At 71.6% G+C, this 112,866-nt stretch carries 100 protein-coding genes, 6 pseudogenes and 1 riboswitch (2 of these 107 only partly in view); of the genes and pseudogenes, 49 read left to right on the top strand and 57 right to left on the bottom strand.

Going from position 1 to position 112,866, the window contains the following annotated elements; all coding sequences use genetic code 11:
• From ACZ9QC_RS36200 to rfbB, 4 genes are all read left to right on the top strand, one after another.
• On the top strand, positions 1-830 hold the 3' portion of the coding sequence (locus ACZ9QC_RS36200; protein WP_472916940.1) for a glycosyltransferase. 430 nt of this gene lie to the left of the window's left edge; 830 of the gene's 1,260 nt are visible here — the last part of the coding sequence; its start codon lies beyond the left edge, outside the window; the stop codon is at positions 828-830.
• Positions 831-904: 74 nt separating this feature from the next.
• On the top strand, positions 905-2,080 hold the full coding sequence (locus tag ACZ9QC_RS36205; RefSeq protein ID WP_472916941.1) for a cytochrome P450: 1,176 nt from the start codon (positions 905-907) through the stop codon (positions 2,078-2,080).
• Positions 2,081-2,567: 487 nt separating this feature from the next.
• Positions 2,568-3,632, top strand: a complete 1,065-nt coding sequence (locus tag ACZ9QC_RS36210) for a glucose-1-phosphate thymidylyltransferase (RefSeq protein ID WP_472916942.1) — start codon at positions 2,568-2,570, stop codon at positions 3,630-3,632.
• Positions 3,629-4,669 carry a dTDP-glucose 4,6-dehydratase gene (rfbB, locus tag ACZ9QC_RS36215; protein ID WP_472916943.1) on the top strand — a complete coding sequence of 347 codons (1,041 nt, stop codon included), beginning with the start codon at positions 3,629-3,631 and terminating at the stop codon, positions 4,667-4,669. Before ACZ9QC_RS36210 ends, rfbB begins: the two co-directional genes overlap by 4 nt.
• Here rfbB and ACZ9QC_RS36220 read toward each other — a convergent pair.
• Complete coding sequence (locus ACZ9QC_RS36220) at positions 4,580-7,312, bottom strand: helix-turn-helix transcriptional regulator (RefSeq protein WP_472916944.1); 2,733 nt, start codon at positions 7,310-7,312, stop codon at positions 4,580-4,582. The genes rfbB and ACZ9QC_RS36220 overlap by 90 nt on opposite strands.
• A gap of 1,485 nt (positions 7,313-8,797) precedes the next feature.
• On the opposite strand from ACZ9QC_RS36220, the pseudogene ACZ9QC_RS36225 reads away from it, so the two are divergent.
• Positions 8,798-9,018 (top strand): annotated as a pseudogene (locus ACZ9QC_RS36225) (IS21 family transposase); the annotation flags it as partial.
• A gap of 72 nt (positions 9,019-9,090) precedes the next feature.
• Here the strand turns inward: ACZ9QC_RS36225 and ACZ9QC_RS36230 are convergent.
• The 8 genes from ACZ9QC_RS36230 to ACZ9QC_RS36265 all read right to left on the bottom strand — a co-directional run bounded on the left by ACZ9QC_RS36230 (position 9,091) and on the right by ACZ9QC_RS36265 (position 18,024).
• Complete coding sequence (locus tag ACZ9QC_RS36230) at positions 9,091-9,441, bottom strand: DUF4326 domain-containing protein (RefSeq protein ID WP_472916945.1); 351 nt, start codon at positions 9,439-9,441, stop codon at positions 9,091-9,093.
• A 25-nt stretch (positions 9,442-9,466) separates the two neighbouring features.
• On the bottom strand, positions 9,467-10,279 hold the full coding sequence (locus ACZ9QC_RS36235) for an SGNH/GDSL hydrolase family protein (RefSeq protein WP_472916946.1): 813 nt from the start codon (positions 10,277-10,279) through the stop codon (positions 9,467-9,469).
• A gap of 185 nt (positions 10,280-10,464) precedes the next feature.
• The gene (locus ACZ9QC_RS36240) at positions 10,465-11,481 is read right to left on the bottom strand and encodes a hemolysin family protein (RefSeq protein WP_472916947.1); all 1,017 of its coding nucleotides are present in this window, start codon (positions 11,479-11,481) and stop codon (positions 10,465-10,467) included.
• On the bottom strand, positions 11,478-12,815 hold the full coding sequence (locus ACZ9QC_RS36245) for a hemolysin family protein (protein ID WP_472916948.1): 1,338 nt from the start codon (positions 12,813-12,815) through the stop codon (positions 11,478-11,480). Before ACZ9QC_RS36245 ends, ACZ9QC_RS36240 begins: the two co-directional genes overlap by 4 nt.
• Before the next feature lie 198 nt (positions 12,816-13,013).
• Positions 13,014-13,439, bottom strand: coding sequence for a GNAT family N-acetyltransferase (locus ACZ9QC_RS36250; protein WP_472916949.1), 426 nt, complete (start codon positions 13,437-13,439; stop codon positions 13,014-13,016).
• Positions 13,440-13,613: 174 nt separating this feature from the next.
• Positions 13,614-14,531, bottom strand: coding sequence for an LLM class F420-dependent oxidoreductase (locus tag ACZ9QC_RS36255; protein WP_472916950.1), 918 nt, complete (start codon positions 14,529-14,531; stop codon positions 13,614-13,616).
• Between the two features lie 48 nt (positions 14,532-14,579).
• Complete coding sequence (locus ACZ9QC_RS36260; protein WP_472916951.1) at positions 14,580-17,150, bottom strand: ABC transporter permease; 2,571 nt, start codon at positions 17,148-17,150, stop codon at positions 14,580-14,582.
• A gap of 4 nt (positions 17,151-17,154) precedes the next feature.
• Positions 17,155-18,024, bottom strand: a complete 870-nt coding sequence (locus ACZ9QC_RS36265) for an ABC transporter ATP-binding protein (RefSeq protein WP_472916952.1) — start codon at positions 18,022-18,024, stop codon at positions 17,155-17,157.
• A 217-nt stretch (positions 18,025-18,241) separates the two neighbouring features.
• Between ACZ9QC_RS36265 and ACZ9QC_RS36270 the strand changes: the two genes are divergently transcribed.
• Positions 18,242-18,481, top strand: coding sequence for a toxin-antitoxin system HicB family antitoxin (locus ACZ9QC_RS36270; protein ID WP_215451230.1), 240 nt, complete (start codon positions 18,242-18,244; stop codon positions 18,479-18,481).
• A 4-nt stretch (positions 18,482-18,485) separates the two neighbouring features.
• Positions 18,486-18,860 carry a fic family toxin-antitoxin system, toxin component gene (locus tag ACZ9QC_RS36275; protein ID WP_472916953.1) on the top strand — a complete coding sequence of 125 codons (375 nt, stop codon included), beginning with the start codon at positions 18,486-18,488 and terminating at the stop codon, positions 18,858-18,860.
• On the opposite strand, the gene ACZ9QC_RS36280 is transcribed toward ACZ9QC_RS36275, so the two are convergent.
• A complete protein-coding gene (locus ACZ9QC_RS36280; RefSeq protein ID WP_472916954.1) occupies positions 18,829-19,515 on the bottom strand; it encodes a class I SAM-dependent methyltransferase in 687 nt (228 codons plus the stop codon). The two genes, ACZ9QC_RS36275 and ACZ9QC_RS36280, sit on opposite strands and share 32 nt — an antisense overlap.
• A 119-nt stretch (positions 19,516-19,634) precedes the next feature.
• Positions 19,635-20,321, bottom strand: coding sequence for an esterase/lipase family protein (locus ACZ9QC_RS36285; protein ID WP_472916955.1), 687 nt, complete (start codon positions 20,319-20,321; stop codon positions 19,635-19,637).
• 169 nt (positions 20,322-20,490) lie between these two features.
• Here ACZ9QC_RS36285 and ACZ9QC_RS36290 point away from each other — a divergent pair, with 169 nt between their 5' ends.
• Positions 20,491-22,644: a LuxR C-terminal-related transcriptional regulator gene (locus tag ACZ9QC_RS36290; RefSeq protein WP_472916956.1), complete on the top strand. Its 2,154-nt coding sequence runs from the start codon at positions 20,491-20,493 to the stop codon at positions 22,642-22,644.
• 81 nt (positions 22,645-22,725) lie between these two features.
• On the opposite strand, the gene bioD is transcribed toward ACZ9QC_RS36290, so the two are convergent.
• From bioD to bioB, 3 genes are read right to left on the bottom strand one after another with little or no spacing between them, the layout of a single operon-like run.
• Positions 22,726-23,445 carry a dethiobiotin synthase gene (gene bioD / locus ACZ9QC_RS36295; protein WP_472916957.1) on the bottom strand — a complete coding sequence of 240 codons (720 nt, stop codon included), beginning with the start codon at positions 23,443-23,445 and terminating at the stop codon, positions 22,726-22,728.
• A 19-nt stretch (positions 23,446-23,464) separates the two neighbouring features.
• The gene (locus ACZ9QC_RS36300; protein ID WP_472916958.1) at positions 23,465-24,778 is read right to left on the bottom strand and encodes an adenosylmethionine--8-amino-7-oxononanoate transaminase; all 1,314 of its coding nucleotides are present in this window, start codon (positions 24,776-24,778) and stop codon (positions 23,465-23,467) included.
• Positions 24,771-26,021 (bottom strand): biotin synthase BioB, encoded by a 1,251-nt coding sequence (gene bioB / locus ACZ9QC_RS36305; RefSeq protein WP_472916959.1) that lies wholly within the window; start codon positions 26,019-26,021, stop codon positions 24,771-24,773. Before bioB ends, ACZ9QC_RS36300 begins: the two co-directional genes overlap by 8 nt.
• A gap of 195 nt (positions 26,022-26,216) precedes the next feature.
• On the opposite strand from bioB, the gene ACZ9QC_RS36310 reads away from it, so the two are divergent.
• Positions 26,217-27,347 carry an 8-amino-7-oxononanoate synthase gene (locus ACZ9QC_RS36310; protein WP_472916960.1) on the top strand — a complete coding sequence of 377 codons (1,131 nt, stop codon included), beginning with the start codon at positions 26,217-26,219 and terminating at the stop codon, positions 27,345-27,347.
• A 57-nt stretch (positions 27,348-27,404) separates the two neighbouring features.
• Here ACZ9QC_RS36310 and ACZ9QC_RS36315 read toward each other — a convergent pair whose 3' ends face one another.
• Both ACZ9QC_RS36315 and ACZ9QC_RS36320 read right to left on the bottom strand, forming a co-directional pair.
• Positions 27,405-27,629, bottom strand: a complete 225-nt coding sequence (locus ACZ9QC_RS36315; RefSeq protein WP_472916961.1) for a DUF397 domain-containing protein — start codon at positions 27,627-27,629, stop codon at positions 27,405-27,407.
• 9 nt (positions 27,630-27,638) lie between these two features.
• Positions 27,639-28,499 (bottom strand): helix-turn-helix domain-containing protein, encoded by an 861-nt coding sequence (locus ACZ9QC_RS36320; RefSeq protein WP_472916962.1) that lies wholly within the window; start codon positions 28,497-28,499, stop codon positions 27,639-27,641.
• Between the two features lie 247 nt (positions 28,500-28,746).
• On the opposite strand from ACZ9QC_RS36320, the gene ACZ9QC_RS36325 reads away from it, so the two are divergent.
• A complete protein-coding gene (locus tag ACZ9QC_RS36325) occupies positions 28,747-29,205 on the top strand; it encodes an ATP-binding protein (RefSeq protein ID WP_472916963.1) in 459 nt (152 codons plus the stop codon).
• On the opposite strand, the gene ACZ9QC_RS36330 is transcribed toward ACZ9QC_RS36325, so the two are convergent.
• Positions 29,177-29,797, bottom strand: a complete 621-nt coding sequence (locus ACZ9QC_RS36330; RefSeq protein WP_472916964.1) for a DUF6328 family protein — start codon at positions 29,795-29,797, stop codon at positions 29,177-29,179. The two genes, ACZ9QC_RS36325 and ACZ9QC_RS36330, sit on opposite strands and share 29 nt — an antisense overlap.
• Before the next feature lie 74 nt (positions 29,798-29,871).
• Positions 29,872-30,345 carry a C40 family peptidase gene (locus ACZ9QC_RS36335; protein WP_033529023.1) on the bottom strand — a complete coding sequence of 158 codons (474 nt, stop codon included), beginning with the start codon at positions 30,343-30,345 and terminating at the stop codon, positions 29,872-29,874.
• A 3-nt stretch (positions 30,346-30,348) separates the two neighbouring features.
• Positions 30,349-30,519: riboswitch (cyclic di-AMP (ydaO/yuaA leader) on the bottom strand.
• A gap of 466 nt (positions 30,520-30,985) precedes the next feature.
• Between ACZ9QC_RS36335 and ACZ9QC_RS36340 the strand changes: the two are divergent.
• A pseudogene (locus ACZ9QC_RS36340) lies at positions 30,986-31,726 on the top strand (helix-turn-helix domain-containing protein).
• 93 nt (positions 31,727-31,819) lie between these two features.
• Here the strand turns inward: ACZ9QC_RS36340 and ACZ9QC_RS36345 are convergent.
• From ACZ9QC_RS36345 to ACZ9QC_RS36355, 3 genes are all read right to left on the bottom strand, one after another.
• Complete coding sequence (locus ACZ9QC_RS36345) at positions 31,820-32,221, bottom strand: hypothetical protein (RefSeq protein ID WP_472916965.1); 402 nt, start codon at positions 32,219-32,221, stop codon at positions 31,820-31,822.
• Between the two features lie 221 nt (positions 32,222-32,442).
• A complete protein-coding gene (locus ACZ9QC_RS36350; protein WP_472916966.1) occupies positions 32,443-32,760 on the bottom strand; it encodes a hypothetical protein in 318 nt (105 codons plus the stop codon).
• A gap of 7 nt (positions 32,761-32,767) precedes the next feature.
• On the bottom strand, positions 32,768-33,424 hold the full coding sequence (locus tag ACZ9QC_RS36355; RefSeq protein ID WP_472916967.1) for an ATP-dependent Clp protease proteolytic subunit: 657 nt from the start codon (positions 33,422-33,424) through the stop codon (positions 32,768-32,770).
• A gap of 132 nt (positions 33,425-33,556) precedes the next feature.
• On the opposite strand from ACZ9QC_RS36355, the gene ACZ9QC_RS36360 reads away from it, so the two are divergent.
• Positions 33,557-33,835 (top strand): type II toxin-antitoxin system Phd/YefM family antitoxin, encoded by a 279-nt coding sequence (locus tag ACZ9QC_RS36360; protein ID WP_472916968.1) that lies wholly within the window; start codon positions 33,557-33,559, stop codon positions 33,833-33,835.
• A 150-nt stretch (positions 33,836-33,985) separates the two neighbouring features.
• Here ACZ9QC_RS36360 and ACZ9QC_RS36365 read toward each other — a convergent pair whose 3' ends face one another.
• Positions 33,986-35,098: an ABC transporter permease gene (locus ACZ9QC_RS36365; RefSeq protein ID WP_472916969.1), complete on the bottom strand. Its 1,113-nt coding sequence runs from the start codon at positions 35,096-35,098 to the stop codon at positions 33,986-33,988.
• Positions 35,099-35,200: 102 nt separating this feature from the next.
• On the opposite strand from ACZ9QC_RS36365, the gene ACZ9QC_RS36370 reads away from it, so the two are divergent.
• The 8 genes from ACZ9QC_RS36370 to ACZ9QC_RS36405 all read left to right on the top strand — a co-directional run bounded on the left by ACZ9QC_RS36370 (position 35,201) and on the right by ACZ9QC_RS36405 (position 42,508).
• Positions 35,201-35,830, top strand: coding sequence for a TetR/AcrR family transcriptional regulator (locus tag ACZ9QC_RS36370; RefSeq protein ID WP_472916970.1), 630 nt, complete (start codon positions 35,201-35,203; stop codon positions 35,828-35,830).
• A gap of 127 nt (positions 35,831-35,957) precedes the next feature.
• A complete protein-coding gene (locus ACZ9QC_RS36375) occupies positions 35,958-36,260 on the top strand; it encodes an urease subunit gamma (protein WP_037727756.1) in 303 nt (100 codons plus the stop codon).
• A 9-nt stretch (positions 36,261-36,269) separates the two neighbouring features.
• Complete coding sequence (locus tag ACZ9QC_RS36380; protein ID WP_184896850.1) at positions 36,270-36,581, top strand: urease subunit beta; 312 nt, start codon at positions 36,270-36,272, stop codon at positions 36,579-36,581.
• The gene (locus tag ACZ9QC_RS36385) at positions 36,574-38,295 is read left to right on the top strand and encodes an urease subunit alpha (protein ID WP_472916971.1); all 1,722 of its coding nucleotides are present in this window, start codon (positions 36,574-36,576) and stop codon (positions 38,293-38,295) included. The genes ACZ9QC_RS36380 and ACZ9QC_RS36385 overlap by 8 nt, the downstream gene beginning before the upstream one ends.
• Positions 38,296-38,310: 15 nt before the next feature.
• Positions 38,311-38,985: an urease accessory protein UreF gene (locus ACZ9QC_RS36390; RefSeq protein WP_472916972.1), complete on the top strand. Its 675-nt coding sequence runs from the start codon at positions 38,311-38,313 to the stop codon at positions 38,983-38,985.
• 285 nt (positions 38,986-39,270) lie between these two features.
• On the top strand, positions 39,271-39,954 hold the full coding sequence (gene ureG / locus ACZ9QC_RS36395; protein WP_472916973.1) for an urease accessory protein UreG: 684 nt from the start codon (positions 39,271-39,273) through the stop codon (positions 39,952-39,954).
• Positions 39,951-40,748: an urease accessory protein UreD gene (locus ACZ9QC_RS36400; RefSeq protein WP_472921910.1), complete on the top strand. Its 798-nt coding sequence runs from the start codon at positions 39,951-39,953 to the stop codon at positions 40,746-40,748. The genes ureG and ACZ9QC_RS36400 overlap by 4 nt, the downstream gene beginning before the upstream one ends.
• Positions 40,749-40,918: 170 nt before the next feature.
• Positions 40,919-42,508, top strand: coding sequence for an alpha/beta hydrolase (locus ACZ9QC_RS36405; protein WP_472916974.1), 1,590 nt, complete (start codon positions 40,919-40,921; stop codon positions 42,506-42,508).
• A gap of 146 nt (positions 42,509-42,654) precedes the next feature.
• On the opposite strand, the gene ACZ9QC_RS36410 is transcribed toward ACZ9QC_RS36405, so the two are convergent.
• On the bottom strand, positions 42,655-43,680 hold the full coding sequence (locus tag ACZ9QC_RS36410) for an NAD-dependent epimerase/dehydratase family protein (RefSeq protein ID WP_472921911.1): 1,026 nt from the start codon (positions 43,678-43,680) through the stop codon (positions 42,655-42,657).
• Positions 43,681-43,770: 90 nt separating this feature from the next.
• On the bottom strand, positions 43,771-44,490 hold the full coding sequence (locus tag ACZ9QC_RS36415; RefSeq protein ID WP_184896859.1) for a lysophospholipid acyltransferase family protein: 720 nt from the start codon (positions 44,488-44,490) through the stop codon (positions 43,771-43,773).
• 409 nt (positions 44,491-44,899) lie between these two features.
• Between ACZ9QC_RS36415 and ACZ9QC_RS36420 the strand changes: the two genes are divergently transcribed.
• Complete coding sequence (locus ACZ9QC_RS36420) at positions 44,900-47,011, top strand: SpoIIE family protein phosphatase (RefSeq protein WP_472916975.1); 2,112 nt, start codon at positions 44,900-44,902, stop codon at positions 47,009-47,011.
• 75 nt (positions 47,012-47,086) lie between these two features.
• On the opposite strand, the gene rocD is transcribed toward ACZ9QC_RS36420, so the two are convergent.
• From rocD to ACZ9QC_RS36435, 3 genes are all read right to left on the bottom strand, one after another.
• Positions 47,087-48,313 carry an ornithine--oxo-acid transaminase gene (gene rocD / locus ACZ9QC_RS36425; RefSeq protein ID WP_472916976.1) on the bottom strand — a complete coding sequence of 409 codons (1,227 nt, stop codon included), beginning with the start codon at positions 48,311-48,313 and terminating at the stop codon, positions 47,087-47,089.
• Positions 48,310-49,140 (bottom strand): dimethylargininase, encoded by an 831-nt coding sequence (gene ddaH, locus ACZ9QC_RS36430; protein ID WP_472916977.1) that lies wholly within the window; start codon positions 49,138-49,140, stop codon positions 48,310-48,312. The genes rocD and ddaH overlap by 4 nt, the downstream gene beginning before the upstream one ends.
• Before the next feature lie 123 nt (positions 49,141-49,263).
• Positions 49,264-49,755 carry an Lrp/AsnC family transcriptional regulator gene (locus tag ACZ9QC_RS36435; RefSeq protein ID WP_469077275.1) on the bottom strand — a complete coding sequence of 164 codons (492 nt, stop codon included), beginning with the start codon at positions 49,753-49,755 and terminating at the stop codon, positions 49,264-49,266.
• 102 nt (positions 49,756-49,857) lie between these two features.
• Here ACZ9QC_RS36435 and ACZ9QC_RS36440 point away from each other — a divergent pair, with 102 nt between their 5' ends.
• The 4 genes from ACZ9QC_RS36440 (at position 49,858) to ACZ9QC_RS36455 (ending at position 54,061) form a co-directional block, all read left to right on the top strand.
• Positions 49,858-50,631 (top strand): LytR/AlgR family response regulator transcription factor, encoded by a 774-nt coding sequence (locus ACZ9QC_RS36440; protein ID WP_472916978.1) that lies wholly within the window; start codon positions 49,858-49,860, stop codon positions 50,629-50,631.
• Between the two features lie 9 nt (positions 50,632-50,640).
• Entirely contained in the window at positions 50,641-51,000 is a 360-nt protein-coding gene (locus ACZ9QC_RS36445) for a hypothetical protein (protein WP_472916979.1), read from the top strand.
• Between the two features lie 21 nt (positions 51,001-51,021).
• The gene (locus tag ACZ9QC_RS36450; RefSeq protein WP_472916980.1) at positions 51,022-52,767 is read left to right on the top strand and encodes a sodium/solute symporter; all 1,746 of its coding nucleotides are present in this window, start codon (positions 51,022-51,024) and stop codon (positions 52,765-52,767) included.
• Positions 52,768-52,828: 61 nt separating this feature from the next.
• Positions 52,829-54,061 (top strand): sensor histidine kinase, encoded by a 1,233-nt coding sequence (locus ACZ9QC_RS36455; RefSeq protein WP_472916981.1) that lies wholly within the window; start codon positions 52,829-52,831, stop codon positions 54,059-54,061.
• Positions 54,062-54,104: 43 nt separating this feature from the next.
• On the opposite strand, the gene ACZ9QC_RS36460 is transcribed toward ACZ9QC_RS36455, so the two are convergent.
• The 7 genes from ACZ9QC_RS36460 to ACZ9QC_RS36490 form a co-directional block, all read right to left on the bottom strand.
• Positions 54,105-54,260, bottom strand: coding sequence for a hypothetical protein (locus ACZ9QC_RS36460; RefSeq protein WP_184896882.1), 156 nt, complete (start codon positions 54,258-54,260; stop codon positions 54,105-54,107).
• A 22-nt stretch (positions 54,261-54,282) separates the two neighbouring features.
• Positions 54,283-56,229, bottom strand: coding sequence for a serine/threonine-protein kinase (locus ACZ9QC_RS36465; protein WP_472916982.1), 1,947 nt, complete (start codon positions 56,227-56,229; stop codon positions 54,283-54,285).
• Positions 56,230-56,245: 16 nt separating this feature from the next.
• Positions 56,246-57,754 carry a DUF6777 domain-containing protein gene (locus ACZ9QC_RS36470; RefSeq protein WP_472916983.1) on the bottom strand — a complete coding sequence of 503 codons (1,509 nt, stop codon included), beginning with the start codon at positions 57,752-57,754 and terminating at the stop codon, positions 56,246-56,248.
• A gap of 207 nt (positions 57,755-57,961) precedes the next feature.
• Positions 57,962-58,906 (bottom strand): cytochrome c oxidase assembly protein, encoded by a 945-nt coding sequence (locus tag ACZ9QC_RS36475; RefSeq protein ID WP_472916984.1) that lies wholly within the window; start codon positions 58,904-58,906, stop codon positions 57,962-57,964.
• Positions 58,907-59,108: 202 nt separating this feature from the next.
• Positions 59,109-60,134, bottom strand: a complete 1,026-nt coding sequence (locus tag ACZ9QC_RS36480; protein ID WP_472916985.1) for a 6-phosphofructokinase — start codon at positions 60,132-60,134, stop codon at positions 59,109-59,111.
• A gap of 245 nt (positions 60,135-60,379) precedes the next feature.
• Positions 60,380-61,108: a type 1 glutamine amidotransferase gene (locus ACZ9QC_RS36485; RefSeq protein WP_472916986.1), complete on the bottom strand. Its 729-nt coding sequence runs from the start codon at positions 61,106-61,108 to the stop codon at positions 60,380-60,382.
• A gap of 37 nt (positions 61,109-61,145) precedes the next feature.
• Complete coding sequence (locus ACZ9QC_RS36490; protein ID WP_472916987.1) at positions 61,146-62,384, bottom strand: MurT ligase domain-containing protein; 1,239 nt, start codon at positions 62,382-62,384, stop codon at positions 61,146-61,148.
• Between the two features lie 152 nt (positions 62,385-62,536).
• Between ACZ9QC_RS36490 and def the strand changes: the two genes are divergently transcribed.
• Positions 62,537-63,076, top strand: a complete 540-nt coding sequence (gene def, locus ACZ9QC_RS36495; RefSeq protein WP_472916988.1) for a peptide deformylase — start codon at positions 62,537-62,539, stop codon at positions 63,074-63,076.
• A 102-nt stretch (positions 63,077-63,178) separates the two neighbouring features.
• On the opposite strand, the gene ACZ9QC_RS36500 is transcribed toward def, so the two are convergent.
• Complete coding sequence (locus ACZ9QC_RS36500) at positions 63,179-63,823, bottom strand: TetR/AcrR family transcriptional regulator (RefSeq protein ID WP_215451349.1); 645 nt, start codon at positions 63,821-63,823, stop codon at positions 63,179-63,181.
• Between the two features lie 173 nt (positions 63,824-63,996).
• Between ACZ9QC_RS36500 and ACZ9QC_RS36505 the strand changes: the two genes are divergently transcribed.
• Both ACZ9QC_RS36505 and ACZ9QC_RS36510 read left to right on the top strand, forming a co-directional pair.
• Positions 63,997-65,223, top strand: coding sequence for an acyl-CoA dehydrogenase family protein (locus ACZ9QC_RS36505; protein ID WP_472916989.1), 1,227 nt, complete (start codon positions 63,997-63,999; stop codon positions 65,221-65,223).
• Between the two features lie 149 nt (positions 65,224-65,372).
• On the top strand, positions 65,373-66,035 hold the full coding sequence (locus ACZ9QC_RS36510) for a thiaminase II/PqqC family protein (protein WP_472916990.1): 663 nt from the start codon (positions 65,373-65,375) through the stop codon (positions 66,033-66,035).
• A gap of 87 nt (positions 66,036-66,122) precedes the next feature.
• On the opposite strand, the gene ACZ9QC_RS36515 is transcribed toward ACZ9QC_RS36510, so the two are convergent.
• From ACZ9QC_RS36515 to ACZ9QC_RS36535, 5 genes are all read right to left on the bottom strand, one after another.
• The gene (locus ACZ9QC_RS36515; protein WP_037704958.1) at positions 66,123-66,359 is read right to left on the bottom strand and encodes a DUF6213 family protein; all 237 of its coding nucleotides are present in this window, start codon (positions 66,357-66,359) and stop codon (positions 66,123-66,125) included.
• A gap of 25 nt (positions 66,360-66,384) precedes the next feature.
• The gene (locus ACZ9QC_RS36520; RefSeq protein ID WP_472916991.1) at positions 66,385-67,770 is read right to left on the bottom strand and encodes an NADP-dependent succinic semialdehyde dehydrogenase; all 1,386 of its coding nucleotides are present in this window, start codon (positions 67,768-67,770) and stop codon (positions 66,385-66,387) included.
• Positions 67,771-67,833: 63 nt separating this feature from the next.
• On the bottom strand, positions 67,834-68,301 hold the full coding sequence (locus ACZ9QC_RS36525; protein ID WP_184896906.1) for an NUDIX domain-containing protein: 468 nt from the start codon (positions 68,299-68,301) through the stop codon (positions 67,834-67,836).
• Positions 68,298-69,836 (bottom strand): ATP-dependent DNA ligase, encoded by a 1,539-nt coding sequence (locus tag ACZ9QC_RS36530; protein ID WP_472916992.1) that lies wholly within the window; start codon positions 69,834-69,836, stop codon positions 68,298-68,300. Before ACZ9QC_RS36530 ends, ACZ9QC_RS36525 begins: the two co-directional genes overlap by 4 nt.
• A gap of 172 nt (positions 69,837-70,008) precedes the next feature.
• Positions 70,009-70,947, bottom strand: coding sequence for an NAD(P)/FAD-dependent oxidoreductase (locus ACZ9QC_RS36535; RefSeq protein ID WP_472921912.1), 939 nt, complete (start codon positions 70,945-70,947; stop codon positions 70,009-70,011).
• A 96-nt stretch (positions 70,948-71,043) separates the two neighbouring features.
• On the opposite strand from ACZ9QC_RS36535, the gene ACZ9QC_RS36540 reads away from it, so the two are divergent.
• The 6 genes from ACZ9QC_RS36540 to ACZ9QC_RS36565 all read left to right on the top strand — a co-directional run bounded on the left by ACZ9QC_RS36540 (position 71,044) and on the right by ACZ9QC_RS36565 (position 76,411).
• The gene (locus tag ACZ9QC_RS36540) at positions 71,044-71,652 is read left to right on the top strand and encodes a helix-turn-helix domain-containing protein (protein ID WP_472916993.1); all 609 of its coding nucleotides are present in this window, start codon (positions 71,044-71,046) and stop codon (positions 71,650-71,652) included.
• 115 nt (positions 71,653-71,767) lie between these two features.
• On the top strand, positions 71,768-72,745 hold the full coding sequence (locus tag ACZ9QC_RS36545; RefSeq protein WP_472916994.1) for an NADPH:quinone oxidoreductase family protein: 978 nt from the start codon (positions 71,768-71,770) through the stop codon (positions 72,743-72,745).
• The gene (locus ACZ9QC_RS36550; protein ID WP_472916995.1) at positions 72,742-73,926 is read left to right on the top strand and encodes an acyl-CoA dehydrogenase family protein; all 1,185 of its coding nucleotides are present in this window, start codon (positions 72,742-72,744) and stop codon (positions 73,924-73,926) included. Before ACZ9QC_RS36545 ends, ACZ9QC_RS36550 begins: the two co-directional genes overlap by 4 nt.
• Positions 73,923-75,017 (top strand): acyl-CoA dehydrogenase family protein, encoded by a 1,095-nt coding sequence (locus ACZ9QC_RS36555; protein ID WP_472916996.1) that lies wholly within the window; start codon positions 73,923-73,925, stop codon positions 75,015-75,017. Before ACZ9QC_RS36550 ends, ACZ9QC_RS36555 begins: the two co-directional genes overlap by 4 nt.
• A gap of 192 nt (positions 75,018-75,209) precedes the next feature.
• Positions 75,210-76,079 (top strand): phosphatidylinositol-specific phospholipase C/glycerophosphodiester phosphodiesterase family protein, encoded by an 870-nt coding sequence (locus ACZ9QC_RS36560; protein WP_472916997.1) that lies wholly within the window; start codon positions 75,210-75,212, stop codon positions 76,077-76,079.
• Positions 76,080-76,216: 137 nt separating this feature from the next.
• Entirely contained in the window at positions 76,217-76,411 is a 195-nt protein-coding gene (locus ACZ9QC_RS36565) for a hypothetical protein (protein WP_472916998.1), read from the top strand.
• Between the two features lie 3 nt (positions 76,412-76,414).
• On the opposite strand, the gene ACZ9QC_RS36570 is transcribed toward ACZ9QC_RS36565, so the two are convergent.
• Entirely contained in the window at positions 76,415-77,641 is a 1,227-nt protein-coding gene (locus ACZ9QC_RS36570) for a phosphodiester glycosidase family protein (protein ID WP_472916999.1), read from the bottom strand.
• A gap of 57 nt (positions 77,642-77,698) precedes the next feature.
• A complete protein-coding gene (locus ACZ9QC_RS36575; RefSeq protein WP_472917000.1) occupies positions 77,699-78,073 on the bottom strand; it encodes a DUF779 domain-containing protein in 375 nt (124 codons plus the stop codon).
• Between the two features lie 413 nt (positions 78,074-78,486).
• Between ACZ9QC_RS36575 and ACZ9QC_RS36580 the strand changes: the two genes are divergently transcribed.
• The 5 genes from ACZ9QC_RS36580 (at position 78,487) to ACZ9QC_RS36600 (ending at position 83,550) form a co-directional block, all read left to right on the top strand.
• Positions 78,487-79,494: a substrate-binding domain-containing protein gene (locus tag ACZ9QC_RS36580; RefSeq protein ID WP_472917001.1), complete on the top strand. Its 1,008-nt coding sequence runs from the start codon at positions 78,487-78,489 to the stop codon at positions 79,492-79,494.
• A 241-nt stretch (positions 79,495-79,735) separates the two neighbouring features.
• Positions 79,736-82,147 (top strand): sensor histidine kinase, encoded by a 2,412-nt coding sequence (locus ACZ9QC_RS36585; protein WP_472917002.1) that lies wholly within the window; start codon positions 79,736-79,738, stop codon positions 82,145-82,147.
• Positions 82,148-82,195: 48 nt separating this feature from the next.
• Positions 82,196-82,624: a roadblock/LC7 domain-containing protein gene (locus ACZ9QC_RS36590; RefSeq protein ID WP_020114533.1), complete on the top strand. Its 429-nt coding sequence runs from the start codon at positions 82,196-82,198 to the stop codon at positions 82,622-82,624.
• A gap of 1 nt (position 82,625) precedes the next feature.
• Positions 82,626-82,982 carry a DUF742 domain-containing protein gene (locus ACZ9QC_RS36595; protein ID WP_472917003.1) on the top strand — a complete coding sequence of 119 codons (357 nt, stop codon included), beginning with the start codon at positions 82,626-82,628 and terminating at the stop codon, positions 82,980-82,982.
• Positions 82,969-83,550, top strand: a complete 582-nt coding sequence (locus ACZ9QC_RS36600) for a GTP-binding protein (RefSeq protein WP_472917004.1) — start codon at positions 82,969-82,971, stop codon at positions 83,548-83,550. Before ACZ9QC_RS36595 ends, ACZ9QC_RS36600 begins: the two co-directional genes overlap by 14 nt.
• A 47-nt stretch (positions 83,551-83,597) precedes the next feature.
• Here the strand turns inward: ACZ9QC_RS36600 and ACZ9QC_RS36605 are convergent, their stop codons facing one another.
• From ACZ9QC_RS36605 to ACZ9QC_RS36615, 3 genes are all read right to left on the bottom strand, one after another.
• Positions 83,598-84,203 carry a TetR/AcrR family transcriptional regulator gene (locus ACZ9QC_RS36605; protein ID WP_472917005.1) on the bottom strand — a complete coding sequence of 202 codons (606 nt, stop codon included), beginning with the start codon at positions 84,201-84,203 and terminating at the stop codon, positions 83,598-83,600.
• A gap of 31 nt (positions 84,204-84,234) precedes the next feature.
• Positions 84,235-86,295: a galactose-binding domain-containing protein gene (locus ACZ9QC_RS36610; protein ID WP_472917006.1), complete on the bottom strand. Its 2,061-nt coding sequence runs from the start codon at positions 86,293-86,295 to the stop codon at positions 84,235-84,237.
• A gap of 703 nt (positions 86,296-86,998) precedes the next feature.
• On the bottom strand, positions 86,999-87,760 hold the full coding sequence (locus ACZ9QC_RS36615; RefSeq protein WP_472917007.1) for a metallophosphoesterase family protein: 762 nt from the start codon (positions 87,758-87,760) through the stop codon (positions 86,999-87,001).
• 148 nt (positions 87,761-87,908) lie between these two features.
• On the opposite strand from ACZ9QC_RS36615, the gene ACZ9QC_RS36620 reads away from it, so the two are divergent.
• Together ACZ9QC_RS36620 and ACZ9QC_RS36625 are read left to right on the top strand one after the other, a co-directional pair.
• Positions 87,909-88,163 (top strand): hypothetical protein, encoded by a 255-nt coding sequence (locus tag ACZ9QC_RS36620; protein WP_472917008.1) that lies wholly within the window; start codon positions 87,909-87,911, stop codon positions 88,161-88,163.
• Positions 88,164-88,178: 15 nt separating this feature from the next.
• Positions 88,179-88,436 carry a hypothetical protein gene (locus ACZ9QC_RS36625; protein ID WP_472917009.1) on the top strand — a complete coding sequence of 86 codons (258 nt, stop codon included), beginning with the start codon at positions 88,179-88,181 and terminating at the stop codon, positions 88,434-88,436.
• A gap of 110 nt (positions 88,437-88,546) precedes the next feature.
• Here ACZ9QC_RS36625 and ACZ9QC_RS36630 read toward each other — a convergent pair whose 3' ends face one another.
• Positions 88,547-89,005 (bottom strand): PNPOx family protein, encoded by a 459-nt coding sequence (locus ACZ9QC_RS36630; RefSeq protein WP_472917010.1) that lies wholly within the window; start codon positions 89,003-89,005, stop codon positions 88,547-88,549.
• Between the two features lie 41 nt (positions 89,006-89,046).
• Positions 89,047-89,718, bottom strand: a complete 672-nt coding sequence (locus ACZ9QC_RS36635) for an SDR family NAD(P)-dependent oxidoreductase (RefSeq protein WP_472917011.1) — start codon at positions 89,716-89,718, stop codon at positions 89,047-89,049.
• Between the two features lie 148 nt (positions 89,719-89,866).
• On the opposite strand from ACZ9QC_RS36635, the gene ACZ9QC_RS36640 reads away from it, so the two are divergent.
• Entirely contained in the window at positions 89,867-90,559 is a 693-nt protein-coding gene (locus ACZ9QC_RS36640; RefSeq protein WP_472917012.1) for a TetR/AcrR family transcriptional regulator, read from the top strand.
• A gap of 31 nt (positions 90,560-90,590) precedes the next feature.
• Here the strand turns inward: ACZ9QC_RS36640 and ACZ9QC_RS36645 are convergent.
• Positions 90,591-90,697, bottom strand: a pseudogene (locus ACZ9QC_RS36645) (transposase); the annotation flags it as partial.
• Between the two features lie 77 nt (positions 90,698-90,774).
• On the opposite strand from ACZ9QC_RS36645, the pseudogene ACZ9QC_RS36650 reads away from it, so the two are divergent.
• Positions 90,775-91,008: pseudogene (locus tag ACZ9QC_RS36650) on the top strand (IS6 family transposase); the annotation flags it as partial.
• A 131-nt stretch (positions 91,009-91,139) separates the two neighbouring features.
• Positions 91,140-91,316 (top strand): acyl-CoA-like ligand-binding transcription factor, encoded by a 177-nt coding sequence (locus ACZ9QC_RS36655; RefSeq protein ID WP_472917013.1) that lies wholly within the window; start codon positions 91,140-91,142, stop codon positions 91,314-91,316.
• A 479-nt stretch (positions 91,317-91,795) separates the two neighbouring features.
• Here ACZ9QC_RS36655 and ACZ9QC_RS36660 read toward each other — a convergent pair.
• Positions 91,796-91,891 (bottom strand): annotated as a pseudogene (locus ACZ9QC_RS36660) (hypothetical protein); the annotation flags it as partial.
• Between the two features lie 147 nt (positions 91,892-92,038).
• Between ACZ9QC_RS36660 and ACZ9QC_RS36665 the strand changes: the two are divergent.
• The gene (locus ACZ9QC_RS36665; protein ID WP_472917014.1) at positions 92,039-93,712 is read left to right on the top strand and encodes a cellulase family glycosylhydrolase; all 1,674 of its coding nucleotides are present in this window, start codon (positions 92,039-92,041) and stop codon (positions 93,710-93,712) included.
• 122 nt (positions 93,713-93,834) lie between these two features.
• Here ACZ9QC_RS36665 and ACZ9QC_RS36670 read toward each other — a convergent pair whose 3' ends face one another.
• The gene (locus tag ACZ9QC_RS36670; protein WP_472917015.1) at positions 93,835-97,017 is read right to left on the bottom strand and encodes a glycoside hydrolase; all 3,183 of its coding nucleotides are present in this window, start codon (positions 97,015-97,017) and stop codon (positions 93,835-93,837) included.
• Positions 97,018-97,301: 284 nt separating this feature from the next.
• Here ACZ9QC_RS36670 and ACZ9QC_RS36675 point away from each other — a divergent pair, with 284 nt between their 5' ends.
• The 3 genes from ACZ9QC_RS36675 to ACZ9QC_RS36685 all read left to right on the top strand — a co-directional run bounded on the left by ACZ9QC_RS36675 (position 97,302) and on the right by ACZ9QC_RS36685 (position 101,263).
• Positions 97,302-97,904, top strand: coding sequence for a hypothetical protein (locus tag ACZ9QC_RS36675; RefSeq protein WP_472917016.1), 603 nt, complete (start codon positions 97,302-97,304; stop codon positions 97,902-97,904).
• A gap of 136 nt (positions 97,905-98,040) precedes the next feature.
• Entirely contained in the window at positions 98,041-99,771 is a 1,731-nt protein-coding gene (locus ACZ9QC_RS36680) for a hypothetical protein (protein WP_472917017.1), read from the top strand.
• A 184-nt stretch (positions 99,772-99,955) separates the two neighbouring features.
• The gene (locus ACZ9QC_RS36685) at positions 99,956-101,263 is read left to right on the top strand and encodes a hypothetical protein (RefSeq protein ID WP_472917018.1); all 1,308 of its coding nucleotides are present in this window, start codon (positions 99,956-99,958) and stop codon (positions 101,261-101,263) included.
• Between the two features lie 91 nt (positions 101,264-101,354).
• Here ACZ9QC_RS36685 and ACZ9QC_RS36690 read toward each other — a convergent pair whose 3' ends face one another.
• From ACZ9QC_RS36690 to ACZ9QC_RS36700, 3 genes and pseudogenes are all read right to left on the bottom strand, one after another.
• Positions 101,355-101,996 (bottom strand): cutinase family protein, encoded by a 642-nt coding sequence (locus ACZ9QC_RS36690; protein ID WP_472917019.1) that lies wholly within the window; start codon positions 101,994-101,996, stop codon positions 101,355-101,357.
• A gap of 269 nt (positions 101,997-102,265) precedes the next feature.
• A complete protein-coding gene (locus ACZ9QC_RS36695) occupies positions 102,266-102,628 on the bottom strand; it encodes a hypothetical protein (RefSeq protein WP_472917020.1) in 363 nt (120 codons plus the stop codon).
• A 1-nt stretch (position 102,629) separates the two neighbouring features.
• Positions 102,630-102,767: pseudogene (locus ACZ9QC_RS36700) on the bottom strand (IS630 family transposase); the annotation flags it as partial.
• 269 nt (positions 102,768-103,036) lie between these two features.
• Here ACZ9QC_RS36700 and ACZ9QC_RS36705 point away from each other — a divergent pair.
• Positions 103,037-104,260 (top strand): RNA-guided endonuclease InsQ/TnpB family protein, encoded by a 1,224-nt coding sequence (locus tag ACZ9QC_RS36705; RefSeq protein ID WP_472917021.1) that lies wholly within the window; start codon positions 103,037-103,039, stop codon positions 104,258-104,260.
• Positions 104,261-104,317: 57 nt separating this feature from the next.
• Here the strand turns inward: ACZ9QC_RS36705 and ACZ9QC_RS36710 are convergent, their stop codons facing one another.
• The 4 genes from ACZ9QC_RS36710 to ACZ9QC_RS36725 all read right to left on the bottom strand — a co-directional run.
• Positions 104,318-105,550 (bottom strand): PucR family transcriptional regulator, encoded by a 1,233-nt coding sequence (locus ACZ9QC_RS36710; RefSeq protein WP_472917022.1) that lies wholly within the window; start codon positions 105,548-105,550, stop codon positions 104,318-104,320.
• Between the two features lie 122 nt (positions 105,551-105,672).
• Positions 105,673-106,716 (bottom strand): alpha/beta hydrolase, encoded by a 1,044-nt coding sequence (locus ACZ9QC_RS36715; protein ID WP_472917023.1) that lies wholly within the window; start codon positions 106,714-106,716, stop codon positions 105,673-105,675.
• A gap of 21 nt (positions 106,717-106,737) precedes the next feature.
• Positions 106,738-111,315 (bottom strand): beta-ketoacyl synthase N-terminal-like domain-containing protein, encoded by a 4,578-nt coding sequence (locus ACZ9QC_RS36720; RefSeq protein WP_472917024.1) that lies wholly within the window; start codon positions 111,313-111,315, stop codon positions 106,738-106,740.
• A protein-coding gene (locus ACZ9QC_RS36725) for a fatty acyl-AMP ligase (protein WP_472917025.1) crosses the window boundary here: on the bottom strand, positions 111,312-112,866 show its 3' portion. Its footprint extends 197 nt past the window's final position; 1,555 of the gene's 1,752 nt are visible here — the last part of the coding sequence; the start codon falls outside the window, past its right edge — the gene reads right to left on this strand; the stop codon is at positions 111,312-111,314. The genes ACZ9QC_RS36720 and ACZ9QC_RS36725 overlap by 4 nt, the downstream gene beginning before the upstream one ends.

A 112,866-nucleotide genomic window follows, 5' to 3' on the forward strand; every position in this document is an offset into this window, starting at 1 on the left:
TGGGCCGGGTGCGCAACGCGCTGCTCCGGTTCGTCTCCGACCAGGTGGTGATGCGGGACATGCGCCGGGAGGCCGACCGCGTCCGGGCCCTGGTCGGCCTGGATCGGCTGCGCTCCTCCGCCATGGAGAACATCGCCCGCCCGCCGGCCCTCTATCTGCTGGGTACCGTGCCGTCCTTCGAGTTTCCCCGCAGCGATCTGCTCCCCGGCACCCACTTCGTGGGCCCTCTCCTCGGACTTCCCCCGGAGCACTTCGACCCGCCCGCCTGGTGGGAGGACCTGGACGGCGACCGCCCGGTGGTGCTGATGACCCAGGGCACCACCGCCAACGACATCGACGGGCTGCTCCGCCCGGCCGTGCGGGCCCTGGCCGACCAGGAGGTCCTGGTCGTCGTCACCACCGGCAGCGACCTGGACGTCGAACGGCTACGGCCGCTGCCGGCGAACGTGCGGCTGGAGCGGTTCATCCCCTACCACCATCTGCTGCCGCGGGTGGACGCCATGGTGACCAACGGCGGCTACAACGGCGTCAACGCGGCCCTCGCCCAAGGGGTGCCCCTGGTCGTCGTACCGGGGTCGGAGGAGAAGCCCGATGTGGCGGCGCGGGTGGAGTGGGCCGGTGCCGGTGTCGTCCTCGAACGGCGGCCCGTGTCCGAGGCCGACCTGCGTGACGCGGTGACCACGGTGCTGCACGACGGGAGCCACCGACGGCGGGCCCGAGCGCTGGCCGAGGAGCACCGGAGCGTCGACGCACCCCGACGAGCCGCCGATCTCATCGAGTCCATGGCCGGTTCCCAAGGCCAGATCCCCACCGGAGGTATCACACGTTGAACGCCCATACGAAGACGACGGACTCGACGGAACAGGCTGAACCGACCGGCTTGTCGGAAGCTCCCCTGACCGACATGCCCGTGGATCCGGGTCCGTTCGACTGCATGCCGGAGCTGCTGGCCGCCGCGCGGGTGGCGCCGGTCGTGCGTATCCCCTACCTGGAGGAGCACGCCTGGGTGGTGTGCGACCCGGAGTTGGTGCGGACCGCGCTCACTCATCCCAAGATGGCCAAGGACATCACGCTGGTCCCTCGGTTCATGCGCAAGCCGGGCCTGATGGTGGGGTCGCAGCCGCCCCCGGAGTATGCCCGGGCCATGATCATGAGCGATGGCGAGGACCACGCCCGCATCCGCAGGGTGCACCAGCCGGTGCTGAGCCCGCGCAACACGGAACGGTGGGGCGAGCGGGTCGGTGTCAAGGTGGGCGGCTTCCTGGACGAGCTGGAGCAGTCGCGTTCCTCGGACTCCGCCGAGGTCGACGTGGTCACGGACTACACCCACCGAGTGCCGCTGGCCTTCATCTCCGAGATGCTCGGGCTGCCCCTGGAGGCCGAGCGGCGGCTGCGCAGCATCACCGACGTCATGCTCTACTCCTCCGACTACCCGGCCCGTCAGGAGGCGGTCGGCGCGCTGTTCGGGGCCGTGGAGAGCTGGGTGCAGAACCCCGCCCCGCTACGGGACGGCGTCATCACGGGCTTCCTCGCCGCCGCCGACGGGCCGGACAAGGTCACCGAGGGCGAGGTGATCGTCTGGACCGTCGGCATGATCATCACCGGTTACGAGACGACGGGCAGCCTGATCTCCGCATCGCTGTACGAGGCGTTGCGGCGACCGCCCGAGGAGCGGCCGGGGACCGACGAGGAGATCAAGAGCTGGATCGAGGAGGCCCTGCGGGTGCACCCCCCGTTCCCGCATCCCACCTGGCGCTTCCCCACCGAGGACATCGAACTCGGCGGATACCTGATCCCGAAGGGTGCCCCCGTGCAGGTCAGCATCGCGGCGGCGAACCGGAGGCCGGGCGAGGGCGCCGACAGCTTCGAGGCGGCCCGGGGCGGCCACGGCCATCTCAGCTTCGGCCTCGGTATGCACTACTGCATCGGTGCATCCCTGGTCCGGCTGGAGGCGCAGATCGCGGTACGGGAGTTCCTGCGCCGCTTCCCGAGGGCCCGGCTGAGCACCGGTTCCTCCGTCGAGTGGGAGTCGGAGTGGATGATCCGCCGACTGAGCGCCCTGCCCGCCGTACTGAACTGACGGCCACGGCCGTACACCGACGTGCCCTGCCCCTCACCGTCGAGGGTCAGGGCACGTTCGTGTGCGACGGGGCGGAACGGAGGGGCGCGGTCGGCACGGCGTGGGCAGTCGGAGGCGATCGCGGTCGCACCGGCGTACCAGGTGGTGACACGCCGTCTCCCGCGCGATGGTGCCGGCTCCGCGACCGCCTCCGGGTCCCCTGGGGGAAGCGCCAGGATGCCACTCGGGCGGGCGGGAGGGGGCGAGCCGGTCCTGAGTCCACGTGGTCGCGTGGGCTGCGAGTGCGGCGTTGTGCGGGAACGTCGGGCCCGGCACCGGCAAACCCACCCGTGGAGGCCGCCTCCAGGGGATGTGCGGCTTTCCGGCGTTCACCAGCATGGATCACGTATCCGGTCCTTCCACGGACAGTTGGGGAGATGATGGCTCCTACCTTTGAGGCCGAACCGCAGGGACATCCCTTTGCGGCGGACGTACCGCGGGGGCGTCGATGAAGGCGCTCGTGCTCGCCGGCGGCTCCGGCTCCCGGCTGCGGCCGATCACGCACACCTCGGCGAAACAACTTGTGCCCGTCGCCAACAAGCCGGTGCTGTTCTACGGACTGGAGTCGATCGCCGAGGCGGGCATCCGGGAGGTCGGCATCGTGGTCGGCGACACGGCCGCGGAGATCGAGGCCGCGGTCGGCGACGGTTCCCGGTTCGGCCTGGACGTCACCTACCTGCCTCAGGAGGCACCGCTGGGTCTCGCCCACGCCGTGACGATCGCGCGGGACTATCTCGGCGACGACGACTTCGTGATGTACCTCGGTGACAACTTCATCGTCGGCGGCATCGGCGCTCTCCTGGACCGTTTTCGGGTGAGCCGACCGGACGCCCAGATCCTGCTGACCCGGGTGTCGGACCCGCGCGCGTTCGGTGTGGTCGAACTGGATGCCGACGGCCGGGTGATCGGGCTGGAGGAGAAGCCGGAGCACCCCAGGAGCGATCTCGCGCTGGTCGGCGTCTACATGTTCAGCGCCCGCGTCCACGACGCCATCAGCGGCCTCAAACCTTCCTGGCGGGGCGAGCTGGAGATCACCGACGCCATCCAGGAACTGATCGACTCGGGCTGCAGGGTGGAGTCGACCCTCGTGTCCGGTTACTGGAAGGACACCGGCAACGTCGCCGACATGCTGGAGGTCAATCGCCTCGTCCTGGACGGTGTCGAGGCCGACTGCTCGGGAGTGGTCGACTCCAGCGAACTGGTCGGTCGGGTGGTGATCGAGGAGGGCGCGACCGTCACCGGTTCCCGCATCGTCGGCCCGGTGGTGGTGGCCGCCGGATCCCGTATCCAGGACTCCTACATCGGCCCGTTCACCTCGATCGACAGCGGCTGCTCGGTCATCGACAGCGAGGTCGAGTACTCGATCGTGCTGCGCGGGGCGTCCATCGTCGGCGTACGCCGCGTCGAACGCTCTCTCATCGGACGCGAGGTCGAGGTGACGTCGACGCCCCGCATCCTGCGCTCCCACCGTCTCGTCCTCGGCGACCACAGCAAGGTGCAGGTGGCCTCATGAAGATCCTTGTCACGGGAGGCGCCGGCTTCATCGGCTCCCATTTCGTACGCTCCTACGCCGACGAGGACGAACTGACCGTCCTCGACAAACTCACCTATGCCGGCAATCCGGCCAACCTGGAGCCTGTCGAGGGCCGCTTCACCTTCGTCCACGGCGACATCGGCGACGCCGGTCTCGTCGCCGAAGTGCTTCCCGGCCACGACCTCGTCGTCAACTTCGCGGCCGAGTCCCATGTCGACCGGTCGATAGCCGACGCCGACGAGTTCGTCCACAGCAACGTTCTCGGTGTGCAGACCCTGATGCGGGCCTGCCTCGACGCCGGCACCCCACGCGTCGTCCATGTCTCCACCGACGAGGTGTACGGCAGCATCGACACCGGCTCCTGGAACGAGACGGCCCCGTTGAATCCCAACTCCCCCTACGCGGCGGCCAAGGCGGGTGGCGATCTGATCGCCCTGGCCCACGCCCGCACGCACGGCCTCCCGGTGAGCATCACGCGCTGCGGCAACAACTACGGGCCGTACCAGTACCCCGAGAAGCTCATCCCTCTCTTCGTGACCAACCTCCTGGACGGCCTGACCGTCCCGCTCTACGGCGACGGCGGCAACGTACGCGACTGGATCCACGTCGACGACCACTGTCGAGCGATCCGCCTGGTGGCCGAACGGGGCGAACCGGGCGAGGTCTACCACATAGCCGGAACGGCCGAGCTGACGAACAGGGACCTCACGACCCGCCTCCTGAACGCCCTCGACGCCGACTGGCGAAGCGTCGAACAGGTGCGGGACCGCAAGGCCCACGACCGCCGCTACTCCCTGACCGACGCCAAGCTGCGGGCCCTGGGCCACAGGTCGCGGATCCCCTTCGAGGAGGGCCTCATCGAAACGATCGAGTGGTACACCGACAACCGCGCCTGGTGGGAACCCCTGAAGAAGCGCACCCCGCCCTCACGCCCTCAACCGGATCAGCGCGGTGCGCGATCTGATTCCCAACTTCCGGTAGATCTGGCGCAGATGGAACCCGACCGTGTGCGGTGAGATGAACAGATGCCGGGCGGCCTGCTGATTGGTGAGCCCTCCGGCCACCAGCTCGGCCACCTTCCGCTCGGTCTTGGTCAGGCTCTCCCACCCGGACACCGGCCGTTTCGCATGCGTCCAGTGCCGCCGTCGCACACCCAGTGCCCGCAGCCGCGCCCGCACCCGGGCGGCGTCCCGCTCCCCGCCGAGCGCACCGAAGGCACTCATCGCCCGGTCGAACTCACTGATGGCGGCCTCGTGCTCCCCGCGGTCGAGGAGCAGCCCGGCGTGGTCCTCGGCCGCGGTCGCCTGTGCCCAGGGATTACGGTGCAGCCGCCCGGCCCGGTCGAGTGCCTCGGCGTCCCCTTCGGCGAGCGCCCGGGCGTGCATGGCCATGGCCACCACCGAGGGCACGCACTGGTTGCGTCCACGGAGGTGCTCGGTCGCCTCGATCACCGTCGAGACGAGGTCGGGCCGCTCGGCCGCGAGAGCGCACCGTACCCACCAGGCCGCCGCGGCCGGATCCTCCAGGACGACCTCGCGAAGCGCACCGTTCTGTGCCCCGATCTCGGCCAGCACCTCCGTCGCGGCCTGCTGGTCGGCCTGCGCCTCGGCCAGTTGCGCGTTGAGCAGCAGCCGCGCGCCCCACCAGGGGCTGGAGGCGTGCTGGGGGAAGTCCTTCTCCAGGGTCGTGATGTGCTCCTCGGCCTGGGCGAGCTCCCCGCGGCGCAGGGCCACGGAGGCGAGAACCAGCCAGGCCTGCGGGGCGAGCATCGGCACAAAGGGACCGTCGGTGCCGACCCCGAGCTTGGCGTCGTCCTCTGCCTCGTCCAACCGGCCCTGTGCGAGGTTCAGTTGGGCGCGGAGCACGCAGGGGACCGCGGTGGTCAGCGTGCCGTGTTTCGAGGCGATGTCGGTGGAACCCTGGATGACGGCCGCCGCCTGCTCGTACTCGTCGGTCCTCGCGAGGGTGAAGGCCAGGAACCAGCGGGGGTCGAGGATCGGCGCCTCGTCGTCGGCGCGGTCGAGAGCGACCGCCTTGCGCAGGGTGGCCACGGCCTCGCCGACATCGCCGGCGCGCCACTGGCCGAAGGCTTGGAAGGTCATCGCGCCGACCTGTACGGCGCCGGCGTGGCGGTCGGGTGCGCCGAGGATCTGGTGTGCGCGCTGGACGGCGGTGACGTCGCCGGTGAGGTAGGAGGCGGCGAGGTGGGCGACGATCGCCTCGCGGTGCTGCGCCCCGCCGTGCTGCAGCGCGAGCGCGTCGCCTGCGGCTCGGCGGGCGAGTGGGGCGTTGCCGACGAGCAACAGTGCGGTCGACATCGAGGCCCGCAACGCGGCTACGTCCTCGACGAGCTCCGGCGGCAGGGGGGCGGCGAGGCGGGCTGTTTCGTCGACGGTGTCCTTGGCCAGGGCGATCGCGTGGTCCAGTCGGCCGGCTCTGGTGAGCGCTTCGACGGCGGTCCGTGCCAGTCGCACGCGTTCGGCGGTGCCGGGGTCCAGGAGCTCCATGGAGCGGGTGGCGAGCGAGGCGGCTGTGGACGGGTCGGCGAGCAGGAGTTTGCGGGAGCCCTCGGCGATGATGCGCAGTTCGTCCGTGTTGCCGGGTTGGGCGACGTGGACCAGTTGGAGGGCGGCGCGCTCGACGCCCTCGGGGCGCGACAGCAGGATCTTCGCGGCCTGCCGGCGCAGCAGGGCGAGCACCGGGGGCGGTACGGAGTCGAGCAGGACCCGCCAGATCGGCTCGGTGCGGAAGGCGAGGTCGCGTTCGCCGCAGACGAGCAGGCCCCGGTCGATGGCCTCGTCCACGGCCGCGAGCAGACCGACGGGTGCTTCGTCGAGCAGGGCCGACAGGTCTTCCGGTGCGAACGGTGATCCGAGGACGGCGGCCAGTCTGAGCGCCTTCAGGGTGGGGTCCGACAGTGTCCTGAGGTTTTGCTGGACGGTCGCGGAGAAGCGTTTCGGCACGGGAGCGGGCACCGGGAGGCCCCACCCGGCCGAGGGGCCGCGGGGTGGGGCGGGCTGTAATCGGGATGTGCCGTCGATCAGGCACAGGTCGTCGTCCGCCGCCAGGCCGCGAATCAGCTCGATCACCGAGCGCGGAGTGGCGTTGACGCTCTCCGCGAGGGCGAGGAGAGCCGGGTCGGGGGTGGCTCCCGTGTGGTCGGCGACCAGCCGTGCCAGCGCGTCGCCCTCGATCGGTCCCAGCTCCCGCACGTGTTCCACCGGGAGGCTGGCGCGGAGTCCGGCGAGAGAGGTCCGCAGGTGTTCCTGGGGTGGGGCGTCGCATTCCGTGGTGAAGGCGAGCAGCCAGAGGATCGGGCGTCCTCTGAGGACGACGATGAGGTCGTTCAGCGTCGTCAGTGCGGGGAGTCCCGCGAGATGCAGATCGTCGATGACGACGGTGGTGCGGGTGCTCCCGGCACCGGGGAGCCGTGCCCGAGCCGCCTCGATGACGGCCCCGGGGGTGGAGTCGGGCCCGGCCGGGGCGGCGCCCAGCACCATGAAGCCGTCGCTCTCGGCGAGCGAGGCCGCTTCCCCGAGGAGGCGGGTCTTGCCCGCGCCGGGAACCGCCCCCAACACCAGCACCGTGCTCCGCCCGGTGCTCGCGACGGCGCGCAGCTGCGCGATCGTCTGGGCCAGTTGGTCTTCCCTGCCGTGCACTGCTCCCCGGGAAATGGGCTGTGTGTGAACTACGCTGAGAACCGGATTCTCGCACTTCGCCATTGCCGACCGTGAACAGCTGTGCATTTTCTCCCTCATCGACCAGAACTTCGCCGTCCGATTTTGATATCCGATCACAGTGCTCGCCCGAAGGGCAAGACCGCCCAAAGACTCCCTCCTTACCGCACTGACGGCGTCCGGAATCGTCTGGATACCGCTGGGAAGAATGCTCGGCGGAAATGAGCAACGAGATGGCCGGAAGTGATTCATTGCCGGTGGGTGTCCATCCCGCGTCGGCTCCCGGACCCCGACGGCGCGGACCTGCGATTGTCCGGAATCCACCGGCAACCTGACGTGAACATGCAGGTAACGGGTCGAGGTGCGGCAGACGTACAACACGGTCATCCGCGGCACGCACGTTATGCGCGCGCGTGCCGACGTCCCGCTCCGGCTCGACCACCATCAGGTCCTGACCGGTTCCGCCTTTGTGACCGGAGGGGAAACCGCGACGTGGAAAACGATCCGCAGCTTTTCAGGCAGCGGGCCGACCGTCACCCGGCGCGACCCCGCACGCGCCGCAACGAACTCGGCCACCGGGCCACCCTCGACCCGATGGAGGCCACCGGATGAACCAACCGGAACGAAACCCGGCGGGAGCGGCCCCGCTGAGATCATCGTCGTGCCCGCAAGGCGACCGGGGACCTCTGCCCCGGCGGCCTCCTTGCTGTTGTTCCCGGGAAGGAGACGGGGCAGGGGTGGTTCCTGCAAGCCCGTAGGAACCCCCCTGTGTCGGGGGTTGGCGCAAATCGCGTACACCGTGATGCCGACGGTGGAGGAGCCGTTCTGACGGCCAGCCGCGATCCAGCCGCACCCGTCATTCGTGGGGAAACTCCCGATCAGCACGGCACCGTTGCCCCGGGCCTCGGCAGCCGCCGCCGACAACTTTCTTGCCCGCCGGGCAGTTGAGCGTCCGACGCTGGAAGTCGGGCACGTTGGCGTTGGGGAACTGAACGATTTGGTGCCCGTCCACGGCCGCGGCCCGCGTCGGCGTCCTGGCCGCGGAGCCTGGCCGGCTGCGGTCTCGCTGGTGGCGGCCTGGGCGGCCCAGCCGGCCGCGGATACCAGGGCCAGGGCCAGAATGCCCGCGCCGATTGTCTGCTTGCCTCGCATATCTATGTCCCCTCGTTTTGGGAGACTCCTTCCAAACAGGAGCATCCTCGACTGGCTGCTTAATCTTGCGAATCGATCGTGCTAAGTGTGCGTAGAATCCCGGCACATCACCTGAGGAAAGACTGAGCAAAGTCTGAGGGGCATTGTCGGGTTGAGCTGGAGCCGTTTCCGGTCAGGGCCCCGGCGTTTGCCTGAAGGCGGCCATGGCAAGCTCCCCGTAGGCGGCCACTTACCGCCCCACTGGTGGCCACGGGACTTCCCGCGCACGGCCAGATATCTCCCCGCTCGCATTGGATGCGTCCCGCTCGGCGAGGCTCGGTGGCCTGCCATGTGAAGTTGCGGGCCGCCGGCCAGTACCCCGACCAGCGCCGTCAACGGGCCCCCGCGATCGACGGCCATCTACCGAAGATCGAGGAACTGCTGGTCCGTTCGCACGGCAAGATCCGCGCGGACGTGGTGCACAAGAGGATCGTCGCGACGGTCTTCACCGGCGGGGAACGCACCCCCGCCGCACCGTTGCCGAGGCGAAGGCCCAGAGGCACGACGAGCAGTGAGCCGTCGGGGGAGGGGGAGCTTCGGAGGAACCCGTGAAGAGGAACCGCCGGTGCCTAGGCGGAGGACTTCGTGCCGTCGGCCAGCTCCGCCAGGATGTCGCCGTGGCAGGGTTCGGGCGCGCACCAGCAGGCCAGCGTCTTCCCGCGCAGCTCCGGGACGAGGGCCATCAGCTCGGGGTCGGCCGTCACATACTCCCGGTACTTCGCCAAGACCTCGGCCCGCGTCCCGTCGCGCTTCCTCTTCTCGGTGTCGTACTGGAAGGGGTTGAAGAGCGGGTGCCGCGGCAGGTCCCAGTGGCCCATCGTCCAACGGCGGCCGATGTAGACGAGGTCGCTGGGCGCGTACTCCAGCCGGGGGCCGAAGTCGCGGATACGGCCCTTGAGGTTGATCACGGTCGTGGTCACAGGCGCCTCCCGGTCGGACGGGTCCTTACGCTAGTGGGCCCTCGTACGGCAGCAACTCGGGCCGTTTGGCCGGCATACCGTCGCCCGAGGAGCGGCCCGTGAGACGGCGCCCTATCCACGGCAGCAGGTACTGCCGGGCGAAGCGCGCGTGGGCCACCTGGCGGGCCGTCCAGCCGGGTGGCGGGGTGACGGGCATGGGCGTCCGCCACTCCGGGTCCTCCGCCTCGTGGCCGAGGGCCTGCCAGACCGCCTCGGCGACCCGGCGGTGCCCCTCGGCGGTCAGGTGCAGCCGGTCCACGTCCCACATCCGGGGGTCGCCCAGCGAAGGTGCGCCGTAGAGGTCGACGACGAGGGCGCCGTGCCGGGCGGCCAGTTCGTCGACGCACGCGAACAGCTCCTCCATGCGCGGCCGGAAGCGCTCCAGGAAGGGGCCCTGGCGGCCGGGGCTGCGCATCAGGACGAGCTGCTTGCAGGACGGGGCGAGGCGTTCCACCGCCTCCTCCAGCAGGCCGCGCACCCGGCCCATGTCGCACTTGGGCCGGAGCGTGTCGTTCAGGCCGCCGACCAGGGTGATGACGTCCGCCTCCATCGCGGCCGCGACCTCCACCTGCTCGGCGACGATCTGGCCGATCAGCTTTCCGCGCACCGCGAGGTTGGCGTACCGGAAGCCGGGCGTCCGCGCGGCCATGCGGCCCGCGAGGAGGTCGGCCCAGCCCCGGTACGTACCGTCGGGGAGGAGGTCGGACATGCCCTCCGTGAAGGAGTCGCCGACCGTGACGAGGCTGGAGTGGGCGGGCCCGGAGTCGGTGGGGCCGGAGCGGCTGGGATTCGTCTGCATGGCGTCGGAAATGGTACCGCGTGCACATACCCAGCGGTCGGTCACCCTGGTTGGCGGTTGGCGGTTGGCGGTTGGCGGTTGGCGGTTGGCGGTCGGCGGTCCCGGGGCCACCGGTGCCTCCGTCTCCGGTCGCCGGAGGGGGAGGCACCGGCCGGTTCCGCACAGCCGCCGAGGGGACGGCCCGCTCAGACGGCGGGCTGCCCGAACAACTCCCTCAGGACGTCCTCCATGGTCACGATGCCCGCGAGCCGTCCGTCCTCGCCCAGCACGGCCGCCAGATGGGTCCGGCTGCGGCGCATCGCGGTGAGCACGTCGTCCAGCGGTGTGTTCTCCCGCACCCGGGCGATGGACCGCATGTCGCGGACGGAGAACGGCACGTCCCGAGGGGTCGCGTCGAGCGCGTCCTTCACATGGAGGTAGCCCACGATCCGGCGTCCCTCGTCGACCACGGGGAAGCGGGAGAACCCGGACTCGGCCGACAGCCGCTCCAGTTCCTCGGGAGTGACCCCCATGCCCGCGTAGACGACCCGCTCCAGCGGGAGCACCACGTCCCGCACGGGCCTGCGGCCCAGTTCCAGTGCGTCGCGCAACCGCTCCTGCGCACGGTCGTCGATGAGACCGGCCTCGCTGGAGTCCGCGACGAGACGGGCCAGCTCGGTGTCCGAGAAGGTCGCCGTGACCTCGTCCTTCGTCTCGATCCGCATCAGCTTCAGCAGCGTGTTCGCGAACGCGTTGACCGTGAAGATCACCGGGCGCAGCGCACGCGACAGCGTCACCAGCGGCGGACCGAGCAGCAGGGCGCTGCGCACCGGCTCCGCGAGGGCGATGTTCTTCGGCACCATCTCGCCGAGCAGCATGTGGAGATAGGTGGCGAGCGTCAGGGCGATCACGAACGAGATCGCGTGGCCCGCGCCCTCCGGCACGCCCACCGCGTGGAACAGCGGCTCCAGCAGGTGCTCGATCGCGGGTTCCGCGACCACACCGAGCACCAGGGTGCACAGCGTGATGCCGAGCTGCGCGGCCGCCATCAGCGCGGACACGTGCTCCAGCCCCCACAGCACACTGCGGGCCCGGCGGTCGCCCTGTTCGGCGTACGGTTCGATCTGGCTGCGGCGTACGGAGATCAGGGCGAACTCGGCGCCCACGAAGAAGGCGTTGACGACCAGCGTCGCGAAGCCGATCAGCAGCTGGACGGCGGTCATCGGGTCTCCTCCTCGTGCTCCTCGGCGGTCGCGACCGGCGCGTGCAGGAGCACTCGCGCGGCCCGGCGCCCTGCCGCGTCCACCACGTCGAGCCGCCAGCCGGCGACCTCCACGGTGTCCCCGGCGGCCGGTATACGGCCCAGTTCGGTGGCGACGAGGCCCGCGAGCGTCTCGTACGGCCCCTCGGGCGCCCGCAGGCCGACACGGGCGAGCTGGTCGGTGCGGGCCGAGCCGTCGGCCGAGTACAGCTCGCGGCCGTTCTCGTCGGTGCCGACGGGGGCCAGGTCGGGCGTCTCGTGCGGGTCGTGCTCGTCGCGGACCTCGCCGACGACCTCCTCGACGATGTCCTCCAGGGTCACGACGCCGGCGGTGCCGCCGTACTCGTCGATGACGACGGCCATGGTGCGCTTGCCGGAGAGCCGGTCGAGGACCCGGTCGACGGTCAGCGACTCGGGGACGAACAGCGGCTCGCGCAGCAGTTCGGCGACGGAGGTGCGCAGCCGGCGCTCGGCGGGCACGGCGAGAACGTCCTTGATGTGCGCGGTGCCGATGACCGAGTCGAGGCTGCCGCGGTAGACGGGGAAGCGGGACAGGCCGGTGGCCCGGGTCGCGTTCGCCACGTCCTCGCAGGTCGCCTGGGCGTCGAGGGCGATGACCTGGACGCGCGGGGTCATCACGTTCTCCGCGGTCAGGTCGGCCAGGTTGAGCGTGCGCACGAACAGCTCGGCGGTGTCCTCCTCCAGGGCGCCCTCCTTGGCCGAGTGCCGGGCGAGGGCCGCCAGCTCCTGGGGGCCGCGCGCGGAGGCCAGCTCCTCGGCGGGCTCGATGCCGAAGAGCCGAACGAGACGGTTGGCGGTGTTGTTGAGGTGGGTGATGAACGGCCGGAACGCGGCGCTGAACCAACGCTGCGGGTTCGCCACCTTCTTCGCCACCGGCAGCGGCGCGGAGATCGCCCAGTTCTTGGGCACCAGCTCGCCGACGACCATCAGCACGATGGTCGACAGGGCCGTACCGATGACGAGGGCAACGGAGCTCGACGCGGAGCTCGGCACGCCGACCGCCTCCAGCGGGCCCGCGATCAGCTTGGCGATGGACGGCTCGGCGAGCATGCCGACGACCAGGTTGGTGACGGTGATGCCGAGCTGGGCGCCGGAGAGCTGGAACGTCAGGTTCCGTACGGCCTTGAGGGCGCCCGCGGCGCCCCGTTCGCCGCGCTCCACGGCTCGTTCCAGCCGGCCCCGGTCGACCGTGGTCAGCGAGAACTCGGCGGCGACGAAGGCACCACAGATCAGCGAGAGCAGCACCGCCACCAGAAGGAGGAGCACTTCGGTCATCGGGTCACCTCCGTCCCATGGTCGGACAGAGGCGGGAGGAATGCGCGACGTCGGGCACCGGTGCCGGTGACACGTCGGGCGCCGGTGCTGGTACTGGGAGGCTCGCCCATGGGCGGACGCTCACAACCTTTCCGTAGAGGTTGACGGGTCCACCCATGGTAAAGGATCGGCAAAGGCGTGTCGGTCCCTGGACGGCCGTCAGTCCCCGAGCGGCTTCACCCATCGCCGCCACTTCTCCTCCGGCGCGTACCCGGCCGCTCGCCAGGCATGCTGGGCCGTCTCGTTGCGGACGAGCACCATCGCGTCCCCGCGCCGCCCGCCGAGCCGTACGAACCGCTCCTCGGCGGCGGTGAGCAGCGCCGAACCGATGCCCCTGCGGCGGCGCCCGGGGTCCACCGCGAGCCGGTACAGATGGCATCGCCAGCCGTCGAAGCCGGCGATGACCGTGCCCGCCAGCTCTCCGTCCAGTTCGGCGAGGATCAGCGACTCGGGGTCGCGGGCGACCAGTCGCTCGACGCCGTCTCGGTCGTCACTGATGCTCGTGCCCTCGGCGGCCGTCTTCCAGAAGGCGAGCACGGCGTCGAGGTCGTCGGGCGTCGCGGCCCGTATACGCAGGTCGGTCATGATCGGATCCCACCACGGGGGCCGCCCGACGACCTGGAATTCCACGATCCGGACGAAAGCCGACCCACCGGGGGAGCGCTGCCTCGTCGCCCGGCGACCGCCGCCGACCACCGCGAGGAGCCCTGAGCGTGGTCGCTCTGCAGCGTGGTCGTCCCGTCCGCGCTGCCGCCCGTCTCACCTGCCCCGCAGTGCCTCGATCACCTTCGCGAAGGCCTCCATGTTCGGCTCCAGGACGGTCAGGTACGAGAACCCGTACCGCTCCCGCTGCGCCAGTACCTGGTCGACGATCTCCTCCAGCGTCCCCAGCAGGACCAGCGGCAGCCGCAGGGCCTGCTCCTCGCTGAGGTTCGGCAGATGACCGAGCCACGGCCGCACGGCGGCGGCGCGGTCCTCGGTCAGCCCGACGATCTGGATCAGCAGGTTGAGCTCCGCGGGTTCCTTGCGTCCGGCGGCGAACTCCCGGTAGCGGCCGACCCGTTCGTCCAGCTCCTCGGCGGTCAGCGGTTCCAGCTTCCCGCCCGCGACCGTCCGCGCGCCGGTGAACGCCGCGATGTCCGCGTGCTCGGCGGTGGCGCGCAGCATCCGGTCACCGTTGGCGCCGATCAGCAGCGGCACCCGGGGCCGCTGCGCGGGGCGCGGCATGGGGGTCCCCCCGCTCGAGCGCAGCCGTGAGTGGGGGAGGTCCTCGGAACCGAGGAGCCGGTCCACCTCCTCGATCGTGCGCAGCAGATGGTCCACCCGCTCGCCGGGCGACCCCCACGGCAGACCCGCCTTCTCGTGCTCGGCGGGCACGTATCCGGTGCCCAGTCCCAGCTCCAGCCGTCCGCCGGTCAGCGCGTCCGTGGTGGCGACCTCGCGGGCGAGCAACGTCGGGTTCCAGAAGCCCGCGTTGAGCACGAAGGTGCCGAGCCGCGGCCGCTCGGTCGCCTCCGCCGCGGCCACCAGGGAGGGGAACGGGGCCGGCATGCCCAGATGGTCGGGGACCAGGATCACGTCGTAGCCGAGCTGTTCGGCGCGGCGACACTTCGCGCGCCACTCCCCGGCCGACGTGGGGCTGAGCAGGCTGACTCCGAAGCGGAACGGGCGCGGCATGAACTCTCCTCACTGGCAAGGGACTTGAGTCGGCACACCGCGAGTACATCACTCGTGCGCGATGGCCGCCAGCACGTTCATCCGGGACGCCCGCAGGGCCGGCAGCAGGGCCGCCACCACGCCCACGACCGCGGAGCCGATCACGACGGCGACGACCGTGCCCCACGGGATCGCCAGCGCTTTCATCCCCTGCAGTGCCAGCACCTGCTGCACGCACACGCCCCAGACCAGCCCCAGCGCGAGCCCGAGGACGGCACCGAACACGGCGATCACCACCGACTCCAGCCGGATCATCCGCCGCAGCTGCCGCCTGGCCAGCCCGATCGCGCGCAGCAGCCCGATCTCCCTGGTGCGCTCCACCACCGACAGGGCGAGGGTGTTGACCACGCCGAGCACGGCGATGACGATCGCGAGGCCCAGCAACGCGTAGACCAGGTAGAGCAGTACGGCGATCTGGCCCCGCACCAGCTCCTTGTAGTCGGCCTGGTCGCGGACCTGCACCTGCGGATACGGCTCGAGCGTCCGCTCCAGGTTCGCGCGCAGCTCGTCGGCGTCCGCACCGGAGCCCGCGTTCACGTACAGCGCCGAGTCCTGCCCGTCGGGCACCTGGGACTCGATGGTGCCCGTCCCGAAGAACAGCCCGCCCTGCATCCCGAAGCCGTCGGCGGTGTCCTGGTCGGTGAGCGCGGCCACCTTCAGCTCGGCGCTCTTCCCGGCGGGGAACCGCACCGGGATCGTGTCGCCGACCGTCACGTCGTGCTCCCGCGCGAACTCCACGTCCATGGCGATGGCACCGTCCGCGAGCGCGGCCGCGCTGTCGCCCTCGGCGTACGTGACGTTCGCGACCTCGTCGAGCCGCGTGTCGTAGGCCCCGGCGGTCGTCTCGATCCGCTCGCCGTCCGGCAGTCGGACCGCGACCGGGGTGAACCGCTGCCGTACGACGAGGCCGACGCCGTCGGTGGCGCGGACCTTGTCGGTGACCTCCTGCGGGAACGGCAGGAAGTTCTGGTTCTGGACGACGAAGTCGGCGCCCAGGGTTTTGTCGATCTCCTGGTCGAAGGACTTCGTCATCGACGCGCTCGCCACGGACATGCCGCCGACCAGCGCGATGCCCACCATCAACGCGGCGGCGGTGGCCCCGGTCCGGCGCGGGTTGCGCAGGGCGTTGCGCTGGCTCATCCGGCCCACGGAGCCGAACAGCGCGGGGAACGCCCCGCCCAGGACGCGGATCACCGGCCGCACGAGGAGTGGTCCCGCGATGACCGTCGCGACGAGGGTGAGGACCACACCGAGGCCGAGCAGGGAGGCCGCCGACCCCGTGTCGGACGACACCGCGCACCCCACCAGCGCGGCGGCCCCCGCCGCCCCGACGACCGTGCCGACCACCGCGCGGACCTTCAGGGGCCGCCCGATCCCGGCGGTCTCGGCGTCCGCGAGCGCCGCCATCGGCGACACGGCCGACGCCCGCCGCGCCGGCAGATAGGCCGCCACGAAGGTCACGCCGAGCCCCACGACGTAGGCCGCGACAGGCGTTCCCACGCCGATCACCATCTCGGTCGACTTCAGGTTCATCCCGAAGGCGCCCATGAGCGCGATCAGTCCGAAGGCCAGCCCGATGCCCACGGCGAGGCCGAGCGTCGACCCGACCAGCCCGAGCAGCGCCGCCTCGGTCAGCACCGACCGCCGCACCTGCCGCCGGTCGGCACCCAGCGCGCGCAACAGGCCGAGCTCGCGGGTGCGTTGGGCGATGAGCATCGAGAAGGTGTTGACGATGAGGAACATCCCGACGAGCGTGGCGATGCCGGCGAATCCGAGCATCACGTACTTGATGACGTCGAGGAACCCGCCGAGCGAGGCGGCGGCCGACTCGGCCTGCTCGTCGGCCGTCTCGTACTCGTACGCCGTCGGCCCCAGCGCGTCGGCGATCCGCCGCTTGAGCACGTCGTCGCTCACCCCCGGCCCGGCGGTCACCGAGATGCCGGTGGCGGCGTCGGGGTCGTCCAGCAGCTCGGTCTGCGCGACCCGGGTGTCGAGGAAGACCAGCGCGGAGCCGGGGTTGGTGGTGGTGAAGGTGGCGATGCCGACGACCTCCACCTCGAAGGAGCCCGGCCGGGCGAGGACCCTCAGGGTGTCGCCGATCCGCACGTCCTTGTTCTTGGCGGTGTCCGCGTCCAGCAGCGCCTGGCCGGGGCCCTCCGGCGCGTGCCCGCTCGTCAGCTTCACGGGGCTGCGGTCGGTGGGGTGCCAGTCCGTGGCGATGGTCGGGGCGCCCGTCGTCGGTCCGACCGACTCGTTGTCGCTGTCGACGACCGTGACGTTCTCCACGGACACGTCGATGTGGGCGTCCGCGACGCCGTCGATGCCCGCGATCCGCTCGGCGAGCGAGGCGGGCACCGTCTCCTCCGCCCCGGTGGGCAGCTGGCCCTCCAGCCCGTCGTCCCTGGGGCCCACGGTCACATCGGCCGAGGTGGAGGCGAAGAGCCGGTCGAAGGTGCGGGTGACCGTGTCCGAGAAGATCAGACTGCCCGTGACGAAAGCGACGGACAGGATCACCGCGAGTGCCGAGAGCAGCAGCCGCCCCTTGTGCGCCAGGAAACTCCGCAGGGTCGCCTTGAGCACGGTCTCAGTCCTTGTCGACGTCGATGGGCCCGGTGGCCCCGGTGTCCCCGGTGACCGGGGCGGCCCCGTCGGCCGGGGCGCTCTCCGGGGTGAAGGCCGCCCGGACGGTGTCGAAGCGCTTCATGCGCTCCAGGACAGCCTCGGCCGAGGGACGCTCCATGCGGTCCACGATCCGCCCGTCCGCGAGGAAGAGCACCAGGTCGGAGTGGGCGGCGGCGCCCGGGTCGTGGGTGACCATGACGACCGTCTGCCCCAGCTGGTCCACCGCCTCGCGCAGGAAGCCGAGCACTTCGAGCCCGGCGCGGGAGTCGAGGTTGCCGGTGGGCTCGTCCGCGAAGATCAGCTCGGGCCGGGAGGCGAGCGCGCGGGCGCAGGCGACGCGCTGCTGCTGACCGCCGGAGAGCTGGGCGGGCCGGTGCTTCAGCCGGTCGCGCAGGCCGAGGGTGTCGATGACCTGGGCCAGCCACTTCTCGTCGGGCTTCTTGCCCGCGATGTCCATGGGCAGGGTGATGTTCTCGGCCGCGTTCAGCGTGGGGATCAGGTTGAAGGACTGGAACATGAAGCCGATCCGGTCCCGGCGCAACCGGGTCAGGTCGCGCTCCCTGAGTCCGGTGATCTCGGTGTCCCCGAGCCACACCTGTCCGGCCGAGACGGTGTCGAGTCCGGCCAGGCAGTGCATCAAGGTGGATTTGCCGGAGCCCGAGGGGCCCATCACGGCGGTGAAGCGGCCGCGCGCGATGTCCACGTCGACCGCGTCGAGGGCGAGGACCGCCGTCTCGCCCGAGCCGTACGCCTTCGTCAGGCCCCGGGCACGGGCGGCGAAGCCGTCGGCTTCCGCGCGGCCGAGGGGGTGCTCAGCGGCAGCAGTGGACAAAACGGCCTCCAGGCTCGAACCAGTTCGAATTCCGGGCGTTCTCGGCCGAGCCTAGTGTGACCCAAGGCACAGCCGAAATCCCCCCGAGGTCCGAGGTGTCCTCCGCCGCAGGTCGGGTTTCCGATACCGATGTAAGGGGCACGCATGGGTGCCTCGGCCCGCTGCCGGGTCGCGTGGGCCCTTGCCTCCGCTAGCGATTCGGCGCTAGCGTCGAGTCATGGCCAAGACCCAGCTGAACGTGCGGGTGGACGAGGACACGGCCCGAGCCGCCCGAGAGCGAGCCCTGGAGCGCGGGATGAGTGTGAACCGGTACATCGAGGAGCTGGTCAGGCAGGACACCGGGGAGGCGGGTCACACCTTCGTCGAGTCCGCCGCCGACTTCATGAAGCAGTACGAGGCGGTCTTCGCCGAGGAGTTCGGCACCGGGCCCGAGAACGGGCGCGAGGGACGTCACTGATCCCTTGAGTCAGCTTCGCATCGACCTCGCCTGGCTCCTGATGGTCGCCGAACGCAAGACGCCCGGCGATCCCCAGGTCACCGACTGGGGCGCGCTCGTCGCGGCCGTCGCCCGGCACGAGGCCCAGATCTTCGACATCGCCGTCTACGACACCCCGCACGCCCGCGCCGCCGCCCTGCTCCAACTCCTCCTGCACGTCCCGGCGTTGGAACGCTCCAACGCGCTGTTCGCCTCCGCCGTCGCCTACGGCTACCTCGTGGCCAGCGGCGTCAAGGTCGTCACCTCCGCCGAGCAGGTGCGCGAACTGGCCCGACTCGTCAAGAGCGGCGAGGCCGGCCTGCACGACATCACCCGGGAGCTGCGCCAGTGGAGCCAGTGACCCCCGGCCGCCGCGCCCGGCCCAGCACGCAGTAGGAGCTGGGCAGCCGCGGCCCCTGCTCGGGCACCAGGACCTCCCGGACCGTCCCCACCTCGAACCCGGCGGCCCGCAGCGCGTCGACCGGGTCACGGGAGACGTGGCAGCCGCCGAACAGCAACGGCCACACCGAGCCGTCCAGCGCCCGCTGGGCCGTCCGCATGGCCCGGCCTCCGCCTCGGCCGTGCTCGAAGAACCGCAGCTCACCACCGGGACGCAACACGCGGCGGATCTCGCTCAGCGAGCGCCGTACGTCCCGCACACTGCACAGCACCAGGGACACGACGGCCGCGTCGAAGGCCTCGCTCTTGACCGGCAGCGCCTCCGCCGCGCCCGGCACCACGTCCACCGGCACCTCGGCGCGCAGGGCGGCCTCCAGGGCCAACCGCCGCAGCGAGTGCTCGGGTTCGATCGCCACCACCTCGGAGACGGTGCCGGGGTAGTGCGCGAAGTTCAGGCCGTTGCCGGCCCCGATCTCGATGACACGCCCCGACAGCCCGGCGAGCAACTCCTCGCGCAGCGGGCCGATCCTCGGCTCCGCCGACACACTCAGTCTGGCGTAGAAACGGGCGAAGAGGGGGTGGTGCACGGCGTCCTTCGCGGCACGGGCGCGGACCATGGAACCTCCCGAAGAGGGCGGCGGATACCGCGATTGTCCCCCGGGAAGCACCCGCTCACCCGTCGCACGGCCGTGGGGAACGACTGTGCGACGGGTGGCGTGGGGCGGCGGGTGGCGCGTCAGGCGATGAAGTCGCGGACCTGCTCGTACACCCCGTGGTCGTTGTTCATCTCGTTGTGCGACACACAGCCGACCTCGACGTTCGTCGCGCCGCTGAGGATCGCGGTGGTGTCCGGGGTGAGCGCGTCGTCGCAGTTCGACCAGTAGCTGGCGTAGGACACGCTGCCCGGCGTCTCGTCACCGGAGTTGAGCGCGGTCAGGAACGAGCTGCCGGTGTACATCTCGCCACAGGACGTGTAGAGCCAGCGGCACCAACCGGCCACGGTCGTCCCGTGGTTCACACCGGCCGTGGAGACGAAGTCGTCCACGTACGAGGTCCCGCCGAGGTTCTTGAGGTAGTAGCGGGAGCTGAGCGCGCCCATGGAGTGCACCACCACGTCGACCTTCGCGGCACCCGTCGCGGCGCGCACACTGTCGATCTTGGTCTTCAGCTGTGCCGCCGTGGTGGCGTTCGACTGGCCCCAGTCGTAGGACCAGGAGTGCAGCTCCGAGGACGTGTAGCCGTCCGCCTTGAAGTACGCGATCCAGTCGTCCCAGCTGCTGGACGAACTGCTCAGGCCGTGCACGAAGACGACCGGGTTGTGGGTGGCGGCCTGGGCGGAGGACGCCGAGAAGGAGAGCGACAGAAGGAGCGTGCTGGTCACGGTCGCGAGAGCAGTGGCGATACGGCGCATGCGGCGTTGCATGGTGCCTCCTGAAACGGGTGGGGTTCGTCAGGAGTGTCAGCGGGGTCTACGCGCGCCGCATCGGCGAAATCGCCGGTCTTTACTGGCCGGTTAACTCGCAAGTAACGTGATGAGCGTGGTGACTCCGGTGAACCCCCCACAACTTCCGCATCGCTCGCCACCGCCCCCCATGAACGCGTGGCCGAGCCCGAACGCAGCGTCGGCCGCCGTGCCCACGCTGTCCGAAGGCGTGCGCGTACGCCTGCTGCACGCCGCCCACGGCGACCCGCGGGCCGCCGCGGAACTCGCCGCGGCCCTCACCCCCCGCCAGCTCACGGGCCTCGACCCGCTCCCCGCCGAGCCCCTCGCACTGGCCCCCGCCCTCCTGCGAAGCCACCGGCGGGACGTACGGGCCCTGCCCGACGACACCCGCTTCCTGCTGCTCCTCGCCGCCGCCGACCAGTACCCGGTGGCGACGCACGCCTACGCGCGCGCCGTCACCGCCGCCCGCCTCGACACCCGCCCGCTCGACACGGCGGAGGCGGCCGGCCTCGCGCACGCCACCGCCCAGGGCATCGTCTTCCGGGACGCCTGGACCCGGATCGCCGTCTACGAGTCCGCGTCCACGGCCGACCGGCGCGAGGCACACCGTCTCCTCGCCGCCGTCCTCAGCGGCGAGGGCGAGCGACCCGGCCGGTCCTGGCACCGGGCCGCCGCCGCCCTCGGCCCGAGCCGCCGCCTCGCCGCCGAACTCCGTCTCGCGTCACGGGTGGCACGTGCCATCGGCGACCCCGCCCTCGCCTCCGCCCTCGCCGAACGCGCCGCCGGCCTCACCCCCGAACCGGCCGAACGCGCGCCCCTGCTCGCCCGGGCCGCCGCCGAGGCCTGGCAGTCCGGCGACGGCGACCGGGCCCGTCGCCTCGTCGCCGCCACCGACGACGACGCCCTCGCGGGACTGCTCGCCCTGCGCGCCGGCAACGCCGCCGAGGCGTTCGACGCCCTGCTCACCGCCGCCGTCCGGCACGTCGGCGACCACACCTCGGACCGGGCCTCCCATCTGCTGGCACGAGCCACCGAGGCCGCCATCTACACCGGCGACCTCCGCCGCTGCCGCGAGGCCGCCGCCGTCGCCGACGGGCTCGGCATCCTGCCGCCCAGCACCCTCGGTGCCCTCGCCGCCGCGTTCGAGGGTCGCTACGACGACGCCCGCGACGTCCTCGAAGCCGCCGCCGGGCGCTGCGGTCCCGGCGGCGACCCCACCCAGCTCCTCCACTCCGGGATCGCCGCCCTCCTCCTCGGCGACCACACCCGCGCCTTCAGCGCCACCGCCCGCGCCGCCGCCTCCGCGCGGGCCGGCGGCGAGACGGCGACCGTGCCGCAGGCCATGGAGTTCCGGGCCTACGCCGAGTTCTGGACCGGCCGCCCCAAGGCCGCCGAGGCCGCCGCCGTGGACGCGCTGCGCCAGGCGTACGCCACCGGGCAGGACAACGGCGCCTGCCACCTCCAGGCCGCCCTCGCGATGTTCGCCGCCATCACCGGCGACGAGGAGGTCTGCCGGGAACGCGCCGAGTCCGCCCGAGGCCACGCCCTGGAACGCGGCCTCGGACTGCCCGCCGCGCTCGCCATGTTCGCCCTCGCCTTCCTCGACCTGACCACCGGCCGGTACGCCGCCTCGGCCGCCCGGCTGCGCGCCCTCGCCGGGTTCGGCCCCGGGCACGGGCACCGGGCCATCCGGCACATCGCCACCCCGCACTACGTCGAGGCCGCCGTCCGTACCGGCGACACCCGGGTGGCCGTCGCCGCGCACGCCGACTACGACCGCTGGGCCCGCACCGTCCGCAGCGCCGACGACCTCGCGCTCAGCGCCCGCTGCCGGGCCCTCCTCGCGACCGGCGAGGAGGCCGTCGAGCACTACCGCGCCGCACTCGACCTGCACGCCTCCGGCACCCGCGACTTCGAACGCGCCCGTACGGAACTCCTGTTCGGCAGCGCCCTGCGGAGGCTCCGCAGACGCACCGAGGCCCGCGACCGGCTGCACAGCGCCCTGGAGGCATTCGACCACTTCGGCTCCCCACACTGCGCGTCCCAGGCCCGCTCCGAACTCCGGGCCCTCGGCGAGCGCGCCACCGCCGCGCCCGTCGCGGAGGACCTGGCCGCCCGGCTCACCGCCCAGCAGCTGATGATCGCCCGCATGGCGGCGGAGGGGGCGACCAACCGGGAGATCGCGGCGCGGCTGCTGCTGAGCCCGCGCACGATCGACCACCATCTGCGCGGAGTGTTCTCCCGGTTGGGCATCAGATCGAGGATCGAGCTGGTGAGGCTGCTGGGGGAGACGGAAAACTGAGAGCCGCGGCGCGCCTCTTCAGGGACGCGGGGAACCGCGCGACCAGCCACGACGTACCCGCGGTGGACCGCAGCGGAACCCCTACGGCGCGGCTTCGGCCGCACTGAACGAAGCGGCGTCCCACACTCCACCGAGCGCCGGCGCCAACCAACCAGCGGCCGCCGCCCGGAAGGCAGCCGGGGGCAACCCCCCGGCCCCCGCGGGCACCGCCCCCACCAGTGGCGCGTCCGCGACCACCGGCAGATCCGCCAGATTGCACCGCGACGCCAGGTCCGGGACCTCGGGCCAGCTGCCGATCACTACACCCGTCAACTCGACTTCCCGCACGGCGAGTTCGCGGGCCGTCAGCTCGGTCGTGTTCAACGTGCCCAGCCCCGCCGAGGCGACCAGCAGCACCGGCGCACCCAGCAGCCGGGCCGTGTCCGCCAGCGTGCCGCCCGCCTCGTCGAACCGGACGAGGAGGCCGCCCGCGCCCTCGACCAGGACCAGGTCGTGGTCGGTCGTCAGCTTGGCCGCGGCCTCGGCGACGTCCTCCGGGTGCACCGGCGGCAGGCCCGAGCGGCGCGCGGCGGTCGCGGGAGCCAACGGCTCCGGATAGCGGGCGAGTTCACGGACGGTGACGGCACCCGCGAGCCGGCCGACCTCGTCCGCGTCGCCGCGCTCGTCCGGCCGTACGCCCGTCTGCGCGGGCTTCAGCACCGCCACCGAGCGGCCGGCGGCCACGGCGACCGCCGCGACCGCCGCCGTGGTGACCGTCTTGCCGACCTCCGTGCCCGTCCCCGTGACCACCAGGACCGTCATGTCGTCCTCTTCCGTTCCGTCATCCCGCCGCGGCCGCCGCGCACACCGCGCGCGCGATCCGCGCCACGTCCTCGTCGCCCGTGACGTACGGCGGCATCGTGTAGACGAGATCCCGGAACGGCCGCAGCCACACGCCCTCGCGCACCGCTGCCGCCGTCGCCGCCCCCATGTCCACCGGGCGGTCGAGCTGCACCACCCCGATCGCGCCGAGGACACGTACGTCCTTCACGCCCGGCACCTCGCGCGCCGACGCGAGCCCCTCGCGCAACCCCGTCTCGATCCGCTTGACCTCCGCGAGCCAGTCCTGGCCCAGCAGCAGCTCGATCGAGGCACAGGCGACGGACGCCGCCAGCGGGTTGCCCATGAAGGTGGGCCCGTGGGCCAGCACCGGCACCTCGCCCCGCGAGATCCCGTCGGCCACCCGGGCCGTGCACAGCGCCGCCGCCAGAGTCAGATAGCCACCGGTCAGCGCCTTGCCGACACACATCACATCCGGCGTCACCGCCGCGTGGTCGGCCGCGAACAGCGCTCCCGTACGCCCGAACCCGGTGGCGATCTCGTCGAACACCAGCAGCACGTCGTGCGCGTCGCACGCCTCGCGCAGCACCCGCAGATACGCGGGGGAGTGGAAGCGCATCCCGCCCGCCCCCTGCACCACGGGCTCCACGATCACGGCCGCCAACTCGCCGGCGTGCCGCTCGATCGCCGAGCGCAGCGACTGCGCGTACGCCTCGTCGAACCCGACCGGCGGCGGGTCCACGAACACCTGCCGGGGCAGGACCCCCTGCCACAGCTCGTGCATCCCGCCCTCGGGGTCGCACACCGACATCGGCTGCCAGGTGTCGCCGTGGTAGCCGCCGCGCCAGGTCAGCAGCCGCCGCTTGCCGGGGCGGCCGAGCGAGCGCCAGTACTGCAGGCACATCTTGACCGCGACCTCGACGGACACCGACCCCGAGTCGGCGAGGAACACATGCTCCAGACCCTCGGGCGACATGTCGACGAGGTGCTTGGCCAGCCGCACGGCGGGCTCGTGGGTGAGCCCGCCGAACATGACGTGGCTCATCCGGCCGAGCTGCTCGCGCGCCGCCTCGTTCAGGACGGGGTGGTTGTAGCCGTGGATCGCCGACCACCACGACGACATGCCGTCGACCAGCTCGCCCGAACCGTCCGCGAGCTTCAGCCGGACCCCGCTCGCCGACTCCACGACGAGCGGTTCCTGCCGGCCCGGCATGGGCCCGTACGGGTGCCACACATGCCGCCGGTCGAGCTCCACCAGCTCCGGCACGCTCAGACCGGACGACTCGGGCAGGCTCAGGCCGGTCACCTCAGGCATTGGGCGCGAGGTCGGTTCCGGCGCCCCGGCGGCGTACGGCCACCAGATCCGTACGGGCCTCCCCGGCCGGGGTCGCGGCGGCCGGGGCCCGGTCGGCGGAACCGCACACACCGCCCCCCGCGTGCGAGCCGCAACCCGCGCCCGCGGTCTCGTCCTTGTGCGATCCGCAACCGCCCCCGGCGTGCGATCCGCACCCGGCGCCCTCCGCGGACCCGCAGCCCCCACCGGCGGCCGCTGTCGCCCGGTGCCGCGGCAGCGTCACCTGGTCGGTGCCCTCGACCTCGAACCCGGCGTCCGCGATCATCTCCAGGTCGGCCCTGCCCGCCTGGCCCTCGCTGGTGAGGTAGTCGCCGAGGAAGATCGAGTTGGCCAGGTGCAGGGCGAGCGGCTGCATCGTGCGCAGATGGACCTCGCGGCCGCCGGCGATCCGTACCTCGATGTCCGGGCAGACGAACCGCACCATCGCCAGGATCCGCAGACAGCGCTGCGGGGTCAGGTTCCACTCCTTGGCCAGCGGGGTGCCCTCGAACGGGATCAGGAAGTTCACCGGCACCGAGTCCGGGTCCAGTTCGCGCAGCGAGAAGACCACGTCGACCAGGTCCTCGTCGCTCTCGCCCATGCCCGCGATCAGCCCCGAGCAGGCCGACAGACCGGCCGCGTGCGCCTTCTGGACCGTGTCCACCCGGTCGGCGTACGTGTGCGTCGTCGTGATCTCGCCGTACGTCGCCTCGGACGTGTTCAGGTTGTGGTTGTAGGCGTCGGCGCCCGCCTCCCGCAGACGTTCCGCCTGGCCGTCGGAGAGCAGACCGAGACAGGCGCACACCTCGACGCCCTCGTTGCCGTCCTTGATCGCCTTGATGGTGTCCGAGACCCGGTCCACGTCCCGGTCGGTCGGGCCGCGCCCGGAGGCCACCAGACAGACCCGCTTGGCGCCCCCGGCGAGCCCGGCCGCGGCGGCCTCGGAGGCCTCGTGCGGCTTGAGCCAGGTGTACTTGAGGATGCCGGCCGTCGAGCCGAGCCGCTGCGAGCAGTAGGAACAGTCCTCGGGGCACAGGCCCGACTTGAGGTTCACCAGGTAGTTCAGTTTCACCCGGCGCCCGAACCAGTGCCGGCGTACCTTCCCGGCCGCGGCCACCACGTCCAACAGCTCGTCGTCGGAGGTGCCGAGAACGGCGAGCGCCTCGGCACGGCTCAGCGGCTCTCGCCGGAGCCCCTTGTCCACCAGCGTGTTCAGCAGGTCCATGAGAGCCGATCCTGTCCTACGGGACCGCTCCCGGCCAAGGAGGCTTCGGACAACAGAGTGGGATCGACGTGTGGGTATTGCCACATCGTGGGCGGCTGGTCCGGCCGTTAGTGTCTGTGCACTGCCTACAAAAGCCCCCGCCGAGCCGTCCACGACGGCCCGGCGCTGCGGGCCGCACATCAAACCGGAGGACCAATGGCGTTCGGCTGGATCGACGAGCAGGCCTCGGCGCGCCGCCGGGCCGGGCTGGTGCGGACCCTGCGCCCCCGCCCCGCCGACTCGCCGCTCCTCGATCTCGCGAGCAACGACTACCTGGGTCTGGCCCGGCACCCCGAGATCACCGAGGGCGCCGCGGAGGCCGCGCGCCGCTGGGGCGCCGGCGCCACCGGCTCCCGGCTCGTCACCGGCACCACCGAGCTGCACGGTGAGCTGGAGCGGGAACTCGCCGACTTCTGCGGTTTCGAGGCCGCCCTCGTCTTCTCCTCCGGTTACGCGGCCAACCTCGCCGCCGTCACCGCGCTCGCCCCGCACGGCTCGCTGATCGTCTCGGACGCGGGCAACCACGCCTCCCTCATCGACGGCTGCCGGTTGGCCCGGGGCACCACCCAGGTCGTGGCCCACGCCGACCCGGAGGCGGTCCGCAAGGCGCTCGCCACCGGCGGCGGGGCGCCTGCCGTCGCCGTCTCCGACACGGTGTTCTCCGTGGACGGCGACGCCGCCCCGCTGACCGGACTGGCCGCTGCCTGCCGTGAGTTCGGCGCCGGGCTCGTGGTGGACGACGCGCACGGCCTCGGTGTCCTCGGCGACGGCGGCCGGGGCGCGCCGTACGCGGCGGGGCTCGCGGGCGCCCCCGACGTGGTCGTGACGGTCACGCTGTCGAAGTCGCTGGGCAGCCAGGGCGGTGCGGTGCTCGGCCCCGCGAAGGTCATCGACCACCTGGTCAACGCGGCCCGGACGTTCATCTTCGACACGGGCCTCGCCCCCGCGGCGACCGGAGCGGCGCTCGCCGCGCTCCGGCTGCTGCGCCGTGAGCCCGAGCGCGCCGCGCGGGCCCGCGAGGTGGCCCGGGAGCTGCACACACGGCTGACGGCGTCGGGCCATGAAGCGGTGCGGCCCGACGCCGCCGTGGTCTCCGTACGCGCGCCGTCGCCGGATCAGGCGGTGCGGTGGGCGGCGGACTGCCGTGCGGCGGGTCTCGCCGTCGGCTGTTTCCGTCCACCGTCCGTACCGGACGGCGTTTCGCGGCTGCGGCTGACCGCCCGCGCGGATCTCACGCGGGAGCAGATCGACCGAGCCGTGGGGATCATCGGCGATACGCGGCCGTGAGTCGGCGTCAGGGCCGAGCGTCGCCGTAAGCGGAAGTGCGCACGCCGTCGGCGGTGGTCACCGAAGCGTGGTGATGAATCCCTCCCAGGCGTCGGGGTCGAACAGCAGGGCGGGCCCCGCCGTGTTCTTCGAATCGCGTACGGCCACCAGGCCGGCCCAGCGGCCGGACGTGGGACGGGCCGTCTCCACGCAGTTGTTCATCCCCGTGCTGCGACTGCTGCGCAGCCATCGCACTCCGTGCAGTTCGGTACTGGTGGGTACGTTCCGAGGCAGTGCGGACATGGTGCCTCCTTACGCGCCGGCGGCTAACCCGGCGATGTAATCCAACGAGTCCTCGGGCGAAAGGGCGTGGATCTGAAGGGCGTTGAAGGCCTCGACATACGCCTTGAGGTCTTCTTTCCGTTCGAGGTAGAGGCTACTCGTCAAGTGGTCGAGAACAACCACGTCCAGATCAGATGTGCTCCGAAATGAGAAAATTACGAAAGGGCCCGTGACGCCGATGTGCGCCCCGGCAGTGAACGGCAGCACCTGCAGTCGCACCTGAGGCAGCCGGGCCGCCTCGACCAGCCGGCCCAGTTGCCGGGCCATGATCTCGGGACCGCCCACCTCACGTCGGAGAACGCCCTCGTCGAGCACGGCGCTCAGCTTCAGCGGCGGGTTCGCGCGCAGCACTTCCTGCCGCGCGAGCCGCACCTCCACGAGCGCGTCGAGTTTGTCGTCTTCCAGCCCCTCCACCGCGGCCCGGGTCACCGCCCGCGCGTACTCGGGAATCTGCAGCAGTCCGGGCACCACGGAGGTCTCCAGCGTCCGCATCCCCCCGGCCTGCGACTCCAGGCTGATGAAGTCCCGGTACGTCGGCGGCAGTACGCCCCGGTACGCGTGCCACCAGTTGTGCCGCCCGCCGCCGTCCTCGGAGCCCGCCAGCGCCAGGAGCAGCTCCCGCAGTTCGGCGTCGCGGACCCCGTACGCGTCCAGGAGCTTGCGTACGTCCGCGGGCTTCACCCCGCTCGCGCCCGTCTCGATCCGGCTCACCTTGGACTGGTGCCAGCCCACGCGGTGGGCCGCCTCGATGCTGGTGAGCGCGGAACGGGTGCGCAGGACACGCAACTCGGCACCGAGCTTGCGGCGGCGCACCGCCGGACCGTACTGCATGGGATTCTCCTTCCGCCCGGCGTGCGAAGTCGGGGTGACGACAGAGGATGGACGAAACCCCCACCGAAATACGGTCGGCCGTCGGATAGTTCACCGCTTCGAGCGACAGATATATGCATATCTTGGTGGATCGTGCCCGTGACAGCCCAGGTAGTGGCAGTCTGGCGCGAAGCACCAGTCCGGGACCGTAGTCGAACCATCCGCTCCCTGTCGGACATCCGGTCCCGTGGGAAAGGGACGCCTCGCCATGGCAGATCACCTGGAAGCATCCGTCACTCTGCCGAGCGATCCCGCCTCGGTGTCCGCCGCCCGGAACTACGTCGCCGGCGTGCTCGCCGAATGGGGTCTGCCGGGCGACACCGACATCGCGGACACCGTGCGCCTGATCGTGTCCGAGCTCGCCACCAACGCCGTCCAGCACACCCTCGGTCAGTCGCCCACCTTCACCGTGGACATGGCCCTCGACCGGGACGAGCAGCTGCGCATCGGCGTCACCGACAGCCATCCACGCTTTCCGAAACGGCTCCCGGCCGCCGTCCAGCAGGACAACGGCCGGGGCATGGTCATCATCCGCTGGCTGACCGCCGAGTGCGGGGGCAGGCTCAGCGTCAGACCCACCCGGGAGGGCGGCAAGACGGTGGCGATCGAACTGCCCTGGACGGTCCCGGCCCAGCCGGTCAGCGCGGGCGGTCCGCAGGAGACGTGACGGCGTCCCAGTTCGTGTCTTCCGTGTCCGCGTTCGTGTCCGGGCCCTGAGGCGTCCTCGATGACGGTGCGGGCGCGGGGGGACGTGCGGGCGTGGTCGGAGTCGAGCCGTAGCGGTCGGAGACACGGCCCACCAGCTTCGGGAGGACGGCCCACAGGCTCAGGCACACGAGGAGGGTGCCGGCCCCGGCGGCGATCCCGGCAGTCCGGCCGAGCGTCACGTCCACGACGAGCAGGACGGATCCGGTGAAGGCCGGCATCAGCACGATCAGGCCCGCGGTGGCCAGCCTCGACGAGACCTGGACGATGACGGGCTTGGCGTTCTGCTGGAAGAGCGAGCGGTGCAGGGCGGCCGGGGCGGTGAAGAGCGTCGCCGCGAGGACCGAGAGCAGCAGGGTGATGACGTACGTGGCGCGCTGGACGGAGTCCAGGTCCGGAAAGCGCGGGGTGAAGGCCAGCGTCAGCAGGAAGGCGAAGAGGATCTGCACCCCGGTCTGGGTGACGCGCAGTTCCTGCAGCAGTTCGGAGAAATTGCGGTCGGCGCGTTCGAGTGGGGTCTCGTTGCGTGCGGGGCGGGTGCGTTCGTCGGCCATGGTCGAACGGGTATCCAAAACCGCCGGTCGCACGCCCGTGGGGGCGGCGGAGCTCCCCGCCGCCCCCACGTGGGTCAGCGGACCCGGCCGTACCAGACGTTCTTCGTCCAGAGCTTCTGCAGCCGGACGACGTCACCCGTCTTCGGCGAGTGCCAGATCTTTCCCTTCCCCGCGTAGATACCGACGTGATAGACGTTCGAGCCCGAGTGGAAGAAGACGAGGTCTCCGAGCTTGCGGCTGCTCGCGGAGATGTGCTTCGTCTTGTTGTACTGCTGCTGAGCAGTACGGGGCAGCTTCTTGCCCGCCTTCTTGAACGAGTAGAGCGTCAGCCCTGAGCAGTCGAACCTGCTCGGGCCCGTGGCGCCGTACTTGTAAGGGGAGCCCTTCTTGGAAGCCGCGACCTTGAGTGCCTTCGACGCCACCGTGGCGGCCTCGGCGTCGGCTGCGACGCCCGGGACCACGATGCTGCCGCTGACAGCGGCGATGGTCAGAGCCGAGGCCGTGCCGGCCCGGGTCAACAGCGACGGGACACGATTCAGCGCAGTCATGCGCAACCCTTCGTCAGCCGCCTGTGAAGGATGACCTGTCGGATTCGGGCTGGCGAAGTTGCCCGGCCGCTGACGCGGCTTCACCCCAAGGGCTGCTCGGCGCGGTCATGGCTTGACCGTTCCGGCGACCCGTCGTGCTTGGGTCCTCCACTCCTGCCGATGCACTTCTGTCGACCGGTCATCCGGGCGGCGGCAGGACTCGGCGTCCACCCGGATCGCCCCGCCGCTGCGGCGGGGGCTTGTCGTCAGGAAGGGATCTTGACGCACTGAAGTCCGAAAATCCCAACGGAACCGTGGATTTGTGGTCTTACTCACCACTCGCCCGTTCGGGTGGACAGACCCTTTTCGGCTGTTGTGTCCAGGCGGTCGAGGAGGTCCGCACCAGCACCGGAATGGTGCATTCCGGCCCGGTACCAGGCGTGTTGCGCAACTTGACAGGTCCTCACGACGTATGGGCCGATGGGTCGATCGCAGTAGGCCGTCCGGACGGCGCGAAACCTGGACCGGACGCTCCGTCAGTAGTACGGCGAGCGCCCCGGGATCGGTTCAGACGCTCTGGTGCTCTGTCCACATTGGTTCGCCGGGTTGGTGGGCGGGGCGGACGGATGTGCGGTATGTCCGATCCGAGTGCTGGGGTGCGGTGGCTGAGCCTGTCCGCGTGCGCAGGTTGACCGACCAGGAGGGGCAGAAGCTGCAGCAGATCGTGTGCCGGGGCAGCAGCAGTTCGGTGCGCTTCCGACACGCGATGATGCAACTGACGTCCGCCGGCGGGAACCGGTTCCCGGTGATCGCCCAGCTGGTGCAGGCCGACGAGGACACCGTGCGCGATGCGATCCATCGGTTCAACGAGATCGGCCTGGCCTGCCTGGACCCTCGGTGGGCGGGAGGCCGTCCCCTCCTGCTGCACCGCACCCACGGAGTCCGGTACTTCCACGGCTGCTATTCGGTCGGCGACGACACGCTCTGGGGCATCAACCGCCGGAAGAAGGGTGCCGCGAACACTGGCAGCGCTCAGGTCGATCCGGGCCGCCCGACCGGACGGCGCCCCATCCACGTCTTCTTGGACAACCTGTCCGCCCACAAGGGTGAGACGGTCCGCCGCTGGGCGAGGAAGAACCGCGTCCAGCTGTTCTTCACGCCGACCGCGTCCTGGGTCAAGCCGATCGAGGCGCACTTCGGGCCGCTGCGGCAGTTCACCCGAAGCGGAAAGTCTGGGAGGCCACGCTCCGCCGGATTCCACCCCGCCTTGGGAAGATGGGAAGACCAGCCCTCGCCATCCGGCGAGCATTCCGAAGGTGTCCTCGTCCGGAAGGGACTCCTCCTTGGCACTCCGCCGGCAACCCTGCCGAGTGATCGTCCCGATCAGGTGCGGTCACAGTAGTGAGGGCCACTGGCAACGGGGTTCACTCACGTGCGGGGCCGGACCTGTGGCGGACCCGGCCCCGCACTCGTGCCGTATGTGCACAGCGGCTGGTCAGGCCGCCCACACCCCCGAGTTCGCCGTGGTCGAGCCGAAGTCGAAGTAGAAGCGGGTGCCGTCCCGGACGTCCGTCGCGACCACGGTCCACTGGCCGGCCGGAGCGGTCTTGAAGGACGACTGGCAGGACGTGCCGCCCGAGCTCGGCAGGAAGCACACCGCGATGCTGGTCGTGGTGTTGGGCTTGATGTTGATGTCGTTGCAGTTGCTGGTGGCCGTGAGGTACGGACCGCCCTGCGGGTACCAGCGGTTGCCGGCGGGCTTGGAGTAGGACTTCGCGCTGCCGTAGCAAGACAGCGCGCTGGACTCGTTCGCCGACGCGGTCGGCGCGACGGCCAGCGCGCCGCCGACGAGCACGGCGGAGAACAGACATGCGGTCATGGTCTTGCGTATGGACACGTGTTTCCCCCTTGGTGGCGAGCCGGGTTCCCCCAGTGGTCCCCCTGGCAGCCGCAGCACGAGCGGCCTCACGAACCTGACCGTTCGCACCGACACCACGGGATGTTCCTGGGCCGCACGGGGCGGCGCACAGGACCAAACCGGCCATGTCGTGTTCGCGACATACTTCCCTCGACTCTCCGCAGACTCACCCGTCCCACTACCGCGGGCGGTCCGACGCCCTAGGCGGGCGAGTCCTCCGGCTCCGGCGGCAGCGCCACGCGCCCCGCCCGCCGCTCGCCGTCCAGCACCCTCAGGGCTCGCGCGAGCGTGGGGGCGTGCACCTCGTGCTCCCCACGCCTGTGCATCAGTTCGAGCGCGTCGCGCAGGGCGGTCGCCTTGGCGACCAGAGCCTGCGCCGCGCGCAACCCGCGGTAGGTGTCGCCCGGTCGGGCCGGATTGATCCGGCCGAGCAGATCGACCGCATCCAGGTAACGGTCGATCAGCTCGGCCTCGGCGCGCGTGAGCGCGGGCAACGGCGGCAGTTCCGGCGGGAGCATCGGCGGCTCACCTCGCGCCGGGGAGCGTACGCGAGGTCCTGTGGCTGGGGATCACCCGATCGGCCAGGCCGTACTCCACCGCGGCCTCCGCGTCGAGGAACGTGTCCCGCTCGATGTCGGCGCGGATCCGCTCCGGGCTCCGGCCCGTGTGCCGGACGAGCATCTCCTCCAGCCTCCGGCGGTTGCGCGTCAACTCCTCGGCCTGGATCGCCAGATCACTGGCCTGCCCCTCGATCCGGTCGGCCACCGCCGGCTGGTGGATCAGCACGCGCGCACCGGGCAGCACGAACCGTTTGCCCGGCGTGCCCGCCGCGAGCAGCACCGCGGCGGTCGAACCCGCCTGCCCCAGGCAGACGGTCTCCACGTCGCAGGTGACGAAGCGGATGGTGTCGTAGAGCGCCGTCATCGCGGTGAACGAGCCGCCGGGCGAGTTGATGTACAGCGAGATGTCGCGGTCCGGCGACTGGTGTTCGAGGTGCATGAACTGCGCCATCACGTCGTTCGCCGACGTGTCGTCGATCGGCGTCCCGAGGAACACGATCCGTTCTTCCAGCAACTTGGCGTACGGATCCATCGTTCGGTGACCCGCACTGGTGCGCTCCGTGAACTCGGGCAGCACATGACGGGCCGACGGTCGGTTCGCGGGCACGCGGTTCGCTGGCATGGGACACGCCTCCTCTGATCGACTCTGTAAAAAATGTACAGGACGTACGTACCGGGGAGGAGGTGTTTCGGTCGGCCGGAGCGGGCTCTCGCGCTCGGGGCGGCGCGAGGTGCCCGGTCTAAGCTGGACTCCATGGCCTACGAGATTCCGGTGACGCAAGCCAGGGCTGAGCTCGCCGATCTGATCAACCGCGTGGTCTACGGCGGCGAGCGCGTCGTCGTGACGCGGCACGGCAAGCCCCTCGTCGCCCTGGTCTCCGCGGCTGACCTGGAGCAGCTCGAAGCCCTCCAGGAGCCCGCCGACGAGCCGGTGATCAGCGCCGTCTCCCGAGTGCGCGAGGTCGCGCCGACGGCGCGGGAACAACAGCGCTTCGGCATCGCGGCGGAGCATCGGGGGTCGGGGGCTTCGTAGGACTCCTGGCGCGAGCGGTCGGCTTGGCCCGGGCGGCGGTCGCTTCCCGCTCATGCGCGGGGGACCGGCAACCTCGGCAACCGAAAGGCCGTGCGCCCCCGTCCGCTACTGCGGGGGCGCACGGCCGGTGTGGGAGAGCGGTCGCCGGGCTCAGTGGGCCGGGGTCGGCTCCGGGGTGGTCCGGTCGGTGGGCCGCTCGGCGGGGCGGGTGCGGCGCTCGCGCGGGCCGCCCAGGAGGATCGCCGTCAGGCCGAGGACGGCCCACGCGGTCAGCACCAGGGTCGGGGCCAGGGCGCCGGCGCCGTCGAAGAAGGACACCGACCTGAGGAGCGACGCCCCGGCGCCGGGCGGGAGGAGCTGACCGAGGACGCCCGCAGGCTCGGGGAGCATCTGGGGTGCGGAGGAGGCGCCCGCGAACGGGTTGCCGAGGAACACGATCAGCAGGGCGCCCAGACCGAGGCCCGCCCTGCCCAGCAGCGCGGCGAGTCCGGCCACGGTGGCCCCGACGGCCAGGGTCGCCAGGCTCAGCACGCCGGCCTCGGCCCACCAGTGGCCGCCGAGCACACCGAGCCAGCTGTCGGCGAGGGTGGCGGCCACGGCTCCGACCAGCGCGGCGGCCCCGATCAACGCGGCCGCCGCACGACCCCGGCGCAGCCCGAGCAGGGTGATCATGGCGCCGGACGCCGTACCGGCCAGGGCCAGGGGCAGCACGCTCGAACCGAAGGCCGCGCCTCGCGGGTCGTTCGCCGGGACGGCCACCACGTCGGTGGTCGTCACCCGGGCGCCTTCCTTCGCGGCCTGCTCCGTCACGGCCTGCTGCAGCAGCTGGGCGACCATCGGGCTCGCGGCCGAGGCGGTGAGCAGCTTGGGCCCGGCCGGGGAGACGACCACCGCGCCGTATACGTCCCGGTCCTCGATCGCGTCCCGGGCGGCCGCCTCGTCGGCGTAGCGGTGGATCTCGAACGCGCCGTCCCGCTGCTTGAGCTGCTGCTCGACCTGGGTGACGGCGGCCGCCGGTCCGGCCACGCCGAGCGGCAGGTCGCGCGGTGCGGTGCGGGCGTTGGGCCAGGCGAAGGCCCAGAGCGCGAGCGCCGCGACGAGCGGGACCAGGACGATGATCGCGACCATGCGGCGGCCGGGAGGCACCGAGTGGGCCGGGGTCGCCGCGCCGGTGGAAGGGGCGGCTGAGGCGGGGGTGGTGCCTGTGCCTGTGTCTGTGCCCGTGGCCTGGGCCGCGGTGGATGCAGCGGACGGGGCGGACATCTGGGTCTCCTCAAAAAAGAAGGATCGTTCGTTTTCTTTAACTCACCATGCTCCCGAGCGTCGCGCTTGTCAAGAAGGAACGTTCGTTTTACGTTGGGCGGCATGCCCCGCGTATCCCAGGAGCGCCTCGACGCCCGCCGCCGCCAGATCCTCGACGCCGCCGCCCGCTGCTTCGCCCGCAACGGCTTCCACGCCACGTCCATGCAGGACGTGCTGAAGGAGGCCGACCTGTCCGCCGGGGCGGTCTACCGCTACTTCAGCGGCAAGGAGGAACTGATCGCCGCGATCGCCGGCACGGTCCTCGCCGAGGTGCGCGCGGCGTTCGAGGAAGCCACCACGCAGGACCCTCCTCCGCCGCCGGACGTGCTGATCGGCACGGTCCTGCGCCGGGTACTGCACCGGCAGCCCATGCTGGGGGAGGCGGGGGAGTCCCTCTATCCGAGGCTCATGGTCCAGGTCTGGGCCGAGACGCTGCGCGATCCCGAGCTGCACGCCATCCTTCAGGAGGGGTTCGCAGAGGTCCGCAAGCCCTGGATCAAGATCGTCGAGGCGTACCAGGACGCCGGCATGATGCGGGCCGACATCCCCGCGATCAGCGTCGCGCGGACGATGGTGGCACTCGCCCAGGGGTTCCTCGCCCAGTACGCGCTTTTCGGGGAAGTACCGGTCCAGGTCGTCGAGCTGGGGCTGCAGGCGCTGACGAGTATGGGCGACCCGAAGGCCCGGGACTGAGCGGGCGGGGCGTTAACGTCGCCGAAACGCCACCCAATTAGCCTGCGGCCACGCCACCAGCGAATTTGCCCGGTGGCGAGGCAACCGGATCCCGCACGGTCCGGAGCGAGGATGTGAGGTGGACGCCGTGCAACTGACCCCGCACGAGCAGGAGAGGCTGCTGATCCATGTGGCGGCCGACGTGGCGGAGAAGCGCCGGGCCCGCGGCCTGAAGCTGAACCACCCCGAGGCCGTCGCGCTCATCACCGCGCACCTCCTGGAAGGCGCGCGGGACGGCCGCACGGTGGCCGAACTCATGGCGTCCGGGCGGAAGTTGCTCACCCGGGACGACGTCATGGAGGGCATCCCCGAGATGATCCACGACGTCCAGGTCGAGGCGACCTTCCCGGACGGCACCAAGCTCGTCACCGTCCACGACCCGATCGTCTGAGGGGGGCCCGTGATTCCCGGAGAGATTCTGTTCGCCTCGGACCCGATCGTCTACAACCAGGGCCGTGAGGTCACCCGGCTCACCGTCCTCAACGCCGCCGACCGGCCCGTCCAGGTCGGCTCCCACTACCACTTCGCCGAGGCCAACCCCGGCCTGGAGTTCGACCGCGCCGCCGCGCGCGGCAAGCGGCTGAACGTCGCCGCCGGCACCGCCGTGCGCTTCGAGCCCGGGATCCCCGTCGACGTCGAACTCGTACCGCTCACCGGCGCCCGTGTCGTGCCCGGTCTGCGCGGGGAGACCGGAGGTGCCCTCGATGCCTGAGATCTCGCGTGCCGCGTACGCGGACCTGTTCGGCCCCACCACCGGTGACCGCATCCGGCTCGCCGACACCGATCTGCTCGTCGAGATCGAGGAGGACCGCTCCGGCGGCCCCGGACTCGCCGGCGACGAGGCCGTGTTCGGTGGCGGCAAGGTCATCCGCGAATCCATGGGCCAGGCGCGTGCTACGCGCGCAGAAGGCACCCCGGACACCGTCATCACCGGCGCGGTGATCATCGACCACTGGGGCATCGTCAAGGCCGACATCGGCATACGGGACGGCCGGATCACCGGCATCGGCAAGGCGGGCAACCCCGACACCATGGACGGGATCCACCCCGACCTGGTCATCGGCCCCGAGACGGAGATCATCGCGGGCAACGGGCGGATCGTCACCGCCGGGGCCATCGACGCCCACGTCCACTTCATCTGCCCGCAGATCGCCGACGAGGCCCTGTCGTCCGGGGTCACGACCCTGGTCGGTGGCGGCACGGGACCGGCGGAGGGCTCGAAGGCCACGACCGTCACCCCCGGCCCGTGGCACCTCGCCCGGATGCTGGAGGCGATGGAGCAGTACCCGCTCAACATCGGGTTCCTCGGCAAGGGCAACACGGTCTCGCACGAGGCGATGCTGTCCCAGATCCGCGGGGGCGCCCTCGGCCTCAAGCTGCACGAGGACTGGGGTTCGACCCCGGCCGTCATCGACGCCTCGCTGACCGTCGCCGAACGGACCGGCATCCAGGTCGCCATCCACACGGACACCCTCAACGAGGCCGGTTTCGTGGGGGACACGCTCGCCGCGATCGCCGGGCGCGGCATCCACGCCTACCACACCGAGGGCGCGGGCGGCGGGCACGCGCCCGACATCATGACCGTCGTCTCCGAGCCGCACGTCCTGCCCAGCTCCACCAACCCGACCCGGCCCTACACCGTCAACACCGCCGAGGAACACCTCGACATGCTGATGGTCTGCCACCACCTGAACGCGGCCGTGCCGGAGGACCTCGCGTTCGCCGAGTCCCGGATCCGGCCGTCGACCATCGGGGCCGAGGACATCCTGCACGACCTGGGCGCGATCTCGATCATCTCCTCCGACGCGCAGGCCATGGGCCGGGTGGGCGAAGTCATCCTGCGGACCTGGCAGACCGCGCACGTGATGAAGCGACGGCGGGGCGCGCTCCCCGGTGACGGGCGTGCGGACAACCGCCGGGTACGTCGCTATGTCGCCAAGTACACGATCAACCCGGCGCTCGCGCAGGGACTTTCCAAGGAGATCGGGTCCGTGGAGAGCGGCAAGCTCGCCGACCTCGTGCTGTGGGAGCCCGCGTTCTTCGGCGTCAAGCCACAACTCGTGATCAAGGGCGGGCAGATCGCCTACGCGCAGATGGGCGACGCCAACGCCTCCATCCCCACGCCGCAGCCGATCCTCCCGCGGCCCATGTACGGGGCCATCGGGCGGGCGCCCGCCTCGAACTCGTTCAACTTCGTGGCGCCGCTGGCGATCGAGGACGGGCTGCCGGAGCGGCTGTCGCTGGGCAAGCGGTTCGTCGCCATCGAGTCGACCCGGGGGGTCACCAAGGCCGACATGCGGGAGAACGACGCGCGGCCCGAGGTGCGCGTCGACCCCGACAGCTTCGCCGTGCACATCGACGGGGAACTGGTGGAGGCGACACCCGCCGCCGAACTGCCCATGGCCCAGCGTTACTTCCTCTTCTGATGGCTGGGGTCCGTGATGTCTAGGGCGACTCTTCTCGTCCTGGCCGACGGCCGCTTCCCCGCCGGGGGGCACGCGCACTCCGGCGGGGCCGAGGCGGCCGTCAAGGCCGGGCTGATCACCGGGGCGGAGGGGCTGGAGGCGTTCTGCCGGGGGCGTCTGCACACCGCCGGGCTGGTGTCGGCGTCCCTCGCGGCCGCCGCCGCGCTGGGTGTCGACCCGGTCGAACTGGACGTGGCCGCCGACGCCCGTACGCCGTCGCTCGCGCTGCGGGTCGCCTCGCGGAAGCTGGGGCGGCAGTTGATGCGGGCGGCACGGGCGACGTGGCCCTCCGGGGAGCTGGACGCGGTGGCGCGGGCGTTCCCCAAGGGGGCGCATCAGCCGGTCGTGCTGGGGGTGGCCGCCCGTGTCGCCGGGCTGGGGGCGGACGATGCCGCGTACTGCGCCGCGTACGAGAGTGTGAGTGGGGCGGCGAGTGCGACGGTGCGGTTGCTGAGTCTCGATCCGTTCGAGGCGACGGGGGTGTTGGCGCGGTTGGCTCCCGAGATGGACGCGGTGGTGGGGGCGGCGGTCGAGGCGGCGCGGGGGGTGGGGGTCGGTGGGGTCGGAGGGCTGCCGGTGGCTTCCGGGCCGTTGTTGGAGATCGGTGCGGAGGTGCATGCGGCTTGGCCTGTGCGGTTGTTCGCGTCCTGAGCGGGTTCGCCCCCGCCGCCCTTGCCCTTCCCATCCCCAGGGGCTGCGCCCCTTCGACCCCCAGGCGTCCGTCCGGTGGGGGCTGGTCGCGCAGTTCCCCGCGCCCCTGAAAAGACGGGGCTGCGCCCCTGCCTTTTCGCCCCTGAAGGGCCGTAGGCCCTTCAGGGGCGCGGGGAACTGCGCGAGAAGCCCCCACCCGCACCCGCCCTACGACCGTTCTCCCCGAGCTCTTCCGCGCATACCCCACCCCCCCTCGAAACCCCCCTCGAACAAGGAGCCGCAGTCATGCATCTCGATCACGATCACTCCCACGACGGTCCCTCGGCCCTCGCCGCGGACGCGCGGCGGCCCGACGGGAGTCGGCGGGCACTGCGCATCGGGCTCGGCGGGCCCGTCGGGTCCGGTAAGACGGCGACCGTCGCCGCGCTGTGCCGGGCGTTGCGGGACGAGTTGTCCCTCGCGGTCGTGACCAACGACATCTACACCCGGGAGGACGCCGAGTTCCTGCTCCGGGAGGCCGTGCTGCCGCCCGAGCGGATCACGGCCGTGGAGACGGGGGCGTGCCCGCACACGGCCATCCGGGACGACATCTCCGCGAACCTGGAGGCCGTGGAGGACCTGGAGGACGAGGTCGGACCGCTCGACCTGATCCTCGTCGAGTCCGGCGGCGACAACCTCACCGCCACCTTCTCCAAGGGCCTCGTCGACGCGCAGATCTTCGTCATCGACGTGGCCGGCGGCGACGACATCCCCCGGAAGGGCGGGCCCGGTGTCACCACCGCCGACCTGCTCGTCGTGAACAAGACGGACCTCGCGCCGTACGTGGGGTCCGACCTCGCCCGGATGGCCGCGGACGCGAAGGCACAGCGTGCGCATCTGCCCGTGGTGTTCCAGTCGTTGCGCGGCGAGACCGGGGTCGCGGACGTCGCCGCCTGGGTCCGGGAGAAGCTCGCGGCGTGGACGGCATGACGGTGGTCCGAGGGGCCGCCGTGCAGCGGGACAGGGGGACCACCGGCGTCAGGGCCACCGCGCGCATCGCGGCCCGCGCCGACGGGCGGGGCGGTACGGCCCTGCCCGTGCTGGAGAGCGACGGGCCCCTGGCCCTGCGGCGCACCCGGGGGAGCGGTGACGCGGCGCGCGTCATGCTGGTCGGGGCGATGAGCGGGCCGCTCGGCGGGGACCGGTTCACCGTCGAGGCGGAGGTCGGCGAGGGGGCCCGGCTGGACGTCGGGTCGGCCGCCGCGACGATCGCGCTGCCCGGGCAGGCCAGGGGAGAGGCCCGCTACGACGTACGGATCGACGTGGCCGCCGGAGGCGAACTGCGGTGGCTGCCCGAGCAGTTGATCTCTGCCCAGGGGAGCGACCTGGCCGTGTCGACGCGCCTCGAACTCGCCGTCGGGGCGCGGTCGGTGTACCGGGAGGAGCAGGTGCTCGGCCGGGCCGGTGAGGAGCCGGGACGGTTGCGGAGCCGGCTCACCCTGCTGCTCGGCGGGCGGCCGTTGCTCGACCAGGAGGTGGGGTGCGGGCCGGGGGCGCCCGGCGGCTGGGACGGGCCCGCGGTGCTCGGCGGACACCGGGCGCTCGGACAGCTCCTCGTCGTACGGCCGGAGTTCGTCGACAAGCTGCCCGAGCCGAGGGTGCTGGGGGAGACCGCCGTGCTCACTCCGCTCGCCGGCCCCGCCGTCCTCGTCAGCGCGCTCGCCCCCGACGCGCTGCGGCTGCGGCGTGTGCTCGACCAGGCTCTCGCCGAGCTGGACGGTTGAGGGGAGCGAGCCCGCCATCCGCTGAACGGGACTTTCCGCACCGGTTATCGGATTAGTAAAGAACGCGTTGGCCCCCTGTTCTCAGGTGCCTCACAGGTACGAGGATCCCCGTGACCATTCGACACTTCGAAACTTCGAATCGATGTACGGGGAGTTCCCTCTTGAGAGGTATGAGGCCGACGAGAAGGGCGGGAGCGTTCGGCTCCGCCGGACTGCTCGTCACGGCGACCCTGATAGCCAGTGCCGTCACCGCGCCCGCGGCCGGTGCCGCGGACGGTGCGAGTGCGCGGGACCGTGAGGCCAAGGGAGTCGCCGTAGCCGCCGCGAAGGCGGCGAAGCAGGGCATCGCCTGGCAGGACTGCCCCGAGGGCTGGGGCCTGGAGAAGCCCATCCAGTGCGGCTGGGTCACCGTGCCGCTGGACTACGCCAAGCCGAACGGCAAGCAGATCAAGCTCGCCGTGGACCGGATCAACAGCACCGGTACGAAGGAGGAGCGCCAGGGCGCGCTCGTCTACAACCCCGGCGGTCCGGGCGGCTCCGGCCTGCGCTTCCCGCGCCGGGTCACCACCAAGAACCCGCTGTGGGTCAACACGGCCAAGGCCTACGACTTCGTGGGCTTCGACCCGCGTGGTGTCGGCAAGTCGGCGCCCATCTCCTGCGCCGACCCGCAGGAGTTCGTGAAGGCGCCCAAGATGGACCCGGTCCCGGACTCCGAGGCCGACAAGCGCAAGCAGCGCAGGCTCGCGGCGAAGTACGCGGCCGGCTGCAAGGAGCGCAGCGGCGCGATGCTGCCGCACATGACCACCCCGAACACCGCGCGTGACCTGGACGTCATCCGGGCCGCCCTCGGGGAGAAGAAGCTCAACTTCCTCGGTGTCTCGTACGGCACGTACATCGGCGCCGTCTACGGCACCCTCTTCCCGAACCACGTGCGCCGCATGGTCGTCGACAGCGTGGTGAACCCCTCCCGCGAGAAGATCTGGTACCAGGCCAACCTGGACCAGGACGTCGCCTTCGAGGGCCGCTGGAAGGACTGGACGAAGTGGGTCGCGGCGAACGACGCCACCTACCACCTCGGTGACACCCAGGCGAAGGTGCAGGCGAACTGGCTGAAGCTGCGCGCCACCGCGAAGAAGAACCCGCTCGGCGGGCTGGTCGGCCCGGCCGAGCTGATCTCCTTCTTCCAGAGCGCCCCGTACTACGACTCCGCGTGGGCGCCCACCGCCCAGGTGTGGAGCAAGTACGCCGCCGGTGACACCCAGGCGCTGGTCGACGCGGCGGCCCCGGACCTCACCGACACCGCGGGCAACGCCGCCTCCGAGAACGGCAACGCCGTCTACACGGCGGTCGAGTGCACCGACGCCAAGTGGCCCACGAGCTGGAAGAAGTGGGACCGCGACAACACCCGGCTGCACAAGAACCACCCGTTCATGACCTGGGCCAACGCCTGGATGAACCTGCCGTGCGCCACCTGGCAGTCCAAGCAGTACACCCCGGTGGACGTCAAGACCAAGAAGGGTCTGCCGCCCGTCCTGATCGTCCAGTCCGAGCGGGACGCGGCCACGCCGTACGAGGGCGCCGTCGAGCTGCACAAGCGGTTCAAGGGCTCCCGGCTGATCACGGAGACGAAGGCCGGCTCCCACGGAGTCACCGGCCTCGTCAACCCGTGCGTCAACGAGCGCGTGGACACCTACCTGCTCACCGGCAAGGTGGGCAAGGCCGACGTGAAGTGCGCCCCGCACGCCACGCCGACCCCGTAGGACCTGACCCCGTAGGACCTGCACCCGTAGGGCCTGGATCCGCAGGACCTGAAGGGGCCGTAGGGCCATGAGGGAACGGTGAGGGGGCGACCGGCAACGACGGTCGCCCCCTCACCCATGCGCCGCTCACGCACGCGCGCGGGTGTTCACGCCTGCCGCCCGGCCAGCCAGGCGTCCTCCGCCGCGTAGTCGAAGAGGTCGCCGTACACCTCGGCCATCCGGGGGTAGGCCTCCCGCCAGTCCCGTCCGCCCGCCAGCCGGTCCTCGATCCACGCGACCGTCCGCGGCAGCGACTCCGCGTACCGGACCACCGGGCGGTAGTCCAACTCCCGTTCCGCCGCCGACATGTCGCACACCACGGGCACCGGCACGGACCACGGGGTGTCGCCCACCGTGGGTGCCGGGGCGGGGCCGTCCACGAGCACGTTCTCCGTCCGTACGCCCATCACCGCGTCGATGGCGGCGGCGATCTCCAGGACCGTGGGGGCGTCGGGATCGACGGCGTTCAGCGCCCGCGAACCGGGCCGGGCGGCGGCCAGCCGGATCAGCTCGGCGATGTTGTGGACGCTCGCCGGATGGAAGCGGCTCGCACCGCCGTAGGCGAGGACCCGGCGCGGCCTGCCGTCCAGGTTGCGCTTGACGAAGTACAGCTCCCGCGGGGTGCGGCAGTGCGGTCCGTGGACGGCGCCCGCGCGCAGCAGGGTCGTGGGCAACAGGTCGCCCCCGGCGAGGAGTTCACGCTCCAGGCCCGCCTTGCGGGTGCTGTACGAGGTGTCGGCCGGCCGGACCGTGCGCTGGCTCTCGGGCAGGGGCAGCGGGTAGGCGGGGAAGCCGTCGGGCTCCGCCTGGGTGTCGAAGTTGCGGCCCTCGTCGTCCTCGTACACCGAGACGCTGGAGACGACGACCGCCGAGCCCACCCGGTCGGCCAGCGCCAGCAACTGCCGGGCGTGTTCGGGACCGTAGGCGACCACGTCCACCAGCGCGTCGCAGCCGTCACCGATCGCGGCCGCCAGCGCCGCGTCGTCGCTCCGGTCGGCGGAGACGGTCCGTACCTCATCCGGCCAGTCGTCGTCCCGGCCGCCGCCCCGCGAGACGGCCGTCACCTCCCACCCGTCGCGCGCGAGCGCGCCCACGGCCACCCGGCCGATCTGTCCCGTCGCTCCGACCACCACAGCACGTCGTGTCATGGCCTCGACCGTACGACGTCCGGGTGCCGAGCGCCTTGATGCTCCGCCACCGGCAGAACACCCGGGTCAATACGCTCAACTCAGCGGCATACGCGGGAACTTGCGCTCCTTCGCCGCGGCGGCCTCCTCCGCCTTCACGACGGCCGCGTACTGGTCGACGTACTCCTGCTCGGAGAGCGTGAGGATCGCGTACATGATCTCGTCGGTGATGGCGCGCAGCACGGCCTTCTCGTTCTCCATGCCCTCGTAGCGGGAGAAGTCGAGGGGCTTGCCGAAGCGGATGACGACGGGGTGGATGTGGGGGATGACCTTGCCCGGGGGCTGCGCCTCGAAGGTGCCGATCATGGCGCACGGGATGACGGGCACACCGGCCTTGAGCGCCATGACGGCGACGCCGACCTTGCCCTTGTAGAGGCGGCCGTCGTGCGAACGGGTGCCCTCGGGATAGATGCCGAGGAGTTCGTCCTTGCTCAGCACGCCGAGCCCCTCACGGATGGCGGCCTGGCCCGCCTCCTTGCCGGAGCGGTCGACCGGGATCTGCCCGACGCTGTGGAAGAAGAACGCCGTCAGCCGGCCCTTGAGACCCGGTCCGGTGAAGTACTCGGCCTTCGCCAGGAAGGTGATGCGGCGCTTGAGGATCGCGGGCATCAGGAAGTGGTCCGAGAAGGACAGGTGATTGCCCGCGACGATGGCCGCGCCCGACGACGGCACGTGTTCGAGGCCCTCGATGCGAGGCCGGAAGACCAGTCTCAGCAGGGGGCCCAGAAGCACGTACTTGAGCAGGTAATAGAACACGGCGTCTCCCTCGCGCTACCGGATCGGCTCTGTGGACGTGTTCGGACTCACGAGGACTCCTCGCCGACCTCGCTGACGCTGCGTCAGGCACATGAGCGCTGGTGGGCCTCGTCCCGCGTGTCGACGATTGATCGTAGCCCTACGTGCCACGTCACCGGGAGGAGGCGGGAGGAAACCGAACAGCGAGGACGCGGCCCGGGGGACCGGCGGCCCGTGGAACCGGGGCCGTGGGACCGGGGCGGCCACGCGGGGGCGCGTTGCGTCGGCACAGCACAGGAGAACACGGCACGGCACGCCACAGCCCGGCGTGCGCACCGCGCGCCCCCGCCGGCCCACCACCCCCTGATCGACATGCCGACTCCCGCGAGCGGGCTTAGCGTCGGCATATGCGCGTAGGGCGTGGCGCCGGATGACCGGGTCCGGGGAGGAGCCGGGCGTGAACGATCCGCTCGGTGAGGCCTTGGCGGCGGCGGTGCGCCGTGCGGGTGCGAGGTCCGGAGGCGTCTACGTCCTGGACCCGGACGAGGCCTTCCTCGGGCTGATCGCCCTGTGCGGCATCCCGGTCGACGCCTTCGCACCGTGGTGGCGGGCCCCCTACACGGTCCACGGCCCGACCCAGGACGCGGTACGCAACGAGCGGCTGGTCTGGGTCAGTTCCCTGGACGAACTCGCCCGCTGCTACCCGCGCGTCGCGGCGAGCATCCCCTACCAGGTCGCTTTCGCGGTCGTCCCGCTCCCCGAGGTCCGGCACTGCCGGGGCGCGCTGCTGCTGATGTGGACCCCGGGCCGGTCACCGGTCCTCAGCCGCCGCGAGCGGGGGCACATCACGGCCGCCGCCCGCCGTGTCGCCCGCGTCCTGGACGCCGCCGACCGGCCCCCGGCCATCCCTGACCGGCCACGTTTCGTCGCCCCCGACGCCGCGGAGCCGACACCGCAGTCCGGCGCCGAGGCGGCCCGGCTGGTGGAACGCCTGCCCCTGGGCACGCTCGCCCTCGACCTCAGCGGCCGGATCACCTATGTGAACGCCGCGGCCGTCGGTCTGCTGGCCAGACCGGCCGAGCAGCTGCTGGGCACGCGGCCCTGGCAGTCCCTGAGCTGGCTCGACAACATCGCGTACATGGACGCGTACCGGACCGCCATGAGCAGCCGCGAGCCGGTCGCCCTGACCGTCCTGCGGCCCCCGAACCAGTGGCTCGACCTGCGCCTCCAGACGGACGACAGCGGTACCAGCGTCCTGATCGCCCCCGACCCGTCCTCCAGGCCCCTCGGCGGGCGGCCCACCTTCACCGGAACCCCGTCGCACAGCCGCATCCACCTGCTGATGGCGCTGGCCGCGGCGCTGACGGACACCGTCGGCGTCGAGGACGTCGTCGATCTGGTCGCCGACCGGATCCTGCCCGCCTTCGGCGCCCACGGCATGATCATGTCCACCGCGCAGGCCGGCCGCATCCAGATCATCGGCTCCCGGGGCTACGACCCCGCCGTCATCGAGCAGTTCGACGGAATGCCCACGGACGCCGATCTGACCCCCGCGGGGCGCGCCCTGACCACCGGTGCCGCCTCGTTCTTCGCCGACCGCGGTGAACTCGCCCGCCTCTATCCGAGGGCCCCGCAGATCACCGACAAGCACGCGTGGGCCTTCCTGCCGCTGCTCAGCGCCGGACACCCCATCGGCTGCCTCCTGCTGGCCTACAACGACCCCCACCCCTTCTCCGCCGCCGAGCGCTCCGTCCTCACACCCCTCGCCGGGCTCATCGCCCAGGCCCTGGACCGCGCACGCCTCTACGACGCCAAGCACAACCTCGCCCACGCCCTCCAGCAGACCCTCCTGCCGCACGCCCTGCCCACCGTGACCGGCCTGGACGTCGCCGCCCGCTACCTCCCCGCGAGCCACGGCATGGACATCGGCGGCGACTTCTACGACCTCATCCGCCTCACCGACACCACCGCCGCCGCGGTCATCGGGGACGTCCAGGGCCACGACATGGCGGCCGCCGCCCTCATGGGGCAGGTCCGCATGGCCGTCCACGCCCACGCCACGGCCGGGGCCACGCCCGAGCAGGTCCTCACCCGCACCGACCGCGACCTCGCCGACCTGAACGCCGACCGCTTCGTCTCCTGCCTCTACGCCCACCTCGACCTCGCCCGTCACGAGGTCACCCTCGCCAGCGCCGGGCACCCGCCACCGCTGCTGCGCCACCCCGACCGCCGCACCCACCCCGTCGACATCCGCCCCGGCCCCCCGCTCGGCGTCGGCCTCGGGACCCCCGGCTACCCGCCCACCACGCTGCCCCTGGCCCCGGATACGCTCCTCGCCCTCTACACCGACGGTCTGGTGGAGGACCCCGGCAGCGACATCGGCCGGACCATCACCGACCTCGCCGACCACCTCGGCGACTCCGGCGACCTCCCGCTGCACCAACTCGTGGACGACCTCGTCCACCACACCCACCGCACCGGCCGGCACACCGACGACATCGCCCTGCTGCTGCTCCGGCCACTCCGCACCGCCGAGGTGTGACGGAGCCCGCACCGCCGACCCGTGACCGGACCCCGCACCGCCGGGCCCCGATCGGACCCGGCGGTGCGGCGGATCTCAGGAAGCCTCGCCCAGGACCTCCCCCAACGTCCCCAGCGCCGAGCGGAGTTCCGTCGCCGTGATCGTCAGGGGCGGGGCCAACCGGATGGTGGAGCCATGGGTGTCCTTGACCAGGATGCCCCGCTCCATGAGCCGCCGGCTGATCTCGCGGCCCGTACCGATCGCGGGGTCGACGTCGACGCCCGCCCACAGTCCGCGCGCCCGGAAACCGACCACGCCCCGGCCGACCAGTTCCGTGAGCCCCTCGCGCAGCACCCCACCGAGTTCGGCGGCCCTGAGCTGGAACTCCCCGGTGCGCAGCAGCTCGACCACCGCCGACCCGACCGCCGCGGCGAGGGGATTGCCGCCGAACGTCGAGCCGTGCTCGCCGGGCCGCAGGACCGACAGCACCTCACGGCGGGCCACCACCGCCGACACGGGCACGATGCCGCCGCCGAGCGCCTTGCCGAGCAGTACGGCGTCGGGGAGGACGTCCTCGTGCTCCACGGCGAGCGTCCGGCCGGTGCGGCCGAGGCCCGACTGGATCTCGTCCGCGATGAACAGACAGCCGGTGCGCCGGGTCAGCTCGCGGACCCCACGCAGATAGCCGTCGTCCGGGATGAGCACGCCCGCCTCGCCCTGGATGGGCTCGATGAGCACCGCCGCCGTCGTCTCGTCGACCGCCGCCTCCAGCGCCGCGAGATCGTTGTACGGGACCACCCGGAACCCGGGCGTGAACGGGCCGAAGCCGTCCCGGGCCACCGGGTCCGTGGAGAAGCTGACGATCGTCGTGGTCCGGCCGTGGAAGTTGCCGTCGGCCACCACGACGGTCGCCCGGTCGGCCGGGACGCCCTTCACCTCGTACGCCCACTTGCGGGCCACCTTGATCGCGCTCTCCACGGCCTCGGCGCCCGTGTTCATCGGCAGCACCATGTCCAGGCCGGTCAGCTCGGCCAGCGACTCGGCGAACTCGGCGAGCCGGTCGTTGTGGAAGGCCCGCGAGGTGAGGGTGAGGGTGTCGAGCTGGCGGTGCGCGGCCTCGATCAGCGCCGGGTGACGGTGGCCGAAGTTGAGGGCGGAGTAGCCGGCCAGCATGTCCAGATAGCGGCGGCCCTCGACGTCCTCGACCCAGGTGCCCTCGGCGCGGGCGACCACCACGGGCAGCGGGTGGTAGTTGTGCGCGAGGACGGGCTCCTCGGCGCGGATCAGGTCGGCCGACGAACGCGCGCGGACGGGAGCGGTCATGAGCGGATCTCCTGAGTGACGCACTTGATGCCGCCGCCGGCCTTCTGGAACTCCGACAGGTCGACGGGGACGGGGACGTAGCCCTGCCGGGCGAGCTGGTCGGCGAGCTCCTTGGCGCGGGGCGAGATGAACACGTGACGGCCGTCGGAGACCGAGTTCAGACCGAAGGCCATGGCGTCCTCGCGGGTGGCGATCACCGCGTCCGGGTAGAGGCGGGCGAGGACCGCGCGACTTCCGGGGGAGAACGCCTCCGGGTAGTACGCGATGTTGCCCGCGGAGCCGTCGCTCCCGTGGTCCAGGACGAACAGCGCCGTGTCCAGATGGTAGAACCGCGGGTCCACCAGCTGGAGGCTGACCACGGGGACGCCGAAGAACTCCTGCGCCTGGCGGTGCGCCTCACGGGTGGTGCGGAAGCCGGTGCCGGCGAGCAGATAGCGACCGGTCGGCACCAGGTCGCCCTCGCCCTCGCACACCGACTCGGACCGGCACACCTCGTACCCGGCGCTCTTGAACCAGGCGTCGTAGGCGGTGGACTCGGCGCGCCGCTCGGGCGCGTGGAACAGCGAGCCGAGGACTCGGCCGCCGAGGACGAGCGCGCAGTTGGCGGCGAACACCATGTCCGGCAGCGCCGCCACCGGCTCCACGGTGTCCACGGTGTGGCCATGGGCCCGGTAGGCGCGGATCAGTTCCTGCCACTGATCCTGGGCGAGGTCGACGTCCACGGGGACGTCCGGATGCATCCAGGGATTGATCGAGTACTGCACGGCGAAGTGTCTGGGTTCGCAGACGAGAAAGCGCCGAAGGCGCGGCACACGGCTGTCGGGCACAGAGGGTTTCTCCGCTTCCTGACGGGTGTCGACTGGGATGACACCACGGTAGGAATCGGGCCAGGCGCACGACAAGGAACGAACGTTGCGTGTTCGCGCAGTAATGCTGCGTGTTGAAGCCGCTCAGCGCACGTTCGCTGCGTCCTGGGTCGCGGCGGCCTCCGGAGCCTCCGGCAGCAGGTGCGACAGCACCATGTAGCTGATCGTCTTCCGGATGAACGGCTCGGTACGGATCCGCTCCAGCACCTCCTCGAAATGCTCCACGTCGACCGCCCGCACGTGCAGCAGCGCGTCCGCGCCCCCGGTCACCGTCATCGCCGCCGTGATCTCCGGATGGTTGCGGACCACCTCCGCGAGCCGCCGGGGCGGCGCCGCGCCCTCGCAGTACACCTCCACATACGCCTCCGTGCGCCAGCCGAGCGCCGCCGGCTGCACGGTGGCCGTGAACCCGGTGATCACCCCGCTCTCCCGCAACCGGTCCACCCGCCGTTTGACCGCGGTGGCCGAAAGCCCGATGTCCGAGCCGATCTCGGCGAAGCTGGTCCTCGCGTTCGCCATCAACGCCGTGATGATCTTGCGGTCGAGCTCGTCGAACGCCGCGGACTTGCTGTTCATGAGGGCACTGTAGCCAGCGGAGGGCGTCCGCGACCCCCGGCGCGAAGGCCTCCGCCGCGCGCCCGTGTGCATGAGTACGAATTGCTCCTACACTCCACGTTCATGCTGCGCGCGCTCGCCGTCGATGACGAGAAACCCTCCCTGGAGGAGCTGCTGTACCTGCTGAACGCGGATCCCCGGGTCGGCAGCGCCGAGGGCGCGAACGACGCCACCGAGGCACTGCGGCGGATCAACCGCGCCCTGGAGTCCGGCCCCGACGGGCCCGAGGCGATCGACGTCGTCTTCCTCGACATCCAGATGGCCGGCCTCGACGGCCTCGACCTCGCCCGCCTCCTCACCGGCTTCGCCCGGCCCCCGCTGGTCGTCTTCGTCACCGCGCACGAGGGCTTCGCCGTCCAGGCCTTCGATCTCAAGGCCGTCGACTACGTCCTCAAACCCGTCCGCCGGGAACGCCTCGCCGAGGCGATCCGCCGGGCCGCCCAGCTCCGCGAGGCGACCACGGCCACGGCCCCGGCCCCGTCGATCCCCGTCCACGAACCCGACCCCGACCAGATACCCGTCGAACTCGGCGGGGTGACCCGCTTCGTCACCGTCGACGACATCACCCACGTCGAGGCCCAGGGCGACTACGCCCGACTGCACACCCCGCACGGCAGCCACCTCGTCCGCATCCCCCTGTCGACCCTCGAGGAGCGCTGGCGCGCACGCGGGTTCGTCCGCATCCACCGCCGCCATCTCGTCGCCCTGCGGCACGTCGGCGAACTCCGGCTGGACGCGGGCACGGTCAGCGTCCTCGTCGGCTCCGTGGAACTCCAGGTCAGCCGTCGCCACGCCCGCGAACTGCGCGACCTGCTGATGCGCCGGACCACGGGCTGAGGAGCCGCCATGCCGAACGACCCCACCGAACGCCGCGTCGTCGTCACCGGGGTGCCCCGCCGCACCTCCCGCCCGTCCGGCCACCAGCGCCCCCGCACGGAGATCGACGAACAGACCACCCTCGGCCACACCTACGTCCGCTCCCTCATGCGCAGCCAACTCCGCGCCGCGCTCGCCGTGTTCGCGATCCTGGTCCTGCTGGTCGGCCCGCTGCCCCTGCTCTTCGCCGCGATGCCGGACGGCGACGGCCTGGAGTGGGCCCTCCTCGGCTTCGGCGTCTACCCACCCCTGGTCCTCCTCGCCCTCCGGCACGTACGCCGAGCCGAACGCAACGAACAGGACCTCGTCCGCCTCGTCGAGGACCGCTGAGGCGACGGAAGCAGTGAACCCGTGAACGAGAACTACGCCGTCCCCGCGGTCGCCCTCGTCGTCGTCGCGACCGTCCTCGTGGGCGCCTTCGGCCTGCGCATATCCCGCACCACCTCCGACTTCTACGTCGCCTCCCGCACCGTCGGCCCCCGCCTCAACGCGGCCGCGATCAGCGGCGAGTACCTCTCCGCCGCGTCCTTCCTCGGCATCGCCGGCCTCGTCCTCGTCCAGGGCCCCGACATGCTCTGGTACCCGGTCGGCTACACCGCCGGCTACCTCGTCCTCCTGCTGTTCGTCGCCGCCCCGCTGCGCCGCTCCGGCGCGTACACACTGCCCGACTTCGCCGAGGCCCGGCTCGCTTCGAAGACCGTACGACGGCTCGCGGGGGCCTTCGTCGTCGGCGTCGGCTGGCTCTACCTGCTGCCGCAGCTCCAGGGCGCCGGACTGACGTTGAACGTGCTCACCGACGCCCCCGAGTGGCTCGGCGGCGTCATCGTCGCGGTCGTCGTCTCCGCCACGGTCGCCGCAGGCGGCATGCGCAGCATCACCTTCGTCCAGGCCTTCCAGTACTGGCTCAAGCTCACCGCCCTCCTCGTCCCCGCCCTCTTCCTCGTCCTCGCCTGGCAGGGTGACGGCGCCCCGCGCCACGCCTTCGACGAGCCCGCGACCTTCCGCGAACAACGCGTCGTCCGCGTCGACGAAACCCTCGACCTGAAGCTCAGTGGCCCGCTGACCGTCACCGCCACCGGCACGATCGACGGCCGCCGCCACGACGACCGGCGCGTGGACCTGCCCGGCGGCACCCACCGCATCGAGAGGGGCACCCGTCTGACCTTCGCCGAGGGCGACCCCGTCCCCGTCGCCGACCGCGGCACCAACGGCGGCATGTCCACCTCGCTCGCGTCCGGCCGCGAGGAACGCCCCCTGTACGCCACCTACGGGCTGATCCTCGCCACCTTCCTCGGCACCATGGGCCTGCCCCACGTCGTCGTCCGCTTCTACACCAGCCCGGACGGTGTGGCCGCCCGCCGCACCACGGTCGTCGTCCTCGGCATGATCGGCGTCTTCTACCTCCTGCCCCCGATCTACGGGGCACTCGGCCGCCTCTACGCCCCCGACCTCACCCTCACCGGCGACGCCGACGCGGCCGTCCTCCTGCTCCCGGACCGCATGATCGGCGGCCTCGGCGGCGACCTGCTCGGCGCGCTGGTCGCGGGCGGCGCCTTCGCCGCGTTCCTGTCCACCGCGTCCGGCCTGACCATGGCGGTCGCCGGCGTCCTCACCCAGGACGTGCTGCCCGCCCGCGGCGTACGGCACTTCCGGCTCGCCACGGTCCTCGCCATGGCGGTGCCGCTCGCCGCGAGCGTCCTGGTCGGCGGGCTGCCCGTCGCCGACGCGGTCGGCCTCGCGTTCGCCGTCTCGGCGTCCTCGTTCTGCCCGCTGCTCGTCCTCGGCATCTGGTGGCGGCGCCTCACCCCGCCGGGCGCAGCCGCGGGCATGCTCGTCGGCGGCGGCGCGGCCCTCCTCGCGGTCGCCGCCACGATGGCCGGATACCCCGGCACCGGCACCCTGCACGCCCTGCTGGCCTGGCCCGCCCTCTGGTCCGTACCGCTCGGCTTCCTCACGATGGTCCTGGTGTCCCTGGCGACCCCCGGCAAGGTCCCGCCCGAGACCCCGGCGATCCTGGCCCGCTTCCACCTCCCGGAGGAACTCGTCGGCGGCCGGACCCGCGCCGCGACCAAGGAGATCGAACTGTGGCGGCGATGAGGGGCGACCGGGACGGGAACCCACGAGCGGTGAGCGGTGTACCAGATGCAGGAGGTGAGCGATGAGCGGTGAAGCGACAGGGTTCCTGGCCGGGTTCTGCGTGGCCGTGCTCCCGCTGCTCGCGGCCGGCTTCTGGCTCGGCCGGCGTACGGCCCGCCCCCGCGACAGCCTCGGCGGGCTCGGCACACCCGTCGAGCACGCCACCTTCCAGACCCTGCACACCGCCACCCTCGCCGCGCCCCCGCTGCGCGCCGGTCTCACGGAGGAGACGGCCCGCAGATCGGCCAAACGGCTGCGCACCCTGCTCGGCACGGACGCGCTGTGCCTCACCGACCACGAGTCCGTCCTCGCCTGGGAGGGCGTCGCCGAGCATCACCGCGCCGAGATCATGGGGCGCCTGGCGGGTCCTTTGGAGACCGGCCGGGGCGAGGCCTTCCGGCTGACCTGCGACATCATCGACTGCCCGGTGCGCTGGGCGGTGGTAGCCCCCCTCACGGTCGACGACCGGGTCCACGGGGCGCTCGTCGCCTGCGCGCCCCGCGAGTCCGCCGTTCTGGTCCGGGCGGCCGGCGAGGTCGCCCGCTGGGTCTCCGTCCAGCTCGAACTGGCCGATCTCGACCAGTCCCGCACCCGCCTGATCGAGGCCGAGATCAAGGCCCTGCGCGCCCAGATCTCGCCGCACTTCATCTTCAACTCGCTCGCGGTGATCGCCTCGTTCGTCCGCACCGACCCCGAGCGCGCCCGCGAACTGCTGCTGGAATTCGCCGACTTCACCCGCTACTCGTTCCGCAGACACGGTGACTTCACCACCCTCGCCGACGAACTCCACGCCATCGACCACTATCTGGCGCTGGTCCGGGCCCGCTTCGGCGACCGTCTCTCGGTCACGCTCCAGATAGCCCCCGAGGTCCTGCCGGTCACCCTGCCCTTCCTCTGCCTCCAGCCCCTCGTGGAGAACGCGGTGAAGCACGGACTCGAAGGCCGGTCCGTCACCGCCGCCGGCAAGAGCCACATCAGCATCACCGCGCAGGACGCCGGAGCCGAGGCGCTCGTCGTCATCGAGGACGACGGCGTCGGCATGGAACCCGACGTGCTCCGCCGTATCCTCGCCGGCGAGACCAGCCCGTCCGGCGGCATCGGCCTCAGCAATGTCGACGAGCGGCTCCGCCAGGTGTACGGCGACGACCACGGCCTGGTCATCGAGACCGCGGTGGGCGCGGGCATGAAGATCACCGCCCGGCTGCCGAAATACCAGCCGGGCGTACACCCGGACGGGGGAATGCCCCGCACCTGAGGATCACCCTGGGTGAGCTCATTGCTGAGCCCGTCGGTGGGACTCAGGTGCGCGCCGCCACCATCCCCAGCGTCAGCAGGCCCAGGACGACCCAGCCGAACCACAGCCAGCCGTTGCTGCCGAGGGCCACCGAGTAGGCCGTCACCATGACCAGCCCACCGACGGTGAGCACCCCCATGGCCTTCGTCGAACCGGGCATCGCGACACCCTTCCTCAGGTCCTCAGGCTTCTTCTCCCTCCATGGTGCCCCCAGTGGCGGAAATGACAGTGCAGACGACGAAATGTGCGCCCTTTTTCCAGCCGTCCTCGCTGACCCAGGCACCGGATCCGGTCCGATCGGGCTCATAGCCGTACTGCACCGGCGGCAGGTTCTTCCTGCAGGCGTCGCGAGCCTGCTCCTGAGCATCGCCGTAGCTGGTGCCGGGACTCATCTCGTGGAACCCGAGAACCTTCTCCTCGTGACGTTCCTGGCAGGAGACCAGTCTGATCTTGTTGCTGGAGATCGTGTCGAGACAGTCCTGCTTCTGCAGGGTGGCCACGTCGACGAGCACCGTCTCACCCACCGTCCGGTACTCACCGATCGGTCCCCACACCGGCCTGCGCTCGCCCAGCAGCAGACAGGCGACCCGACGCCCGGCCGCGTCGAAGCCGTCGTCGGTCGGCACCACGGCGAGGGAGCGGACGTCCACGAGCCTGTCCCGGGCCTCCGCCGTGAGCTGCTCGCACCGGGCCGCGCCGCCCGTGCGGGCGTCCTCGGCGGACGACACCTCGTAGGAGGCCATCACCTGGCCGTCCATCGCGGGCCCCGCGCACCCGGCCACGATCCGCAGCCCGGCCGGGTCGGTGAACGGGGTGTCGCGCCAGGTGACGTCGACGCAGTCACCGTCCTTCAGCGGCTCGGTCAGGCCCACGCTCCTGCCGTACGGCAGCGTCGCGTTCCCGCCGCCTCCACCGCCGAGCCCGTTCGTCAGCTCCTTCATGTTCCCCATGGCGTACCAGGTTCCGCCGACGACCAGAGCGAGACCGAGGGTGGTCGCCACGCCCGCGAGCAGGGCGCGGCTGCGGTGCCGACGGTGATGCCCGCCGGAGCCCGCCCCCCGGTGCTCCGGCGGGGACCAGCCGTCCGCACGTGCTGGTGCACCCCCTCCTCCCGGCTCGCCGGCTCCGCCCGACGGCGCGTACCACGGCGTCTCGTGCGCGCCCGGAGGGGCGAGGGGGTGTTCGTGATCCGCCGTGTGCGTGGGCCCGCTCGCCCACTGCGGTTGCGAGCCGAGGTCGGGCTCGGTGCGCGGGTGGGCCTGGGGCGTGACGATCGCGGAGAGCGCCCCCTCGGTCTCGGCCGCGGTGATCCGGTGCACGGGGTCCTTGGCGAGCATGGCGGCCAGCACCGGTTCCAGCGCGCCTGCCCGCAGCATGGGACGCGGTTGCTCCAGGACCACGGCGGTGAGCGCCGCGATCTCCGAGTCGCGGTCGAACGGACCGTACCCCTCGACGGCGTGGTAGAGCGTGCAGCCCAGCGAGAACAGGTCGGACGCGGCGGTCGGCGGCCCGCCCTGCGCCCGCTCGGGTGCCAGATACCCGGCGGTCCCGACCAGGACATGGGTCCGGGTGTACCGGGTCTCCTGGGTGTCCGGCTGGACGGAGATGCCGTAGTCGGTGAGGAGGACGCGTGCGTACGGTGATCCGGTGCGGTCCGGGGCGAGCAGGATGTTGGCCGGCTTGACGTCCCGGTGCATGATGCCGCGCTCGTGCCCGGCGGTCAGCGCGTCCAGGACGGCGAGTCCGATCCGGGCGCACTCGGCGGGCGCGAGGGAGCCTCGCTGGGTCACCAGCGCCTTCAGGTCCAGGGCGCCCGGCACGTACTCCATGACGATCCACGGCAGCTCGTCGTGTTCCAGGACGTCGTGCACGGTGACCACGTGGGGGTGGGCGCGCAGTCCGGCGGCGTGCCGGGCCTCCGCGCGGGCGCGGGCCACCCGGGCCGTGCGCTCCTGCTCGGCCTCGCCCGGATGGCGGAACACGATCTCCTTGAGTGCCACCTCGCAGTCCAGCTGACGGTCGTGCGCCAGCCAGACATGGCCCATGCCGCCGCTGCCCAGCTGGTTCAGCAGGAGATAGCGGTCGGCGATGACCCGGCCGACTCCCGAATGCGGTGCGCCTGACTGCATCGGTCACTCCCAGGGGTCAGATCCACATGAACCGGGCCGGTTCCCGGACGGGGGCGTCCGGTGCCCCCGCATCGCTCGGATTCCCCGGACTCCCGGGGACGTCGGAGGGTGGGTCACCGGTCGGATCGGGAGCGCTCGTGGGGATGTCGGTGGGCGGGCCGCTCTCCTCCGGCGGAGTCGGGTCGGGGTCGCGTGTGGTCGGCGGAGGTGTCGAGGGTTCGGTGGACGTGGGAGCGGAGGTGGGGGTGGGGTCCGGTGACGGCGTGCGGGGCGTCTCGTCCGTGGGCGGGGGAGGGGCGGACCCCGTGGGCGACGACATGTCGTCCGTGGGGGAGGAGCCTCCGCCCGAGGGGGTCGTGCCCGGGTCCGTCGGCGTCGACCTGTCGTCCGTCGGCGATCCGCCCGACGACGAGCCGTCGGAGGACGAGCCCCCCGTGTTCGAAGGCTCTGTCGGCCCCGGATCCGTGCCCGAGGACCCGCCGTCGGAGTCCGACCCGCCATCAGAGTCCGACCCGCCGTCGGAGTCCGACCCGCCGTCCGTCGTCGCGCCACCGCTCGGTCCCGAGCCGCCGTCCGTGCCCGGTTCGGACGCGGATCCGTCGGTGCCGTCTCCCGAAGCCCCGCCCGGCCACTCCACGTGCAGTGCCACCGGGGCACCGAACTCCAGCCGGGCGCCCGGTCCGGGGCTCGACCCGGTCACCGGCGCGTCGCTCGGCGGCATCGCGTCCCCGGCGACCGTGACCGCCAGGCCCCGCTCCGCCATGGCCGCGCTAGCCTCGCCGAAGGTCATACCCCCTACCTTCGGCACGGACTGCCGCGCACGTGCGTCGAACGTCGTGTCGGACTCGCCCGTGGTGCCGACCTTGCGGCTGATGCCCCGGTCCGGGTCCTCGACATCGACGAGCTTGATCTCCTTCAGATCCTCGGGCGCGGGTTTGACGACTACGACCGCGGCCTGGTCGTAGTTCTCCCACCGCTTGTTGTCGCCCGTGAACTCCACCTTGATGCGGTCCGGGTCCGCGGCGAACGACCTCAGCGGATTTCCGCAGCTGCACTTGACGGCCGGCAGCCCCTGATCGTCCACCAATACCGCGATGCCGGCTTCCAGCAGCGCGTCGAAGGGGACGGCCCTGCCCTTTTTGTAGTCGTGGTTCTTCACGAGGGTGTCGTGGCGCAGCAGAACCGGTGTGAGGTCGTCGAGATAATCCGGGATGCGGTCGACACCGACTCCGACGATCCGGGCCCATTGTTGAGCCTTTTTCTTGTTCTCGGGAGCGGTGAGGAAATCCTCCAGCTTGCCGACGTCACAGATCTTCGGTTTGCGTGTGCCCCCGTACAGCCCGGGGGTGCTGCCCTGCTGAAGGCCGCTGTGCGGCGCCAGTGACCGCAGGTCCGGCTCGTCCCGGCCGAGCCGTTCGCCCTCGTCGAAGAAAGGGGCGAGGGACGGCACCCCCGCGGCCACCGCCGTCACCGCGAGCAGTGACGGGCCGGACTCCCCGCAACCGCCGAGGACCAGTACGCCCACCAATAGCAAGCATGTTCGCAAGCGTGCGCGAATTGTCATGACCGCTCCCCCTTGCGGTTTCCCCCGTCACCCCGCAGAGCGTATGCGAGGCTCACGCATCATGCTACTGAAGGGCAAAGCCTTTCCGTCAAGAGAAATGGAAAGGGGCGCGGTTCTGTGACCAAAGAAAAGAATGGGGGCACATTCGGCAAGAAAAAGAAATGTGACTCAGCGACCACGTGCGTTGAGTGAGGCGAGGTAGGCGTTGTACGCCTCCAGCTCCTTGTCGCCGTCCCGGTCGGCCGCGCGGTCCGTGCGCCGGGCCTGCCGCTGCTCGGAGTTGTACCACTGGAAGAGCAGCGCCAGCAGCACGAGCACCGAGGGGATCTCGCTGAAGGCCCAGGCGATGCCGCCGGCCGCGTTCTGGTCGGCCAGGGCGTCGATGCCGAGGGAGGCGGGCGGGTTCTCGTACGTCTTCACCATCGGCGCGGACGCCATCATCAGCGCGATGCCGAAGAAGGCGTGGAACGGCATGCCCGCGAACAGCTCCAGCATCCGCATCAGGTACCCGGGCCGGTGCGGGCCCGGGTCCACGCCCATGATCGGCCAGAAGAAGAACAGTCCGACCAGCAGGAAGTGCGTCATCATCACGATGTGCCCCGGCGTCGACCCCATCAGGAAGTCGAACAGCGGCGTGAAGTACAGCCCGTAGAGGCTCGCGATGAACATCGGGATCGTGAACGCCGGATGCGTGACGATCTTCATGTACCAGCTGTGCAGGAACATCAGCAGCAGCTCGCGCGGCCCCTTCCGCCCCTTCCCCGCCACCGGCAGCGCCCGCAGCGCCAGGGTGACCGGCGCCCCCAGCAGCAGCACGATCGGCGCCAGCATGCTGATCACCATGTGCTGCACCATGTGCACACTGAACATGACCATGCCGTAGTCGTTCAGCCCGGTGCACGTCACCAGCATCACCAGCAGCACACCCACGACGAACGCGATCGTCCGCCCCACCGGCCACTTGTCCCCGCGCCGCACGAGCCGTACGACGCCCCAGGCGTAGAGGCCGAGGCCCACCAGGCACGCGATCAGGAAGAACGGATCCGCCGACCACGAGAGCCCTCGCCCGAGAGTGAAGGGCAAAAGCCCCGTCCCATGCCCGCTGTGATCCATCCGCCGGCTCCTGTTTCGTGGGGGTTGAGCGCTGTACGTCCGCCCCAAGACTAGAACCGCCCCCGGTCACGATCATGACCGGGGGCAAGCCTTGAAGGGGCGCGGGGCTGTTTCGCCATGCGGCTCCGCCGCGTGGGCGCGACCAGCCACGAACCACCCGCAGCCGACGAACCAGCTGCTGAACCGAGCTCCTAGTCGGAACTCACAGCACACACTCCGCCTCGGCGTACCGATCCTCCGGCACCGTCTTCAACGTCTCCACCGCATCCGCGAGCGGCACCATCACGATGTCGGTGCCCCGCAGCGCGGTCATGTGCCCGAACTCACCCCGGTGCACGGCCTCCACCGCGTGCCACCCGAACCGCGTCGCCAGCACCCGGTCGTACGCGGTCGGCGTACCGCCCCGCTGTACGTGCCCGAGGATCACCGGCCGCGCCTCCTTGCCGAGGCGCTGCTCCAGCTCGATCGACAGCTGCCGCGCGATCCCGGCGAACCGCTCGTGGCCGTAGATGTCCTTGCCACCCTCGTCGAAGTCCATCGACCCGGCCTTCGGCTTCGCCCCCTCCGCGGCGACGACGATCGCGAACCGCTTGCCCGCCGAGAACCGCTCGGCGACCTTCGTGGTCAACTCCTCGATGTCGAAGGGCCGTTCCGGTACGACGATGGCGTGCGCGCCGGCCGCCATGCCGGAGTGGAGCGCGATCCAGCCGGTGTGGCGGCCCATGACCTCCACGACCAGGACGCGCTGGTGGGACTCGGCGGTGGTCTTCAGCCGGTCCAGCGCCTCCGTCGCGACGCCCACGGCCGTGTCGAAGCCGAACGTGACGTCCGTGACCGCGATGTCGTTGTCGATGGTCTTCGGTACGCCCACGACCGGCAGGCCGCTGTCCGACATCAGCCGGGCCGCCTTCAGCGTGCCCTCACCGCCGATGGGGATGATCGCGTCGAGCCCGAGCTCCTCGACGTGGCCCTTCGCCCGAGCCACCCCGTCCCGCAGGTGCGAGGGCTGGACCCGGGAGGAACCGAGGATCGTGCCGCCGCGGGCCAGGATGCCCGACACGGCGTCCAGGTCGAGCTTGAGGTAGTCGCAGTCCAGCAGACCTTTCCAGCCGTCCCGGAATCCGATGACCTCGTCGCCGTGGTCGACGACGGCGCGGTGCACGACGGACCGGATGACGGCGTTCAGCCCAGGGCAGTCGCCGCCGGACGTGAGGACACCAATACGCATAGCCCGAATACCTTCTCGACGTGGGCCGGGGACCGGACCACGCTGTCCGGCTGGAATCCCCGCCACCCTACCGGCGGCAGGGGGCGGGGCCGTAGCGGGCGTCCGCCTGCTGGACGGCCCCGCACAGGTGAGCGGAGCCCTGGTCAGAAGGGCTTTCACAGGTGAGCGGGAGCCCCTACGGATGGGCCTTTCGCACGACCGGCGCTGAACCGTTTCTCAAGCTCCCCGCCGCCCGCCCGGACGCGCTACGCGGGCTGCTGGGCCGCTGAGATCCGCTCGTCGCGCAGCGCCTCGAACCAGCGGTCGTCGGTCGGCGGCAGCGCGTTCACGTCCAGCGCCAGCTTCAGCAGCAGGTCCGCGATCTGCGGGTTCCGCGCCAGCACCGGCCCGTGCATGTACGTACCGAAGACGGTGTCGTTGTACGCGCCCTCCGTGCCGTCGCCCGTGCCGTTGCCCTTGCCGAGGCGGACCCGTGCGAGGGGGCGGGCGGTGGGGCCGAGGTGGGTGACGCCCTGGTGGTTCTCGAACCCGGTCAGCTGCGGCAGCCCGAGGCGCGGGTCGATGTCCGCGAGGACGTCGCCGACGCACCGCTCGCCCTCGCCCCGGGTCGTGGTCACGTCGAGCAGGCCGAGGCCCGGCTCACGCTGGCCGAGGTCGTTGACGAACTCGTGGCCGAGGATCTGGTACCCGGCGCACACGGCGAAGACGATCGCGCCGTTGTTCACCGCCTGGTACAGATGCCGGTCACGGCGCAGGCGCTCGGCCGCCAGCCGCTGCGGCCGGTCCTCGCCGCCGCCGATCAGATAGATGTCGCCGGACGTCGGGATCGGCTGGTCGCTGCGCACGTCCAGCCGGGCCACGTCCAGGCCGCGCTGCCGCGCGCGGCGCTCGACGACGAGGACGTTGCCCTGGTCGCCGTAGGTGCTGAGCAGGTCCGGGTAGACCCAGACGACCCGCAGACTGTTGTCGCTCATGAAAGTCGTGCCCCTCGGAGTCGTTCGTGCTCGGTGCTCAGTTGCCCACGCGACGGCGCAGGTCCTGGAACGCGGTGTAGTTCGCGATGACCTCGATCCGGCCCGGCGGGCACATCTGCACCGCCTGGTCGAGGGTGTCGCAGACCTGGAAGTGCTGGCCCGCCACTTCCAGACGCACCGCGAGGTCCAGCTTGCGGTCGCCGAGCACGAAGATCGGGTGGCCGGTCAGCCGGGTGTAGTCGACGTCCCAGAGCCACGAGGTGTCGGTGCCGTCGGCGCCGCGTGCGTTCACCGAAAGGATCACCGGCGACGGCGGCTGGTCGATCAGCGAGAACGTCTCCAGCCAGCCCGCCGGGTTCTTGGCGAGCAGCAGCCGCAGATCCCGCTGCATGAACTGCACCACGTCGTACCGTCCGGCGACCGCCTGCACCTGGTACATGCGTTCCAGGGCGACCTGCGGCGGCACACCGAAGACGGCGGCGGTGGCGGCGGACGAGGCGGCGTTGGCCTTGTTGGCGCGACCCGGCAGCTGCAGATGGATCGGCCAGGCCGAACCGTGCGGGTCGAGGACGTGGTCGCCGGAGAGCGCCCAGCTCGGCGTGGGGCGGCGGAAACCGCACTCGCCGCAGAACCAGTCGTCGCCGGGGCGCTGCATCACACCACCGCAGGACGGGCAGGACCAGGCGTCGTCCTTCCACATCTGGCCGACCGCGACCCAGACCACGTTCGGCGAGGACGAGGCCGCCCACACGATCAGCGGGTCGTCGCAGTTGGCCACGACGACGGCCTTGGTGCCGGCCAGGCCCTCCCGCCAGGCCTCCGCCATCATGCGGGTCTCGGCGGCACGGTCGAGCTGGTCGCGGGAGAGGTTGAGCAGCGCGATGCACTTGGGGTCGGTGTCCCGCGCGACACCGGCCAGGTACTTCTCGTCGACCTCGATGACCGCGAACTTGGCGTCCGAGTTCCCGGCGAGCGCCGAGGTGATGCCCGCGGGCATGTTGGCGCCGAGCGCGTTGGAGACGACCGGGCCCGCGGCCCGCAGCGCCTCGGCGATCAGCCGGGTCGTGGTGGTCTTGCCGTTGGTGGCGGAGACCAGGATGACGTCCAGGCTCTGCGCGAGCCTGGCGAGGAGGTCGGGGTCGAGTTTCAGTGCCACCCGGCCGCCGATCACAGATCCGCTACCGCGTCCAGCGGCACGCGATGCCGCCGCGACCGCCTTGCCCGCCGTCACGGCCAGCTTGGCCCGCGGCGTGAGCGGGTCCGAGTTGCCTGCCATCAGTTCTCGATCCTCCTTGCGTACAGCGCCGCGCCCAGTCCCGGCAACGTGTGGACCAAAGACTATCGAGATCCACTCACGCGCCCGAATCTCGACCGGGCCATAACCCTGGTCGGACCGGCGATATCAGGTCTGAACGTACCCTTGCGGCCATGCGAAGCGGCTCGATTCCCGGCGCCCGAGGGCGCGTTCTCCCCATGACACTGCTCGGGGACCCCGTGTTGCAGGCGCCTTGTGAAGAGGTGACGGAGTTCGGGCCCGAACTGGTGCGGCTTGTGGAGGACATGTTCGCGACGATGTACGACGCGCGGGGGGTGGGGCTCGCCGCGAACCAGGTGGGCCGGGGGCTGCGGGTCTTCGTGTACGACTGCCCGGACGACGAGGACGTACGTCATCTCGGCCATGTGGTGAACCCCCGGCTCGTCTCGACCGGGGGGATCGTACTGCGGGGACCCGAGGGTTGTCTGTCGCTGCCCGGGCTGGAGGCGGGGGTGGAGCGGTACGACGAGGCCGTGGTGGAGGGGTTCACGGTGGACGGGGACCGGGTGCGGGTGTCGGGGAGCGGGTTCTTCGCGCGGTGCCTGCAGCACGAGTGCGATCACCTCGAGGGCCGGGTGTATGTGGACCGGCTGTCGGGGTGGCGGCGTTCTCGGGTGTTGCGGAAGGTCGCGAAGGCGTCGTGGGGGGTGTGAGTTCGTCGGCGGGTGCAGGCCGGTGGGGCTTCTCGCGCCCACGCGGCGGAAGCCGCATATCGATGACAGCCCCGCGCCCCTGACCGGGCGCGATGGAACCCTCTAGAAGCCCGGGCCGCCCACCTTGTCGCCCGCCGCCGCCAGGCGGCCCCAGAGGAGGTCCGCGAGGCTGCGGACCAACTCCGCCCTGGTGAGGGGGCGTTCGCCGAGCCACCAGTCGCCCGCGGCGTGCATCATGCCTACGATGCCGTGGCCCCATACACGTGCCAGCTGACGGCTGTCGGGGCCGAGGTCGAGACGGTCCTCGATGACCGTGCCGAGTTCCTCGCCCATGCGCCGCAGGAGGGGGGCCGAGTGCTTGCCGACGTCGAAGCCCTGGTCGCCGGGCTGGCCGCCCTCGGCGGGGTGCATGAGGAAGCGGTACACCTGGGGGCGGGCCTCGATGGCCGCCAGGTAGGTGTCGAGGGTCGCCTCGACACGTTCGCGGCGCTCCGCGGGGGCGTCCAGCGCGGCCCGCAGGGAATCGAGGAGCGCATCGGTGTGCCGCTGGGCGAGGGCGGCGTAGAGTCCGCCCTTGTCGCCGAAGTGGCGGTACAGAATCGGCTTGGTGATGCCGGCTTCGGCGGCGATGGCGTTCATCGACGCTCCGGGGCCGTCGCGGAGCACGACTCGGTCCGCGGCCTCCAGCAGCTCGCGCCGACGGCGGTCGGCGGACCGCTCCTGGTCGGTCCGCTGCGTGGTGTCCATGAGTCTCTCCCCCACATGCTGATGACGGTGACGCATTGCGCAAACTAACACTGATCGGCGTGACCGGATCGAACGGGCTACCGAGCACTGCTCGGGAGTTGACTTTTCCTACCGACCGGTAACAGACTCCAGTTACCGCAGGTAACATCTTAGTGCAGTGCTGGAGGCGCGTCATGGCCGAGTTCACCATGGAACTCAACGACGAACAGCGAGAGGTCCGCGACTGGCTCCACGGATTCGCCGCCGATGTGATCCGCCCCGCGGCCGCCGAGTGGGACGAGCGCGAGGAGACCCCCTGGCCGGTGATCCAGGAGGCCGCCAAGGTCGGCATCTACTCCCTCGACTTCTACGCCCAGCAGTACTTCGATCCGACCGGCCTGGGCATCCCCATGGCCATGGAGGAGCTGTTCTGGGGCGACGCGGGCATCGCCCTGTCCATCGTCGGCACCGGCCTCGCCGCCGTGGGCGTCCTCGCCAACGGCACCGAGGAGCAGATCGGCACCTGGATCCCTCAGATGTACGGTGACGCCAACGATGTCAAGGTCGCCGCGTTCTGCTCCTCCGAGCCGGACGCCGGTTCCGACGTCGCCTCCATGCGCACCCGCGCGGTGTACGACGAGGCCAAGGACGAGTGGGTCCTCAACGGCACCAAGACCTGGGCGACCAACGGCGGTATCGCCAACGTCCACGTCGTGGTCGCCGTCGTCGACCCCGAGCTCGGCTCCAAGGGCCACGCGTCGTTCATCGTCCCGCCGAACACGCCCGGGCTGTCCCAGGGGCAGAAGTTCAAGAAGCACGGCATCCGCGCCTCCCACACCGCCGAGGTCGTCCTGGAGGACGTCCGCGTCCCCGGCTCCTGCCTCCTCGGCGGCAAGGAGAAGCTCGACGAGCGGCTGGCGCGGGCCCGTGAGCGGGCCAAGGCCGGGGGCGAGCGGGTGAAGAACGCGGCGATGGCCACGTTCGAGGCCTCCCGCCCGGCCGTGGGCGCCATGGCCGTGGGCACCGCCCGTGCCGCGTACGAGGTCGCCCTCGACTACGCCAAGACCCGTGAGCAGTTCGGCCGGCCCATTATCGACAACCAGGGCGTCGCCTTCCAGCTCGCGGACATGCGGACCTCCGTCGACGCGGCGCGGCTGCTGGTGTGGCGGGCGTCCTGGATGGCGATCAACGGCAAGCAGTTCACGGCCGCCGAGGGGTCCCAGTCGAAGCTGTTCGCGAGCGAGACGGCGAAGAAGGTGACCGCGCAGGCGATCCAGATCCTCGGCGGCAACGGGTACACACGGGAGTACCCGGTCGAGCGGATGCACCGGGACGCGGCTATCTACACCATCTTCGAGGGTACGAGTGAGGTGCAGCGACTGGTGATCGCCCGGACCCTGTCGGGGATGCCGATCCGGTAGCGCCGGGCGACTCCGTCGGTCGGCTGCGGGTGGTTCGCGGTTGCTCGCGCCCACGCGGCGCAGCCGCATACCGACACGGCCCCGCGCCCCTGAGGGGCGCGGGCTGTTCATCAGCGGTGACGACACGTGACACCCGACAGGAGTGCTCGATGACGCGTACGGCCGGTGAAGTGCTGGAAGCAATGACCGCGCGGCTCGCCCCGGGACCCGATGCCAATCCGCTGCTGCCCCTGATCGCCTCCGGGGCCGCCGATCTCGACACGCTCGCCGTGCTCGCCATGGAGCAGCGGCTGGTGATCGCCGCGGATCTGCTCTCCTTCCGCCACCTGGCCGAGCGGTCGGCGGTCGAGGAGCCGGCTTGCGCTCCCTTCTTCGAGATGCTCGCGGAGGGGGAGGCGGTGGCGGCGGAGCGGCTCGGGGCGCTCGCTCAGGCGGGCGGGGTGGAAGAAGAGAGGGCGGCGGCGTACGAGCCGCTGCCGGGCTGTCAGGCCTACCCGTCGTACGTCGCCCGGCTCGCCCTCGGTGCCGCCCCGGCCGACGTAGTGCTCGCGCTCAGCGCCAACTTCTCGTCCTGGGGCGGCTATTGCGCGACGATCGCGAAGTCCCTCCGCGACCACTACGCCTTCACCGACGAGGCCTGCGGCTTCTTCGACTTCTTCGCCGAGCCGTCCCCGGAACTGGAGGACCGGGCGAGGGCGGCGGTACGGACGGGGACCGACACAGGGCGGATCGACGAAGAGGCGGCCTGCCGATACGGCCGCCTCCTGCAGAGCTACGAATCGATGTTCTGGACCACACTGGCGCGCCCCTGAAAGGGGCGCGGGGAACTGCGCGACAAGCCACGACGTACCCGCAGGCGCGTACGGTCGCGAGGGCTACGGCGCGTGGGCGAAGCGGCCCTAGCCGGAGGCGGCCCCGCTGCTGTGCGCGATGCACGCCACGTCGATCCGGTCCGCGAGCTTCGCCAGCTCGATCGTCAGAGCCGCCACCGTGTCCTCGTCGAGCTCCTCACCCGCCTCCACCAGGTGCAGCCAGCGCCCGCCCACCGTCCGCAGCAGCTTGCTCACATCGGCCGCAGACACCTGCAGGGTCCCGCGGTCGTCGACGATCAGAGGGAGAGTCACTTCGCGGTTCACAACGGGGATGGTAGCCGCGGAACGCTCACGCCCCGTGCCATACGGTGGTGATGTTGCAGAACTCCCGGATTCCGTGTCCGGACAGCTCACGCCCGTATCCCGACCGCTTGACCCCGCCGAACGGGAACGCCGGGTGGGAGGCGGTCATCCCGTTGACGTAGACCGCCCCGGCGTCCAGGTCCCGGACGAAGCGGTCCACCTCGGCGCTGTCCCGGGTCCACACGTTGGAGCTCAGCCCGAAGGGCGTGTCGTTGGCGATCGCGATCGCTTCGTCGAGGTCGGCCACCCGGTACAGCGTGGCGACGGGACCGAAGGTCTCCTCCTGGTGGACGCGCATCTCGGGGGTGATGTCGGCGAGGACGGTCGGCGGGTAGAACCAGCCCGGCCCGTCGGGTCGTTCGGCGCCGCACAGCACGGTGGCCCCGCTCTCCACGGCCTCGTCGACCAGTTCCTCCAGGTCCTCACGTCCCCGCTCGCTGGAGAGCGGGCCGACATCGGTGTCCTCGTCCAGCGGGTCGCCGACCTTCAACGCCTTCATGGCCTCGACGAACCGCTCGGCGAAGGCGTCGTAGACGTCGGCGTGCACGATGAACCGCTTGGCGGCGATGCACGACTGACCGGTGTTCTGCACCCGGGCCGTCACCGCGATCCGGGCCGCCTCCTCGACGTCGGCGGACGGCATCACCACGTACGGGTCGCTGCCGCCCAGTTCCAGGACCGTCTTCTTGACCTCGTCCCCGGCGACGGAGGCGACCGCCCGGCCGGCCGGCTCGCTGCCGGTGAGGGTCGCGGCCTTCACACGAGGGTCGCGCAGGATGTCCTCGACGGCGCCGGAGCCGATGAGCAGGGTCTGGAAGCAGCCCTCGGGGAAGCCCGCCCGGCGGAAGAGGTCCTCCAGGTAGAGCGCGGTCTGCGGGACGTTGGAGGCGTGCTTCAGCAGGCCCACGTTGCCGGCCATCAGGGCGGGCGCGGCGAACCGGATCACCTGCCAGAGCGGGAAGTTCCACGGCATCACGGCGAGCACCGGGCCGAGCGGGCGGTAGCGGACCAGGACCCGGGAGGCGCCCGAGTCCTTCACGTCAGCGGAGGACGGCTCCACGTCGGTGAGCAGCACCTCGGCGTGCTCGGCGTACCAGCGCATCGCCTTCGCGCACTTCGCGGCCTCGGCGCGGGCCTGCTTGACGGGCTTGCCCATCTCCGTGGTCATCGTCCGCGCGACGTCCTCGGCGTCCTCGTCCAGGAGGTCGGCGGCCCGGCGAAGCAGCCGGGCGCGCTCCGCGAAGGAGGTGGTCCGGTAGGTGCGGAAGGTGGCGTCGGCGGTGGCGAGGCGGTGCTCGATCTCCTCCTCGCCCAGGGCGTCGTACGTCTTGAGAGTCTCGCCGTTCGCCGGGTTGACCGTGGCGATGGGCATGCTGGCCTCCTGCGTGGACTGTCCTTCGACCTTCCCGCGCGACGGCGCACGCCGCAACGCGACTCAGTCCGAGTGCTCCAGAAGACGGTCGAGAAACTCCGCCTGTGCCGGGACGATCACGGCCCGGGCCCGTTCGACGGTGAGCCACTCCACGCGGTCCAGCTCCGGGAACTCCTGGAGCCGGCCGGACCTCGGCGGCCACTCCATGCGGAAGGTGCCCGGTACGACGGTGGCCGGGTCGAGGTCCGCCTCGATCGCCCAGGCCGTCACGATCTTGCCGTTCTTCTGCCGCACCTCGCCCAGTGGTACGGCCTCCCCGTCGGGCGGGGCCAGCCCCAGCTCCTCCTGGAACTCCCGGCGGGCCGCGTCCCAGGCGGGCTCGTCCGGTTCGTACTCGCCCTTGGGCACGCTCCACGCCCCCGCGTCCTTCTGCGCGAAGTACGGGCCGCCCATGTGGCCGAGCAGTACCTCGACTCCATGCTCGGTGCGGCGGTGGAGCAGCAGGCCGGCACTGCGCTTGGGGGTGGTCAACGCGTCACCTCGGGATGTGCGGCGAGCAGGGTCTCGACCGTATCGGCTTCGGCGGGGGTCTTGTCCTCGCGATAGCGGATCACGCGGGCGAAACGCAGGGTGACACCGGCCGGGTAGCGGGTGGAGCGCTGCAGGCCGTCGTAGGCGATCTCGACGACGAGTTCGGGGCGTACGGTCACGCCCCAGCCGTGCCGCTCCACGGCCAGCTCCGTCAGCCGTTCGGTCTGCCAGGCCAGCAACGCGTCGGTCATGCCCTTGAAGGTCTTGCCGAGCATGGCGAAGGAGCCGTCGGTGGTGCGGGCGCCGAGATGCAGGTTGGAGAGCCTGCCCGTGCGGCGGCCGTGCCCCCACTCGGCGGCCAGGACCACCAGATCGAGGGTGTGCACGGGCTTGACCTTCAACCAGGAGGCACCGCGCCGCCCCGCGCTGTAGGGGGCGTCGAACGCCTTCAGCACGACGCCCTCGTGACCGCGTTCCAGCGTGGCGGCGAGGAAGCCCTCCGCCTCGGCGAGGTCGTCGGGGCCGTTCACCAGGGTGCGCCGGACGCGCATCGGCTCGGGGACGAGGCGGGCCAGCTCGGCGTGGCGGTCGGTGAGGGGCAGGTCCAGCAGATCCTGGCCGTCGACGGAGAGTGCGTCGAAGAAGACCGGTGAGACGGGTACCTGCTCGGCCACCGTCGCCACGTCCAGCCGGGAGCCGACCCGTCCGGCGGTCTCCTGGAAGGAACGCGGCCGTCCGTCCTCGTCGAACGCGATCACCTCCCCGTCGAGGATGAACCGCTCGCCCCGCAACTCCCGTGCGGCAGCGGTCAGTTCGGGCAGCCGGTCGGTGATGTCGTCCAGCGTGCGGGTGTAGAGGCGTACCTGGTCGCCGTCGCGGTGGACCTGGACGCGGATGCCGTCGAGCTTCTCCTCGACCGCGCACTCGCCCAGCTTCGCCACGGCCTCCGCGACGGAGGACGCGCTGTGCGCCAGCATCGGCTGTACGGGCCGCCCCACGGTCAGCCGGAACCCCTCCAGGGCCGACGCGCCCTTGGCCAGCAGTGCCTGGGCCACGGTCTGGAGCGAGCCGGCCAGCATCACCGCCCGGCGTACGTCGGCGGCGGGCGCCCCGGTGGCGCCGGCCAGCCCCTCCACGGCCAGGGCGTCCAGGGCGCCCTGGCGGACCTCACCGGTGAGCAGACCGAACAGGTAGCGCTGCTCCTCCTCCGTGGCCGCCGCCAGCAACTCGCCGACCAGGCGCCTTCGTTCGGCCTGGGCACCGGTGCCGGCGACCGCGCCGATCACCGTCAGCCGGGCGTCCACCTCGCGGACCGTGAGGGTGGGGGTGGTGGCCGGCAGGATCTGCTGGTCCAGGACCTTCCAGCCGATACCGAGTCTGCCCTGGGGCAGTCGGCCCGCGAGGTAGGGGATGACGATCGGGACGTCCGCGGCGTCGGCGTCCCGGAAGAGTTCGGCGAGCAGGGCGGTCTTGCGGGACCGGGCCGAGGTGGCGGCGATCTCTTGCGACACGCGGGCGAGCCGGGCGAAGAGCATGGAGCCATGGTCCTACGGAGTTGTGCCGGGCGCCTATGGGGGTGGGGGCTGGGGGTGTGTCGGCGGGTGCGGGTGCGGGTGCGTTGTGGCTGGTCGCGTGGTTCCCCGCGCCCCTGGACGGCCCTGTGCCCCCTGGTCGGGCCTGAGGGCCGATCCCGCCGGGCGCGTTTCGCTACAGCTGCGTCGGCGCGTCCAGGTCCTGCATCAACAGGTCTCCGTTGATCGTCGCGCCCGCTCGGTAGCCCGAGGAGGCCGCGTTGATCACCTGTTCCGAGAAGCCCATGGCGTTGCCCACCGCCCAGACTCCCGGGACCGTGGTCTGTCCGGTCGGGTCCACCACGGGGTAGGCGCCGAAGGGGGTCTCCGTCAGGTCGGCGCCCAGTTTTTCCAGCAGGCTGGTCCGGGGGATCGGGCGGGGCGCCGTGAAGAGGACCGCGCGGGGGTGGGTCGTGCCGTCCGTGAGGCGGACGGCGGTCAGGCGGTCGGCCTCGACGACCAGGGTCTCGACCTGCCCCGGGACCACGGAGACCCCGGCTGCCGCGAGACGGCGCAGGTCGTCGTCGGAGAGGTCGGATTCGGGGACCGTGTGCAGGAACAGGGTCACGTCCTTGGACCACTGGGAGACCATCAGGGCCTGGTGGACGCTCAGCGGGGTCGTCGCGAGGACACCGAAGGGCTGGTCGCGGACCTCCCAGCCGTGGCAGTAGGGGCAGTGGAGCACGTCCCGGCCGAAGCGTTCGGCGACGTCGGGGACGGCCGGGAGTTCGTCCTTCAGCCCCGTGGCGACGACCAGGCGCCGGGCGCGCACGGTCCGGCCGTCCGCGAGGGCGACGGTGAAGGTCCGGCCGTCGTCGTCCCGCGTCACGTCGGCCGCCCGGCCCCGGACCAGTGCCACGCCGTAGCGGGCGATCTCCTCCCGGCCGACGGCCAGGAACTTTGCCGGGGACATCCCGTCCCGCGACAGGAAGCCCTGCATGTGCGCGGCGGGTGCGTTGCGGGGCTCGCCCGCGTCGACGACCAGGGTGCGGCGCCGGGCCCGGCCCAGGACCAGGGCGGCGGAGAGCCCCGCCGCACCGCCGCCGATGACGATCACTTCGTACTGCTCGGTCATGTCGTACTGCTCGGTCATGGTGACCACCTCCACGACCGACGGTCGCGCGAGCGCTGCCGCATTGACAAATGTCTTTGCCGAAACTGCAATGAAGGGATGAGCGGTACGAGTGACACGAACGAGGGTGCGAGCGGCACGGACGAGGTGCTCGCCGGAGTCGGGCCGCGGCTGCGGCGGATCCGGAAGGAGCGGGAGGCGACGCTCGCGGGACTGTCGGAGGCGACCGGCATCTCGGTGAGCACGCTGTCCCGGCTGGAGTCGGGGCTGCGCAAGCCCAGCCTGGAGTTGCTGCTGCCGATCGCGCGGGCCCACCAGGTGCCGCTGGACGAGCTGATCGGGGAGCCGCCGGTCGGGGATCCCCGGGTGCGGTCCAAGCCGATCCAGCGGCACGGGCGGACGTACTGGCCGCTCACCCGGCAGCCGGGCGGCCTCCAGGCCTTCAAGGTGCGTGTCGAGCCCCAGGGGCGACAGGAACCGGAACCGCGCACCCATGAGGGCTACGAGTGGCTGTATGTGATGTCCGGCAAGCTGCGGGTCGTGCTCGGTGAGCACGATGTGGTGATGGTCGCCGGGGAGGCCGCCGAGTTCGACACCCGGGTCCCGCATTGGTTCGGCGCGGCGGGGGATGAGCCGGTGGAGTTCCTCAGTCTGTTCGGGCCGCAGGGGGAGCGCATGCACGTCCGGGCCAGGCCCGCACGGTCGTGACGCACGCTACTGCGCCCGGACTGTTCCCCGGAGGGCAAGCGACCGCTTAGTATGCATGCGGCAGTCGGCCCCGGGGGCCGACGAAGCAGTCCGGAGAAGTCCGTGGAGGCACCGCATGCAGGCATGGCAAGTGCACGAGAACGGCGAGCCGAGCGAGGTGATGCGGCTCCACGACGTGGAGCGGCCCACGCCCGGTGACGGCCAGATCCTGCTGAAGGTGCGCGCCGCGAACATCAACTTCCCCGACGTACTGATGTGCCGGGGGCACTACCAGGTCCGGCCGCCGCTGCCGTTCACGCCGGGCGTGGAGATCTGCGGGGAGACGGAGGACGGACGCCGGGTCCTCGCCAATCCGGCGCTGCCGTACGGCGGCCTCGCCGAGTACGCGGTCGCCGACGCCGCCGCCCTGCTGCCCGCACCCGACTCGCTCGACGACGCCGAGGCCTCGGCCCTGCACATCGGCTACCAGACGGGCTGGTTCGGCCTCCACCGCCGGGCCCGCCTCGAAGCGGGGGAGACCCTCCTCGTCCACGCTGCCGCCGGAGGGGTCGGCAGCGCGGCGGTGCAACTCGGCAAGGCGGCGGGCGCGACGGTCATCGGTGTCGTGGGCGGCGCCGACAAGGCCGTGGTGGCCCGCGAGCTGGGCTGCGACGTGGTGATCGACCGGCGCAGCGAGGACGTCGTCTCCGCCGTGAAGGAAGCCACCGGAGGCCGGGGCGCGGACGTCATCTACGACCCCGTGGGCGGCGAGGCCTACACCCAGTCGACCAAGGTCGTCGCCTTCGAGGGACGCATCGTGGTCGTCGGCTTCGCGAGCGGGACGATCCCGAGTCCCGGTCTCAACCACGCCCTCGTCAAGAACTACTCGATCCTCGGGCTGCACTGGGGCCTGTACAACACCAAGAACCCGAAGCTGGTCCAGCACTGCCACGAGCAGCTCACCGAGCTGGCGGCCCGGGGCGTCGTCAAGCCGCTGGTGAGCGAGCGCGCACCGCTCGACGGGGCCGCGGCCGCCGTGCAGCGCGTCGCCGACGGCGTGACCACCGGCCGGGTCGTCGTGGTGCCCTCGCTGGAGAACGGAGCCGCCGCATGACCGACGCGAGTGACCTCAGGCGCCGCACCGCCGAGTTGCTGGCCGCGTACCCGCCCGCCACCACCGACCGCCTGGACTTCCTGCGTGCCCGCTTCGACGCCGGACTCGCCTGGGTGCACTACCCCGAGGGCCTCGGCGGCCTCGGCGCACCCCGCTCCCTCCAGGCCGTGGTGGACGCCGACCTGGAGGCGGAGGGCGCCCCCGACAACGATCCGCGCCGTATCGGCATCGGCCTCGGCATGGCCGCGCCGACGATCCTCGCCTACGGCACGCAGGAGCAGAAGCGGCGGTACCTGCGGCCGCTGTGGACGGGGGAGGAGGTCTGGTGCCAGCTCTTCAGCGAGCCCGGCGCCGGGTCCGACCTCGCCGCGCTCGGCACCCGGGCCGTCCGCGAGGGCGACGGCGACTGGGCGGTCAACGGGCAGAAGGTGTGGACGTCCAGCGCCCACGTCGCCCGCTGGGCCATCCTCATCGCCCGCACCGACCCGGACGTGCCCAAGCACCGGGGCATCACCTACTTCATCTGCGACATGACCGACCCCGGCATCGAGGTCAGGCCCCTGCGGCAGGTCACCGGCGAGGCCGAGTTCAACGAGGTGTTCATCACCGACGTCCGCATCCCGGACGCGCGCCGCCTCGGCGAGATCGGCGACGGCTGGAAGGTCGCGCAGACCACCCTCAACAACGAGCGCGTCGCCATCGGCGGCATGCGGCTGCCCCGCGAGGGCGGCATGATCGGCCCGGTCGCCAGGACCTGGCGCGAACGCCCGGAACTGCGCACCCACGACCTCCACCAGCGGCTGCTCAAGCTCTGGGTCGAGTCCGAGGCCGCCCGCCTCACCGCCGAACGGCTGCGCCAGCAGCTCGTCGCGGGCCAGCCCGGCCCCGAGGGCGCCGGCATGAAGCTCGCCTTCGCCCGCCTCAACCAGGAGATCAGCGGCCTCGAGGTCGAACTCCGGGGCGAGGAGGGCCTGTTGTACGACGACTGGACCATGCGCCGCCCCGAGCTGGTCGACTTCGTCGGCCGGGACGCCGGCTACCGCTACCTCCGTTCCAAGGGCAACAGCATCGAGGGCGGGACCACCGAGGTCCTGCTGAACATCGTCGCCGAGCGCGTCCTGGGCCTGCCCGGCGAACCGCGCACCGACAAGGACGTCGCGTGGAAGGACCTGTCCCGATGACGACACCGAGCGCACAGCCCGACCTCCTGTACTCGGAGGACGAAGAAGCACTCCGGGCGGCCGTCCGTGACCTGCTGAGCGACCACTGCGACGCGGCCGGCGTCATCGCCCGCGTCGAGTCGGACGCCCCGCACGACCGTGAACTGTGGAAACTGCTCGCCGACGGCATGGGCCTCGCCGGGCTGCTCGTCCCCGAGGACCTCGGCGGACAGGGCGCCACGCACCGCGAAGCCGCCGTCGTCCTGGAGGAGTTGGGGCGGTCCGTCGCCCCCGTGCCGTACCTCACCAGCGCCGTCGTCGCCACCGAGGCGCTGCTGGCCGCCGACGCCCGCGACCTGCTCGGCGAACTGGCGTCGGGGCGGCGGATCGGCGTCCTGGCGGTCGCCCTGAACGTCTCCGCCGACAGCGCCTACCAGGTCGTACGGTACGAAGGCGGCGCCCTGCACGGGCGGCTGACCGGCATCGCGGACGCGGCCGTCGCCGACGTGCTGCTGGTGCCCGCCGACGACGGGGGCCTCTACGCGGTCGACGCCACCGCCGCGACCGTCACCCCGCAGGTGTCGCTGGACCTGACCCGGCCGGTGGCCGAGGTGACCCTCGACGGTGCGCCGGGCCGCCTCCTCGGGGACGCCCAGCCCGCCGTACGCCGCGCCCTGCGGGCCGGGGCCGGTCTCCTCGCCTCCGAGCAACTCGGCCTCGCCGAATGGACGTTGACCGAGACGGTCCGCTACCTCAAGGACCGCAAGCAGTTCAACCGGCCCGTCGGCGGCTTCCAGGCGCTCAAGCACCGCCTCGCGCAGCTGTGGCTGGAGGTCGTCAACCTGCGGGCCACCGCCCGGAACGCGGCCGACCAGCTCGCCACCGCGGGCGACGACGCCGACCTCGCCGTGGCCGTCGCCCAGGCCTTTGCGGCACCCGTGGCCGTCCACGCGGCCGAGGAGGCGCTGCAACTGCACGGCGGGATCGGCATGACCTGGGAACACCCGGTCCACCTGTACCTGAAGCGGGCGAAGGCCGACTCGATCGCGTACGGCACCGCGGGCGCCCACCGGGCGGCCCTGGCCGAACTGGTCGACCTCCAAGCCCCCTGACGTACAACGCAAGAAGAGCGCGGAAAGCCCGTCCCACCTGGGGCGGGCTTCTCCGTGCATGCTCCGCGGCCCGGTGAACACGGGTGAACGCATGACGGCGGTCCGGCCAACTCCCCGCACAGACCTGCTCATCGGCCCCTTCCGGCTCGCATACTCGCTGGGTCCGCAACCGGCCCACCCGGGAGGCAGAGCATGGACCTCACCACCCGCCGCAGAGCCCTCACCACCCTCGGCGCCGCCCTCACCGGCGCCGTCGCCCTGCCCGCCGCGAGCGCGTCGGCCGGCGAACAGAAGCACCGGCCGCGCCCGTTGTGGCGGGCCCACGCGCACAACGACTACGAGCACCCGCGGCCCCTCCTCGACGCCCTCGACCATCGCTTCGGCAGCGTCGAGGCCGACATCTTCCTCGTCGGCGACCAGCTCCTCGTCGCCCACGATCCCGCCGACCTCGACCCCGCCCGCACCCTCGAAGCCCTCTACCTGGAGCCGCTCGCCGCACGGGTGCGTGCCAACCGGGGCTCGGTCTACCGGGGGTACCGCAGGCCGCTGCACCTGCTCATCGACATCAAGACCGAGGGCTCGTCCACGTACCTCGAACTCGACCGCCGTCTGCGGCGCCACCGGCACCTGTTCACCACGTACGCCCACGGTCGGGTCCGTCAGGGCGCGGTCACGGCCGTGATCTCCGGGGACCGGGCCGCCCGGGTGCCCATGGAGACGCAGACGGTGCGGCGCGCCTTCTACGACGGGCGGCTCGCCGACCTCGTGTCCACGACGCCCGCGCCCGCCTCCTTCATCCCGCTGATCTCCGACAACTGGCTGCTCAACTTCACCTGGCAGGGCGTGGGTCCGTTCCCGGGAGCCGAGCGCGAAGGGCTCCGGCAGATCGTCTCGACGGCGCACGGGCGCGGGCAGCGGGTGAGGTTCTGGGCGACGCCCGACGTGGCGGGGCCGGCGAGGGACGCGCTGTGGGGCGAACTGCTCGCGGCCGGCGTCGACCTCATCAACACGGACGATCTCGCGGGCCTCGAAGCGTTCCTGGACGCCCGCCAGGCGGCGTAGGCGCGACGAGCCGCGACAAACGCCGACGCGGTCGACACCACTCGTTCGGCGGACGGCTCCGCCGCACGGGCGAACCCTCCGCTGCGCCACACTTGCGGCCGAATGCCGCGAAATGGGCGTGGCGGAGGAGGTTGACGATGGCCGTTTCCATCTCGGTGGTGGTGTTGCTCGCGATCCTGACGGTGGTCTTCATGCGCAACGGCGCGCTGAAGTTCTCGCACGCCGCGGTCTGCGTGCTGCTGGGGTTCTCCATGGCGAGCACGAGTCTGGCGCCGACGATCCACGACGGCCTCACGGCCACGGCGGACATCGTGAGCGGCGTGAAGCCGTGAGGCTCACGCCTTGGTGAACACGCCGATGCCGTTCGGGACGGCCCGCTCGGCGCCGTCGCTGGGGTGGTTGCGGACGGTGACCGTCGTCGTTCCCGGGGCGCGGGCCACGAGCGTGGAGGAACCGCCGCCGTCCAGGCTGAACGCGTCGACCGCGCCCAACCCCCGCATCGTGTCGGCGACTTCCGCGATGGTCAGCCCGGTGCGGTAGGCCGGCGCACCGTCCAGGGAGAGCAGCAGCAGGCGGCGGCCCCCGTCGGCGACGCCCGCGGCCGTGCGGACCGCCGAGGTCGTGGCGTCGAGGCCGGGCAGCGGCAGGCCGCCCCGCAGGACCGGGTAACCGCCGAGCGCGAAGGCGTACGGCGTGCCCGTCGAGGAGACGAGGAGGTGCCGTACGTCCACCGCGTCACCGGGCGCGAGCTTGCGCAGCTGCTGCGCGCCCGCCTCGCGTCCGACCAGGACGGTCGCGCCGACGGCGATCGCCCCGCTGCCGGGGGTGCCCGCCGTACCGACCACGCGGCCGTCCTCCACCAGCACCTCGTGCGTGTCGGTGCTGCACGGCGCGGCCCGGTCGGTGTCGGTGCCGCAGACCGCGCGCATCCGGGAGACGCTGCCCCAGTCCGAAGTGAACGCGCCCACGGAGCCGACCGGCAGGGCGTACTGGTTGAGGCCGCGCAGCGGGAGATCGCCCTCGGCGGTGGTGACGGAACCGTCGAGGGCGATGCTGTCGAGGCGGGCCGTACCGTCGGCGGTGACGCCCAGCACGTCCGTGGTGCCGGTGCCCGGCGGCAGGGCCGGACCGAAGCGCTGCCCCTTCGGCACGGCGGCCTTGAGCGCGTGCCCGGCGGCGATCGCGGGGCCGACCGGCGCCCCGGTGGCCGCCACACCGGGGTGCTGGGTCTCGGTGATGTTGAAGAAGTCGCCGTTGACCCCGGCCACGGCGCCCGCCGCGGTGGCGAGTCGGGACACCGTCGCGCGCGAGGCCACCTTCCCCGGGTACAGCAGCCCGACGCCCACCCGGGGATTGCTCAGGTCGACCGTCAGCACATGGGCGTGCGTCAGGCCCTTGGCCGCCCGGATGTCGAACTGGCTGTACTCCACGCCCGGTGCCACGGCGACGGCCCTGGGCGCGCCACTGGCCGGTGCCGCCCCCACGAGGGCCGCCCCGGCCAGTACGCTCCACGCCGAGAGAACCGTCAGTACCGTTCTGAACCGTCGAGCACGACGTGTCACGGTGCCCCCTGATGTCTCGTCAAATGTCCCAGGACTCAGGGGAAGTGCACCAGACGACTACCGGCCGGGCGGGGGCTCTGCCTCGACGACGCGGGAACGGATGAGAAAACGCACCCCTTCGGGTGCCTCCAGGGAGAACCCGCTGCCCCGCCCCGGCACGACGTCCACGATGAGCCGGGTGTGACTCCACACCTCGTACTGGCCGCGGGACATCCAGAACCCCACCGCCTCGTCGACCCCGTCGACGGTCAGCTCCGCGAGGAGGACGTCCGAGTTCCCCGTACGGAACTCGCCGTCGGGGTAGCACATGGGGGCGCTGCCGTCGCAGCAGCCGCCCGACTGGTGGAACATCAACGGGCCGTGGGCCACCCGCAGTCGCCGGACGAGCTCGGCGGCCGCGGGGGTCAGTTCTACGCGCGGGACGACATCCATGCGCGCAGTGAACGCCTCGCCAGGTTGCGAGGACGTTGCGTGTCCCTCAGCTCATTGAGGCCCGTGAGGCCCGTGAGCCGCCGGCTGCCGTCGATCGGTGTGAATTCCGGTCGGAGGAACGGAACTTCCGACCGGAGGCGACAATGGCCGAGAATCGACCCTCGGGCCGGGAATGGAACGGTGCAATCCACTCGGGTCGCGGTCGCGGCGGCCGTTGACACGTGTGTGCAGGTCAGGGTGGGGCTGTCACAGCAATACATCGATTTCGATGTTCACTTGACTACCGGGCGTCACACGCGATTGGCTCCGCCCAGCGAAAGTCGGCCAGTCATCGCACGTCATCGCGGTGATGGCGGCGACTCAGCTCTCCCCAGACGTCCCACCCCGGTCGCACAGCGAGGTGCCGCGCCCCCATGAACCCACCCTCCGCGCCCCACAGAATCCGCACGGCGTTCCGTGCCACGGCGCTCACCGCGGCCGTCTGTCTGACCGTCGCCGGCTGCTCGGTGTTCGGCGGCTCACAGGCGGATTCGGACACGGGCGCGTCGGGACCCTCGGGCGGGATGAAGATCGCGCTGATCACGCACAGCGCCGAGGGGGACGCCTTCTGGGACCTGGTCCGCAAGGGCGCGGAGGTCGCGGCGGCGAAGGACGGTGTCGAGCTGACCTTCGTCAGCGACCCCGACCCCGCCGGCCAGGCGAAGCTGGTGCGGGACGCGATCGCCGACAAGGTCGACGGCATCGCGGTGACCCTCGCCAAGCCGGCGGCGATGCGCGGCGCGGTCGCCGAGGCCCGCGCCGCCGGGATACCCGTGGTGGGCCTCAACTCCGGTATCGACGCCTGGCAGGCCCATGGGCTGCTGGCCTTCTACGGCCAGGACGAGAGTGTCGCCGGCCGGGCCCTCGGCGACGAACTCGACGCCCGCGCCGCCAAGCACGCGCTGTGCGTCATCCACGAGCGTGGCAACGTCGCCATGGAAGCCCGCTGCGCCGGTGTGCGCAAGACCTTCGCCGGGCAGAGCGAGAACCTCTATGTCGACGGCACCGACATGGACTCGGTGACCGACTCCATCGCCGCGAGGCTTCGCCAGGACCGCACCATCGACGAGGTCGTGACCCTCGGCGCCCAGTTCGCGCTCGCCGCCGTGGACTCCGTGGACGACGCCGGCAGCAAGGCCCAGGTCGCCACCTTCGACCTCAACAAGGACCTGGTCGAGGCGGTCAAGGACGGTGACGTCCAGTTCGCGGTGGACCAGCAGCCCTACCTCCAGGGCTATCTCGCCGTCGACGGCCTCTGGCTCCACCGGACCAACGGCAACGTCAGTGGCGGCGGAGTCGAGCCCGTCCTCACCGGACCGGCGTTCGTCACCAAGAAGAACATCGCCGGCATCGCCGAGTTCGCGGCGAACGGCACCCGTTGACACCGGCAAACGGAACCTTCCGTTCGGACATGACCGACGCCCCGAAACCAAGCATCCGGAACGGTCGTGTAACGGCGACCCCAAACTTACGGCCACCCCTGCGACGTGCGTTCACTTGTGCGGATAACATCCTCCGCATCCCCAGTGCGCCGTACTGACAGGTGTCGACCCACCACCCGCGGACCCCTGTCGCCCTCGCTTCCGATCCCTTCCGCTCCCCGCCAACCGCCCAAGGACGACGATGCCCCCACGGACCGGCGCCCGGCGCCGTCTCGGCTCCATACGTCTCTCGCTGATCCTCCTGGCTCTGATCCCCAGCGTCACGCTGGCCGTGAGCTGGGGTGTGACGACGACCCAGATGTTCTCGGAGGGCCTGCGGCTGCGGACGCAGACCGGACTGAGCAAGTCGACCGGCGCGATGGGCACCGACGCGACCCTCGCCCTGCAACGCGAGCGCGTCCTGTCGGCCGCCTACATGGGGGCCCCGGGCAGCTCCAGGGACGCCTTGGAACAGCAACGCCGGGAGACCGACCGGGCGGTCGCCAGACTCGACCGTCGCGCCGGCGAGATCGAGGACGCCCCCGCCCGCATCGGCGATCAGCTGTACGCGGTCATGGGCGCGTCGAACAGCCTGGAGTACTACCGCGACCAGGTGGACAACCCCACCGACATCACGCCCGAGCAGATCCTGGACCACTACAGCTCGATCATCGACGGCCAGATCCACGCCTTCCAGGCGCTCTCCCAGGTCGACGACGGAGACCTCACCTCGCAGGCCGGTCCGCTCGTCACCCTGGCGCAGGCCGCGGAACTGGTCTCCCAGGAGGACGCGATCCTCACCCTCAACTGGTCCTCGGGCCGGTTCGACGAGCCGACCCGGGAGCGCTTCGCCCAGGTGGTCAGCGCCCGCCGCTGGCTCGTCGACAACCAGCTCGTCCCCTCGCTGGACGGTGAGGTGAAGAGCTATGTCGAGCGGATCGTCCAGGGCCCGGACTGGCAGCGGCTCCAAGCCGTGGAGGACCAGGTCCTCGCGGCCCGCACCACGGGCACCGGTGGCGCGCGGAAGACCGTACTGCCGGACGCCAAGGCCGGCTGGAACGCCTCGATGGCGAAACTCTCCGTCCAGTACGAGGAGTTGATCCGCAGCCAGACACAGGCACTGCTGGACCGCAGTGGCGAGGAGGCGCGCGGGCTGCTGATCACGGCCGGTTCACTGAGCGCCGGCGGGCTGGGCGCGCTGCTGCTGTGCGTCGTGATGTCCTGGCGCATCACCCGTTCCCTGTCCCGGCGGCTGACCGGCCTGCGCACGGCCACCCTCAGCCTCGCCGAGCACCGGCTGCCCGACGTCGTCGCCCGCCTCGACCGCGGCGAGAAGGTCGACGTGGACGAGGCCGCCGCGCCCCTCGACTACGGCACCGACGAACTCGGCCAGGTCGCCAAGGCGTTCAACGCCGCCCAGCGCACCGCCGTGCACACCGCCGTGGAACTCGCCGACACCCGGCGCGGTTTCCAGCGCGTCATCCTCGGCATCGCCCGGCAGAGCCAGAACCTGGTCAACCTCCAGCTCTCCAAGCTCGACAAGCTGGAGCGCCAGCACCAGGACCCGGAGATCCTCAAGGGCCTGTACGAACTGGACTCCACCGCGAGCCAGTTGCGCCGCTACGAGGAGAACCTGGTCATCATCAGCGGCGAGCGCCCCGGCCGCAGCTGGACCGAACCGGTCGCGCTGATCGACATCCTGCGCAGCGCCGTCGGCGAGGTCGCCCAGTACCAGCGGGTGGAGGTGCACACCGACGACGAGGTGTGGATCGCCCCGCCCGCCGTGGCCGACGTCATCCACCTCCTCGCCGAACTCATCGACAACGCCACCTCCTACTCGCCCGCGCCCAGCCCGGTCGGCGTCCGCGCCGCGGTCGTCGCCAAGGGCCTCGCGCTCGAAGTGGAGGACCGGGGGCTCGGCATGTCCGAGGAGGACTACGCCGCGTTCAACGCCCAGCTGGCGGTGCCCCCGCAGTTCGACGTGGTCGCCCTCGCCGACGACCTCCGGCTCGGCATGTTCGTCATCGCCCGGCTCGCCAACCGGCACGGCATCACCGTCACCCTGCGCGCCTCGCCGTACGGCGGCACCACCGCGATCGTGCTGATCCCGGACGAGATCGTGGTGCGCGAGGCCCCGGCCCCCGACGAGGACGGCACCGACCCGGTCGAACCGCCGTCCCGTACCTCGCTGGCGGCGGCCCGGGTCGCCGCCGCCACGGCGGAGCCCCGTCCCGAAGCGGTACGGCAGGACACGGACCGTACGCCGGAGGATCGATCCGCCACGCACGCGCGGGCCGGCGACACCCCCGAGGAGGCGAACGGGACACGGCCGGCCCCCACGGGCAAGCCCCGGGCCGGAAAGAAGAGCGGCCTGATGCCGTTGCCCCGCCGGATACCGCAGACCAGTCTGGCGGCGGAGCTGAAGGAGGAGGCGGGGCCCTGCCCGGACGACGACGCCGACGACTTCACCGCCGAGCGGGCCGCCTCCTCGCTCGCCGGGTTCCAGCGCGGAACGCTCCAGGCACGTGACGACGAGACGGAACCGGATCTCCCAGCAGGGGAGGACATCCCATCCGAAGACCCAGGAGACCGAGTCCCCGCCACCGGCACCTGACGTCCCCACGACTTCCTCCCCGCAGACCGCTCATTGAAGGACACACAGATGACACGCCCCATCCCCGCCACCCACAGCCAGCTCGACCAGCTGCTCACCGGACTGGTGGACCGGGTCGCCGAGGTCGACCACGCCGTCGTGCTCTCCGAGGACGGACTGGTCGTCAGCAAGTCCACCGCGTTCCTGCGCGACGACGCCGAACGGCTGGCGGCGACCGCGTCCGGCCTGATGAGCCTCAGCAAGGGCGTCAGCATGGACTTCCGCGGCGGCCCCGTCCGCCAGTTGCTCATCGAGATGGGCAACGCCTTCCTGATCCTCACCAACGCCGGACCCGGCGCCAACCTCGCCGTGCTGACCCGGCAGGGCGCCGACGTCGGCGTGGTCGCGTACCAGATGAACATGCTGGTGAAGAAGATCGGCGAGCACCTCAGCGCGGCTCCGCGCGCCGGTGTCGTCGCGGCCGACAGCGGCGAGTGAGGTGAACGGAGGCGACGCGGCGGGCCGGCTGGTTCGCCCGTTCACCCTGACGGGCGGCCGGACCCGGCCCGCCCGCGGCGACTTCACCCTCATCACCATGGTGACGGCCGTGGACCCGCAGCCGGCCGGGGGCACCCGGCCGCAGCCGGAGCACACGCGGATCGTCAAGCTGTGCGCGAAGCCGATCGTGGTGGCGGAGCTGGCCAGCAAGCTCGACCTCCCGGTCAGTGTGGTCGCCATCATGCTCTGCGACCTGCTGGAGGCGGGCCGGATCAGTGTCCGCCAGCCACGGCTGATCGCCCGCGCCCCCGACCTGGACCTGCTGAAGAAAGTGAGGGACGGCCTTGGCCGGCTCTGACCCCACCGCACAGGGCACCGCGGCACCCGACACGGTGAAGATCCTCATCGCCGGAGGCTTCGGCGTCGGAAAGACGACCATGGTCGGGTCGGTCAGCGAGATCGTCCCGCTGCGCACCGAGGAACCCCTCACCACCGCCGGGCTCGGGGTCGACGACCTCGACGGCATCCCCGAGAAGAACGCCACCACGGTGGCCCTCGACTTCGGCCGGATCAGCATCGGCCAGGACCTGGTGCTCTATCTCTTCGGCACGCCCGGACAGCAGCGGTTCTGGTTCATGTGGAACGACCTCGCGATCGGTGCCCTCGGTGCGGTCGTCCTCATCGACGTACGCCGCCCCGAGTCCAGTTTCGCCGCGATCGACTTCTTCGAACGCCGCAAGATCCCCTTCGTCGTCGGCGTCAACGGCTTCTACGGCGAGCACCCCTACGAGCCCGACGACATCCGCGAGTCCCTGGCCCTGCCCGAGAACACCCCGGTCCTCCTCTTCGACGCCCGCGAACGCGCCTCGTCCCGCGACGTCCTGATAGCCCTCCTGGACCGACTGATCGCGGCGTCGGCCCGCTGACGCCCCGGACGGGCCACGGAGGAGCGCGGGAGCGCCCCTGGGGCGCCCTAGGGACGGACCTCCTCGCGCACCATCCCGGCCACGTGCTCGGTGATGGTGTCGAGGATGTCCGTCCACGCCGCGTCGTCGCCCAGGACCAGGAAGTTCAGGGTGAGGCCGTCGGTCATGGCGGCGAGGTAGCGGGCCAGAACCGGGACGGGAACCGACAGTTCGAATCGCATGGACAGCCGCAGCTGCTCGATGAGGTCGGCGTAGGTGTCCTGGTACATCTCGTACTGCCGCCGGGCCAGGTGTTCGAAACCCGGCTCGCGCAGGGCGTACTGGGTGAGCTCGTAGGTCAGCATGTGCTCGCCCGGGTGGGCGGAGACATGGTCCCAGTAGGCCTGGAAACCGGCCCGCACGGTCTCCTTGAGGGTGTCCCGGGGCCGGATCGCCTCCCGGACGAGGGTGACGTAGTGCCCGGTGATGGTGGTGATCACGGACTCGATCAGTTCCTGCTTCGACTCGAAGCAGTAGTGGAAGACGCTCAGTGACACGCCCGCCTCGGCCGCGATGGACCGGGTCGTCGTCCTGGGGACGCCGTCCCGGGTCATCGCGCGGATCGCGGCCTCGGTGAGCTGTCTGCGCCGCTCGGCCGACGGCAGGCGTGCCATGCGCGTTCCTCATTTCCCCCGTGGTGCGCGATCAGCCGCTGTAGACGCCTACCTCGTAGAGGGAGTAGCCCCAGTCGGTGCCGCGGTCGGTCCCCAGCATTCGAACATATCTGGCCGGCACGGCGGTGAACCCGGCCGTGTCCAGACCACCGTCGCCGGAGGTCGTGGACCATACGGTCTTCCAGGTCGAGCCGTCGGTGGAGACGTCGATCCGGTACGCCTTGCCGTAGGCCCGCTCCCAGTCCAGCGTGACCTTCTTGATCACGCGCGAGGAGCCGAGGTCGAGCTGCAGCCACTGGCTGTCGCTCCAGTCGCTCGCCCAGCGGGTGGAGCCGTCGCCGTCCACCGCCCGGCCGGGCTGGTAGCTGGTGAAGGGGTTCGACTCGGACGAACTGGCCGTCGCCGACGCACCCTTGGCGAGGTTCACGCCCGCCTGGTGGGCCTCGGAGGCACCCCAGGTGCCGAGGTAGGACTCGGCGCCCTTGAAGAGATCGTCCACCACGCCCTGGCTGCCGACCAGCCGGATGTCCTCGATCCAGTCGGGGACCATGCCCACATGGGCGGCACCGTCGGTGTTGTAGTTCCAGGTGCGCTGACCCGTGGTCTGCCTGTCGATCGTCGAACCGCCGTCGACGCTCTTGAAGGGGTACGTCACCGGGTTGGAGGTGTTCGCGCCGCGCGGGGCGGGGTGGTCACCGATGCCGTTGAAGTCCGTACCGAAGCCGTAGCCCACGTCGTACTTGGCCCGCAGCGCGTCGGTGCGCTTCGCCTCCTCGCTGAACTCCGCCGACCCGTGCATGTACTGGGCGACGAAACCGCCGAGGGAGTAGACCCGCTCCGTCCAGTTGAGGTCCATCCAGCTGTGCGAGGACAGCACGCCCGGGTAGGACGCGGCCTCGAACATGTCCAGCACCTGGCCGGTGGCCTTGACGCTCATGTGGTCGATCTCGAGCATCATCTTGCGCTTCATCATGCCCTGCACGGCGTACTCACCGAGATCGGTCAGCCCCCGTACGTTGCACTGCGCGTTCTCGTCGTACTCCGGCACCTCGGTGCCCGCCGGCAGGTCCTCCTCGGCCTCCGTCGAAGCCCCGCCGATCGGGTTGTCCTTCTGCGGGCCCTTGCACTTCTCCGTCTGCCAGAACGTGCCGGTCGACAGGAACTGCCCGACGTTGATGGCCGTACCGAGCCCGTGCTCGTCGAAGCGGACGCCGCACAGCGCGTTGTCGAACTTGTGGCACAGGAACATGCTGCGCACACCCAGGTCGTACAGCTCGTCGAGGCCCTCGTCGATGTCCTCCTTGCTGCACTGGGGGATGTCGAGGATCTGCTTGCAGCCGAACGGCTCGGAGGTCTCCACGCCCAGGACGACGGCGAGTTTGCCCTGCTTGATCACCTCACGGGCCTGCGCGCTGTCGGTGACGATCCGGAACCAGCCCTTGCCGGTGCCGCCGTACTGCGCGTCGATGTACGCCTGGAGGTCGTACGTCAGCTTCGCCTGGAGCCGGATCGAGGTCATCTCGTCGCAGCTGCGGTCCTTGAACGGGTAGACCGAGCAGATCATCCCGTTGGTGACCAGGTCGTTGACCAGCACCCGCTGACCGCCGCGCCAGGCGCGCTCGATCCAGGCGTAGTAGTTGGCCTGGTGGGTCATCGAGTCGTACGCCGGCCAGTCCTTGAACGTCGGGTAGCCGACCGGGTCGTGCCTGCCGTCGCCGCCGTGGGTGATGTAGTCGAAGATCGCGAGGGAGCCGTCCGGGTAGTGCTCGGGACAGTCCTTCAGCGCGTCCGCGATGCCGGACGTCGAGAACACCTTGCCGCAGATGAGCCGGCCGCCGAACGCCTCGTTGGAGAACAGGTGGTTGTGCGCGTCGACGAACCCGCGCACGTCACCCGCCGCGTCGGTGCCCTTGAACGGCTCGCCCGTGACGTTGATCTGGGAGTCGGGCGACGGCCGCGAGGTGGGCAGCCACCATTCGCCGGTGGCGGCCGAACTCGACGACGGGCTGAGCAGCATGCCCATCGTGGTCAGGAACAGCGCCAGCACCATGAGGGGTCTGCGGCTGCGATGGGCGCGTGGAGTCCTGGTCATACTCACGTCCTCGGTCGGGGGTGCGCGGTCGATCGGCCAGACCGTTTCCGGGACATGGTGAACACCCACGACGCCTCAGGCCTGCCCGGGCGCGTTTGTCATGGCTGGCACAAGCGATGTGACGAGAATCGCCACTGTGGTGATCCGAGTCAATAGTCCGGGACGGTTGACCTGGAGGCGCCCTCGATCCCACGACGGGGTGACGCTTCGTCGAATTCCGGTACGGGGGTGGGGGGTTCGCGTGGCCCAGTCACGCCATACGTGCCGATCCCGCAGAGGGCGACACGCCCTCCCGGGACCTTCGGGCAGCGTTTCGGTCTTGACGCCCCCACGGTTCTCGACAGCCGCCGACAGCGGCTCTCTGTAGGGAGGTTGAAGGGTAATCAGGTGCTGCCTGGCGTCTCGGAGGGCCTTGCCGGCTTCTTTCGTCTCCGCCACCCGGTTCAGGTCCGCCGCTCGGCGACACCAGCCGCGCTGTTCGTCGACCGACGCGGCCACGGCACCCTCGTCGAGGGCGAGTTCGGCCGTGCGGCCAGCCTCGGATCGAGTCGGGCCTGGTGGAACTGGCCCGCCTCGTGCGGGCGGTCCACGCGCCGGCCGACGCGTGGGTGAGCGAGGGCCGGTTCCGGCCTTGGGATTGATAGGCGTCGTTGATCGTGTAGTCGGAGTTCGGCTGCCCGCTGTCGTGGACGGGGAGCGAGCGTCATGGGCTGTGGTCGCGTCCGTCCCGTGGGGCGAAGGCTGTGAGGGCGTCGGCGTCGGTCGCGCGAGCGTGCAGGAAGTAGTCAGCCCATTCGGTGATGTCGGGGTAGGACGAGTCCTGGCCGAGCTGGGTGGCTGCGGCCTGGAGGTCGAAGTGCGTGGTGCGCAGTTCGACGCCCGGGCCCAGCAGGGCCCAGTGTGCTCCCGTTCGTCCGTAGGGCATGCCGATGCTGCCGGGGTTGATCACGAGCCGGCCGTGGGCGAGGCGGACGAACGGCATGTGGGTGTGGCCGCAGACCACAGTACGAATGTCGGCATCGAGTCCGTTGAAGACTTCCTGCCAACGGTCGAGACGGGAGTCGACCAGGACGACCTCCTCGTCGTCGCGAGGGGTGGCATGGCAGAACAGCACCTTCCCCAGGCCGTTCACGGACAGGGAGAGCGATCGTGGAAGCGAGCCGAGAAGGTCGAGATGGTCCTCGCGGAGCTGTTCGGCTGCCCAGGGAGCGATCGGATCGGGGATCGTGTCGCGCTGCCCCCGGCGGTATTCGAGGAGTTCGCGGTCGGCGTTGCCACTGATCCAGATGACGCGGTCGCCGAGGCTGGTCAGCAGGTCGAGGACCTGGGCCGGTTGCGGGCCGGCGGTGATGTCGCCGGTGAGCACGATGTGATCGGCAGCGCTGACGTCTGGTTCGGCGAGTACTGCCTCCAGGGCCGGCAGAACTCCGTGAATGTCGGACAGGACGGCTACTCGGTTCAGCATGGTCACCACTGTGAGGCGAAGGCAGCCGAGTGGTGTGATCTTTCGCCGGGCGCGTGGTTCGAGGGGGCCGGTCAGCGTGTGTGGTCGCCGGGTGCGTAGTTCTTCCAGGGGCTCCGGCCTCGGTGGCGATGCGGGTGGTGCTCTTGTCGTGGTGGCCCAGCGCCTGGGCGATGACGGGCGCCGGGGCCTGGAGAACGAGCTGGCGGATGGCCGAGGTGCGGCCTGTCTCGGCCGAGACGCCGAGTTGCGCTGGGCCGAACGGTTCGCCGGGCCCGTCGCGCAATTGGCCGACCTGCTCGCCAGCTTCCCCTCCTCGACGATCGCCACGACCCGCACCGAGATCACCGCCGAGCAGCGCGCCCTGGTCGAGCGGTTCCTGACCCTAGGACTCGACCTGACGTGATCCTCCCGGACACCGATGGCCACCGACCGCGACGCCGAACGCGACGGCATCACCGCAGCGATCCAGCGGCTGCCCGCATTCCAGCATCTGCACGCCCGCGCAGCAGACGCCGAAGCCGTCGCCCGCGCACTGCGGGAGGCCAACGGCCGGCTCCGCGAGCGCGTCGCCGTCTGTGCCCAGGTCATCCACGAACTCCGCACCGAGCTGGACCGGCGCACCGACAACAGCACCCAGCCCAGCCCCGTCCGGAGCCTCCCCACCACCATCACCTGACGCGCGAGGCGGTCGCGGCGCTGACCCTTTCCAAGCCTGGTACGTGTCACAAGAACTGCGATGCGTGTCCGGGATGGGGAACTCTGTTGACCGCATCGGCCGGTCGAGTGCTACCGGCCCGGCCGCTCGGGCTCCATCCGGAAGCAGACGAAGCGGGTCTTGGCGGCGGCTGTGCGCAGCTCGTCGTCGGTGGGTTGACGGTCGCCTGGGAGGCCGAGCATCAGTCCCTTGGCGGCCTTGGGTCCTTTGCGCCGGCCGAACTCACCCAGCAGGGCGGCGACTTTCTCAGGGTCCTCGACGACCGTCGGGACGGCGCCGTGGTCCTGGCCCCGGATGCGCAGCCGGACGGCGGACCCTTCGCGCATGCTGGGTATCCAGCCGAGCTGGGAGGACATGGCGAGCACCGTGCCGGGATCCCAGTCGAAGTAGCCGATGGGGACCGTGAATTCGCGGCCCGTTCTGTGCCCCTTGTACGTGAGCAGCATCAGGCGCCCGCTCAGTGGCTTGTGGAAGCGGGAGGCGAGCAGCGGCCGTACGACCTTGTTGGCGGCTCGGAAGATCTTCACCATGGGTGGCCTGGCCGTGTTCGCCGCGGGTGTGCCGGAGGTGCTCACCGGATGCCGCCGGGGGCGGTGTGGACGATCTCGGCCTGGTCGCGCTTGGTGTAGGCGTCCCAGTAGTGCTCGGCGATGGTCTCGGGCTCGGTGCCGGGGCCGCTGCCGATGAACACGCCGATCGCCACGTGTGCGGTGTGCACTCCGTGCTCGGCGAGGTCGATGCCCAGGGCCATGGCGTAGTTGCGCAGGGCGGCCGCCGCGACGCCGATGCTGCCGAACGCGCCGCCGCTCGGCCGGACCGACGAGGCGCCGGTGGAGAACAGCAGGGTGCCGCTGCCGCGTTCGAGCATGGCGGGCAGCACCTGACGGACCGCGGCGACCGCTCCGTACAGGTAGTAGTCGAGCTGCTTGTGGAGGTCCTGCGCCGTGGCGTCGACGGCGGCGGCGCCGGCGAACGTGGGGTCGGCGGGTGAGTACTCCAGTACGTCGACGGCCCCGAACCGGTCGGCGACCGCGGCGAGCGCCGACTGCAGCGAGTCGGGACGTGTCACGTCCGCGGCGAAGCCTGCGGCCTCGATGCCCTCCTCGGCGAGCTGTGCGGCGAGCGCGTCGAGCTTGTCCTGGGTCCGGGAGACCAGGGCGACCTGGAAACCCTCCTTTCCGAAGCGGCGGGCGATGGACAGGCCCAGGCCGGGGCCTGCTCCGATGACGGCGATGACGGGCATGGGTGGTGCTCCTGTGGTCGGACGGGCTGGACGGATGAGGGGCACCTCCCGCCCCGACAGCGGTCGGGACTGAAAGTCGAGGGCATCCTCATTTTTTGGATCGTAGCAGAGAATATGAGGCATCCCTCCGGTTGCTAGACTGAGTGGCATGGCCATCGACCGTCCGTCCGCCTCCGCCGGGAACCCGGCCCCTGTCCGCCCCCTGCGGCGCGACGCGCAGCGCAATCGCGAGGCCCTGCTCACCGCGGCCCGCTCCTGCTTCGCCGAGCAGGGCCTGGAGGCACCCCTGGAGCAGGTGGCCAAGCGGGCCGGGCTGGCCATCGGCACGCTCTACCGGCACTTCCCCACCCGGCTGGACCTGGTGCAGGCGGCCTTCGCCGAGAAGCTGGCCCTCTGGCGGGAGGCCGCCGAGAAGGCCGTCACCATGGACGACGCCTGGGCGGGGCTGTGCCATTTTCTGGAGACCATGTGCGAACTCCAGTCACAGGACCGGGGGTTCAACGACCTGGCCTCCATGCGGTTGCCGGAGAGCGCCTGCCTGGCGGGCGCCCAGACCCGCATCCGTGAACTCGGTGTACACATCGTCGAGCGTGCGCAGGAGCAGGGCAGCCTGCGCCCCGACCTCACCCCCGAGGACCTTGCCTTCGTCATCTGGTCGCACAGCCGCGTCACCGAGGCCACCCACGCCATCGCCCCGGACGCCTGGCGCCGCCACCTTTACCTTCTGCTCGACGGCTTCCGAACCGACCGCGCCCACCCGCTGCCGGCGCCGCCGCTCACCGAGGAGCAGCTGTACCGCGCCATGATCAGCCTCGGCGGGAACGGGGCCTGCGGCGCCTGACCGTCGGGACGCGTCGTTTGTCTGGCTCTAAGGGGTCCATTGCCACGACCGCCTCGGGCAGCTCTTCGTGGTGGCGGTCGTGAACCCGGTGACCCCGTCCATCGCGACCACGTCCACGCGGTCGCGCCAGGTTTCTTCTGAAGCTTCCCCTTGATCATGGACACCTGGAGACTGGGACCTGAGGTTCCGGAGGAAGTAGCACCAGGTGGGAAACAAAGGGCCTGAACAACCGGGCCGAGAACAGCCACCAGCCCACCAGGCAACGCGAACGCGCGATGAAAGGCTTCTGCAGTACCGGCGCTGCCCAGCGGTTCCTGTCCGCGTTCAGCGGCATCTCACCCCACTTCCGGCCCCGCCGCCACCTGATGACCGCTCCCGGCTACCGAGCCGAGATGGCCATCCGCTTCGCGATCCGGGACCAGGTGGCCGGCCGGCCCGCAGCGGCCTGAGCAACAGGCCCGGAGGCCGGCTGAACCATGCCTCGACACACCGTCAGGCCCTACCCGCCCAACAACGTGACAACGCCGGCAGTCGCAGTGGCAGGCCGAGATGGCCGGGCATCCTCGCCCGACGCGCCGGAGTGGAGCCCGACGCCGACCTGAGCCCCGCACTTGCCGCCGGTGTCGCCCTCACCGCGTACCAGACCGCGCTGCGCCGCTGGGTGGACAGCGACGGCACCAAGGCCATGGACGAGCTGGTCGACCAGGCTTTCGCGATGATCACCCCGGCGCTCGACCTGAGCACGGACCCGAGCTGAACCTGCCTGCGGCCGGGCAGGCGTCGGTCCCCTGTCGAGGCCGAGCGCCTCCAGTCGCTGCACTGCGCCACTCCTGCATGCCAGCGCTCCGCCGGGACATCGGCCCCGTCGGCCCGTGAGGGCCGCACCCGGCCGGGCCGTGCCCGCAGCGGGACGTACACCCCGCCCTGTGCCGCGTCCGCGCCCGCACGAGGATCCGCTCGCCCCTTGGGAAGCGGCCTCACAGGGCATGGGCATGGGCATGCGGTGGCCGGCCCCGGTCTGGGGGCCGGGCACCGCATGGGTGGCTGGGTCAGACGGCCGACCAGCCGTTGTCGACGGGGAGCACGGCGCCGCTGCAGTTCGCGGACTCCGTAGACGGCGGTGGCCTCCTTGAAGGCGATCTCCTCTGTCGGTACGGCGATCTTCAGGTCGGGAAGCCGGCGGAAGACCTCGGGCAGGACGATCTGGAGTTCGGCGCGGGCCAGCGGCTGGCCGAGGCACTGGTGGATGCCGTAGCCGAAGGCCAGGTGCCGACGGACGTTGGCACGCTCCAGGTCGAGTTCGCCGGGGTTCGTGAAGAACTCCGAGTCCACGCAAGAAGTCTTGACGTGTACGCGACTGAATGGCTTTATGGGAGCGCTCCCATATGTTGGTCACACCCATGTCCACCCCCACCGCCACCCCCCACCCAAACACCCGCCGTCCGACCCTCTCGGCGCTCACCCCCACCTGGAGCCGCAGTGAGACCGACACGCAGCACCCAGCGCAGGAACCCCCTCGGCAGCCTCCTGGCCGGACTCTCGAGCCTGGTCGCGATCACCCTCCTCGGCGTCCTCGCCCCGGCCGTCGCCCTGGCGCAGTCGGCCCCCGACGTCCGGGCCACCGGCCTGCACATCAGCGACGGCCGGCTGCTGGAGGCAGGCGGCAACGACTTCGTGATGCGCGGCGTCAACCACGCCCACACCTGGTACCCGAACGAGACGCAGTCGCTGGCCGACATCAAGGCGCTGGGCGCCAACACCGTCCGCGTCGTCCTCTCCGACGGTCACCGCTGGACGAAGAACAGCCCGGCCGACGTGGCGAACGTCGTCGCCCAGTGCAAGGCCAACCGCCTCATCTGCGTCCTGGAGGTGCACGACACCACCGGATACGGCGAGGAGGCCGCCGCCGGCACGCTCGACCACGCCGCCGACTACTGGATCGGCCTCAAGGGCGTCCTCGTCGGCGAGGAGGACTACGTCGTCGTCAACATCGGCAACGAGCCCTGGGGCAACACCGATCCCGAGGGCTGGACCGCCCCCACCAAAGCCGCCGTGCGGAAGCTGCGGGCCGCCGGCTTCCAGCACACGATCATGGTGGACGCGCCGAACTGGGGCCAGGACTGGCAGGGCGTCATGCGCGCCAACGCCCAGTCCGTGTACGACGCCGACACCACCGGCAACCTGATCTTCTCGATCCACATGTACAGCGTCTTCGACACGGCCGCCGAGATCACCGACTACCTGGGCGCCTTCGTGAACGCCGGACTGCCCCTGCTCATCGGCGAGTTCGGCGGACCCGCCGACCAGTGGGGCGACCCCGACGAGGACGCCATGATGGCCGCCGCCGAGCAGTTCGACCTCGGCTATCTGGCCTGGTCCTGGAGCGGCAACACCGATCCGATCCTCGACCTGTCGATCGACTTCGACCCGACGAGGCTCAGCGCCTGGGGCCGGCGCATCTTCAACGGCGCCAACGGCATCGCGCAGACGGCCGAGGAGGCCACCGTCTTCGGCGGCGGTACCCCGGGCGACACCCAGGCGCCGAGCACCCCCGGCACCCCGGCCGCCTCGGCGGTGACGGCGACCTCGGCCACGCTCTCCTGGACGGCCGCCACCGACAACGTCGGCGTCGCCGGCTACGACATCGTCCGGGTGAGCGGCTCCACCGAGACCGCGCTCGCGGCCTCCACCACCAACTCCGTCACCCTCACCGGCCTCACCGCCGCCACGGCGTACACCTTCGCCGTCTACGCCCGCGACGCCGCCGGGAACCGGTCGGCGCGCTCGGCGACCCTGAACGTCACCACGGACGAGGGCGGCAACACCCCCGCCGGGAACTGCTCCGTGACGTACCGGGCCACCAACGAGTGGCCGGGCGGCTTCCAGGGAGAGATCGTCATCCGCAACACGGGCGCCACCGCCGTCAGCGGCTGGACTCTGGCCTTCGCCTTCTCCGACGGCCAGAAGGTCACCACCATGTGGGGCGGGACCGCCGCACAGAGCGGGGGCGCGGTGAGCGTGAAGCCCGCCTCCTACACCTCCACCATCCCGGCCGCGGGATCCGTGACGGTCGGGTTCATCGGGAGCAAGGGCACGACCAACACCGCGCCGACGGCCTTCACACTCAACGGGGCGAGCTGCGCGAGCAGTTGACCTCGCCCGGGTCGGGTGACCGTGCTTGCGAGGCGCCGGTTCCTGCCAGGTGGCCGTCCCTCGCGAGGTGACCGGCGGGGGCCTGCTCGCGGCCCCCGCCGGTCACGTCAGCGCCGGTCGCGTCAGCGTCGTACGAGCGTGATCCGGTAGGTCCGGGTCCGTGAGCCGTCCTCGCTCGTCACCGTGACGACGGCGGTCGTCCGGCCGACGCGGTCCACCGTGACGGTCGCGTACGGATCGCGCGGCGTCGCGGTGACCTTCGCCCGGGCCGGGTCGTCGGTGGCCACCCGGTAGGCGGTGGTGTCGGGGTCGAAGGCCCCGATCGGCCGGCCGGCCACCTCGACGGCTGTGGCGGCGGCGTCCGAGGAGACGCCGGGGCTCTTGGCGAACACCTCGATCTCGCCCATGGTGATGTAGCCGCCCTGACGCGCGGTCATGACCACACGCACACCGGTCACCGGGCCCGCGTCGAGCGGGACGTCGATCACCGGGGTGCCCTCGGTGCCGACCGCGACGGGGTCGCCCGCGTCGGTCCACGGCCCGTTCTCGGCGGCCCGGACCTGCACCGTCAGCCTCTCCGGGAAGGAGACGTTGGTCCCGTCCCGGTGGAAGTGCGCGACGACCCGGGTGAGGTCGCGGGCCTTCGGGAGGCCGAAGGTGATGGTGTCGGACGGGTTCTTGGTGCCCGACCGCCAGTTGGACCAGGCCTTCTCCGCGGTGATGCCGTTGCGCAGCCGCTCGGCGGAATAGCCGCTCTCGGTGTAGGTGGCGCCCACGGAGACCTTCGGGTCGGTCGCGATGTTGCTCTGCGTCGCCTCGGTGACCTGGACGCGTACGGTGGCCTCGGCGGTGGTGCCGCCGACGACCTCGGCGCTGCCCGTCAGGGTCACCACCCCCGCCTCGTCGAACGCCCCCTCGGGTGCCGTGTCCCAGCGCACCGGGAGGGTGGTCCGCCCGCCGTGCCGGCCGACGCCGACGACCGTCGCCGGCAGCTCCGGTGCGCCGCCCACGTACGTCTTGGCGCGGGCGGGCAGGGTCGAGGCGATCGTGTCGACGGTGACGAGGACCTTCGCGGGGTGCTTCCGGCCGAGGGCGTCGGTCGCCTCACCCGTCACCCGCACCGTCCCGGGCTTGCGCCACTTCCGGTCCGACGGCAGCTCCCACGCGACGGGCAGACTGCCGCGGGCGCCGTCCCGGAACACCGGGGTCACCGTCTCCGGCAGCTTCGGCCGCAGCCCGGGGACGGTGAACGCCTCGGCCCGCTCGGTGCGCAGCACGGTCTCGTCGGTCACCGTCCAGCGCTGGTTGGCGGCCGAGGTCGGGGTGTACGTCGCCACCTTGGCGCCGTCGGCCGAGGACTGCCCGGTGACGTCGACGAGGCGGCCGGTGGCGACGTTCACGAAGGTCCAACTGCCGTCGCCCGTGGTCGACATGATCCACTGAGCGGCCGCGGGGACCTCGCCGTCGGCCGGGTCCTCCAGGACGGCCTGGTCGTCGTGGACGGCGAGGCGCCCGCCGGTGACGGCGTTGGTGAGGGCGTACCGCTCGCGGTTGTCGCGGCCCGGGGTCAGCTTCCGGGCCGACCACAGCTGACGGGCGCTCGCGGCGTCGGTGGTGCGGATGACGACGCCGGCGCCGTCCTCCGACGGGGTGAGCGACTTGCCGCTCTGGGCGCCCTGGAGCCGGTACACATGGCCGGGCTGGACGAGGGCGGCGTCCTTCGCCACACCGCTGACCCCGTCGACCAGGAAGGTGGTGACGGACTTGGCCGGCACGTCGAGGGTGGCGGCACGGTCCTTCACCCGGACCGACGTGCCCTCGACGAGGGCCCCGTCGGCGCTCGTCACGACGGGGGTGACGGTGGCGCGGGAGGAGACCTTGCCGAAGCGCGAGAGGTCCAGGGTCACCGAACGCCCGGTCGTGCCGCTGTTGACGTGGACCACGGAGGCCGCGCGGCCGGACTTCCTGACGGCGGCGACGCTGGAGGGGTCGTCGACCTTCACGAAGCGGTCGCCGGGACGGATGTGGTGGGTGAAGTTGCGGATGGTGTGGAACTTGGAGTTGGCCCGGACCGGGCAGGTCTCCAGGGTGTCCGTGGCCGTGCAGTTGAACGGTACGTGGACGCTGCCCCAGTTCTTGCCGGCGGCGGCCTGTGGGATCGAGTCCTCGATCGGCTGCCAGAACACCCAGGCGGAGGGCTCCAGTTCGCGCATGTCGTCGACCATGCGGGTCGCGATCCCGAGCCCCGGTTCCATGCTCGTGAAGTCGGTGCCGGTGCCCCAGGTGCCCTCGACCTCGCTCATCCAGAGCTTCTTGCCGGCGCCCTTGGCGATGTCACGGGCGCTGGTGCGCATACCGGTGCCGTAGGTGTGCACGTTCAGCTGGGGGACCGCCGCCCGCGCGGAGGCGTCGTACGCGTTCCAGTTCTGGGTGAAGATCGTGGGGTTGGTCTCGTCCATCGCGGAGATCTCGGCGTCGGTCGCCGCCCCCTCCAGCGCCTTGTCGAGGGCGAGGACGACCTTCTGCTGGAGCGCGGGGCCGGCGTGCGCGCCCTCCTGGCGGCCTCCCGTGGGCTGGCCGTTCGCGCCGATCTGGGTGCCCCAGTAGTTGGTGTTGGGCTCGTTCAGCGGGGCGATGGTGTCGAAGTCGATGCCGTGCCGCTTCTCCAACTCCTCGGTGACGCGCACCAGATACGTGGCGAACTCGTCGACGCGGTCGGCCCGGATCTGGTCCGTGTTCGCGTCGAAGCCGCCCGAGACATAGCCGCTGACGGTCTGGAACCAGGGCGGCGAGTTGCTGAACGCCTCCCAGGTGTCGACCTTGTCCTTGATCTGGTCGACCCACCAGCGCTGGCCCGAGTCGGCGTCCCAGTCCCAGTGGTCGGCGTTGTTCGGGTCCCACCACTCCATGTCCTGCCGGGTGGTGCCCTCGGGGGCCTTCCAGAAGCCGTCCATGGTCGCGCCGGCCTTCATGTAGTCCTTGCGGACGTCCGGGGCGTTGCCGCCGCCGATGTTGTAGCGGGCGATGGTGAGACCGAGGCCGTCCTCGCCGAACAGCATGTCGACGAGCCGTCTTCGGACGGGCTCCGGGTAGTTCCCCGTGGCGTTGGCGAACCAGACGAGGCTGGTGCCCCAGCCCTCGAACTCCTGCTGCCGGTACGACGGGTCGATCCGCACGGTGACCGCGCTCGACGCCGCCACGGCCGCCGTGTCCGCGCTCGCCGGGGGCGCGGCCATGAGACCCGCACCGAGGACCAGGGGGGTCGTGGCTGCCAGAGCCCGGGCGATGCGATGTCGTGGGGTCACGACACTCCTTCCACAACACAGAGGCGTACGCGATTTCGTTGACATGCCCAAAACACGTGCTTAGCATTCAGGAAACTGAAAGCGCTTTCTAGCCCTTGTGTGCACGGATTCACGCGAATTCGTACGACCCGGAAGGGGCGGGCGCCGTCGTCGAACCCCGCACGTACTGCACCCACACGCTGGACCCCACCGCAGGCGTCCCGGCCCTCGTACGGGCCGGGGCAGGCACCGGAAGGATCAGTGCCTGAACTCCCCACACCCCCCCACGAAAACAGGAGAGTCCCATGCACTCACCGCGCAGGAAGGTGGTCGTGGCCGCGCTGGCTGCCGTGCTGCTCGCCGGACCCGGTGTCGCGCAGGCGGCCCCGCAGGCCGGGCCCGTGCCCGGCGAGCGGGCGGCGGCCGCCACCATCACCTGGACCCTCGTCCGGGCGAGCAACCCGACCCAGGACCAGCAGTCGGCGTACACCGCCATCACGACCGCCATGAACGCGGCCGTCGCCCGGTACAACAACCTCAGCGACCTCGGCAAGACCATCACCGTCCGCTACGAGCCGGGCGTCCCCACCGCCGACGGCAACATCAACGGGACCATCCGCTTCGGCTCCAACCGCAGTTACATGAACGAGCGGACCGCGCTGCACGAGATCGCGCACACCATCGGCGTCGGCACCAGCGCGGGCTGGTCGCGGCTGGGCGGCAGCGGCACCTGGACCGGCACGCGGGCCACCGCCCTGATCCGGCAGTACGACGGGGCGAACGCGAAGATCTCCACCGGGGGCGGCCACTTCTGGCCGTACGGGCTCAACTACGACAACGAGTTCTCCGGCACGGCGGCCGACCGGCACGTCCGGATCGTCTCCGCGATGGTCGGCGACGGGCTCTGACACCGCTGACGGCGACGGGCTCTGACTCCCCTGACAACGGCGGCGGTTGGTGCCCGGTGACAAAGGCGCGGACGGTGGCTGCGTTGTTGTGAGCACGGGGCGGTCGGGCCGCGTTCGCGGTCCTACCGTCCCCAGCATGAACACGAGTCACAGCGGAGGAAAGACCTCACGACCACTGCGCAGCGCCGCGCTGGCGGTGCTGCTGACCGTCGGGGCGGTCACCGGCGCCGCCCCGGACGCCCGGGGCGAGAGCGGGCGCACCGAGACGGCCGTCGCGTCGGCGAGCCCCGTCGACGACGTGACCGAGACCCTGGTCCGGGTGCGGGCGCCCCTGCCGGCGTCCTTCGGAGCGCGGCCGGCGGCGTGCGACTGGCTGTCGTACCTGCGCTACCGATCCGCCGACGGGCCCGCGGCCTCGGCGGACGCGGACCGGATACTCGTCGCCCAGCCGGGCATCCTGGAAGGCGCCGGAGCCTTCGACAGCGTCGCCCGCAACACCGTCGCCCGCGCCGCCGCACAGGGCCGGCACATCGAGTTCTGGGCCCTGGACCGGCGCTCCAACTGCCTGGAGGACCGCACCGGCGTCGCCTCCGGCGACCAGCACACGGCCGTCGACTACTACTACCGGGACAAGCGGGTCGACGGCCGCACATTCGACGGCTACGTCGGCAACGCCGACCTGGGCTGGATGGCGAAGCTCGGGATCGAGCGGACCGTCCGCGACCAGTACGACCTGCTCACCGCCGAACTGCCCGACCAGCGGGTGCGCGAGGAGAAGGTGCTGTGCGGCGGCCACTCGCTCGGCGGAGTCGTCACCGGGTACTTCGCGACCGCCGACTTCGACGGCGACCGGACCACCACGGCCGACGCCGGGCACCGCCAGTGCGCCGGCTACTTCGCCCTCGACACCACCGTCTCCACCTCGCTCGCCGACCTCAGCGGCAGCATCCCCGACGACACCGGCCTGCCCGACGTCGGCCTCGGCTACGGCGCCGTGCAGGCCGGGCTCGACAGCGGGGTCCTCTCCCGCACGCTGTCCGCGCCGGTGCTGCTCAACCCCGAGATGATGACCCTGCTGGCCATCGCCGGCCTCGGCGCGCTGCAGGACCCGGACGGCGAGGCCACCCTGCCCCGGTACCTGCCCCTGAACGCCAACATCGAGGTCACCAACCGCTTCCTGTTCTCCGAGGACACCGCCACCTTCCTCTCCGGCTCACCGGCGGTGCGGGACTTCCGGCTCACCAACGAGGCGATCCTCGGCGCGCTGATGGACGACCACTCGGTGCCGTTGGCGTTCCTCCAGAGCAGCGTGGGGTTCTTCGACGGCGGGCCGATCGCCGACAAGAACTTCCCCGTCGCCAACGGGAGTTCCGGGCAACCGGCGCTGTTCGGCAGCGAGTACAAGGCCATCCCCGACCGGCCGGGCGGCCCCCTCTACACCTGGCGCGACTACGACCGGGTCGGCGACCCCGACGACCCCGGGTACCGGTCGGCCGACGGCACCCCGTTCACCGACGCGGGCAAGGAGGTCACCGACATCCAGGAACTGGCCCGCAGCATGGCCCAGCAACCGCTGGACTTCACCGAGCAGTACTTCCCCACCAAGCTCGTCACCGACCTCCAACTCGCCACCTCGCCCCAGGTGAAGCGCCTCGTCGTCCACCCGGACGGTCTCACCGCCGACCCGACGCTCACCGTCCTCGCGGGCGACGGCCTGCTCGCGGGCCGCGTCCCGGCCGACCTCGACCCCGTCGTCGCCGACGGCTACCAGCACCTCGACGTGCTCACCGCCGCGCCCGTCCAGAACGACGGCCGCCCCGAGCCCGTCTCCACCAGCCTGACGGAGTTCGCGAGGAACCCCGAATAGGACCCCGTACGCCAGCGGGCAGGATGCCGTAGCGGAGGGGCCCTGCCCGCTTGCCGTCTCTGACTCCCACACCGTCGCTGTCGCCGCCGATGTCGCCGCCGATGTCGCCGTCGCCGTCGCCGACGTCGAGTCCGATCCGCCATGATTCTGGGGCTACGAGCATGCTGGAAGGCAAGGGGAGACGATGACCGACGACCGCAAGACGACCGTGCCCGTGTGGACGCTGGCGACCGCTGACGTCCGGGTGCCAGGGTTGACCGCGGGCGAGTCGATGACGGCCGAGCGGCTGGCTGAACTGCGCGGAGTGCTGGCCGTCCTGGCCGACGAGCCGATCGTCACTCTTGAGGCGCATCCACTGCCCGACAAGATCGACCGAGGCCGTGGCATCCCGCTCGACGCCGCGAGCCCCTTGGCCCAGCACCTCTCGCAATTCATCACGCAATCGGCGCGGAGCTCCCTCACAGCGGCCAGGGCGACCACTTCCGGCGAGAATCTGTACCGCATGGTGGTCCCGGCGAAGGTCGCCGCCCAGCTTGGGCAGGGGATCGTCCGCCCGATGGCGTCGAAGGCGGTGGCCGGTGGCATTCGCGGTCCGCTCATGGACACGGCCGGCAAGATCGCCGGCGGTGCGACGTTCGTACCGGTGGGAGGAGCGGCGGCGGCAGGCACGGCCGGCGGGGCCGGTGCGACCGCCGGTGCCGTGGCCGCCGGTGGCACGGCGCTCACCGTGGCCGCTCCGCTCGTGCTCATGGCCGTGGCGGTGGGGGTGAGCGCGCACGCCGACCAGAAGCGTCAACAGGCCATCGGTCACATCACGGAACTGCTGGAGCAGCTTCAGCAGGACAAGCTCGACGACGAGCACAGTGCGCTCAACGGCTGCCGTGCGGCCATCGACAAGGCCACGGCCATCCTGCTCGACCAGGGCAAGCCAGGTGTCTCGCTGGGACTCGACTCGGCGGTGCACACCATCGACACGGCGCTCAGCAAAGCCGACCTCCGGCTGTCCCGATGGCGGAGCGCGCTCGACAGGCTGCCCGAGGGCGAGGCCGTCGAACTCGGCACGCTGACCGAGTCGTTCCCCGGCGTCGAAGACCATGGCGGCACGTTCCGCACCCACCTCGAACTCGCCTCCCTGGCCATCGCGCTGATGCGGCGGGTCGTGGTCCTCCAGGCCGTCGAGCACGCCCAGGGTGAACCCGGCAACCCCTTCGAGAACTTCACCCGTGCGCTCAAGCGCGATCAGCAGCGCCTCGACGAGTTGGAATCGGGCATCGCCGGTGTCCTGGTGCGCCTGTCAGCACTGGAACTGGGCCGACCGAAAAAGCGGCCGGTCTTCACGACAGGTGACGTCGATCGCCTCATGAGTGCAGCCCACCGCATTCATCAGCTGGGCGACGGCGTCACGCTCCACAGCCGCACGACGGACATGGCGATCGACATCGCCCGCGACAAGGACGGCTCCGTGCTCGTGTTCCCCGCGCTGGCCGCATAGGCGCGAGCGCGCCGCCGTGCGGAAGACCCAGGAGGATCTCGCTCCTCCTGGGCCTTCGCTCCGGCCGTGACCGTCGGCTGTGGCGGGGGCCTCAGACCTTCGTCGCGGCGAAGGCCGCCGCCGCGTCCGCGTTGGCGGAGTAGCCGAGGTGGGCGCCCACGTCACCGCCGCCGCTCTCGCACACGGGGTCTCCGGTCGCACAGAAGTCGATGGTGCGACTCTGGTAGGTGCCGGTGACGCTCTTGCCGATGGCCCGGATCGGGTTGCCGAACAGCAGGACCGCCGAGACCCTCGGTTCGAGCGCGGCGGGGATGGTGGCCACGATGGGGCTGCCGACGACCGCGCCCGCGCTGCTGATGCCGATGGAATTGTCGACGACGTTCGCGCCCTGCGAATAGCCGACCAGGATGAAACGCTGGTTCGGGCAGGCCGCCGCCTGGCTCCTGACGTGGTTCACCAGATCCGTGTTGCCCTGTGCGGCCGACGTGAGGGAAAGGTTCGCGGGGTAGTTCACCTTGTAGCTGGACAGCGATTTGCCGGTGATTTTCCTCTGCAGTGCGGAATACACGGGGTCGCCGACGATGAAGCCGAGCGTGCCCGGCTCGAAGGTGCCGCGAGCGGCTACGACGTCGATGTCCGTGCAGGCCGCGGCGGTGGCGGCGGGTGCCGAGACGGTGGCCAGTCCGGCCCCGCCGACCAGCGAGAGCGCGGCGAGACACAAGCGGATACGCATGGGGATCCTTTGAGGGTGGGGCGCGCGGAGCGCCTGCGGAAAGGACTTCCCGAAGCTATTCGCTGGGTCGGGCCGAGTGTTATGGACGGGAATTCAGTAATCACTTTTCTTTTTGCGCCGAGGTGAGTCCGAGGTGGGTCCGAGGCGGGTCTTTCTCGTGCGCCGACGTCGCGTCCTGTCGATCTCGCTACTGAACTTGAACTCGTGATGTCGGTCGACTCATGGTGACGGCGTCAGGTCCGAGACCGCCTGCTGTTACCGGCTCGGGCTCAGGACGGTGGCTGTAGCCAGCGCCGCGCCGCGGTGAGATTCACCTCGACGTCATCGCTCCAAGAGCAGACCTCCAGCCATGAGAGGTAGCCGCCTTGCGCGAAGACCAGGACCTCGCCAGGGCACTCGCCGGTTTCGGTGAACAGCTGCACGTCGGCAGCCACGACGGTGCCGGGGCCCGTTGGCGCGGGCTCCACCGCGTCGGTGTCAAGGCCGAAGTAGGCAGTGCCGCAACCGCACTCACAGCGGGATTGCACCCTGAGTTGAGGCACCTGCCGTCGGAGGGCGACGTGAACGGGCTCGTCCGGATTCAGGACGAGGCCAAGCACGTCGGCTACGTCCTCGGGCAGGCTGTCAGTCATGCCGCCACCGTAGCTGACCAGCAGCTTTGGACTTCGAACAATTTTGCCCGCCCTCGAAACGCTCCACGGCCTGGAGCCGTAACCGCTCCCGCGTGATCCTCTCGGCGTCGGTCAGCCCGCCGCCCTGCGCATACCTCACACCCAACGGCTATCGGTGCCGACGGCCAGCTGTCAGGCGAACGGCACCGACATCACCCAATCAAGTTCAGTACCGGGATTCATTCGCAGTGCTCCGGTCTTCAGGCCGGGGGTGAAGCGAATCTGATGACAGCGACGCGGAGCGTCGCGGCATTGTTCCGGCGGAGCCGGACGCTGCGGTGGGTGGGGTGGGGGTGGGACGGTCAGGGTGACAGTTCGTTCATCTGTTCTCTGTGGTGACGCGTGTGCGATCTCCCTAGTGTGATCGTCATGCAGCTCCGGTACGCCTTCAGGCTCTACCCGGATGCCGGTCAGCGCACCGCGCTGGCCAGGGCGTTCGGGTGCGCCCGTGTCGTGTTCAACGACGCGGTGCGTGCCCGCGAGGACGCCCGGAAGGCCGGGCAGCCGTTCCCGACGGCCGGAGAGCTGTCGAGGAGAATGGTCACCGAGGCGAAGCGGACAGCGGAACGGTCCTGGCTGGGCGAGGTCTCCGCGGTCGTCCTGCAGCAGTCCCTGCGGGACGCCGAGGCCGCGTACCGCAACTTCTTCGCCTCCCTCAAGGGCGCTCGCAGGGGACGGAAGGTCGGCTCGCCCCGTTTCAAGTCGCGTAAGGACGCGCGGCAGTCGATTCGGTTCACGGCCAACGCCCGCTGGAGCATCACCGGCAGTGGCCGGCTGAACCTGCCGAAGATCGGTGCGGTGAAGGTGAAGTGGTCCCGCACGCTGCCCAGTACGCCCAGCTCGGTCACCGTGGTGATGGACGCGGCCGGCCGGTATTTCGCCTCCTTCGTCATCGACACCGACCCCGCCGCCGACGCCGCCCGGATGCCCGAGTCCGACCGCACCATCGGCATCGATCTCGGCCTCACACACTTCGCGGTCCTGTCCGACGGCACGAAGATCGACTCCCCGCGGTTTCTGCGCCGGGCGGAGAAGAAGCTGAAGAAGGCCCAGCGTGAGCTGTCCCGTAAGCAGAAGGGATCGAAGAACCGGGCCAAGGCCCGCCACAAGGTCGCCCGCGCCCACGCCCAGGTTGCCGACGCGCGCCGTGAGTTCCACCACCAGCTCTCCACGAGGCTGATCTGCGAGAACCAAGGGATCGCCGTGGAGGACCTGTCGGTGGCGGGACTGGCCCGCACCAGGCTGGCCAAGTCCGTGCACGACGCCGGATGGTCCTCCTTCATCAGCATGCTGAAGTACAAGGCGGCCCGGTACGGCCGCACCCTGGTCGCGATCGGCCGGTTCACGCCGACCTCCCAGACCTGCTCCGCCTGCGGCACGGTGGACGGGCCCAAACCCCTCAACGTGCGGGAATGGACGTGTGGCGCCTGCGGCGCGGTCCACGACCGGGACGTCAACGCCGCACTCAACATCAAGACGGCCGCCGGACTGGCGGTGACGGCCTGCGGAGCGCCGGTAGGACCGGGATCAATCCCGGCACGGCGCGAAGAAACAGGAAGCCACGGAATCCCGACCGGAAACCGTGCCGCGTAGCGGCACAGCTACCAGTCGAGAAGGCCAGAATCCTCGCCCTTCAGGGCGAGGAGCAAGTCAAGCGGTGAACGTGCCGTCCTCGCGCAGTGCTTCCGCGCGCAGGGCGAGGATCAGGTCCAGGCGGGTGCCGGGGTCGTGCAGGGCCTCGCCGAAGAGCTTCTCCAGCTGCCGCAGGCGGTAGCGGACCGTCTGCGGATGGATGTGGAGGCGGGCGGCGACATCGGGTACGTTGCTGCCGCTGAGCAGCCAGGCCAGGAGAGTCTCGGCCAGGCGGCCCCGGGGGCCTTCCGCCACCGCGTCCAGCGGGGCCAGCGCCCGTGACTGGAGCTGCGCGAGCATCGGTTCGTCGCCGTACAGCAGCAGCGTCGACAGATGGTCGGCGCAGCGCACCACGCCCTGCCGGGGCAGGATGCCGCGGCCCATCAGACCGAGCGCGCGGGCGGCCCAGTGCAGTGAGCGGGACGCGTCGGCGAGCGGGACCGTCGGGCCGATCGCGGCGGGCCTGCCGCGCAGCGCCAGCGTGAAGGCGCGGCCCCCGAAACGGCCGGAACCCTCCGGGTCGGGCACCAGCATCCGGGGCGGCCGGGAGCCCATGTCCACCAGCGCGCCCGCCGCCGCGAGCGGCCGTTCCGCCTCCCGCTGGTCCGGGGGGGCCGCCAACGCCACGACCGCGACCTGCCGCGGCACCGTCCACCGGGCGGTGTGCGCCAGGTCCCGCACCGCCTCCGGGGCCACCGGCCCCTCGCCCAGCAGGACGTCCAGCAGCCGCCTGCGCCGCCGCTCCAGCTCGTCCGTGCTGCGCGGCTGCGCCTCCGAGTAGCCGGCGGCCGCCGCCTCGGCGACCTCGTGCACGGTCCGGAACGCCAGCTCGCCCAGAGCCGCCACCACAGAGGAGTCCAGGCCCAGTCTCTCCGCCGAACGACCCATCAGCCGCCACGCGTGCAGGCCCCCGACCCGCAGCGCCGACTGCAACGAGTCCAGACCACGGCCCTCCAACGCCACGCCGCGGCCCAGTGCGTAGTACGTCGCCGTGATGGCCGCGCCCTGCCCGTGCGGATCGGCGATGTGGTCCACGAACAGCGTCAACGCTTGCACGACCCCCGAGCGGAGATGCGCGCGGAACTCCCCGTCCGCGGGCTGGGCGTACTCCGGGACCTGCCGGCGCACCTCTGCCTCCACCTCGTCGGCGACGGCCTCCAACTGGTCGCGCAGCAGTCTGGCGAGCTCGGGCGGCACGCGGGTGGCACCGGGACCGTCCGGCAGGCCGTGCGGCGGGGTGGGGGCAGCCATGGCGGACCCTCCTTTCCCCCGGAAGCGGCTCACCCGCGGGCTGGTGCCCGTGGGGCGAGGGGCAAGTCCTGGGTTGGACGGACGTCCCCTGCGCTCCGTTCCGTGCCCCGACGGCAGCGGCCTCACGCCGGCACCCCCAGCGCACCGGCGAGCATCGGCCACGACGCCGTGAACTCCCGCTTCCAGTACGCCCAGCTGTGTCCCCCGCCCGCGTAGAAATGGGTCGTCACCGGGATCCGCAGCAGCGCCAGCGTGTCCGTGAACGCGTGGGCGGACGGCCACAGCGCGCTCTCCAGTGCCTCGGGGAGCCAGTCGCCGACGCCGCCGACGACTCCGCTGCCGCTCGACACGTACAGGGAGGTGCCGCGCAGTCCCGCCGCGCGCGAACGCGGGTTGAAGTCCCGCCAGGTGAGCACGTTCTGGAGGTGGCTGCCCCACAGCGACGGGGGCGCGAGTCCCTCGCGGGCCACGATGGCACCCATCAGGGTCGGCACGCCGGGGGTCGTCGTGTCGAGGATGCCGCTGTACGAGGCCGCCGCGGCGAAGACCCCCGGGTGCCGTGCCGCGTGCGCCATGGCTCCGTAGCCGCCCGTCGAGACACCGGCGACGACCCGGACCCCGGACGCCCGGTACTGCCGGGCGAGCAGGGCCGGGACCTCCTCGACCTGGAACGTCTCGTAGTCCGGGCCGCTGCGCCAGGCGGTGGGGATGCCGGTCGGCCCCGCGTCCGGCATCGCCACGATCAGCTCACGGCCTGCCGTGAACGCCTCGATGTCCGTCTCCCGGGTCCATGACGTGTGGTCGTCGTGCGCGCCGTGGAGGAGGTACAGCACGGGATACGTCCGGGCGGGCCGCGCGTCGAAGGAGGTGGGGAGGATCAGCCGCACCGGGGCGCTGCGGCCCAGGGCGGCGGAGGGGAGGGAGACGTCGAGGGTCCGGGGGCCGAGGCGCGTGACGGTGCCGGGACCAGGGGCGGCGGTGGGGGCGGTGGTCCCGGTGGCCGTCCGGCCGGTGCGCCGGGCGGAGGGCCGGGACACGGTCGCCCCGGCGGTGCGGGTGGTCGCGGCACCGAGGAGTGCGGCCAGTCCGCCCACGGCGGCCGCTCTGGTGACGGCGCGACGAGACGGCTCGACGGTGCGGTCGCTGGGGTCGATGGGCTCGGTCATGGCGGCTCTCCTCGGCTCGGTTCAGGGGTGGTCGTCGGCGAGCTCCCACCGCAGATGGGCGGCGATCTCGTCGACGTGCGGGGGGTCGAGCAGCGACAGATGGTGCCCCGTGACCCTGACGACGGTCAGCCGCTGGCACAGCTCGTCCCAGCCGAGCGCCTCGTCGTCCCGCTCGTACGCGGGGTCGCGCACGGTGTGCGGGGCGGGCTCGGTCGCCCGGTACAGCACCACCCGTCCGTCGTGGCGGCCCGGGCGGTGGGCCTCGCCGATCCGCAGGTCCACATAGGAGGACCGCTGGTGTTCGAGGGCCGCGCGCGGCACGTCGACGGCCTCGCGCAGGGACTCCAGCACGGCGTCGATCCGCGCGCCGTCGTCCTGCGTCGCGGCCAACTCGTCGTACGGCAGCCGCAGTTCGACCCCGTAGGTGTCGGCGACATGGCGGGCGAAGCCGGTGAGGTGGGCGCGGATCCGTGCGGCCGGCGTCTCCTCGGGGCGGGGGAGCGGCCGTACGGAGTCGATGAGCACCACCAGGCGTACGTCCCGTCCGGCGGCCGTGAGCTGTCGGGCCGTCTCCTGCGCGACGAAGCCGCCGAACGACCAACCGCCCAGCAGACACGGGCCGTCGGGGTGCACGGTCGTCACGGCCTCGGCGTACCGCCGGGCCTTCTCGACGACCGTACGAGCCTCGTCGACCCGCTCCAACCCGAACACCGGCCGCTCCCCGCCGAGCCGCTCGACGAGACCCCGGTAGACGTCGGTGGTCCCTCCGGCGGCGTGCATGAGGAAGAACGGGGGGTGGGAGCCGGAGGTGTGGAGGGGGCGGAGGAGGGGGTGGGCGGTGGCGGGGGAGTGCTGGGGAAGGGCGAGCGGGCGGAGCGGCTGCGGCGGGACAGGGGAGTCGGCGGCGGTGTGCGGCGGTGTCTGCCGCCGCACCTCCGCGTTCGGTGCCGCCTCCACCGGCAGCGCCCGTCGGATGCGGGACGCCGTGGCCTCGACCGTGCCGGCCCCCAGCAGGTCTCGCAGGGGGAGCTCGATGCCGAACTCGCGCTCCAGGGCGGTGCGGATGCGGACGGCCATCAGCGAGTCCAGGCCCAGTTCGGCGAAGGCGGTGGCGGGGGTGATGCGGGCCGGTGGGTACCCGGTGACGGCGGTGATGTGGTGGCAGAGGCGGGCGGTGACGGAGGTGTCCTCCTCGGCGGGCCACGCCATTGGCCCGAGAGCGGCGTGCGGGCCGGAACCGAGGTGTCCGTCCGGCTGCCGGTCGCCGTCCGGCGAGGGGACGGCGTGCGGGGCGCCGAACTCCGGCCCGGCGCCCCGGGACATCGGCCCTCCGGGTCCCCCCTCCGCGGAACGGCCCTCGCCCGCCGGGCCGTCCAAGCCCCGGACCCGGCGACCGGAGACCCCACGGTTCTCCACCGTCACCCGCACGCCGCCGAACTCTCGGCCCCCCACACCCTCTGCGGCCCCCCAGCCCGGTCCCGCGCCCCCCGCTCGGCCGTCCGTCCACCAGTGCCGTGTGTGCCGCCAGCGCGGCGTCGGCAGGTCGATGACGCGGCCCGGAGGGCGTGGGAGCCGCGCTCCGGCCGTGTACAGGGCGGCCAGGCGGGTCAGGAAGTCGGCGGAGGTGTCGGCGTCCCGGTGGAGCGTGCCGAGGGCGAGGGCCTCGGGCGCGTTGTCCGTGATCGCCCGGGTCAGGACCGGGTGGGGGGAGACTTCGACGAACACGGTGTGGCCGTCGGCGGCGGCCGCGGCGACCGCGCGGTCGAGACGGACGGGCCGCCGCAGATTGGCGGCCCAGTGCGCCGCGTCGAACAGGCAGTCGCCGCGCGGGTCGTCCAGCACCGTGGAGTAGACCGGGATGTGGGGGAGCCCGCCCCGGACGTCGGCCAGCTCGGACGTCAACTCCGGGAGCAGCGGGTCCACCTGGGCCGAGTGACCCGCCCCGACCACCCGCATCGCCCGCGCGGCCCGCCCCTCCTTCTCCAGCTGCTCCACCAGCCGGGTCACCGACTCCCCGTCCCCGGTCACCACCTTCTGACAGGGAGAGGAGTGCACGGCGACCTGGACTCCCGGGAAGTCCCTTTCGAGCAGCGGGAGTTCGCTGTCGTCGAGGTCGACCACCGCCATCGCCCCGCCCCGCAGCCCGCTGAGCAGCCGGGCCCGTACGGCCACCACCCGGGCCGCGTCCGACACCTCAAGGGCGCCCGCGCACACCGCCGCGGCGACCTCGCCCAGGGAGTGCCCGATGACGGCGGCGGATCCGACACCGTGCGCGCGCCACAGCTCCGCCAGGGCCAACTGCACGCCCAGGAGCACGGGTTGGGCCACCTCCAGCCGGTCGAGGTCGCCGCCGGAGGCCAGGTGGTCGTAGAGGGAGAGCCCGCATTCGGGGGCCAGCAGCCCGTCCAGTTTCTCCACGGCCGCGGTGAAGGCGGGCTCCTCGGCGAGGAGCCGGCGTCCCATGCCGGTCCACTGGCTGCCGTACCCGGAGAACACCCACACGGGCCCACGCCCGACGACGTCACGGTCGCCCACCAGCACCCGCGCATGGGGTCGCCCCGCCGCCAACGCCCGCAGTCCGCCGGTCAGTTCGGCCCGGTCGGCGGCGACGACGGCCGCCCGCACCGGCCCCCGTCCCGCCCGCCCGGCGAGGGTTCTGGCCACGTCGGCGGGGTGCGCGGCGGCGCCCTCGGGCGTGTCCACCCAGTCGGCGAGCCGGGCGGCGGTGTCGCGGACCCGGTCGGCGTCGACGTCGGAGAGGAGGTGGAGCCGGGCCGGGGGTTCCTCGGCCGGGGGCGGGAGCGGGGCGCCGGGCCGCCATTCCTCCAGTACGGCATGGGCGTTGGTGCCGCCGAACCCGAACCCGGAGACCCCTGCGGTGGCCCTGCCGCCGTACCGGGGCCACGGCTCGGCCTCGGTCACGACCCGCAGCCGTTCGTCGCCGTCCAGGGCGCTGCCCTCGGCGCAGTGCAGCGAGGGCGGGACCAGGTCGTGGTGGAGCGCGAGCACGGTCTTCACCAGCCCGGCGATGCCCGCGGCGGACTCCAGGTGACCCAGGTTGCCCTTGACCGAGCCGAGGAGCAGGGGCTGGTCGGGGTCGCGGCCCGTACCGAGGACGGTGCCCAGCGCGCCCGCCTCGATGGGGTCGCCGAGCGGCGTGCCGGTGCCGTGCGCCTCGACGTGGTCGATGTGCGCGGGGGAGAACCCGGCTCGCGCGTAGGCGGTCCGCAACAGGTCCTGCTGGGCGGCCGGGTTGGGGGCCAGGAGGCCGTTGGAGTGGCCGTCGGAGTTGACGGCGGTGGCCCGGACCACGGCGAGGATCCGGTCGCCGTCCCGTTCGGCGTCGGACAGGCGTTTCAGCAGGACGGCGGCGCAGCCCTCGCCCCGGCCGATGCCGTCGGCGGCCTTGGAGAACGGCTTGCACCGGCCGTCCGGCGCGAGGGCGCCCGCCCGCCGGAACGCGACGGTGACGGTCGGGGAGAGCAGCAGGTTCACCCCGGCGGCGATCGCGAGGTCGCTCTCGCCCGTGCGCAGACTGACGCACGCGTGGTGCACGGCCACCAGCGACGACGAACACGCGGTGTCGACGGCCATGCTCGGCCCCCTGGTGTCCAGGACGTACGCCAGTCGGCCCGCCGTCACGCTCAGCGCCCCGCCGGCCGGAGCCCAGGGGTCGACGGTGGCCGGGTCGGCGCCGGTGAGCTGCCCGTACTCGGGCGCGGAGACACCGACGAAGATGCCGGTGGCGCTGCCCGCGAGGGAATCGGCGGGGACGGCGGCGTGGTCGAGGGTCTCCCGCACGACCTCCAGGAGGATCCGCTGCTGCGGGTCCATCACCGCGGCCTCGCGCGGGGTGATACGGAAGAAGTCGGCGTCGAACCCGGCGATGTCGTCGAGGTAGCCGCCGTACGGGAGCGCGTCGGCGGGCGGGTACGGCGTGAAGTCCCGCCACCGGTCCTCCGGGACCCGCCGGATCGCGTCGACACCGTCGAGGAGCGACCGCCAGTACTCCGCCGGGCCGTGCACCCCGCCCGGCAGCCGGCACCCGACCCCGACGACCGCGACCGGCTCACCGGGCGCGGGCGCCCGCCGTGCCGGGGCGCTCGGAGCGAGGCCCGGGGCCATCGGAGCGAGGGCTGCGGCCGTCGGATCGAGGTCCGCGGTCGTCGGGTCGAGGTCCGCGGCCGGGACTGCGTTCGGCACCGGAACCGGCCGCGCCGCCGTGGCGCACACCCGTGCCACCAGCGCGTCCCCGGTGGGCGCCTCCCACAGCAGCGTCGCCGGCAGTTCCCGGCCCGTCGCCCGCGAGAGTTCCCCGGCCAGGACGACCGCGTCCCGGGAGGACATCCCGAGATCCGCGAGCGGCAGGTCCATCGGAACCTCCTCGGCGGCCAGGCCGCTCCAGTCGGCCACCCGCGCCGCGACCAGTCGCCGCACCACACCTTCCCCGCCGCCGGCGTACAGCCGGCGCGGACCGCCCCCGCCGGCCTCCCCGCTCCCTCTTCCGTGCCCGTCGGGGCCGTCGCCGTCGACCCCACCCTCGACCCCGTCCTCGCCCTCGACCAGGTCCTCGCCCTTGCCCTCGCCCACGACCCTCATCCCTCGACCTCCACCGCGTAGGCACCCGCCAGATAGCGCTCACGGGTCGACGTCCGCGAGACCTTTCCGCTGGACGTCCGGGGCACCGCCCCCGGCGGGACGAGGACGACGTCGGCGAGCCGCAGCCCGTGCCGGGCGGAGACGGCCGCGCGCACGGTCCGCACGAGGGCGGGCACGTCGATGTCGGTGAGCGGCACCGTCCGCGCGTGCTCCGCGACGACGACCACCCTCTCCCCGGCACCGCCCGGCACACCGAACGCGGCGAGCCGGTCGCGCCGTACGGCCGGGTGCGCCTCCTGGGCCGTGGCCTCCACGTCCTGCGGGTAGTGGTTGCGCCCGTCGACGACGATGAGGTCCTTCAGCCGCCCGGTGACGACCAACTGCCCCTCCAGGACCGTCCCGAGGTCGCCGGTCCGCAGCCATTCGCCCGGACCGGACACGGTGTCCGCGAGCACGGCGCCGAAGACCTGCCGGGTCTGCCGGTCCCGATTCCGGTAGCCCCGGCCGACATTGGGGCCCTGCACCCAGATCTCGCCGACCTCGCCCTCGGCCAGCGCCACCCGTGACACCGGGTCGGCGATCCGCACCCGCTGGCCCGCCGGCGCACCGCAGCCGGCCAGCAGCACGGCCCGCGGGTCCTCGGGGCGCGCGGGCAGGGCCTTGCCGGCGGCCAGCGCGTCCCGGTCGAGCGCGAAGCCGCGCAACGGCTCACCGGGCCGGGCGGCGCTGACGAAGACGGTCGCCTCGGCCAGGCCGTACGACGGACAGTGCGTCTCCGGGACGAGGCCCTGCGCGGCGAACGCCACGTGGAAGCGGTCGGCGGTGCCGGGACGGACCGGCTCGCTGCCGTTGATCAGCGCCATGACCCCGTCCAGCCGCAGCCCCGCCTTCTGCGCCTCGGTGACCGCCGAGGCGCAGTAGTCGTACGCGAAGTTGGGCGCCGCGCTCAGGGCGCTCGGGTGCGCGGCCAGCAGCCGCAGCCAGCGCACGGGCTCGTGCAGGAACGCCACCGGGTCCATGAGCACCGACAACAGCCCCCGCACCACCGGTGCCGCGACACTCAGCACCAGCCCCATGTCGTGGTAGAGCGGCAGCCAGCCCACACAGGTCGCCGGGCGTGCGTCGGCACCGTAGGCGGACAGCGCCTGGCGGGCGTTGGCGACGACGTTGGCATGGGTGATCTCGACTCCGGCCGGGGTGCGGGTGGAACCGGAGGTGTACTGGAGGTACGCGACGGCGGTGGCATCGGGCGCGGACGGCTGCCGTCCGTCATCGGCGGCCGAGTCCGGGATCCGGTCCACGGTGACGACCCGGACGGCCCGGCCTGCACACAACTCCTCGACCTCCGCCAGGACCTGGCCCGTCGTGACGACGACCGCCGGGGACGCGTCGGCCAGCACCGCCGACAGCCGGTCGCCCTGCCCGGGCAGACCGGGCGGATACAGCGGTACGGCGACCAGGCCGGCGGCGAGCGCCCCGAGGAAGGCGGTGACGTACTCCGTCCCCTGCGGGCACAGCACCGCGACCCGCTCCCCGGGCTCGGCCTCCGCC

This window comes from Streptomyces sp. HUAS MS02 (genome assembly GCF_055702265.1).

Coding starts and splice junctions, on each gene's coding strand:
- ACZ9QC_RS36205 (WP_472916941.1), top strand. CDS start 905: ATGCCCGTGGATCCGGGTCCGTTCGACTGCATGCCGGAGCTGCTGGCC.
- ACZ9QC_RS36210 (WP_472916942.1), top strand. CDS start 2,568: ATGAAGGCGCTCGTGCTCGCCGGCGGCTCCGGCTCCCGGCTGCGGCCG.
- rfbB (WP_472916943.1), top strand. CDS start 3,629: ATGAAGATCCTTGTCACGGGAGGCGCCGGCTTCATCGGCTCCCATTTC.
- ACZ9QC_RS36235 (WP_472916946.1), bottom strand. CDS start 10,279: ATGCAGACGAATCCCAGCCGCTCCGGCCCCACCGACTCCGGGCCCGCC.
- ACZ9QC_RS36240 (WP_472916947.1), bottom strand. CDS start 11,481: ATGACCGCCGTCCAGCTGCTGATCGGCTTCGCGACGCTGGTCGTCAAC.
- ACZ9QC_RS36245 (WP_472916948.1), bottom strand. CDS start 12,815: ATGACCGAAGTGCTCCTCCTTCTGGTGGCGGTGCTGCTCTCGCTGATC.
- ACZ9QC_RS36250 (WP_472916949.1), bottom strand. CDS start 13,439: ATGACCGACCTGCGTATACGGGCCGCGACGCCCGACGACCTCGACGCC.
- ACZ9QC_RS36255 (WP_472916950.1), bottom strand. CDS start 14,531: ATGCCGCGCCCGTTCCGCTTCGGAGTCAGCCTGCTCAGCCCCACGTCG.
- ACZ9QC_RS36270 (WP_215451230.1), top strand. CDS start 18,242: ATGGCCAAGACCCAGCTGAACGTGCGGGTGGACGAGGACACGGCCCGA.
- ACZ9QC_RS36280 (WP_472916954.1), bottom strand. CDS start 19,515: ATGGTCCGCGCCCGTGCCGCGAAGGACGCCGTGCACCACCCCCTCTTC.
- ACZ9QC_RS36285 (WP_472916955.1), bottom strand. CDS start 20,321: ATGCAACGCCGCATGCGCCGTATCGCCACTGCTCTCGCGACCGTGACC.
- ACZ9QC_RS36290 (WP_472916956.1), top strand. CDS start 20,491: ATGAACGCGTGGCCGAGCCCGAACGCAGCGTCGGCCGCCGTGCCCACG.
- bioD (WP_472916957.1), bottom strand. CDS start 23,445: ATGACGGTCCTGGTGGTCACGGGGACGGGCACGGAGGTCGGCAAGACG.
- ACZ9QC_RS36300 (WP_472916958.1), bottom strand. CDS start 24,778: ATGCCTGAGGTGACCGGCCTGAGCCTGCCCGAGTCGTCCGGTCTGAGC.
- bioB (WP_472916959.1), bottom strand. CDS start 26,021: ATGGACCTGCTGAACACGCTGGTGGACAAGGGGCTCCGGCGAGAGCCG.
- ACZ9QC_RS36310 (WP_472916960.1), top strand. CDS start 26,217: ATGGCGTTCGGCTGGATCGACGAGCAGGCCTCGGCGCGCCGCCGGGCC.
- ACZ9QC_RS36315 (WP_472916961.1), bottom strand. CDS start 27,629: ATGTCCGCACTGCCTCGGAACGTACCCACCAGTACCGAACTGCACGGA.
- ACZ9QC_RS36320 (WP_472916962.1), bottom strand. CDS start 28,499: ATGCAGTACGGTCCGGCGGTGCGCCGCCGCAAGCTCGGTGCCGAGTTG.
- ACZ9QC_RS36325 (WP_472916963.1), top strand. CDS start 28,747: ATGGCAGATCACCTGGAAGCATCCGTCACTCTGCCGAGCGATCCCGCC.
- ACZ9QC_RS36330 (WP_472916964.1), bottom strand. CDS start 29,797: ATGGCCGACGAACGCACCCGCCCCGCACGCAACGAGACCCCACTCGAA.
- ACZ9QC_RS36335 (WP_033529023.1), bottom strand. CDS start 30,345: ATGACTGCGCTGAATCGTGTCCCGTCGCTGTTGACCCGGGCCGGCACG.
- ACZ9QC_RS36350 (WP_472916966.1), bottom strand. CDS start 32,760: ATGCTCCCGCCGGAACTGCCGCCGTTGCCCGCGCTCACGCGCGCCGAG.
- ACZ9QC_RS36355 (WP_472916967.1), bottom strand. CDS start 33,424: ATGCCAGCGAACCGCGTGCCCGCGAACCGACCGTCGGCCCGTCATGTG.
- ACZ9QC_RS36360 (WP_472916968.1), top strand. CDS start 33,557: ATGGCCTACGAGATTCCGGTGACGCAAGCCAGGGCTGAGCTCGCCGAT.
- ACZ9QC_RS36365 (WP_472916969.1), bottom strand. CDS start 35,098: ATGTCCGCCCCGTCCGCTGCATCCACCGCGGCCCAGGCCACGGGCACA.
- ACZ9QC_RS36370 (WP_472916970.1), top strand. CDS start 35,201: ATGCCCCGCGTATCCCAGGAGCGCCTCGACGCCCGCCGCCGCCAGATC.
- ACZ9QC_RS36385 (WP_472916971.1), top strand. CDS start 36,574: ATGCCTGAGATCTCGCGTGCCGCGTACGCGGACCTGTTCGGCCCCACC.
- ACZ9QC_RS36390 (WP_472916972.1), top strand. CDS start 38,311: ATGTCTAGGGCGACTCTTCTCGTCCTGGCCGACGGCCGCTTCCCCGCC.
- ureG (WP_472916973.1), top strand. CDS start 39,271: ATGCATCTCGATCACGATCACTCCCACGACGGTCCCTCGGCCCTCGCC.
- ACZ9QC_RS36400 (WP_472921910.1), top strand. CDS start 39,951: ATGACGGTGGTCCGAGGGGCCGCCGTGCAGCGGGACAGGGGGACCACC.
- ACZ9QC_RS36405 (WP_472916974.1), top strand. CDS start 40,919: ATGAGGCCGACGAGAAGGGCGGGAGCGTTCGGCTCCGCCGGACTGCTC.
- ACZ9QC_RS36420 (WP_472916975.1), top strand. CDS start 44,900: ATGACCGGGTCCGGGGAGGAGCCGGGCGTGAACGATCCGCTCGGTGAG.
- rocD (WP_472916976.1), bottom strand. CDS start 48,313: ATGACCGCTCCCGTCCGCGCGCGTTCGTCGGCCGACCTGATCCGCGCC.
- ACZ9QC_RS36435 (WP_469077275.1), bottom strand. CDS start 49,755: ATGAACAGCAAGTCCGCGGCGTTCGACGAGCTCGACCGCAAGATCATC.
- ACZ9QC_RS36440 (WP_472916978.1), top strand. CDS start 49,858: ATGCTGCGCGCGCTCGCCGTCGATGACGAGAAACCCTCCCTGGAGGAG.
- ACZ9QC_RS36445 (WP_472916979.1), top strand. CDS start 50,641: ATGCCGAACGACCCCACCGAACGCCGCGTCGTCGTCACCGGGGTGCCC.
- ACZ9QC_RS36455 (WP_472916981.1), top strand. CDS start 52,829: ATGAGCGGTGAAGCGACAGGGTTCCTGGCCGGGTTCTGCGTGGCCGTG.
- ACZ9QC_RS36460 (WP_184896882.1), bottom strand. CDS start 54,260: ATGCCCGGTTCGACGAAGGCCATGGGGGTGCTCACCGTCGGTGGGCTG.
- ACZ9QC_RS36465 (WP_472916982.1), bottom strand. CDS start 56,229: ATGCAGTCAGGCGCACCGCATTCGGGAGTCGGCCGGGTCATCGCCGAC.
- ACZ9QC_RS36475 (WP_472916984.1), bottom strand. CDS start 58,906: ATGGATCACAGCGGGCATGGGACGGGGCTTTTGCCCTTCACTCTCGGG.
- ACZ9QC_RS36480 (WP_472916985.1), bottom strand. CDS start 60,134: ATGCGTATTGGTGTCCTCACGTCCGGCGGCGACTGCCCTGGGCTGAAC.
- ACZ9QC_RS36485 (WP_472916986.1), bottom strand. CDS start 61,108: ATGAGCGACAACAGTCTGCGGGTCGTCTGGGTCTACCCGGACCTGCTC.
- ACZ9QC_RS36490 (WP_472916987.1), bottom strand. CDS start 62,384: ATGGCAGGCAACTCGGACCCGCTCACGCCGCGGGCCAAGCTGGCCGTG.
- def (WP_472916988.1), top strand. CDS start 62,537: ATGCGAAGCGGCTCGATTCCCGGCGCCCGAGGGCGCGTTCTCCCCATG.
- ACZ9QC_RS36500 (WP_215451349.1), bottom strand. CDS start 63,823: ATGGACACCACGCAGCGGACCGACCAGGAGCGGTCCGCCGACCGCCGT.
- ACZ9QC_RS36505 (WP_472916989.1), top strand. CDS start 63,997: ATGGCCGAGTTCACCATGGAACTCAACGACGAACAGCGAGAGGTCCGC.
- ACZ9QC_RS36510 (WP_472916990.1), top strand. CDS start 65,373: ATGACGCGTACGGCCGGTGAAGTGCTGGAAGCAATGACCGCGCGGCTC.
- ACZ9QC_RS36520 (WP_472916991.1), bottom strand. CDS start 67,770: ATGCCCATCGCCACGGTCAACCCGGCGAACGGCGAGACTCTCAAGACG.
- ACZ9QC_RS36530 (WP_472916992.1), bottom strand. CDS start 69,836: ATGCTCTTCGCCCGGCTCGCCCGCGTGTCGCAAGAGATCGCCGCCACC.
- ACZ9QC_RS36535 (WP_472921912.1), bottom strand. CDS start 70,947: ATGACCGAGCAGTACGAAGTGATCGTCATCGGCGGCGGTGCGGCGGGG.
- ACZ9QC_RS36540 (WP_472916993.1), top strand. CDS start 71,044: ATGAGCGGTACGAGTGACACGAACGAGGGTGCGAGCGGCACGGACGAG.
- ACZ9QC_RS36545 (WP_472916994.1), top strand. CDS start 71,768: ATGCAGGCATGGCAAGTGCACGAGAACGGCGAGCCGAGCGAGGTGATG.
- ACZ9QC_RS36550 (WP_472916995.1), top strand. CDS start 72,742: ATGACCGACGCGAGTGACCTCAGGCGCCGCACCGCCGAGTTGCTGGCC.
- ACZ9QC_RS36555 (WP_472916996.1), top strand. CDS start 73,923: ATGACGACACCGAGCGCACAGCCCGACCTCCTGTACTCGGAGGACGAA.
- ACZ9QC_RS36560 (WP_472916997.1), top strand. CDS start 75,210: ATGGACCTCACCACCCGCCGCAGAGCCCTCACCACCCTCGGCGCCGCC.
- ACZ9QC_RS36565 (WP_472916998.1), top strand. CDS start 76,217: ATGGCCGTTTCCATCTCGGTGGTGGTGTTGCTCGCGATCCTGACGGTG.
- ACZ9QC_RS36575 (WP_472917000.1), bottom strand. CDS start 78,073: ATGGATGTCGTCCCGCGCGTAGAACTGACCCCCGCGGCCGCCGAGCTC.
- ACZ9QC_RS36580 (WP_472917001.1), top strand. CDS start 78,487: ATGAACCCACCCTCCGCGCCCCACAGAATCCGCACGGCGTTCCGTGCC.
- ACZ9QC_RS36585 (WP_472917002.1), top strand. CDS start 79,736: ATGCCCCCACGGACCGGCGCCCGGCGCCGTCTCGGCTCCATACGTCTC.
- ACZ9QC_RS36590 (WP_020114533.1), top strand. CDS start 82,196: ATGACACGCCCCATCCCCGCCACCCACAGCCAGCTCGACCAGCTGCTC.
- ACZ9QC_RS36605 (WP_472917005.1), bottom strand. CDS start 84,203: ATGGCACGCCTGCCGTCGGCCGAGCGGCGCAGACAGCTCACCGAGGCC.
- ACZ9QC_RS36610 (WP_472917006.1), bottom strand. CDS start 86,295: ATGACCAGGACTCCACGCGCCCATCGCAGCCGCAGACCCCTCATGGTG.
- ACZ9QC_RS36615 (WP_472917007.1), bottom strand. CDS start 87,760: ATGCTGAACCGAGTAGCCGTCCTGTCCGACATTCACGGAGTTCTGCCG.
- ACZ9QC_RS36625 (WP_472917009.1), top strand. CDS start 88,179: ATGGCCACCGACCGCGACGCCGAACGCGACGGCATCACCGCAGCGATC.
- ACZ9QC_RS36630 (WP_472917010.1), bottom strand. CDS start 89,005: ATGGTGAAGATCTTCCGAGCCGCCAACAAGGTCGTACGGCCGCTGCTC.
- ACZ9QC_RS36635 (WP_472917011.1), bottom strand. CDS start 89,718: ATGCCCGTCATCGCCGTCATCGGAGCAGGCCCCGGCCTGGGCCTGTCC.
- ACZ9QC_RS36640 (WP_472917012.1), top strand. CDS start 89,867: ATGGCCATCGACCGTCCGTCCGCCTCCGCCGGGAACCCGGCCCCTGTC.
- ACZ9QC_RS36675 (WP_472917016.1), top strand. CDS start 97,302: ATGCACTCACCGCGCAGGAAGGTGGTCGTGGCCGCGCTGGCTGCCGTG.
- ACZ9QC_RS36680 (WP_472917017.1), top strand. CDS start 98,041: ATGAACACGAGTCACAGCGGAGGAAAGACCTCACGACCACTGCGCAGC.
- ACZ9QC_RS36685 (WP_472917018.1), top strand. CDS start 99,956: ATGACCGACGACCGCAAGACGACCGTGCCCGTGTGGACGCTGGCGACC.
- ACZ9QC_RS36690 (WP_472917019.1), bottom strand. CDS start 101,996: ATGCGTATCCGCTTGTGTCTCGCCGCGCTCTCGCTGGTCGGCGGGGCC.
- ACZ9QC_RS36695 (WP_472917020.1), bottom strand. CDS start 102,628: ATGACTGACAGCCTGCCCGAGGACGTAGCCGACGTGCTTGGCCTCGTC.
- ACZ9QC_RS36705 (WP_472917021.1), top strand. CDS start 103,037: ATGCAGCTCCGGTACGCCTTCAGGCTCTACCCGGATGCCGGTCAGCGC.
- ACZ9QC_RS36710 (WP_472917022.1), bottom strand. CDS start 105,550: ATGGCTGCCCCCACCCCGCCGCACGGCCTGCCGGACGGTCCCGGTGCC.
- ACZ9QC_RS36715 (WP_472917023.1), bottom strand. CDS start 106,716: ATGACCGAGCCCATCGACCCCAGCGACCGCACCGTCGAGCCGTCTCGT.
- ACZ9QC_RS36720 (WP_472917024.1), bottom strand. CDS start 111,315: ATGAGGGTCGTGGGCGAGGGCAAGGGCGAGGACCTGGTCGAGGGCGAG.